Below are 115343 nucleotides of genomic sequence, written 5' to 3' on the forward strand. Positions count from 1 at the left end.
TAATTTCGGTCGGATCGCGGCGGGGCAGGCCCATCGGGTCGACACTGAGGGGCGGCGCACGCTCAGTCAGCGTCCGCGGTGGTTGTTCGGTGGTGCCCGGGATCAAACTCTGGACCCCGCTATCGGTCGCCGGTTGAGGCTTCCCGACGACCCCACCGCCCAGCATCCGGTCCAGGGCAGCCACTGGTGGAACCCGAGCTTCCTGAGTGGCAACGACTGCGCCCATGTTCTGGTGCAGGAAGTGTCCGCACGCACCCGCCGGAATATCCAACTCGACTCCGCGCCTTCGCACCGGGGTACGCCCGCCCGGGTGATGTTCCAGGCGTTCCAGTCGGGCGCCCACTTCGCGACGTACAGGCAAGTCGAAGAGACGCTGCTGGGCATGCCCCCGAACTCCATGGCGGTACTGGCCTCGCGCTGGAGCGGAGGGCAGCCGATCGGGCACGCGTACCTCGCAGTCAACATCGATGGCCAGGTCTATCTGTTCGACCCGCACACCCGGCAGTATTCGGGGTGGCCACCGCACTGGGGAGAGGCTGCGGTGGCTCAGACCGCGGTCGGCTACCTGCGCAGCAATGGTGAGCCCGTCCTGCGGGGACGGTTGAACAACCAGTTCGCCGCGGTGGCCGTCGGCAGAGTCCAGGGCCTTCCGGACGGTCCGGCACACGGGGACGTCGACACCAGGACGGCCGCCGACCGGGACGCCGCGAATCGCACTGCGCTGCAGCATTACCGGGACCGCGCCGATCACATCCGGACGAAGCTCGACCAGTTCGGCCGGGCCACCCGTGAGGAACATGCGTTCCTGGGCCGCGTGGACCGGCTCGACCTTGCGGTACGGAAAGCTGATGCCGATGCTGTCCGGGCCGGCCTGGACGCGCCGCTGGTGCTGACCTTGGACACCTCGGCATTCAACGGCGGCGGCCACGCCGTCATCAGCTTCGGCGCCGACCCCCACCACGCCTCGAGCGTCACCTGGCAGACCGCGCGGGGATCGATCGAACAGTTGGGCACAGTGACCGCCCGTGCCTTGGACGGGCTGCAGGCCACCGGGCTGCAGGATTCTGCTGCCATAGCGTGGATCGGCGCCGATACCGGGGCGCTGCATCAGGACCTGGCCGCCTTCCATACGACCCGCGAATCGTTGGGTGAGGCAGGACCGTTCGCCGGTAATCACGTGGTGACCCAGGCAGACTCACGGACTCTCGCAGACCGCTCCGGAACTCAGGTGGTGGCTCACCGGGGAGCCTCCCACGACTTCCCGGAGCAGACTCGGGCCGCGTACACCGAAGCGCTGCGGCAGGGCGCGGACGCCCTCGAATGCGATGTCCGGCTCACCAAAGACGGTGAGTTGGTACTCATCCACGACAAGACCGTGGACCGGACGTCGAATGGCACCGGTCGGGTCGGCGATATGACGCTGGCCGAGTTGCAGGCGCTCGACTACAACGGCCACGGCATCCTGACCCTCGACGAGTTCGTCCAGTTGGCGCTCGACGCCGACCAGCCGGTGCGGCTGTTCATTGAGACCAAGCACCCGGCGCAGCAGGGATGGAAGATCGAGCGCCAGGTCGTCGAGGCTTTGGAACGCCACGGGTTGACCAATCCTCGCCCGGACCAACAGGTTCAGGCGGCGGTGATCTCCTTCTTCCCCGACGCGCTGCTGCGGGTCCGTATGGCCGCGCCTCACCTCCCCACGGTCCTGTTGGGCCCGGCGGCCCGGTATCTGGCCGGCGCGGTCGGCGCCAGTGCGATCGGGCCGTCGATCGGTGTGCTGCGGAGCAACCCCGAACTCGTCGGCGCAGCGGCCGCGCGGGGACTGGCCACCTACTGCTGGACGGTCAACAACGAAGCCGACGTGCAATTCGCGCGGGACCTCGGCGTGGACTGGATCGCCACCGATCACCCGGGCCGAACCGACACGTTGCTCGGGGATGCTCCGTCACAGCAGCATTCCGGCCCGGTGCCTGACAGCGTCAGCAGCACGGCGGAAGCGGTTGATCGCCAGGCGATTCAGCAGATGGCCGACGATGCCTTGTTGCGGCGCATACCGCCGGTGCGGCCCGACGAGCTCCGTAGTCCGATGGGGCCGGCCGAGGAGGCCTCAGCACGCGCGGCCAACAACGCCCGCTGGTGGTCCAGACTGACCGAAGACCAGCGCAGCGCCCTCATCGAGACCTACCCGCAGCACATCGGCAACGCCGAAGGCATCAGCGCGGCGGACCGTGACCACGCGAACCGCAATGTTCTGCAGCAGATGCGGGAACAAGCGGATGCGGTCCAGTCGAAGGCGGATCGCGGGGAGCGGTTGACCGGCGCCGAGCGGAAGTTCCTCCGCCGGATGGACAAGCTCGACCTCGCATTGCGCAAGGCCGCCGTCGACGCAGCGCAGGCCGGGGTGGACGGGCCGCTGCTGTTGGCCTTCGACGCAACAGAATTCGGTGGCGACGGACGCGCGGTGCTGAGCTACGGTGCCGACCCGTACACCGCGGACTCGGTGTCCTGGCACGTGCCGGGTGTCGGCACCACGGCGGATGCACTGCTCGGCTTCAACGCCATGTCCGCGCTCAACCACCTGCAGGCCGTGCAGCAGGAGAATCCGGGGATGTCGGCGGCCTCGATCGCCTGGGTCGGCTACGACGCCCCGAGTGGCTGGAACATCCTGCGTGCCGCGGGCCACGCCATGGCCCGCACCGGCGGCGACATCCTCCACAGCGACATCATGGCGTTCAACGCCGCCCGCGACACGCTCGCCGGCGACGGCAGCCACTTCACCGGCAACCACGTCTTCGGGTACTCCTACGGATCGACGACCACCGGATACGCCGGTCAGAACGGCAGATTCGCCGGTCAGGTCCGCACCGTGTCCCTGGTCGGTTCACCCGGAGCGGGCCCGGTGCGTACCGCCGGTGAGTTCGGTATCGGCGCCGACAACGTGTTCGTCGCCTCCTCGTCACGCGATGTGGTCACCGCTTTGGGCGGGCGCAGCGCCGGCTCCAACGGCCGGATCTTAGGCATCGGCCTCGGTACCGATCCGGCGATGGATTCCTTTGGCGCCGTGCGGGTCACCGCCGAGCCGCCGGCGTCGATGAACGGGTTGCTCACGGGCGGCACTCATCACGCCTACTTCCTGAACACGGAGGCGACGACAAACCTCGGCCGTATTGCTGCCGGGCACCAGGACCGGGTCGTCCATGAGCAGCACCGCACCGAGCTGGGCCGGAGTCGACACGCGCCGGGGCTGCGCACCGTCGAACCCGCCGGAGATCGGGTGGGGGGACGGCGATTCTGGAATGCACTGTGGCGCCGGCCTCCCAACTGTGCGGTCACGGTCGCCGAGGAATTGACCTCGTTGTTCGGCCGGAAGTTCGGCTTGGACGCCACCCCGTCGCGGCGCGGTGTGCCGGCGCGCGCATTGTTCCAGGCCGTCGGCTCCGATGCGCGGTTCGCGACGTACGACGAGATCGAGGCAACACTGCTGGGAGATCCCACGCTGAGGGTGGCCGTGGTGACGTCGCAGTGGACCGGCGGTCGGCAGGGCGGTCACGCCTACCTGGCCGTCAAGGTCGACGGCCAGGTGCAGCTTTACGATCCGCACACCCGGAAGTACTCACCATGGCCACCACATTGGGGTCAGCCGGCGGTGAGCCAGACCGCAGTCGGCTACCTGCGCGCCAACGGCGATCCGGTCGGCCCAATGGCCGTGGATATGCCGCTGCAGCTCGACGCTGCCGATGCCGTTGGAAATGTTCGAGGCCCCCAGCGTGATCCGGACTTCTCCCGGCAGCAGGCCGAGTACCGTGCGCAGAACCCGGCCACAAGACTGGTCGATACCCGCTATGCCGAGCCACTGGGCGACGTGGTCGACAACGCCTCCGACCACGCCCGGGTTCGCAGGCTCGCCGAGGACCTGTCCGGGAGATACGGGCCGTACCGCATTGCGCTCCGCGCCGAGAACCTGACCGACGAGGTCATGCTGACCGGTGAGATCTTCAACGGCGACACCAAGATCGGGACCGTCCAGCGGTCGTTCGCCAGGGACGGTGAAGGCAACCTCGTCGCTTATCACACCGGCCTGGTGATCGACGACAAGCAATTGCGCGGCAAGGGATTCTCCAAAGCCCTGACCTCGGAGCTGGAACGCTTCTACGTGCACTCGGGCATCGACCGCATCGAGCTGACGACCCACGACAAGGGTGCTTTTGCCTGGGCCCGACGGGGTTACGCCTGGGATCCCAGTACACGTCAGCTCCAGGAATCGCTCGACCGGGTGAAGATGTCGGCCGGCCAGCTGCGTGAGACGGTCAGTGACGAGGCCAAGGTCGTCCTGGATCAGGTTGTCCAGCAGCTGGATCCGGCTAACCCGCGATTGCCGGAGCCCATCGACCTGGCCAATTTGTCCACCACCGCTGAACCTGATCTGGGCCAACGCCTGCTGGACGGCACCGGGGCGGTGCGGGGCCGCAACGGGGTGCACTACGTCAAGTACCTGGACTCTGCCCCCGCCACTCCGGCGCGCACCGGCCTCAAGGGGTGGCTGCAGAACCTGCTCGGGCGCGACGTCGCAACGCGCGCGGACGCCGACGGTAACTGCGCATACGGCGTGGCCGGCGAGCTGTCGAGGATCTACCCCGGGCATTTCGGCCTGTCCGTCGCACCGTCGAGCACCGGGGTACCCGCTTGGGCGCTGTTCCAGGCGGCACAGTCCCGTTCCCAGTTCGCGACCTACGCCGACATCGAGACCGAACTGCTGGGCAGGCCCGCCGGGTCGTCGGCAATCGTGGTGTCGCGCTGGGCGGCCGGTGGTGAGCGTCAGGGCGGACACGCCTTCCTCGCGGTCACCGACGGACAGCGCGTGCAGCTCTATGACCCACGCACCAAGAAGTACTCGCCGTGGCCACCGTACTGGGGCGACAGCGCAGTGGACCGCACCGCCGTCGGCTACCTCGACGAGAACGGAGAGCCGGTCCACGCGATCGGCGATGAGCCGGTACAGATCTCGCTGCACGCCGCCGACAGCGTCGGCGACGTGCAGGGTGATCCGGCCGCCGCTGATTTCCTGGCAGCTCAACAGGACTATCGCGACCAGGACCCCACCACCCGCCGCGTCGACACCCGGTATGCCGAACCGTTGGGTGAGATCGTCGACAACTTCGATGCCGACCAGGTACGGCAGCTGGCCGCGGACCTCTCCGGGGTCTACGGCCCGTACCGCGTCGAGATGTTCCGGGCGATCGCCGATGAACGGACCGGTGAGGTCATCGTGGGTGGCGCGATCATCAGCGGTGACGAGGAAATCGGTTTCCTACAACAGACCTACATCCGCGACAGTGAGGGCAGCCTGGTCGCCCATCAGAACGTGGTGGACATTCCCGACAAGCATTTCCGAGGCAAGGGCTTCTCAAAAGCGTTCAGCTCTCAGTTGGAGCACTATTACCTGATCTCGGGCGTCGACCGCATCGAGCTGCGTACCGAACAGGACGGTGGCTACGCCTGGGCCCGACAAGGATTCAGCTGGAACGCCGATCCGGCCAAGTTGCAGGAATCGGTCGACAACGTCCGGAATTCTGCCCTTCGCTTGCGCGATCAGGTCAGCCCCGAGGCGCGAGCGGTCCTCGATGACATCGTGCAGCGCCTTGACCCGCGGCACCCCCGCCTGCCGGAACCCATCGATGTGGCGGCGCTGGCCACGGTCGAGGAACCGCATCTGGGCCGCGACGTGTTGGCCAACACGTACTGGAGCGGCGTCAAATACTTCGGTGCCGCCGACGCCATCGGTGATGTCCAAGGGCATGTGGACGAGTCGGATTTCGCTCAGCAACAACAGGAATACCGCGCTCAGGATCCGGCGACCCGCCCGGTCGACACCCGCTTTGCCGAGCAGTTGCGGGAGGTGGTCGACAGCTTTGACCGTGACGACGTCCACCAACTTGCGGAGGACCTGTCGGGGCTTTACGGGCCATACCAGGTCGAATTCTCGCCCGAGCGCATCATCGGCGGCGAACGCTTCGAGCTCTACGGTCTGATTCGCAGTAGGGATACCGAGATCGGCTACCTGACCCGGCAGTTCTCGCGTGACGACGACGGCAACCTCGTCGTAGAGAACAAGATCATCAGAATCGAAAATGACGAGTATCGCGGGCGCGATTTCTCCAAGGCGCTGACCTCGGAGCTGGAGCAGTACTACGTGCGCTCCGGTGTCGATCGAATCGAGTTGGTGTCCAAATGGCAGGGCAGCAACGCGTGGTCACGCCGCGGCTTCACCTGGTCCCCTGATCTTTATCATCTCGATCAGTCCCTCGATCAGATCAAAGACGCCGCGCGCCAACTCCGTGACCACGTCAGTACCGAGGCTCAGGCGGCTCTTGACGAGATCATCGCGCGACTCGAAGTCGATCACCCACGGCTACCCGAGCCGATCGACCTGGCGATGCTGGCGACCGCCGACGAACCCAAATTGGGCCGTAAGTTGCTCGACAACACCTCGATTCACTTTGTGAAGTATCTGCCCAGCCCGGTCGTCGTCGACACGCAGGCGTCCGAGCCGAACTGCGCGTACGGGGTCGCCGACGAGTTGTCGGCGCGATACGGGCGCACGTTCCAGATCGACGTCGAACCCACCCGCACCGGCGTCCCGGCCCGGGCACTGTACGAAGCCGTCGGATCCGGATCGCGCTTCGCTACCTACGACCAGGTAGCCGAAACCCTGCGGCAACTCGGTGACGGCTCGTCAGCGGTTTTGACCTCGCGATGGACCGGCGGGCGCAGCGGCGGACATGCCTACCTGGCGGTCAACGACGGTGGTGAAATCTACCTGATCGATCCGACTACGCGAGAGCGCTCAGGGTGGCCGCCGCATTGGGGTCAAGGCGCAGTGGACCGCACCGCAGTCGGCTATCTCGACGCCGACGGTGAAGCGGTGAACCCACTGCACGATGTTCCGCTCCGGCTCGGAACCGCCGATGCCGTCGGCCATGTGCGCGGCGCTCCCGGTGAAGCTGATACCGGGCCGGCCCGGTATCAGTCCCCGGACGACGTCGAGCACGCCAGATTCAGGGACCGGGTCGGGGAGTTGGATTCGACCGCGCTGTCCCCGGAAGCGATCGCAGATGCGATTTATCGGCCGGTGCCGATGGACAGCGTCACCGGCTTCTACGAGGGAAGGATCTCCGGGTTCAAGAGCGGCGAGGTGATGCGGGCTCAGCAGCATGTCGCCGACACGCTCGACAACGCATATTTCGTGTCGGCCGACATCGCCAACCTGCGGGGTCTCAATCAGGCGTCCGCGGACCGGAATGAAGCCAACGCCCACTTCGCCGCTCTGGCAGGAATTTTCCATGCCGTGCTGGCGGAATACCGGGCTGACGTGGTCCCAATGCGGGTGGGCGGCGATGAACTGAGCGCGGTTGTCGTGGGCGACATCGACCAGGAGACCATCGATTCGGCGATCGCGACGATCCGCGCCCGGGCCCACGAATACGCTCAAGCACACAACCTGGCCGACATCCCACATCCGAAACATCCGGGCCAGCCCGAGTTCAACGGCGTGGGGCTACACGTCGGCTACGCCGAAGTGCTACCCGATTTGGACATCGCCGATATCTTCGACGCCGCGGACCTCGGCGTTGACCGCAGCAAAACGAGGAGGACGGATGTCGCAGGAAGAGCGGGATCAGCGACTGGGCCTGACGGGGCTGACACCGGAGCAGCGCGAGAAGCGGATCGAGGAGCTGGAACGCGAACTGGCCGCGAAACAGCAGGCGGCGAGGGAGAAACTACAGGCCGCACGGGCACGGAAGGCGAATCCCGAGGACCGCTGACTGACCGGGTTCGCTACCGGCAGCCCGAGGAAGTCAAACGCGCCGCGTTCCTGAAGGAGGCGGCTCGAATTCGTGACGCGCGCCCGGAGGAGCTTAACGCCCGCTACGAAGCTCTGTACGAGCCGCTCCTCAGAGACGCAGTCTCGGGTTTCTACGATGGCCGCGGTCCAGCATTCAAAACGGGCGAGGTGGCGCGGGCCCGCCAGTGGATCTCGGAATCCGGTGGAGCCGGTTACTTCGTGTCGGCCACGCTGGACAATCTCTCGGGTCTGAATCAGCACACACAGAACCGGGCTGAAGTCGCCAACGCCCACTACCGTGCGATCACCGAGATCTTCCGCTCCGAGATCGAGGGGACCGGGGCGGACATCGTCCCGATGCGGAGCAGCGGTGACCGATTCGACGCCGTTGTCGTGGGCTCGATGATCGACCGTGCCGCCCTCGATGCCGCGTTGGCCAGGATCGACAGCCGCGTCGATGCATACGCTCGACAGCAGGGCTTGGCCGACATCGCGAATCCCTCGGACCCGGGCCAGCCGGGTATTCGCCTGCGATTCGGCTACGCCGACGTTTCATCGAGTGATGTCGCGGGTGTCGTCGAAATCGCCGAAGGGCGGATGTTCGGACGCGAGGGCATCGAAGACCAGGCGCGCGCGGAGTATCGGGCACAGGACCCGCGCACGCGCAGGGTGGACACGCGCTACGCCCAGCCGTTGGATGAGGTGGTCGACAATCTGGACCGCGACGAAATCCGCCAGCTGGCCGAGGACTTGTCCGGTAGATACGGTCCATACCGCGTCGAGTTCGAGGGGAAGATCCTGCTCGGCTATCACAAGGTCGTTCTCGAAGGCGTAATCCTGCACGGCAATACCGAGATCGGCACTGTCGAGCGCACATTCTACCGTGACGATGAGGGCAAGCTGGTTGTCTACAACGTCATCGTGACCGTTGACGAGGACTACCGCGGCAATGGCTTCTCGAAGGCGCTGACCGCAGAACTGGAGCGCTACTACGTACGGTCCGGTGTCGACCGCATCGAGCTGCTGTCGGAGTGGCACGGCAGTAACGCATGGGCCCGTCGCGGATTCACCTGGGATCCGGACCTGCACCGGCTTCACGAGTCGCTTCAGAGCGTCAAGGCCAATGCGCGTCGGATGCGAGATCACGTCAGCACGGAGGCACAGGCGGTTCTCGACGATGTCGTGGCCCGGCTGGAACCAGGGCACTCGCGGCTACCCGAGCCCGCCGATCTGGCTGCTCTCGCGACTTTCGCCGAACCCAAACTGGGACGCCAACTGCTGTACCGCTCCTCCATCCGCTTCGTCAGGTATCTCGAAGGCTCTGGACCGGCATTGGATTTCTCTGCGAGACAAGAGAACTACCGCGCCCAGGACCCGACGACGCGTCGAGTAGATGCCGGTTACGCCGACTCGATGGGCGATCTGATCGACGGCCTGGACGCGGCGCGCGTCACGCAACTGGCTCGCGACCTCTCCGGAACCTACGGGCCCTACCGCGTGGAGTTCAGAGGGGAAGCCGAAGAGGACGTCTTCCTGTCCGGCGTGATCCTCAACGGAGATAACGTCATAGGCAAGATCGCCTACAGTTTCTTCCGGGACGGTGACGGACTGCTCGTCGCACATCACGAGGAGGTGCGGATCTTCGACAACCAGTTCCGTGGTCAGGGATTCTCCAAGGCGTTCTCCGCGGAACTGGAGAGCTACTACCGACGCAGTGGTGTCGACCGGATCGTGTTGGTGGCAGAGGAAGACGGCGGCAATGCCTGGGCCCGAAGGGGTTTCACCTGGGACCGAGAGCCGGAAAGACTGGCCCGGTCGCTCGGATCGGTGAAGGACGCCGCTCAGGTACTGCGGGAGCAGGTGAGCCCCGAGGCCCGGGCCCTCCTGGACGAGATCATCGCTCGGCTGGAGCCTGATCATCCTCGGCTGCCCGAACCGATCGACCTGGCCTCGCTGGCCAGTGCGCAGGAGCCCGCGCTCGGCCGTCAGTTGATGACCGACACCGGTTGGTTCGCCGTGAAGTATGTCGGCGACGTCTCGGCTGATCCCGTACGTGTGTTGGGCCTACTTGACCATCAGCCGGGAACGCTCTCGGAAGGCCAGGCAATCGCGGCGTTCAGCCATGGTGAACTCCGGATGCGCGAGTTCAACGAACAACTCGCCGAGGCCGGCGTCAGTGCCGAGACACGGGCCCGGCAGCTCTCGGAACTACGGAACTCGTTGCGCACCTGGGCTTACCAGTTGATGAGCAATCAGGTTGCCGCGGAGTTCCTGTCGCGCATCACGATCAACCCGACATTCGAGGACCTGGTCACCCGCAATGCCGAGCGCGGCCTCACCGGAGACGCGATCTTTGAAGCGATCATCGACAGCTCCACCCACAGCCGCCTCGAACCGGGCAGCCTGTCCGACATCGAAACCGGCGCGGTGTACTCGCAGTTCGAGCTCGGACTGCGGGCCCTCAACGAGCAGATGGTCAGCGACGGCCTCAGCGCCGAGGATCGGGCCAGAACTCTGTCGGGCCTGCGCAGTTCGCTGCGCGCCTGGACGCGGGAACTGATGGAGAACCGCTCGGCGGCGGACTGGATGGCGGCCAACGAGAGCAATCCGTCGTTCGAGGATCTCGTCGCCCGCTACGAACGCAAGGGACTGTCGGGCGATGCCGTCTACGAGGCGATCATCGACGGCGCCACCCACAGCCACTATGCCGCCGGGACCTTGACCGATGAGCAGACCCGGACCGTTTACACCACCTATGAGATGCGGATGCGTGAGCTCCGGGACCAGCTCCTGCGCGACGGCGTCGGCGCCGAGGAACGAGCCAGGACGATGTACGGGATGAGAGCGACCATCCGCACCTGGACGCGTTCGCTGATGGCAGACCGGGAGATGGCCGAATGGCTGAACGCCAACGAGCCGAACCCGACCTTCGACCAGCTGGTAGAACGAAATCGCGCCAAGGGCCGCGTCGGCGATGAGATTTACGAGGCCATCGTCGACAGCTCAACCCGTAGCCGTGGCAGTGTGAACGCAGGTCTCGGTATCGATCCGGACAATCCGCCCGATCTGCCGCCCATGAGGGGGCCCGACGACGACGGCAGTCCACCGGATCAGGATCAGGAAGAGGACACGACATGACCGAGCATCAGCGGTTCACGCCGCTGCGCTACGACCAGTCCGGGCTGCGCGGTAGGCGCGCGCACGTGCTCGTCGACGAGCCCACCGACGAGATCGACTGGCCCTCCGATCTCCCGGCCGGGATAAAAAGCGTGGTCATCGTGGATGACGCTCCGAACCCGCACCACACGCTGAGGGTGCACCCGACCGACGACCCGGACCGGGTGGCGTTGGTGGTTTTCGACCAGTTGGCGCTGTACGAAGGCGACGAGGAGTAGGCATGGACCCGCGACGGATTGAGCTCAACCGCAGGCACAGCCGGGAGATGGGTGCGCTGTTCAACCAGTTCCTGGACATTCATCCAGACGTCGAATCTGAGGTACACGGCGCCCAGATGACGCCGGAGCAGGATGCGGCGTGGACGTCATTCAGCGCGGAGCTGCTGGCCCGCCACCAAGCCGAGCGCTCGGCACTGGCCGACGAAATCGAAGCCGAACAGCAGAGTCTGGGAAGGTAGACGCAATGGAAGCGGCACAGGCAATCTCGTTGGTCACAGACTGGATCAGGTCCCGGGGGCTCGACTACCCGACCGAAGGTCTGGCAGCCGATCGCTTCGACAAGGGATGGAGCGTGTACGCACCGGTCGAGATCGACGACAGCGATCCGATGGCATTCCTGGACATCCCGGTCGGGCGGTCGATATTCCTGGTGGGCGACTCCGGGCGCATCGAAGAGGTGTCGTCGTCGATCCCTCCTCAACAGGCACGTGACCAGTTCGCCGCACAGGAACCTACGCGCCCAGCCGACGGTGCCGCCGCGCCGAACAACTCCGCCTCTGACGAGGCGGCCTTCATGGCCGAGTTCGAGCGCCAGTTCAGGTTGGCCGCAGCCGACGACCCGTCCGCGATCGCCGACTTCACGATCGTCGGCGAGCCGCCGGCACCGGTGGGCGGCGCACCCAGCAGCGCGGACGCTGCGACGGCCGAGGAGGCGTCCCGCCTCATCGACTCGATCGTGCAGCAGCTGGCCCAGCTCGGCCCGGAAGGCTGGGACGAATTCTCCGCGGTGTTCGCCTTCACCGTCACCTCCCAGATCGCCCAGTTGCAGTTCTGGGCCCATGACCGTACCGGCCTGGTTCCGGTGCCGCAGTCGATCGCCGACCTGGTTCGCCAACAACGTGAGGTCTCGGCCCGCATGAGTGCCGGACCGTGGTGGCGGCTGCTGTTGAACGTCACCAATCGTGGCGAGACGACGGTCGACTACGACTACGGCGACGAGCCGTTCCCGGACGACCAGATCGTGGCCGCCGAGCACTACCGCAACGACCTTGATACCTATCCGCGCGCGCAGGTACCGGTGTGGCTTGCCGGGTATACCGCCGGGCCCGACGCGCAGGGGCGCGATGCCGCGCAGGCAGCGGCCGCGGCGGACGCCGACAGAGCGGCGGGTCGCACGGGCGTCGTCACCGACCAGATCCCCCCGCTTCCCGACCTGCTGGCACGCTGGGCGGTGCTGTCGGCCGCCTATACCGGTGTCGGATCGGGCTGGGGTCCACGGATCTACCCCGGTTACGCCTGGTTCGAGAGCGATGCCCGCAGCGGCGCGACGCTGTTTCTCCTGCCCGGTGACCGCGCGGTGCTCTCCGGCGGAAAATGGAATTCCGAGTTGCTGGAGGCTGCCTACAACGGCGGTGGTCCGCTACCCGATCTCTACGGCGGAGCCCCTGCGTGGGTCAATGACTCCGTGTTGAACACCCGAAATCGCAACGGGCTGTTGAGTTTCTGCTTCTGGTGGGCGAACGGTCAGTGGTATCGAGGTACTGCCGACACCTCAGGTGAACTGGATCTATCGGTGCCGGCCATCTGGACACCGGAGGCCACCGTCGCCGGCATGGTGACTCAGACCGGATCCGCGACAACGCAAGCGTGCCAGGCTCTGTTGGAGGTCGCCACCGAGCGCACCGCCACGGTCGACGACGTGGCGGCAGTGTTCGACGAGCGCCCCGACGCACAGGTGTATGCCGCGGCCAATCAGCTGAGTTTGGCCGGCCTGCTGACTTAGAACTGGCGGGTAGCTGAACTCTCGGCGAACAAGGCCGTCTGGCATGGCGGTCTGCGGTAACGCGCAATAACGTGAATTGCGATGCTGCATAGAATGTTTCGCCGATGGGGGATCGGGTGACCCTGCAAATTCCCGGCCCGCTGCAGTGGGTGTCCTACCTCGTCGGCTCGCAATGGCCCAAGGGCGACGAGGATGCCATGTACCGCATCGGCGGGGAATGGGGCGATCGCGCCGAACAATTGACGGAGCTGATACCCGAACTGAACCGGATGCGGGCCAGTACCAGTGCTGTGCTGCAGGGCGTGACGGCAGGCGCCGCGGACGGTGAGTTCGCATTGCTGTTCGACGGGGAGGCATCCGTCGACAAACTCGCCGAGGCGATGGCGGCCCTCGGCACGCTTGCCGAAAGCACCGGCAAGAATATCGAATACACCAAGTTGCAGATCTTGACGTCCCTGGCGATCGCGGCGTTCGAGATCTCCTGGGCACTGGCTCAGACCTCGGTGACCTTCGGCGCATCGGCGGCCGAGATCCCCATCATCGAGACGACGACATCCGCCGCGATCCAGCGGATGGTGTCGGTGCTGCTCAAGGATGTCATGACCGACCTGGGCAAGGCGATGACGAAGACGACGGTGCACCGGATCATCAAGAAGTCCGGCGTCGAGGCGGCTGAGGCTCTCGGGCAGGAGCTGTTCATCCAGAACGTCCAACAGTCCAAGGGGCATCAGAACGGGTTCGACTGGAACCGCCTGGGAACCGTCGCACTGGCCAACTCCGTCGGCGGTGCCACCCAGGGCACCGTCAGCATTTACGGTCAGCGCGCACTGGGTAATTCGGCGGTCAAAGGTGCGGCCGTCGGATACGTCGCAGGCATGTCCAAGAAGGTGACCGGAGCATTGGCCACCGGCAGTGAGATCGACCCGGTTTCCGTCCTCGGATCGGTGCCTACTTCAGTCACAGGCGGGGTACGGGGTCGAGCCGCGGCACACAGCGCCAAAGCGTCGACGCCCGATGGGGGCGGTGCCTCGGCTGCCAGTGGGGGAGACGGGGACTAGACATGGACAACGACGCGGCGCGCCATGAACTCATCGATGCGCTGGCCCTCGTACAGGAACAGTTTGCCGATCTCGCCGTACTCGAGCAGGAGCGGGCAGCGTTATCCTCGGCAGCCACCTGCGCTGATGGCACCGTCACGGTGACCGTGGACTGCGACGGCGTTGTCATCCACACATCTGTCTGCGAAACATATTTGGATGAACACGATCTGGTCGATCTCGGACGGCACATCACCGGCGCAGCCCAGGACGCCGCCCGCGACATCGAGCGGAAAATGGCGGATCTATTCGCCCCGCTGGCCGAGCGACGGGAGCGGTTTCCCTCGCTGTCCGACATCGTCGAGGGCGCACCCGACATCAGAGAGCTGCTGTCGATCGCGGTGCCGGTTCCTTGTGGTGACGGCGAAGAAGAACCAGACGACTACCCCACCGTGAGGAGCGTGCGATGACCGTACCGCTGGGCGTCACGCCGGCCGACCTACGCGGCACCGCGCGATACCTTGCCTCTGTCAGCAACGACATGAAAGCCGTGCAATCGGCGCTGATGCAGATGCTCAGCGGTGAAGGCGAAGCGTGGGGGCACGACAAGATCGGCAAGCAGTTCGCCGACGGCGGCAAAGGCTATAAGGCGCAGTTGGACTGGGTCGATGGGTCGATCACAGCGAAGACCGATCTGCTCGACTACTACGCCGCGGGCCTGCACATCACCGCGGATGCGCTGGAACAGCAAGACAAACCCTGACGCCTCACTCTGAGCGGCCCGGCGTGAACTGCTCCCCCCGGGCCGGGCGTGCGGGTCCGGGCTGGACAGCCGAGTCAGGCTGCCAGGTGGTGCCGCGCTGCGGAATGCGGCGACGGGACTCGGGCTTGTCGGCCGGCGTGCTCTCGGTCTGCGCCGATTCCTCGTCGGCGCCGACCACCGGCACCGACGCATCGGCGTCACCGATGACGTCTTTACCGTTCTTCTTGCGCCGCAATGCCTTGTTGACCTGATGGCCTTTGCCGTTTTGATCGCCGGCGCGCTGGCCGGCTGCGGGGGAGCCCGCTCCCGGGCTGCCTGCGCCTGCACCCAACCCGGCCCCGGCCCCGGCTGCCGTGGTGGGCATCTTCGCCGCGGCTGTTGCGGGCGCGCTGCTCGGCAGACCACTCGCTATGCCGCGCATCGGAACTCCGCCACCGGCGCCGCCCGCACCCTTGCCGGCGCCCGCACCACCGAGCCCCTGCGGCCCGAGGCCGAGGACACCCTCAGGTGGGCCTCCCAGCCCTGACCCCAGCGGGTTCTGTTGGGCCGCGTTCTTGGCGGCGTCCATCGCCTGGCCCATCGCGTCCTTGGCGGCATTGGTTGCCGCGTCGACCGCCGACTTTGCGGGATCGGTCAGGCTCTTGAGGGCGTCCTTGGTGGGATCAGTCGTGGAATCCTTTTGGTCGATGGACCTTTGGTCGATCGGCTTCAGCTTGTCGAGATCGGTCGGTTTGTTGGGATTCAGCTTGTCGAAGGCCGACTTGTCGAAAGGCTTGATGCCTCCGGGGGTTTTGCCGCCGCCCGGGCTGAACGGCTTGGTGCCACCGGGCCCGCCTGGCCCGCCTGGCCCGCCGGGGCCGGTCGGATCGGTGGGAGCTTCGAACTTCATGTTCGGCAGCGGAGGAAGATTGGGGAAGCCCTGGGCCACCGCTTCGATGGCCGGCTGGTAGGTGCCGTCAAAGAGTTGCACCGCGTCGGTGTAGTCCTTGATCGATTGTTCGACCCGCTCCTTGTCCTTGACCGCGGTGTCTACGTTCACGTACTGGCCATTGTCGAGCCGTAGGAGGCCCTCAGAGTCGAAGTGGTACCTATTGTTGTATGCCACGACCTCGGCATTGACCCCCTGCAAATTCTTTGAATCAAAATCCTTGACCACGTCATCGCTTGCAGAGTTGGGGAAATGGGCTTGGACATAGTCGAATGCGGTATGGAGCACCTTCAGCCGGTCGGAGATCTCTTGCGACGACGGCGTGAAATCGTAGATCGAGGTCTTGGTGACCTGCTTGGAGGCGGCTTCCGCCGCCGTCGCGCTGTCGCCGGACCACTTTCCCTCAATTGCCTTGTCGACTTTGTCCTTGAAGGTCTCGGAATCTTCCTTCAAGTTGTTCCCGTGAGTTGTCCAGGCCGTGGCCAGGGTATCGATCGCGGTGAGGTTCGACTTCAACGTGGACTTTTCGTCGCGGAGTTCTTTGAAGGTCCAGCTCTCGAAGTTGATCTGCTTACCGCCGGTGGTCGCGGCAGTCACCGCATCCTGAACGGTTCGATCTGCGGTCAGCCCCGGAATTTCGTCAAGTGTTGAGGTGTCCGGTGCTCTCTTCTCATCCCGGATGGTGAACTGGTCCATCGCCTTGAGTTTGTCGCCCGCATCGGGATATTCGTTGTATTTTGTGGGCTCGTCGTGCCCCATCAATTTGTTCCACTCCGATGGGGTCCAATTGTGGGAATCCGAGGTGAACAGCTCGCCACCGAACAGAGCGCCCGTCCAATTTCCGAAGCCGCTCATGGCTAGCCGGACTCATGTTTCTTCAGCGCATTCGCCGCGTCGTGCGCCGTCTTGATGAAATCCTGTGTCTGGGCCAGCTGCTCCCTGACGTAATCGGTCAGCGCCTTGCCCTTTGCGTTGAAGGCGTTCTCCATGGCCTTCGCCAGGTCGTTGTTCGCATTACTACCGAAGTAGCCCGTGGTGTCGTCCAGCGCATTGTCGATGATCGCCTGCAATTTCGCCTCGTAGGGATCGAAGGCGCTGCTCTCGAGTCTGTCGACAGCCCCCGGTTCGAGGTGGAGGTAAAGCTTTCCGTCGGCGGTAGCGGCGTCCAGGCCGCCCCAGGGACTAGTCATGATTCTCCTCTGCCGCGATCGTTACGGTTGTGCTGGATCTGATTGTGCTGCATTGAACGGCAACGTCACCTCTTTCTCGATTCGAAGCAGCACCGCTGCCGAGTTGACGAAATTCCCGGCGGCAAACAGCATGACCAGGTCGCCAGGCTTGGCGATCTTCTGGTTCATCAGATAGGCGAGACTCACCCCGAAGTCCGAGACCGTCAGATGCCCGAACTGTGCCTGGAAGTCACGCAGACCGGGGGCCGGCCGGAGCCGGGCGTGCATGGCGAGGGCGTCGGTCACCTGTCTCGGCTCAATGAATGACGGTGCGAACCAATCGATGTCATCCGGTTTGAGGCCGGCGCGTTCGTAGCATTCGATCACGGTTCCGACGGCTACCCGGAAACTGGCTATTGCGTTGTCTTTCACGGTCCCAGAACCACGTCGGTCATAGTTCTCCCACCTGGCGATCCAATCCGCCAAGGTCGGAAACGTCGGATCGTCGATGCCGCCATCAGTCCTGCCGTGCATCATGCCGGCCGACGGATTGTGCGAACGTGCCGCGGCAGACACGATGCGGGCGAACCCCTCGGTCCGGTTCAGAAGTGCGCAGAAACCGCTGTCGCCCAGCAGGGAACCTTCGGTCGCCGGGCTAGCCGCATACTCGTGCCGGTCGAAGTAGAAGATGCTGTCGCCACCGGTCACCATCGCGTTGTCCCCGGCCCAACCCGCCTGCAGCACCGCATCGGCAAGCATCACGCCGTACAGGCCGCCGGAACAGAACTGCCGGATCTCGGTCGCGGAACCGGCGGATGTCCTGCCCAGCACGGACTGTTGGAGTGAATTCTGTATCGGCCAGAAATGCTCGCCCTGATACAGGGTGCCGCAATGGAAGGAAGCGGCCATGCTGTCCGCCGCCGCGGACAGCGCGGTGCCGTCGATCTGTCGCGCTGCGTTCTCCACCATTTGATGAACGGACTGCATCTCGGCCGCTGCGGTCGCGAGATGCTTCGGGCGACCGGCGCTGTCCGTGCCACCGGGTATGTACGTCGAAACCGCACTAAGGTACGCCATTGAACTCTTGTTCTGTTCGCGCTGCTGCGAGGCGTTCCTCCGCCCCCTTGACGTGTGCAGCCTCGATCTTCTTGAAGGCGGCCAAGGCATTGGGGACCGTGGCCGGAATGATCTGGAACGAGCTGATGCCCTCGTTCACCAGGTAGGCGCCGTCGTCGGCGACGTTGATCAGCGTCAGGTGATTCGCGTTGCGCAGGGTGTAGTCTTTGGTGAATTCCGAGGATCCGGACAGCAGTATCGAACCGGTGATTCGCGAGTCGCGCAGCACCTGCTCGGGAGTCTCGTCCTCGAACTGACCGTCTTTCCGTGGTCTGCTGCCGGGCCGGTAGTCGGGCAGGGCCTCGAGGACCACCTGCGGGAAATCCACGTTCACGCACCCGATGATCTGGACGTCTTCGCCGAAGATCGTCTCTCTACCGGGGTCTTGGGTGATGACTGCGCAGTATCCCGACGCTCCGATAACACCGAACAGGCGATACAACCGCGCCCCGGTGCCGTCTTCGATCTGTCCGAACCCCTGCAGCAGGAACACCGGCGAGCGCAGCGCGTCGAGTATGGCAAGTCGAGTCTGCGTCATGCCGGCGCGCTGACGGGCCAGGGCGGTCTGCCGATCGGCCTCGAGTTCGGCCTTGTACCGCTGCTTGCTGTTTCGATATGCCAGGGGGAGCGGCAGCCGGTCGAGGCCGACCACCTCGCACAGGCATCTGAAGTCGAACCCGCTCATGAACCACGGTTCGACGTCATGGCGTAGCGGGGCCACTTTATCGGTGATCACATTGAGCCCCTTTCGGTCTGGCAGTTGGAAATCGGACGCGTAAGCGGGCCCGGTCGCGGTGGAGCCGTCAACCGAGCCCGCCGACGAACGGCTGTGTTAGAAGCCGCCGGCAAGGTGCCTGTCGAGTGCCGCCGCGTCCTCCTGCGACTGATTGCCCCCGGACCGGGTCTGGGTGATCTCGTTGAGGATCGCGTCCATCTGCTGCAGGATCTGAGTCTGCTTCTGGTGCAACGTCGCCGCGGCGTCGCCCTCGTACACGCCTTGCAGCGCGGCGAACACCTGGCTGACTTCCTCACGCATCTGCTGCGCGTTGTTGGTCATCCCCTGAATGTCGTCCAGGGACGCGTAGTTGGCTCCGTACTGGTACCGAATGCTGTCTGTATCCATGGATCAAGCCCTTTCGATGTCTGGCCGGCAACTAGTCAGCGTCGTGGCTGACGAGTGCGTTGATGTCGGACTTTCCTTTGTCGACGATGTGCTGCAGGTTGTTGATGACGTAGTTGAAGTCCTCGTGGTGCTGCGTCATGATGCCGCGAAACTTGGCGGCCTTGCCGCCAGTCCACGAGCTGGCGGTCATCGACTCGGTTTGGTCGAGGATCTGGGAAGCCAGCCGCCGGACATCCATCATCTGTTTGTCGATGTTCTCGATCTTGCTCTGGGCTTCCGCGGGCGTCAGATGGAGCGTCATGCCTTACCTCTCTTTGTCAGACCCGGCGCGAATCGCCGGACGGTGGTTGAGAATTCGCTGGTGAACACGGAGCGGATCTAGCAGTCCCCCCATCTGTAGCCGGACAGCTCGACAAGCTGGCCGATGGCCTGCCTGATCGTGTGGTCCGATCCCGGCTTGAGGGTGGTCCACAACTGGCCACTGGGCGAGGCGCTCGGGGCGCCGACGATCCGTCCCCGCTTGGTGTAGAAGATGGCGACCGCCCCGGCAGAACGTGACACGCGGTCCACGTCGTCATCGAGTGCGTAGTAGACGATCTCGGCGAAGGCCAGCCGTGCGGCCAGCGCCGAGCCCAGCATCATCGCGGTTCGGGTGTCGGCTCCCAGAGCCCGGACCCGGTCGGACAACTCGGTGGGTTCATGGGAGTCCGACAGCGCCTGGGCGACCTCGGTCAGCGGCGCGCCGACGGGACTGATCTCGGCTGGGACGGCCGCGGGGAGGCGACGCAACAGGGCACCGGTGGCGCTGGAAAGGTTTGCGCCGTCGTCGATCAGGTCCAGGGTGATCTCGTCGCCGACCCGGCAGGCCGAGACGCACTGTGTGCCATGGCGTACGACCGTGACGCGGGCCAGGCCATCGGGGGTGACCAGGCGCATCGCGAGCTCACGATCCGGCCGTTGCAGCGACTCCACGACCACGGCGAGTTCGGTGCCGACCTCCCCGGCTGACAGTAGGCCGCGTTCGGTCAGGTTCCGGGTGGCCGCACCGGCCGCCTCGGCCCGTGCCGTCCCAGTGGGGTGCCGCGGTCGGAGGTCCAGCACCACTGGTAGCGCCTGGACTCCGAGACGTGCTGCCAGAACGTGCAGTTCGTCGTCGGTGACGACGAACTGGGGAGCGAGCGAGGCCGTCATAGGTTGAGCCCCCGGTCCACGCCGATCACCGGAGGAGTGACCCAGCGGTTGTCCACCTGCTCAAGCGTCCGTTCGGGTTCGTCGGCGAAGCCCTCGCCGGCGGGCACCTCGGGGGCGGCCAGTTCGTCGAACACCGCGGTGTCGGGACCCCAACTGACGTTCGACACCGTGAACGGTGCGTCGTTCTGCTGCGCGGTGGGAAGCCAGGACTGTCCGGCATCGGACACCCCGGCACCCGGTTCGCCCGCCCCGTCGAGAGTTGCCGCAGGCTGCACCGACTCGTAGTCGCGGCTCTGGTCGTTACGTCCCATGGCACCCATCGGTGCATAGGGAGCCCCACCCATGCCGGTGCCCGAGGAGCCTCCGGCACCGGTGAATCCGGTCTTCTGCAGCGCCTTCGGGTCAGCGCTCGACTTGACGCCCGGTGCGAACATGGGGGCCAGCGGCGGCGGTGGCACCGCCGCAACCCCGCCGGAGGCACCGCCGCCACCGCCGGGTGCGCCGTCGGTGCCCTGTTCGGCCTTGAGCGCATTGCCTTTTGACACCTGCGGAGGCAGAGGCTGATCCCACGGCTGGGCCAGCGGAGCAGCGGCCTCCTCGTACTGTTGCATGACGGCCGCGGCGTTGGCCGCATCAGCGGTGGCGGCCGCGTCGAACTCGGCGAACATCCCGGTCAGGACGGCCCCGTTGTACGCCGCCAGCGAGGCCATCATGTCCTGGGCGGTCTTTGTCTCGACGGCCTCCGCCACGCTGGGCATCGCGAGTACCGCCACCGTGTTCGCGACCGCGGCTTCCTCGGCGCGTTGGCCGTTGCCTGCTGCGCTGAGGCTGATCGCCTGCAGCCACTGGCCGAACTCTTCCAGGCGTTGCGCCGCCGCGCTGGAGGCCTGGCTGTCCCAGGCGGTCCGCAGGCGTGCCACCAGCTTGTCGAAATCAACGGAGACATTTGCCAATTCGTTGGCGACCCGGATCCAGGCCGCGCCGGCACCGCCGACCGATGACGGACCGGGCCCCTCGGTGAGGTCACGAGCCAGCTGCTCGGTGCTGCGTGACTCCCACGCAACGTCGGTGAACCCCACGCCCAGCAACCTCCCCTCGCGAAACAGAACCGGATGTACGTGTGACGGTCAGGCGGAGAAGTCCTCCGAGGCGGCAATGTTGGACGAATGGCCGCGCAGTGTCGCGGCCACCTCGTGGACCTCGGCCATACCCTGATCGGTGGAGGTGCCGAACGAGGTGTGGACCTCGTTGAGAGTCTGGGCAATTCGTTGTGACACCTCGTCACGGGCCGACGGGGTCACCGTGAGGTTGGGCGCCTCGTCGGTCATCACCCGCTGAACCCGGTTGGCGAGTTCGTCGAGCTGGCGGCTGATCTCCTGCACCTCTGCGGGCTGGATGGACATTCCGTCGGTGTCGGCCATGACCGTTCTCCTTGGTTGGGATGACTAGATCCGGAGTTCGACGTCCGGAGGCTGATACGGGTCGGCCTCCCCGAGGACCGGGGGTGCCGCAGTGCCGAGATCGCCGACGATCTCGCTGCCCTGGTCGGTGGTGTGCAGGAAGGACGCCGACGTGTGGTTGTTGCCGGACGAGGCGTTCGCGCCCTGGCCGGCGCCCATCGCCCCCATGGGCGCGCCCCCCATCATGCCGGGCGAGCCGACGCCGCCGACCCGTGGTGCAGCTGATTGTGATGGGGCGCTGGCACTTTCGGCCTGAATCATGGCCGACATCGGTAGCGACCGGGGCGCGGGCGTTCCGCCGCCCCCGATTCCGCCGCCGACACCGCCGGCACCCATTCCCCCACCCGCGAGCGCGGGGTCGCCTTCACCTTCTCCCAGAGCGTCGGCGGCCGGGTCCATCGGATCGATCGCGGGATTCGCGGCGTTCTGACTGGCCGCCGACGCCGCGCCGGTGCCGGCCTGCACTCCCGCCTCGGCGCCTTTGATCGCCATCGGCATCAGCGGGGCCAGGCCGGCCAGCGACGAGGCGCCCTCGGGGGCGGCGGTGATGCCCACCGGTGCACCGGCCGTGGTGACCTGGGCGGCCTGGGTGGCGAGCGAAGTCTGCAGCTCCGTCATCACCTCGGCAGTGGTGGCAATTGCCTTGTTGGCAGCGGCGATTGCCGCGGCCCACCCCCACGGGAAGATGATCATGGGCCCGATGGCCGCGATCGTCGCGGCGAACTCGGTGATGATGGCGATGAGCCGGACCCTGGCCTGGCCGACGTTGGCGGCGGCCGCGGTCAAACTGCTATTCAGGGCTTCGGATTGGGCACCTACCTCGGCCCCGTTGGAAATGGCGGTCGTGGTCTTGGCCGCCGCGGCGGTACCGGACGCGCCCTGCCAGGCGTCGCCCGCCGAGCTGACCGACCTCGCCATGGGGCCGCCGGTGGCCTGGAACATCTTGGCGATGGCCGGCAGCATCGTCGTCGGATCGACCCCTTCGAACATGCCGCTGCCCAGCGTGCTGAGCGCATCGGTGACCGGGCTGATCAACGCACTCGGATCCATCGGATTGGCGGGTGGCTGCTGTTCGGGTTGGCCTTCGGGCGGCGGTTCTTCTACCGGCTTTTGATCCGCAATTGGCGGCAAACCCAGGCGGTCGAGAATTTGTTGGACTGGCAAATTCAGAAAGTCTTGCAGATTCTGTTCTTGAGCAGCGATAACCGGTGTGGCGTCGTAGCCGGGAATGCGTTGAGCCAACTGTCCAACGGGGGTTACCGGCTGGGGAGGCAAAACTGTGGGCATATGGCGTCGGGCCTAGGCGTCGTCGTTGGACAGGACGGCGGACCGAGCGCCTTCGGTGGCGGCCCCGGTGGCGGCGTGCACGCCGCCCACGAGCAGTGTGCCAGCCAAATTGTTGGCTTGAGCTGGGCCGAATGCTGCCAGATAGACCGCTCCGATCGGGCCTAGGGCGGCGGCCGCGGACATCAGCATCGCCGCTGAGTCGGCCGATCCGGCTGTGGTTATCGCGGATCCGGCCGCCTCGTTCGCGGCTGAAAAGGTGGCCATCCCCGAAGGTTGGGCGGCGAAAATGTCGCTCATCGTGCTAATACCTTTCCAGCTGGAAGCGGGGCTGTGTGGGCACGAGACCAATAAACTATAGCCGCGCCTGCCGTCCGCAGCTAACTGAATTTTCCGCGAATAATGCGTGTAGATCGTTCGTTTTGGTAATTAGCGCAATGGCAAAAATTGCTGATCACGGTGATTTTGGATGGTTTCTGCGTGCACGCTGGGAAGGAGCTGTCGTCGGGTGTTTGCCGGATCGGGCGGCGATGTGGCGCGAGTGAATCATCTTGTGTTGAAACCCAATCCATGTCCCCGCGCTGATATTTGCGGGTAACGCCCTGTGCGGTAACCGATTCGAATATCGACAGCGAACGTCAATTTTCAGCGCTGATAGCGGACTGTCAGCGTGAAACCCGCACGGATGGCAGATGAGCGAACCCTAGGCGCGTGGTTCGAAAGCGCCGCCGTCCCACCGCGTCAGCGGAGCCTGGTTCAATTCCCGCAGCCGCTGCGCGAATTCCTGGGACAAGAACTGCTGGCGGGCCGTCGCCACCTGCGCGGCAGCGCCTGCGGTTTCGACGATGAGCTTGGCCAGCGCGTCTGCACCCAGCTTGTGTGCGGTGGGTCCGAGCCAGAGCCCGGTCATCGCGCCCATGCCGTCGACTTCGGCGCTGACGTTCCCGTCACGGCTGGTGACCCGCGCCGAAATCGATTGGCAGTGCTCATCCATGGCTTGGACGAGATCACGTTGCTTGCGGATGCGGCTGATGAGTGAGTCGGCGAGACCGGTCACACTGACCTGCCCCAGGTCGTCGGGAGGTGGTCCTCCTCGCCCAGGACCTCGTCCTCGGCGCGGCCCAACTCGTCTTCGGTCGCCAACTTCAGTGGATCGATGACCGATGCGCTGTAACCCTTTTCGACCAGCTCACGCCTGCGCTCGACCTGGGCGCGCGCCGCTGACAAACGGCACAGCGCCAGGATCTCATCGGCCAGTTGTGCAGGCGGTTTCTTCAACTCGACGGCGTCGAGGCGTAGCGCGACCGGCAGACCGCGTTCGGTGGTGCGCACCGTAATCGTTCCGCCAGCTGACTGCACCGGCTGTGCCATTCTGCTCAACTTAGTACACTCGCGGGCGGATCGCGGCTGACCGTGCAGTGAGGAGATGTGTCACCTCCGATGAGTGGATCTACCGATGCGCAGCGGGTTTTCGATGCCGGGGTGCTGTCGCTCGGCATTCCCATCGACGGGTTGGAGACCGAGCGCGACCTGCAGTACGCGACGCTGGCGTTCCGCCGGGCCACCGAGTACGACCCGGACATGTGCGATGCGTGGTTGGGCCGCGCGGCCACCGGAGACACGAGTCCCGAGGTCGTCTACCACCTCTACCGCACCAGCACACTCTCGTTGTTCCGTGAACAGCGCCGACTCGGGCTGCCGCAACGGGCATTGAGCGGACGCTTCCAGACCGGCCTGTACCTCGACTACCCCTTGAGCACCAAGACCGAGATGTGGCTTGCCTACGCGGCCAGCATGATTGGCGCCAGGGATTTCGACGAGGCCGAGCAGGTGCTCGACAAGCTGGAGCAGACCCTGGCGGCGTCGGACGGTGATACCGGCGAGATCTGTGCGTATATGCGTGGGGTACTGCATTTCACCACGCAGCGCTGGCCTGACGTACTGAGCGCGTTGAGCAAGTCGGGATCGTTCACCGACAGCTACATCGGCGCCGGCGCCGATCTGATGGTCGGGTCGGCCTGCGCGCAGATGGGATTGTTCGGAGAGGGCATCCGGCGGCTCGACCGGGCGATCGAGGGGCCGGTTCCGGGAGCGCGGCGCGCTGCGGAATTCTGCAAGGGGCTGACCCTGCGGGAGATGGGCGAGGAGCAGGACGCCCGGGTGATCTTCGAACGGATCTACAGCGAGGACCCCGGATTCGAGGCGAACGCCGCGGCGTTGGCCGATCCGAAGTACCGCCTGGTGATCACCTCGAAGGAGATCGTCGACTCGCGCTCCGACCGATGGGATCCGGCCAGCGTGCCGTCGGCAGAAGACCTGCTGGCGGACGATCTCTCTGAGCGCGGCAACGAATACCTGCGGGCAGCGCAGGAGGAGCTGGACCGGCAGATCGGCTTGTCGGAGGTCAAACTTCAAGTAGCCAAACTGAAGTCGGCGGCGATGCTGGCAAAGGTCCGCGGGGACAAGGGGCTCAGCTCCGCGGCGCGCAGCCTGCACCTGGCGTTCACGGGACCGCCCGGGACCGGCAAGACCACGATCGCCCGGGTGGTGGCGCAGACCTACTGCGGGCTGGGGTTGCTGAGAACACCGAACATCGTGGAGGCCAAGCGGCACGACTTCGTCGGCCAGCATCTCGGTAGCACGGCGATCAAGACGACCGCGCTGATCGACTCGGCAATGGACGGGGTGCTGTTCATCGACGAGGCCTACACACTGATTCAGACCGGGCTTTCCGGCGGCGACGCCTTCGGTCGTGAGGCGGTCGATACCTTGCTGGCCCGCATGGAGAACGACCGCGACCGCCTGGTCGTGATCATTGCCGGCTACGACGCGGAGATCGATCGCTTCCTGGCTTCCAACGATGGTCTGGCGTCACGGTTCACCAAACGAATCCGGTTCGGCTCGTACGGCCCCCGCGAACTCGGGGACATCGGAAAGCTGGTCGCACGCACGAGGGATTCGGAACTGTCTCAGGCCGCCCACGAGGAACTCGTCAGCTCGTGCGTCGGGCTGTGCCAGAGCGAGGCGCTCGATTCGACGGGACAACTGCGGCCCGGCATCGACCTGGCCGGCAATGGCCGATTCGTGCGCAACGTGATCGAGGCGGCCGAAGAGGAACGGGAATACCGGCTCAGCGAGGTCCACGGTACGAACCTGTCGGAACTCGATGAGACGCAGCTGATGCGGATCGAATTGGCCGATATGCAGGCGGCACTCAAACAAGTGCTCGGTATGACGGCATCGAGTTGACGGAAGGAAGCAGCCATGACCGACAGCGATGACCAGCGGCTTGTGCTCGGGCCGCCGGAGCAGACTCCGTTCACGTCCATCAAGCCGGAGACTGCGACGAGTCATCGCCCGTCGCTGGTGCCGAGCAACGGCGATCTCGGGCTGGTCCGTGCCGCGCCCACCCCGAAATCGGGCTGGCGCAAGGCCGTCTACCGGGCTACCGGCATCAACCCGGGAGTCTCCGAGCAGGAAGCCGACCGCAAGTCACTTCTCGATCGGGTCAACCAGCCGGTGGTCGGCGGTCCGTTCAACATCGCCCTGTTGTCTCAGAAGGGCGGGGTGGGCAAGACGACCACCACGGTCGGGTTGGGGGCCACACTGGCGGCGACCCGCGGTGACCGGGTGATCGCGGTGGACGCCAACCCCGACTTCGGCACCCTGGCCCAGCGCGGACCCAACGAATGCGATTCCACGGTGCGTGACGTGCTCCTCGATGACGGCATATCGCGGTACTCCGACATCCGTCGCCACACCTCTCAAAGCACGAGCCGCCTGGAGATCTTGGCATCCGAGCGGGACCCGGCCACCTCGGAAGCCTTCTCGGAGTACGACTATCGCGGTGTTCTGAGTGTTTTGCAGCGCTTCTACAACATCATCCTGACGGACTGTGGCACCGGCCTGGTGCACTCGGCGATGGCGGGCGTACTCGATGCCGCGGATGCGATCGTGATCGTGGCCTCGCCTGCCATCGATTCGGCGCGCAGTGCGCTGGCGACCCTGGATTGGCTTGAGCGCAATGGTTATTCGCACCTGGTCCCGAAGGCGGTCGTGGTGGTCAGCGCGTCACGGCCGGGCGCACTCGGGCTCGACATGGGGCAGCTGTCCAACCACTTCCTGCCCAGGGTGCGAGCCCTGCACGTGATTCCGTTCGACGATCACCTGGCCGAGGGGGCCGAAGTGGACCTGGGCTTCCTGAGCGGGCCCACGCGGCAGGCGTTTCTGGAGCTGGCTTCCACTGTGGCCGACCTCTTCTCGGTGGCGCCGCAGGTCAAAAGGCGCGCCTGATGCGATTCACCGTGTGCGCCTTGCGATGACGATCTGGGGCAGGTTGAGTCCGCCGCGCAGGGTGAGCTCGATCGAGGGGTCGGCGTGACGAGCGAGGCTGCGCAATGCCGAGGGGCTGTAGCTGTGCAACGAGCTGATGACACCGTCGTGCACGAACGGCAGCAGCACGGCCGCGGGCAGCATCGTCGCCACGCCCAACAGATGCAGCGGGGCGGGCGGTCGCGGCAGATCGATGATCAGCAGGGTGTCGGCAACCCGGGTGCCCTCGGCGAACACCCGCGCCGCCTGCGCCGGGCGCAGGCGGTGGAACGACAATGCGAACAGGGCCAGGTCGTAACTGCCGTCGGCGGCGTCGATCGCCGTGGCGTCCATCTGACGGACCTCGGCGCGGGGATGGCTGCCCACATCACTCGCGGCGATGCGGGCCACCGACTCCGGGTCGACGTCGGTGACGGTGACCCGCGCCGACGGGTGATCGGCCAGCAGTTGACGCGACACCCCTCCGGGCCCGGCGCCCAACTCCAGGATCCGCGGATCGGGCACGTCGGCGACCAGATCGAGCGCGATCGCGGCGAACCGCTGGTCATTGTTGAAAAGCCGACTGGTCCAGTCCAACGCGCCGCTCGCCTGCCGGTCGGTCTCGAGCAGCCGATCCAGGCACGACGCGCGGAACCCGCCCCGTGGCATCCGGTCGATATCTGAGGGGTCGGGAGCCATGTAAGCCATGATGGACGTTTCGGCGGGCAGGAGCGACAGCGACCCGGGAAAGGGGCACAGTGGCCGACTTCGTAGCTGCAATCGACCAGGGCACCACCAGCACCCGATGCATGATCTTCGATCACGCCGGTGCCGAGGTGGGGCGCCATCAACTCGAGCACCAACAGATCCTGCCCAAGGCCGGGTGGGTGGAACACAACCCGGTCGAGATCTGGGAACGCACCTCCGCGGTGATCATGACCGCCCTGAACAAGACCAACCTGGTGGCCGGCGATCTTGCCGCGCTGGGCATCACGAACCAGCGGGAGACCACGCTGGTCTGGAACCGCCACACCGGGCGGCCGTATCACAACGCCATCGTCTGGCAGGACACCCGCACCGACCGCATCGCCGCCGCGCTCGACCGTGACGGCCGCGGTGACGTGATCCGGCGCAAGGCGGGCCTACCGCCGGCGACCTACTTCTCGGGCGGCAAGATCCAGTGGATCCTGGACAACATCGAGGGGGTCCGGCGCGACGCGGAGAACGGCGACGCGATCTTCGGCACCCCCGACAGCTGGGTGGCCTGGAATCTCACCGGCGGCTACCGCGGCGGCGTACACGTCACCGACGTCACCAACGCCAGCCGCACCATGTTGATGAACCTGGAAACTTTGGACTGGGACGACGAACTGTTGTCGTTCTTCTCGATTCCGCGGCAGATGCTGCCCGAGATCAAGCCCTCGTCATACCCGGCCTCGTTCGGGATCACCCGCGACAACGGGCCGCTGGCCGGGCAGGTACCGGTGACGGGAATCCTCGGCGATCAGCAGGCCGCCATGGTGGGGCAGGTGTGCCTGGAGCCCGGCGAGGCCAAGAACACCTACGGGACAGGCAATTTCCTGCTGCTCAACACGGGCGAGAAGATCGTGCGTTCGGACAACGGACTGCTCACCACGGTGTGCTACCAATTCGGCGACTCGAAACCCGTTTATGCCCTTGAGGGTTCGATTGCGGTGACCGGGTCGGCGGTGCAGTGGCTGCGTGATCAGCTGGGCATCATCAGCGGTGCGGCGCAGAGCGAGGCGCTGGCCAGGCAGGTGACCGACAACGGCGGCGTCTACTTCGTGCCGGCGTTCTCCGGGTTGTTCGCCCCGTACTGGCGTTCCGACGCCAGGGGCGTCATCGTCGGGCTGTCCCGCTTCAACACCAACGCCCACCTGGCGCGGGCCACCCTGGAGGCGATCTGTTACCAGAGCCGCGACGTGGTGGAGGCCATGGAGGCCGATTCCGGTGTGCACCTTGAGGTTCTGAAGGTCGACGGCGGTATCACCGCCAATTCGCTGTGCATGCAGATCCAGGCCGACGTGCTGGGAGTCGACGTGGTCAAGCCCGTGGTGGCCGAGACCACCGCGCTGGGCGCGGCGTATGCGGCCGGGCTCGCGGTGGGGTTCTGGGAGAGCGCCGACGATCTGCGGGCCAACTGGCAGGAAGGCCAGCGCTGGAGCCCGCATTGGGATGACGAACAGCGTTCCGGCGGTTACGCCGGTTGGCGCAAAGCTGTGTCACGCACCCTGGACTGGGTCGAGATCGACTGATCTACTGTCGCTGGCACTTGGCGACGATCGCCTTGAACTCGTCGGAATACTGCACGCCGAGAACCGCGTGGTCGGCGCTCTGCTTGTTGCGGACGGCATCGGTGATCTGTCCGGCCAGCTCGGCCATCTTGTGGGCGTGCGGCCCGACCTCGCTGTCGGTCACCTGATCGGCGGCCTCGCGGATGAGTTTCGACCAATTCTCGTAGTCGCCCACCGCCGGACCTGGCTTGCCGGGGGGCGGGGGTGTGAGCGCGCCCAAGCTCGCGTTCGTGTAGTCCACCAGTAGCTGGGCCTGCCGGCAGCCCTTGTTCCCGGTGTAGGTCAGTGCGGTCACGCCCACGATCACCAGGACGGCGCACGCGGCGGCGGCGGTCGCGATAGCAATGTTGCGTGGCTCGGCATCGGGGACGCGTCGACGCCACATCACATGCGCGACGACAACGGCGGCCACACCCACCACCGCCATGATGATGGCATCCCGCAGGTCCCCGGAACCGACACCGGATGCCGAGCCGACGGCCCCCATCGTCGCGGCGGCGGCGAGCAGGACCAGAAGCCACTGCCAGATACCGCGCCGGCGCTGGTAGGCGTCGACGTCACGGAATTGGAGTCCGATGACCGCGCCGGCCGCGGTCAGGACTGCGACGACGGCCGGCGCGATGATTGTGACGAGGCTGCTCACAAAGGGCAGCCTACGGGCCGCTACTCCTCGCCGAGGATCTGGTAGATCTCGCGGCGGGCGTTGTTGACGGCGTCGAGGATGCGTTGGCGCTGGTCCTCGCTCGCGGTGAAGCTCGACTGACCGACGGCGGCCATCAGTTGGCTGGCGGCCGCGTGCAGGTTGGCTGCGCCGGGGTCGACATCATCGGCGATCTGCGCCCACGGCGGGGTTTCGATCTGGGCCGCGGCCTTCCGGCCCTCTTCGGTCAGCTCGAAGGTCTTCTTGCTGCCGTCGGATTCGGCCGGGACGATCAGTCCCTCATCGACGAGCAGTTGCAGCGTCGGGTACACCGAGCCGGGGCTGGGCTTCCACAGGTTGTTGCTGCGGGCGGCGATTTCCTGCGTCATCTCGTAGCCGTGCATGGGCCGTTCGGCCAGCAGGGTCAGGATGGCGGCACGGACGTCGCCGCGCCGGCCGCGTCGCCCGCCGCGGCCCCGGTGGCCGCCGAAAGGTCCGCCCATGGGGCCGCCGAGAGGTCCCGGCCCGAAACCGAAGCCCAAGCCTCGGGCGCCGCGCGGGTCGAAATTGAATCCGGTCTGGCAGGTGGGGTCGACGCCCTCTTCGCAGGCCGCCTCCGCCTGCGCGCGCATCTGCTCGCGCAGGTCCCGTCGGGCGTGGCGGATCTGGTGAAACATCGTGCGGGCTTCTTCGCGCCCGAAGGGTACGAAACCGAAGCCGCTCTGTGGGTTGAATGGGTTGGTCATTGGATAAGTCCTTCGTTGTCGTGGAGGAGCGCTGTCAGCGCTTCCGATGCGTCAACGATATATCGGGATCTATCGGTTGTCGATAGTCTTTTTGAGCCAATGTGCCCACTCGGCCTGCATGGCGTTGAAGCGCAGGCCGTACTCAAGGGCCCCGTGCCCGTACCGGTCCTCGTCGGTGTCGGCCCAGGGGATGGAGGCCTCCAGTTCCTTGAGTCGCGATACCTCGGATTCGGAGTGGGCGGCCAGGGCGGTGAGATGGTCAAGTGCCTGGTCGCGGGGCAATTCGCCGAGTAGGAACACCCGCAGCAGCCCGGCGCTGCGCTCGGGTGGGTCGTCGGCGGGATTGGTGATCCAGCGCTCGAGTTCGGTGCGGCCGGCGGCGGTGATGCGGTACTCCTTGCGGCCGCGGGGGCCGATCGCCGACACCTCGATCAGGCCGGCGTCGGCGAGCTTGTTCAGCTCGCCGTACAGCTGGCTCTGGGTGGCCGGCCAGACGTTCGCCATCGATTTCTCGAACCGCTTGAGCAGGTCGTACCCGCTGCCGGGGTGCTGTGCCAACAGGCCAAGTGCCGCCATGCGCAGACTCATGCCCGGAGTCTACCGTCCACTATTGACATGTCAGTTATGGAATGTCACCGTGGAGCGCATGACTTCAGCCCTGCCCATCGGTGAAACCGACTTCTTCCGGCGCGGCAACTACGCGCCCGTCGCCGACGAACTCACCGAATACGACCTGCCCGTCGACGGCGCCATCCCCGCCGAACTCGACGGCTGGTACCTGCGCAACGGCCCGAACCCACGTCAGGCGACCGAGCACTGGTTCACCGGCGACGGCATGATCCACGGCATCCGCATCGAGAACGGCGCGGCCAAGTGGTACCGCAACCGCTGGGTGCGCACCGACAGCTTCATCAAGGACTTCCCGCTGTACAACAAGGACGGCACCCGCAACCTGCGGTCAGCCGTCGCCAACACCCACGTCGTCAACCATGCGGGAAAGACCCTGGCGCTGGTGGAAAGCTCACTGCCGTACGAGATCACCAACGAGCTGGAAACGGTGGGCGCCTACGACTTCGGGGGAAAGCTCGTCGATTCGATGACGGCGCACCCCAAGATCTGCCCGACGACCGGCGAGCTGCATTTCTTCGGATACGGCAGCATCTTCGAGCCCTACGTCACCTATCACCGGGCCGACGCCGACGGTGAATTGACCGTCAACCAGCCGGTGGATGTCAAGGCGCACACCATGATGCACGACTTCGCGATGACATCGCGTCACGTCATCTTCATGGATCTTCCGGTGGTGTTCGACCTCGACATCGCCGTCAAGGGTGAAGGCGACATGCCCTACCGGTGGAGTGACGACTACGGCGCCCGCTTCGGCGTCATGCGCCGTGATGATCCGGCCGCCCCGATCCGCTGGTTCGACATCGACCCGTGCTACGTATTCCACGTGGCGAACGCCCACGAAGACGGCAATTCCATCGTGCTGCAGGCAGTTCGATATCCCGAGCTCTGGCGTAACAACGGCGGGTTCGATGTCGAAGGCATGCTGTGGGAGTGGCGGATCGACCTGGCGGCCGGCAGCGTCCGCGAACGCCAGCTCGACGACCTGGGGGTGGAGTTCCCGCGTATCGACGATCGCCTGGCCGGCCTGCCCGCCCGGTACTCGGTGTCCGTCGCGGACAATGCCTGGATCCGCCATGACCTGACCACCGGTGCCGGAGTGCGCCACGACCTCGGGTCCGGCGGACCCGGCGAAGCCGTCTTCATCCCCGGCGCGGGTCCGGCCGACGAGCGCAACGGGTGGTACCTCGGCTACGTCTACAACCCCGAGCGCGACGGCAGCGACCTGGTGATCCTCGATGCGTCGGACTTCGGCGGAAAACCCGTCGCCACCATCAAACTGCCGCAACGCGTTCCATATGGCTTCCACGGAAACTGGATCAGCGCCTAATGTGAGCCGGTGGCCGCGTTCGGGTTCGACACATTGGCGCTGGTCACGGTCATCGGCCTGACCGGACCGGCGTTGGCTGCCGTGCCGCGGTTGCGCATCCCGGTGATCATCGGTGAGCTGGTCGCGGGGATCGTGGTCGGTAGCACCGGATTCGGCATCGTCGATCACACCGACCCGACATTCACCCTGCTGGCCAACATCGGTTTCGCGTTGGTGATGTTCGTCGTCGGCACCCACGTCCCGGTGCGCGACACCACGCTGCGCACCGCGATCCCCAAGGCGCTGCTGCGGGCGGTCTTCGTGGGTGCGGTGGCCGCGGTGCTCGGCGTTGTGATCGCGCGTGCGTTCGGCTCCGGGCACGCGGCGCTGTACGCCGTGGTGATGGCCTCGTCTTCGGCAGCCCTGGCCCTGCCGGTGATCGACGGGTTGCGCCTGGAAGGGCCGCCCGTGCTGTCCGTGACCGCTCAGATCGCCATCGCCGACACCGCGTCGATCGTGTTGCTGCCGTTGGTGATCGACATCCAGCGGGCCCCACGCGCGGCCCTGGGGGCGCTGGCCATCGCGGGTTGCGCGGGCGTTCTGTTCGTCGTGTTGCGGGCCGGGTACGCGCGGGGCCTGCGCCGGCGCGTGCACCACTACTCGGCGAAACACAAGTTCGCGCTCGAGCTCCGGTTCAGCCTGATCTTCCTGTTCGGGCTGTCGGCGGTCGCGCTGACCACCCACGTCTCGATCATGCTCGCCGGTTTCGCGCTGGGCCTGGTGGTGTCGGCGATCGGTGAGCCCCGCCGGCTGGCCAGGCAGCTGTTCGGTATCACCGACGGGTTCTTCGGCCCATTGTTCTTCGTCTGGCTGGGCGCCTCGCTGCAGGTGCGCGAACTCGCCGACCATCCCGAATTCATCCTGCTCGGTGTGGCGTTGGGCCTCGGTGCGGTGCTCGCGCACGGCGCGGGCCGGTTGTTCGGCCAGCCGGTGACGCTCGCGGTGTTCTCCGCTGCCCAGCTCGGCGTCCCGGTCGCGGCCGCCACCCTGGGTACCGAGCAGCACCTGTTGGCGCCGGGTGAGCCCGCGGCCCTGATGCTCGGTGCGCTGCTCACCATCGCCACCACGTCGATCGCCGGGGCGTTGGCGGCGCGGCGGGCAGGTGCGCCGATCAAACCGCCCGATGTTCATTCGGACTGACCCCGTAGGACCGCTTGAACGCGCTGCTCAACGCGAACGGTGTGGAGTAGCCGACCTGCCGGGCCACGGCGGCGATCGTGGCCTCGCTGCCGCGCAGCAGGTCGGCCGCCAGCGCCAGGCGCCAGCCGGTGAGGAACGCGATCGGCGGTTCGCCGACCTGATCGGTGAACCGGCGGGCGAACGCCGCCCGCGAACACCCCACGGCTGCAGCAAGATTGGCCACGGTCCAGGGATGCGCCGGATTGTTGTAGATCAGTTTGAGGGCAGGCCCGACGACAGGGTCCTGTTCGGCCTGCCACCACGACGGTGCATTGCCGTCCCGGTCGAACCACATGCGCAGCACGCCGATCAGCAACAGGTCGAGCAGGCGGTCGAGGTAGGCCTCCTGGCCGGGTCCGTCGCGGCCCGCCTCGATGGACAGCAGGTCGATCAGCGGGGTGTCCCACTCGTCCGCCCGCAGCACCAGCACCGCCGGCAGGGCATCGAGCAGGCGGGCGCTGACCTCGCTGCGGCCCTCGTAGGCGCAGACGATCGACTCCGATGATCCGGTCGCGCTGTTGCCCCAGCTGCGAAGGCCCAGCGACATCTCGAATTGCAGATCTTCACCGGACAGGGTGGTGCAGCGTTGGCCGGGATTGATGACGACGCTCGGCGGCGTGGCCGGATCGTCTGCGAAGACATAGTTTTCGGTGCCGCGGGTCAGGGCGACGTCGCCCGCGCCCAACCGGAACGTGCCACTGCGATCAGCGACGATCACCGCGTCACCGCGGGTCTGACAGATCAGCGCCAAAGGTGCTTCGTCGCGGATGGCCAGCGACCAGGGCGGATCCATGCGCAACCGCAAGACGAACGCACCCCGCGCGCGTACCCCGTCGAGCAGTCCGACCAGGGCGTCCACGACCGTAGGGTAGCGGCTCAACCCGGCTTGCGCGCCTCGATCAGGTGCCGTGACGAGTGCGCGACGAACGAACCGTCGGCCTGGATCTGCCGGTGCAACGCGGAGAGTTGGTCCCGGTAGGCGCCAACGGTGAAGCCGGGCACTATCCAGATGACCTTGCGCAGGAAGTACACCACCGCGCCGATGTCGAAGAACTCCACCCGTAGCCGCTCGGCACGCAGGTCGACGATGTCGAGGCCGGCGGCCCGCGCCGCGGCGGCCTCGGTTTCGGGGTCGCGGGCCCTGCGAGCCTCCGGCTGTGGCCCGAGAAAATGCTCGGTCAGTTCGAAAACACTTGCCGGACCCACGTGTTGGGCCAGATACGTACCGCCCGGGGTCAATACGCGGACGATCTCGTCCCACCACACGGTGGCCGGATGCCGGCTGAGCACCAGATCGAATGCCGCGTCGGCGAACGGCAGCGGCGGCTCGTCGGGATCGGCGACCACGACGACGCCGCGGGGTCCCAGCAGCCGGGTGGCGCGGTCGAGATTGGGTGGCCAGGATTCGGTGGCCGCCATGGTCGGTGGGAACTCCGTCGCTCCGGCGAGCACCTCGCCGCCACCGGTCTGGACGTCCAGCGCTGAAGACACGTTCGCCAACCGCCGGCTCATCAGGCGCTGATAGCCCCACGACGGCCGGGCCTCGGTGGCCCGGCCCTCCAGCCAGGAGAAGTCCCAGCCGTCCACCGATGCAGCGTCGGCCTCGGCCACCAACTCGTCGAACGTCACCGCCCCACCATGGCAGTGCGAAGTCGGTGAGACAACCGAATATGTAATCGGGACTCTCGACTATGGAACGTCTTTCGGTGACGCCGTTGACTGAAGCCATGACCAACAGCCCCGTCGTCGTCCTCACCGCAGCCGCCGCCCTCGGCAGTGCCGCTGCCGGTGGAATCTTCTACGCGTTCTCCACTTTCGTGATGCGCGGCCTCGACCGCACCGGCCCGGCCGCTGCGATCACCGCCATGCGCGGCATGAACGCCGAAGCCAATTCCAACGCGCCGTTCCTGCTGTTCCTGCTCGGTTCGGCGCTGCTATCGGCGATCGTCGGCGTGATCGCGGTGGCCCAGATCGGCCGGCCGGGCAGTTGGTTCCTGCTGGTCGGCGCGATTTTCGGGGTCCTCGGCATGGTGGTCACGATGGCGTTCAACGTGCCGCTCAACAACCATCTCGACCAGATTGACCTGGCCGATGCGGCCGCCGAATGGCAGGCCTACTTCAGCACCTGGACGGCCTGGAACCATGTGCGCACCGCCTCGGGGTTCATCGGCGCCGTGCTGCTGCTGACCGGCCTGCGTTACCGCTGAGCCTGCCTGCGGAACGCGGCCGCCACGATCCCGGCCGCCGTCAGTGCCAGCACCGCCGCGATGACCGCCGTCGGCGCGATGCCGGAATCGAACGCCGTGCGGGCCGAATCCAGCAGGCGTTCCCCGATTTCCGCGGGAAGATCCGCGGCCACCGAGGTGGCACCGCCGATGCTCTCACCGGCGTCGGCGGCCTGCGCCGGGGTCAGCCCGGCCGGTACCTGGATGTTGTTGCGGTAGAACGCCGTGAAGATCGTGCCCAGTGTCGCGGTGCCCACCACCGCGCCCAGCTCGTACGCCGTCTCCGAGACAGCGGACGCCGCACCGGCTTTCGTCGCGGGCACCGACGCCACGATGGTGTCGTTGGACACCGTCTGTGAGACACCGACACCCAGCTCCAGCACCAGGAACGACGCGATCACCGCGGCCACCGACAGATCGTGACGGAAGGCCAGGATCAAGCCGAACCCGGCGGCGACGAACACCAGACCGAAGATCATCAGCTTGTCCGGCGCAAACCGTTTGGCGGCCTTGACCACCGCCAGACCGGCGATCATCGACACCACCGCACCCGGCAGCGTCACCAGACCGGCCGCCAGCGGCGACAGGCCGAGCACCAGCTGCAGATGCTGCGAGATGAAGAAGATGAACCCGATCAGGCCGACGATCGACAGGAAGTTCGCCAGGATCGACGCGCTGAACGGCGCGTAGGAGAACAGCCCCATGTCGAGCATCGGTGTGGCACTGCGGTTCTGCCGGCGCACGAACAGCACGCCGGAGGCGATGCCGATCGCGAACGCCGCGACGACGCCGGCCGAGAGACCGTCGTGGGCAGCGGTCTTGATCGCCCATACGAACGGCAGCATCGCGGTGAACGACAGCGTCACGCTCACCAGATCCAGCGGGCCCGGGTTCGGGTCACGCGATTCCGGCACCAGCCGGGGGCCCAGCACCAGCAGCGGCAGCAGGATCGGCACGGCCACCAGGAACACCGAACCCCAATGGAAATGCTGCAGCAGCGCGCCGCCGACGATCGGGCCCAGCGTCGAGCCGGCCGTGAAGCACGAGGCCCAGATAGCGATCGCGAGCCGGCGCGACGACGCCTCGGTGAAGATGTTGCGGATCAGCGACAGCGTCGACGGCATCAGCATCGCGCCGAACACGCCGAGCGCCGCGCGCGCGGCGACCAGATAGGCCGCGCTGGGCGCGAAAGCCGCGGCGGCCGAGACGACCGCGAAGCCCGTGGCGCCGATGAGCAACAGGCGGCGCCGGCCGAACCGGTCACCGAGCCCGCCCATGGCGACCAGCAGTGCGGCCAGCACAAGGGAGTAGACGTCGACGATCCACAGCTGAGTGGACGCCGCGGGACGGAAATCCTCGGCGATCGCCGGAAGGGCGAAGGCCAGGACAGTGTTGTCGATGGCGATCAGCAGTACCGGCAGCATCAGGACCGCGAGCGCCACCCAGGCGCGTTTCGGGGTCGGCGTCACAGCCGGGCTGCCGTCGAGGCAGGTGGACATTGGGTTTCTCCAAGCAAGTTTGGGTCAGCCGCGCGGGAGTTGGATGGTGCCCGCGGTCAGGCTGGTCATGATGGCGTCGACGATCTGGTGGCGCGGTGTGCGGTCCTGCTTGGCGGCTTCATAGCCGGCGTCGAGCAGTGCCCAGAACACTCGCCGGGCCCACCCTGGGGGGTATTCGGGCCTGTCGACCGAGGCGCGGTTGAGAACCTCGACGATCGCCTCATCGCCGGTGTCCAGGTAGGCCGCCAGCTCGCGATCGGCCAGGATCGTCGGCTCGCTGTAGACGAACAGGACGATCGGCCCCAGGTCGAGCTGGCATTCCACCACGCGACGCAGCGCCGCATCGACCGGCCCGTGCATCGGATCCGCGCGGTCGATCGCGGCGGTACTGAGCTCATGGACGTGCCGGGCCAGGGCGCGCAGCAGATCGGAGCGCTCCGGGTAGTACCGGTGCACGGTGCTGCGGCCGACGTCGGCGGCGGTCGCGATATCGCTGAGCGAGGCCGTCGGATTGTCGGCCAGGACCGTCATCGCGGCATCGAGAATCGCCTTGCGGGTGCGCTCACGCGGCCCGCTGTGCGTCGTTGCCGAACTGGTCATGGATCAAAATGTAGCACGGCTGGGCCAAAATGGGACAGTGATGTCCCACACGTCAGCTGGGCGGAGTGAAACCGCTGGTCGGAGGTGGTGGCGGATAGCTCGGATAGGGCGCCGGGTACACCGCCGCAGGCGCTTGCGGCATCAACCGGGCCAGCGCTCGACGGTGCCGCTCGGCCAGCACCGCGGCCAGCACATACTCGGCCGGTGCACCCGGTGGAGGCGGGGGTGAGATGCGCGAGACGACCTCGCCGAAGATCCGATGCGCCATCTCATGACGTATCCGCGGATCGAGCTGCCCCGACCGGGACAGGAACTGCCTGGCCAACTCGGCCTGCTCGGGACCCAGGCCCGACAGTTCCAGCGAGCCGGCCCACCACGCCAGCGCCGGCGGCATGACCGGCGGCGGATTCAGCTTGGGTCCGCGCTCACTGATCACCACCGTGCCGGCGAAGATGTCACCGAGCCGTTTGCCCTTGGCCGACACCAGGCTGCAGATCACCGCGGGCCCACCGGTGAGCATCCAGATCTCGACGAAGCCGGCCAGCCCACGAAACAGGGCCTGGCGGAAGCGTTCCGGGCCGCCGTCCTCGGATACCACCCGCAGCCCCAGCGCCATCTTGCCCAGCGACCGGCCCCGGGTCGCCGTCTCCATCACCACCGGATAACCCACCAGGGTCAGCACCGTGAAGATGATCAGGATCGCGGCCGACAAGGCCTCGTCGAACTGGGTCAGGGTGATCGACCACAACACCACCCCCACCACGTACCCGACCGCGATCACCACGATGTCGATCAGTGCGGCCAGGGTGCGCACCGGCAACTGGGCGATCGCCACGTCGAGGACGACGGCGTCCCCGGTCACCACCGGCGCGGGCTGCCAAACCATACCGACACACGCTACCGACTACGCTTTGCCAGGTGGATGTCGATGCGTTCGTCGTGGCCCATCGCCCCACCTGGGACCGGTTGGAGCAGTTGGTAAGACGACGCCGACGGTTGACCGGTGCCGAGGTCGACGAGCTCGTCGACCTCTATCAACGGGTCTCCACGCATCTGTCGATGGTGCGATCGGCCTCGCAGGATTCGGTACTGGTCGGGCGGTTGTCGGGGCTCGTGGCCCGGGCTCGCGCCGCGGTGACCGGTGCGCATGCCCCGCTGTGGCGTGAATTCGTCCGGTTCTGGACGGTGTCCTTCCCGGTGGTGGCCTACCGGTCCTGGCGCTGGTGGCTCGGATCGGCGGTGGCATTCTTCATCGTCGCCGTGGCAATGGCGCTGTGGATATCGGGCAACCCCGAGGTGCACGCCGCCATCGGAACCCCCAGCGAGATCGACGAATTGGTCAACCACGACTTCGAGTCGTATTACAGCGAGCACCCGGCCGCCTCATTTGCGTTGCAGGTCTGGGTGAACAACTCCTGGGTGGCCGCCCAGTGCATCGCCTTCGCGATCCTGCTCGGGCTGCCCATCCCGTACGTGTTGTTCCAGAACGCGGCGAACCTCGGCGTGAACGCCGGGCTGATGTTCAGCGCGGGTAAGGGGGACCTCTTCCTCGGCCTGATCACCCCGCACGGACTGCTCGAGCTGACCGCGGTGTTCCTGGCCGCGGCGGTGGGGATGCGGCTGGGCTGGACCGTGATCGCCCCCGGCGACCGGCCCCGCGGGCAGGTGCTGGCCGAACAGGGCCGGGCGGTGGTCGCGGCCGCCGCCGGACTGGCCGTCGTGCTGCTGGTGTCCGGTCTGATCGAGGCGCTGGTGACGCCGTCGCCGCTGCCCACGTGGATGCGGATCGGCATCGGCGTCGCCGCCGAACTGGCCTTCCTGGGCTACGTGTTCCATTTCGGGCGCAAGGCCGTGCGGGTGGGGGAGAGCGGCGACCTCGAGGACGCACCCGATGTAGTTCCCACTGCTTAGAGCTTGCCTGCCGCCTTCATCGCCAGGTAGTGGTCGGCCAGCGCCGGCGCCAGGTCTTCCGGCCGAGCGTCGACCACATCGACACCGTGCCCCCGCAACCGCGAGGCGATGGCCCGGCGGTCATTACGGGCCCGCTCGGCGGCGGCGGCGTCATAAACCTGTGCGGCATCGGAACGACCGGCGGCCAACTGGTCCACCCGTGGATCGGCGACCGCGGCCAGCAGCACCTGATGGCGCGCCGACAGTTGCGGCAGAACCGTCATCAATCCCTCATCGAGGGCCGAGGCATTCAGATCGGTCAGCAGCACCACCAGGGCCCGGCCCCGCACCCGGCGCAACACCGCCGAAACCATTGCGGTGGCATCGGATTCCACCAGCGCCGGCTGTATCGGTGCCATCGCCGCGACGAGTGAGGCCAGCAGTTCGGTGCGCGAGGCGCCCCACACCCCGGCGCGGGTGATGCGGTCGATGGCCAGGAAGTCGACGTGATCGCCGGCCCGCGAGGCCAGGGCCGCCAGCAGCAGCGCCGCATCCATCGACCAGTCCAGTCGCGGCCACCCGCCCGGATCCAGCGAGGTCGGGTCCACCCCGACCCGGCCGGCCGAGGTACGTCCGGTGTCGAGCACGATCACCACCCGCCGGTCGCGCTCCGGGCGCCAGGTACGCACCACCACGTCGGCGCGCCGTGCAGTGGCTCGCCAGTCGATGGAGCGGACATCGTCGCCGACCACATATTCACGCAGGGAGTCGAATTCGGTGCCCTGACCGCGGATCAACACCGGTATCGCACCGTCCAGCTGCCGCAGCCTGGCCAGCCGGGACGGCAGGTGCTTGCGGGACAGGAACGGCGGCAGGATGCGTACCTGCCCGGGCAGCCGCTGCGAACGTTGCCGCCCCGCCAACCCCAACGGGCCGATCGAGCGCACCGTGACCAGCTCGCTGCGTTGGTCACCGCGTCGCACCGGATGCAACCGGGTGGCCGGGGAAACCTGCTGTCCGGCAGCGATGTTCACCTGGTGCGAGCGTGGCTGCGCCGACGCGCTGGGCGGCCAGGCGTCGCGAATCGCGCCGCGCACCGGGCGGCGTCCGGTGTTGTGCACGCTGAGCACCGCGTCGACCGTCTGGCCCAGGCGTGCGGTGGACTCACCGCCGCGGGCCAGGCGCAGTCCGCCGATCCGGCCGGCCAGCGCCACATCGGCGGCCACGGCCACGGTCAGCAGCGTCCCCAGCACCGCGAAAGCCGTTGCCGGCCAGGGGGCCAACGCGATCGGCAGCACACAGACCAGGGCCACCAGACCGGCGCGGCCGGTGAGAACCATCAGCGCGGTACCGGAACGGCGGCCAGGATGCCGTCCAGCACTCCGTCGGCGGTGGCACCCTCCAGCTCGGCCTCCGGGCGCAGCGCCACCCGGTGGCGCAGCGTGGACCGCGCCATCGCCTTGACGTCGTCGGGGGTGACGTAGTTGCGGCCGGAGAGCCACGCCCAGGACCGTGACGTGCCCAGCAGTGCGGTCGCGCCACGCGGTGACACGCCGAGCTGCAGCGACGGGGAATGCCGGGTGGCCCCGACGATGTCGACGATGTACCCCAGCACCTCGTCGCCGGCCAGCACCTGCCGCACCGCATCCCGGGCGGCCGCCAGCTCAGCAGCCCCGGCCACCGGCTGTACGGCCGACAGGTCACGCGGGTCGAACCCCTGCGCGTGCCGGCCCAGGATGGCGATCTCCTGATCCCGCGGCGGCAGCGGCACCGTGAGCTTCAACAGAAAGCGGTCCAGCTGAGCCTCGGGCAGCTGGTAGGTGCCCTCGTACTCGATCGGGTTCTGGGTCGCAGCGACGATGAACGGGTCGGGCAGCGGACGCGGCAGGCCGTCGACGCTGACCTGACGCTCCTCCATGGCCTCCAGAAGTGCCGCTTGGGTTTTCGGCGGTGTCCGGTTGATCTCGTCGGCCAACAGCAGATTGGTGAACACCGGGCCGGAGCGGAACTCGAACTCGGCGGTGCGCGCGTCGTACACCAGCGAGCCCGTGACGTCGCCGGGCATCAGGTCCGGGGTGAACTGCACCCGCTTGAACTCCAGTTGCAGGGCCGCGGCCAGCGTGCGCACCAGCAGGGTCTTGGCCACACCGGGTACCCCCTCCAGCAGCACGTGCCCGCGGCACAGCAGCGCCACCACCAGGCCGCTGATCACGGCGTCCTGACCGACCACCACTTTGGCGATCTCGTTGCGCAGGGCCAGCAGCGCTTCACGGGCCTGGTCGGAGGTGGGTTGAGTCACGAGTGTGCGACCTGCCTTTCGATGTCGTCGAGTTGGTGTGCGAGGTGGACGAGTTCGGCGTCGGTGGCGGGGGGCGGACCGAACAGGATGTAGCCGGCCGAGTTCGCGGCGGTGCCGCAGCGCGCGGCGACAGCGGCCGCGACGGCCTGCGGTGGCGCTGCGGTGTTCAAGCCGAGTCTCGGCAACAGCCGGCCCAGCGCCGCGGTGCGCAACGCGTCGGCGGCCCGGTCGCGCGCCCGGCGGGAGCGGTACAACCGCCCACGGCCCTCGACGGTCTCCGAGGCGCGGACCACGACCGGCAGGGATTCGGCCACCAATGGGCCGAGGCGCCGGGCCTGAGCCACCGCGAGCAGCGCCACCACCAGACACAGCTGCAGGACGATCCACCGGACCTGCGGCGGCATCAGATCCGACAACTTGCCGTCACCGGTCGAACTGGCCTCGAAATGCTGTGGTGCATACCAGATCACCCGTGGCGCGGCGCCGGCCAGATTCATCGCCAAGGCGGCGTTGCCCTCTTTGAGCAGACGTGAGTTCGTCATGAAGTCGCCGGTCCCGACCACGGTCACGGTGCGCGGCCCGTCGTGGTAGCGAGCCAATGCGCCGTCGTAACAGAGGGTGACCGGGGTACTCCCGGCGGCGGCATAGGTATCGGTGGTGCCCAGCTGTGTCCGGCCGGCCCGATTCGCCTCGGGCAGCTCGCAATCCGGCTCGCCGCCGCCGAACTCCGTGGGCGTGTCGAGCCGGACCTGCGGGGCCAGCTTCTCCCTGGTGAGCCCTGAGGGCGCCACGAGCAGCAGGTCGCCGGGGGCATCGGTCAGCCGGGCCACGGTTTCTTGGCTGGCCAGGAACATGGTCTGCGCCACCACAAGCAGGGTGCCGGGGCGCGCGGCCCGCTGTGCCTCGTCGGCGGTGTCGGCGATGACCACCTCGACACCGTGGTCGCGCAGCAGGCTGACCAACGCGTGCGTCCCGTCCGGCGAAGTCGACTCGGGATCCATCACCCCACCCGGGCGTGGGGCGGTCAGGTAGACCGTCGCGACCGCCAGCACGACGATGACGACGAATGCCAGCAGCACCCAGCGGGCCGTGCGAAGACGCTCTCTCATGCGGGGACCACTTCGTCGAGCGCTGCGATCGCCCGGTAGGCCGATTCGGTGCCCGGCTGCTCACCGTACGTGACGTCGTTGAATGTGGTTGCCGCGCTGAATAGTTCGGCCGACAGGCTGGGCAGTGCTGCCGCGGCGTCGCGGGCGAGTTCGGTCGCGGTACGCCCGGGGACGGCGTCGAGCACGCCGGTTTCCTCAAGGCGGCGGGCCAGCGCGCGGACCCGATGCCGGATTGCCGCCGACCAATCGCCTTGTGCGGCATATTGTTCAGCGATCGACCGGTGCTGTGCGGCGCTGAGCTCCTGGCTGCCGAACAGGGCCTGGTCCGCGGTACGGGAGGTCCGCATCGTGCGACGCGCGATCCGCACCGCCACCACAACGGCCACCACGATGAGGATCACCAGCACCGAGATGGTGAACCAGCCACCGGGAATCGTGGAACCCGCGGCGGTGATCCGGTACAGCAGATCTTTGAGCCACTCGCCGATCTGATCGATCGGTGACGCCCGAGGGTAGATCGGCTTGGTCAGTTCGTTCTGCGCAGCGTCGTGCGCCGCGTCCCGGTCGATGTCGATGCTCGTCACCTCAGATGGTCCGGGGCAGCCATAGTTGGTCGGCGGTCTCGACCGGTGCACCCGCACCCGTCGCCAGCATCAGATCGAACGCCTCGGCCCGGAACCGGCGATCGGCATACAGCAGCACCACCACGCCCGCGCTGAACGGTGCGGTGACGATCTGCCCGATCGCGGCACCGACGGTGCTCAGGATCAGCGCCGGCATCGTGGGGCCGTCGGCGACCATCGTCATGATCTCCCCGGCCACGTTGAACGGCGCACCCACTCCCCAGCCGATCACCGCGGCCACGATCGTGGCCAGCACCCAGATGCCGAACACACGCCAGAAATCCTTGTTCACCAACGTGAATGAGCGCCTGACCGCCGCGACGATGCCGAGGTGCTCCAACACGATCACCGCGGGGGCGAACAACAGAACCGTCGACACGTAGAGCACGCCGAGCAGCGCCAGCGGCACCAACAGCGCGCCGACCGCGAACGCGGCCAGGCCGCCGCCGAGGGCGCTCGCACCGACGATGACGATGGCGACGCCGCCGGCAACGACGGCCAACGCCATGGCCTGTAACGCGGTCAGCCCGATCAGCGCGGGTAACCGGCCGCGCAGCCGCTGCCAGGCCTCACCGACCGTGATGCTTCCACCGAACACCGAGCGGCCGATCACCACCGTGAGCATGCCGCTGAGCAGAAGTGAGGCCAGCGTGGTGACCACGATGCCGGTGAACGCACCACCGGCGAACGCCGCGATCGCCCCGGCGGACGGCGCCTCGCCCTGCAGCGTGGAGTCGAATTCGCCGAGCGCGGACAACGGCCCGACTTGCAGTGCGAGCGTGATGATCTGCGAGGCGAGCACGACCACGGTGGCAAGCCCCAGCGTCGCTTTCGGGTTGGTGCGGACGTAGGCGACCGCGCCGTTGAAGATGTCGGTCAGGCTCAACGGACGAAGCGGGATGACGCTCCCGAGATAAGGCCGACCGCTCGTCATCCCTTCACCGTAGTTCCCGTCAGCAACTACGGTGTGGGCATGCCGACCGAGATCATCGTGCGCGGGTCGTTCTCCGCCTTTCAGCCGCCCGAACGTGCGACGGTCCACGCCACCCTCGGCTACGAAGGCCCGGCCATCGAGCCGGTGTACCAGCGGGTGGTCCGCGACATGGACGCGGTGAAATCCTCGATCACACCGCTACACAACCCCGATGGCGGCCCGGTCACCTGGTGGTCCACCGGCCAGGTGCGTACTTGGGCCGACCGACCCTGGAACAACGAGGGCAAGCAGCTGCCGCTGGTGCACCATGCCAGCGTCGACATCAAGGTCAAATTCAGCGATTTCACCGCGCTGTCGCGGTGGGTCGGCGGCCACGTCACCGAGACCGGCGGGTTCGCGTTGTCGCGGATCGAATGGGCGCTGACCGCGGAACATCGCGACGAACTCGTCGTCGAGGTGCACACCGCCGCCGTGCGGGACGCCGTCACCCGGGCCCAGCGTTATTCCGACGCACTGGGCCTCGGGCCGGTCCGGCCGGTGGTGATCGGCGATGCCGGCATGGTGAGCCGGCCGCCCGAGGACTCGTCGGCCCCGAGGGCCCTGCGGGCGATGGCCACCACCCGCGGTGGTGGTGCGCCAGAACTGGACTTTTCACCCGCCGATATCGAGGTCGCGATATCGGTCGATGCGAAATTCGTGGCGGGCGAGGGCTAGTCGCAGCGTAGGTTGACGCTATGGCCGAGCTCAAGGACAAGCTGCGCGCGGATCTGACCAGCGCGATGAAGTCGCAGGACAAGTTGCGCACCGCAACCCTGCGGATGGTGTTGGCCGCGATCGGAAGCGAGGAGGTCTCGGGCAAGCAGGCTCGCCAGCTGTCCGATGCCGAGGTGATCGCGGTGCTGGCCCGCGAATCGAAGAAGCGCGGCGAGGCGGCCGAGATCTATACCCAGAACGGCCGCGGCGAACTGGCGGCCAACGAGCACGCCGAGGCCCGCGTCATCGACGAGTACCTGCCCACCCCGCTGACCGACGCCGAACTCGCTGACGTCGCCGACACCGCAATCGCACAGGTCGCCGAGCAGATCGGGGAGCGCCCCGGCATGCGTCAGATGGGCCAGGTGATGAAGGCCGCCACGGCAATTGCGGCGGGCAAGGCCGACGGTGCGCGGCTTTCCTCGGCGGTCAAGGCGCGGCTGTAGCGCGGCTCAGACAGGGATGCGCCAGAGCGCTTCCTGGCTGACGCTGGCGATCAGCGTGCCCGCAGCGTCGTAGAGCGAGCCGCGAGCCAGCCCACGGGAATCGTTGTGGTTCGCCGACTCCAACTCGTAACGGTGCCAGCCGCGGGGCACGAACGGGCGATGGAACCAGATCGAGTGGTCGAGGCTGGCGGCGAAGCCGAGATCGGACCGCAGCGGGACCGACGGCGGAAGCGCCGAGGGGACCGGTCCGAGGTCGGACAGAAACGTCAGGGTGCAGGCCCGGATCACCGGATCGTCCTCGATCTCGTGCTGTGTGCGGATCCAGAACGGCGAGATCGCGAACTCGGAGTGGTCGGTGGGCATGGTGCGCAGGTCGAACTTGTCACCGAAATCCATGACATCGTGCTTCGGGCTGGCCGCGTCGAACTCCAGGGCCGGCGGAGTCTCGGGGGACCAGTCCAGACCCGGCTCGGGCTGATGGAACGAGGCCATCATCTCCAGGATGACCTTGCCGTCCTGGCTGGCGGTGACGTGCCGGGTGGCGAACGCGCGCCCGTCGCGGGTGCGGTCGACGTGGAATTCGACGTCGGCGTTGTAGCTGCCGCCGCGGACGAAGTAGGCGTGCAGCGACTGCGGCAGCTTGCCGTCGTCCACGGTGGCCCCGGCCACTGCCAGCGACTGCGCCGCGATCAGGCCGCCGAACAGCCGCTCGGTCGCCCCTCTGCGTGGTTCGCGAATGCAGAAGTCATCGCCGTGACGGTCGAACTGCAACAGTTGGGCGATCCAGCTCAGCGCGGCCATCGGCCGAGGCTATCAACTGCTTGGTTGGGGCTTCGCTCACACCTGCTTGGCGAAATAACGCCCGCCGTCGGAGGCCAGTCGTCCGAACGCCGCCTTGACCACCGGCGCCAGCCCCTTGAACGGCAGCGCGAACAGCGGCTTCGGCTCGATCGCGACGATCCAGGTGAACTGCGTCTGTCCGTCGCCCGTGGGTTCGACCAGGTAGTCCTCGGCGAACCGGCGCAACGACGGAATGTTGGCGTGATCAACGGTGAACGAGTAGCGGCGGCCCTCCTCCCAGCGGAAGAACGTCTCATGCACCCGGACCACCCCGGGTGCCAGCGTCACTTCACGGGAGCTGCCGACACCGAACGGCCGCGGCGTCAACCAGTTCACCTTGGTGACCGACGGACCCCACGCGGCCAGGGACTCATCGGATACCAGCGACTCCCACACCTTTTCGGGCGGTGCGGCGAACCGCTTGTGATAGGCGAAGATGTGCGGCGCCGTCGTGAAGAAATCGGGATCGGCGGGTTCCAGCGTGAACCGGGGCATGGTGCCAGCATGCCGCAGAACGGCACTGCGGGATACTGGGTCGCAAGCCCATTTCCGGAGGGGAGAAATATGACGGCGGCGCTCGGCGGCCGCTACGAGCTACGCGGCGTGCTCGGCCGCGGCGGCATGGCCGAGGTGCACGATGGCTGGGACACCAGGCTGTCGCGTCCAGTCGCGGTCAAACTGCTCTATCCGGCCCTGGCCGCCGACGAGGTGACGCGTCGGCGGTTCGAGAACGAGGCGCGGGCCGCCGCCGCGCTGAACCACCCGAACATCGTCGCGGTCCACGACAGCGGTGAAGACCGCGGGACGCCGTACATCGTGATGGAGCGGCTGCCCGGGCCCACCCTGGCCGAGGAGATCGCGGCCGGACCGCTGTCCGCTGACCGCGTGCGCTGGGTGCTGGCCGACCTGCTCGGTGCGCTGACCGCAGCACACGAGGCAGGAATCCTGCACCGCGACATCAAACCCGGCAACGTCCTGATCACCGCGTCCGGTACCGCCAAGCTCGCCGACTTCGGAATCGCCAAGACCGACGGGGCCGCCCACACCCGAGTCGGGATGGTCTTCGGCACCGCGAATTACCTGAGCCCACAACGGATTACCGGCCGGCCGGCGTCGCCGTCGGATGATCTGTACGCCCTCGGCGTGCTCGGATATGAGGCATTGACCAGGCGGCTTCCGTTCGAACGCGACAACCCCGTGGCCACCATGCGGGCGGTTCTGGAGGAGCCGCTGGTGCCGATCGGGGTGCTGCGTCCGGACGTCGATCCGGTTCTGATCTGCGTGCTGGAACGCGCGATGGCGCGGGATCCGGCCTACCGCTTCGCCGATGCCGCCGAGATGCGCGCTGCCCTGCAGGCTGCGCCACCGGCGCGGCCCGCGACCCTGCTGCTGCCGACTCCACCCCCGCCGCCCGCGCCCCGTCGCTCCCGCGTCCGGATGGCCCTGCTGACCGCAGGCCTTCTGGCCGGTGTCTTCCTCGCGGCCATCTTGTTGATCTCGGACCCTCCGCCGCAGCGTGCGCCCGTCACGCCGGTGACCACGTCTGTTGAGCCGACCGTGCCGGCCGCGACGAGCATCCCGACGTTCACGCCGACCGTGCCCGAGGACCAGTGGGATCAGGGCAACAACGGGAACGGCAATGGCAACGGCAACGGCCATGGGAATGGCAAGGGCCACGGCAAGAAGGGCCACGGATAAAAGCAAGGCCCAGACCGGATTTCTCTGGTCTGGGCCTTGCTTGCACTGTCGGGGTGGCGGGATTCGAACCCACGACCTCTTCGTCCCGAACGAAGCGCGCTACCAAGCTGCGCCACACCCCGCGTGAAGCTTCGACAGCCTATCGCACCGGGTACCTCGAAAGCCAAACGGCCACCTCTGCGCCGATTTCTACCTCTGGGTTGTGGCGCGGCGCGGATCACAGCCCAGGCGTAGAAAACGGCGGGCAACGGGAAGGAATGCGTGGGTGGGTGGCGTTATACAACTCATGACTGTCCTGGGCGCCTCCGTCTACCTAGGGTTCTTCGCCCTGGCGGCGTTGTGGCTGTTCCTGACGGCCGAGACGGATCAGGACCAGCTGCCCGAGCGCTCGAACTCCGAGAGCACCGCCGCGGACTCCGAGGTGTCCAGCCCCTGGGCGCTGAGCCAGTCCGCATCGAAGTAGGTATCCGCGTAGCGGTCACCGCTGTCGGCCAGCAGGGTCACCACCGACCCGCTGCGGCCGTGCGCGATCATCTCGGCCAGCAGCTGGAACGCGCCCCACAGGTTGGTCCCGGTCGACGGACCGACCCGGCGTCCCAGCACGCGGCTCGCGTGATGGGCCGCTGCCACCGACCCGCCGTCGGGGACGGCAATCATCTGATCGACCACACCCGGCAGGAACGACGGCTCGACCCGCGGCCTGCCGATGCCCTCGATACGTGAGGACGCGCCCGTGACGACGTCATCGCGGCCCTGCGAGAAGCCGGGGAAGAACGCCGAATTCTCCGGGTCGACGACACACAACTGTGTGGCATGTCTGCGGTAGCGGATGTAGCGGCCGATCGTCGCGCTGGTGCCGCCGGTGCCTGCCCCCACCACGATCCACTCCGGGACCGGATGCGGCTCCAGGCGCATCTGCTCATAGATCGACTCGGCGATGTTGTTGTTGCCGCGCCAGTCGGTGGCCCGCTCGGCATTGGTGAACTGGTCCAGATAGTGCCCGCCGGTCTCCTCGGCCAACCGGTGCGCCTCGGCATACACCTGCGACGACTCGGCGACGAAATGGCAACGGCCGCCCTGGGCTTCGATCAGCGCGATCTTCGAACCGCTCGTCGAGGCCGGCACCACGGCGATGAACGGCAGACCGAGCAGCGCTGCGAAGTACGCCTCGGACACCGCCGTCGACCCCGAGGACGCCTCGATGATCGTGGTGCCCTCACCGATCCAGCCGTTGCACAACCCGTACAGGAACAGGGAACGGGCCAGCCGGTGCTTGAGGCTGCCGGTGATGTGGGTGGACTCGTCCTTGAGGTACAGCGCGACGTCCACTTCCTCGCGCCATCTGGTGGGCAGCGGATACCGCAACAGGTGGGTGTCGGCGCTGCGCTTGGAATCGGCCTCGATCAGCCGCACCGCGTTGTCGACCCACCGGCGTGGCCGGGGCCGCGACGCGGTACAGCCCGCTTCGCTCAACGGGCCGAGACGGTCGGGCTGGATTGCCCGGCCCTGATCCCGACGTGCCCGCCACCGGTCGGCGCTGCGACCAGCGTCAGCAGCGTGGCCTCCGGGCGGCAGCAGAACCGCACGGGCGCGAACGGCGACGTGCCGATGCCCGCCGACACATGCAGCTGCATGTGCGATCCCCACTTCGAGGCGCCCTTGGCCCGGGACCGGTCCAGCTCGCAGTTGGTCACGATGGCCCCGTAGAACGGCAGGCACAGCTGCCCGCCGTGGGTGTGCCCGGCCAGCACCAGCTGATAGCCGTCGGCGGCGAAGCGGTCCAGCACCCGCGGTTCGGGGGAGTGGGTGAGACCCAACGTCAGATTCGCCGCACCGTTGGCCCGGCCGGCGATGGTGTCGTAGCGGTCGCGCTTGAGATGAGGATCGTCGACGCCGGCCACCGAGATGTGCAGCCCGGCCACCTCGACGTCGCGACGGATGTGGGTCATGTCGAGCCAGCCGCGCTCGGTGAACGCCGCGCGCAGGTCCTGCCACGGCAGCGGCTCACCGTGCGTCCGGTGCTGCGGATTGGTGACGTAGTTCAGCGGGTTCTTCAGCCGCGGTGCGAAATAGTCGTTGCTGCCGAACACGAACAGGCCGGGCGCCGACAGCAGGTCGGTCAATGACTGGACCACGGCAGGCACGGCCTTCGGGTGGGCCAGGTTGTCGCCGGTGTTCACCACCAGATCGGGCTCGAGGCGCGCGAGATCACGCAGCCAGGCCTGCTTGCGACGCTGGTTGGGACGCATATGCAGATCGGAAAGGTGCAGCACCCGCAGGGGTGAGGAGCCCGGCGCCAGTACCGGCATGGTCGCTTCCCGCAGTACGAACGCATTGCGCTCGATGAGGGACGCGTAGCCGATTCCGGCAACCAGCGAACCGGCGGTGACGGCAGCTGCCTTCTTCACTGACATGCAGGCAAGCCTACTGCGAACCGCTCATCACGGGGGCGGTGGAGGCCCGAGCACCGGAACGGTGATCGGCGGCAGACCCGGGATTTCGACCACTGTCTGGCCGATCTCGGGCGGCGGACCACCTGGCATCGGGAACGGGAACTCGGGCGGCGGCGGGGCCGGCGGGATGCCGTTGCTGATCTGGATGGTGATGATCGAGCCGGGAATCGTCTGCCCGCTGGGAGCGGTCCCGACCACGGTGCCGGCGCGCGAGCTGCTGTTGACCGAGGCGGAACCGTCGGCCACCTGGAATCCGGACTCCTTGAGCCGCAGGCGCGCGGCCGTCTCATCCAGTCCGGTCACGGTCGGCACCACCGAACCCGGCCCGCCGTCGACGTAGCGCGGGTCGGTCGGCGGCAGGGCGACCGGGCCGAAGTTGTTGGCGATCGGCTTCAGCGCCGTGAACCACGTACGGGCCGGCTCGTTACCGCCGAACAGATTGCCGTCGCCGCACTGGCGCAGCGGGAATGAGCACAGCTCGCCGGGGGTGGTGGAGTCGTCATAGATGTAGTTGGCCGCGGCGTACTGGTTGGTGAAGCCCAGGAAGCCCGACGAGCGGTGCGCCTCGGTGGTGCCGGTCTTGCCCGACATGGGCAGGTCCCAGCCCACCGAACCGGCCGAACCGGAGGCGGTACCGCCGGCCTGGTCGTCCTTGCTCATGGCATTGGCCAGGGTGTTGGCCAGGCCCTCGGGCACTGCCTGATCGCACGTCTCGGTGGTCACCGACACCTCATTGCCGCGCCGGTCGAGTACCTGGGCGATCGGGTTGGGCGGGCACCAGGTCCCGCCCGAGGCCAACGTGGCCGCCACATTCGACAACTCGAGTGCGTTGACCTCGATGGGGCCCAGGGTGAACGAGCCGATGTTCTGGCGTTTGACGAAGTCGGCGAGGCTCTCGTTGCTCTCCGGGTCGTAGTCGCGGGCGGTGCCGGGCAACGCGTAGGACCGCAGCCCCAGCTTGACCGCCATGTCGACCGACCGCTGCACGCCGATCTGCGAGATGAGCTTGGCGAATGCGGTGTTCGGCGAGGTGGCCAGGGCATCGGTGACGCTCATCGAGCCTCGGTAGCCGCCGGCGTTCTTCACACACCAGGTTTCCTTCGGGCATCCCGGGGTGTCGCTACTGCCCAGCCCCTTGGCCTGAAAGAACGGAGGCACCTGCAGCTGAGTGTTGATGCCCATTCCCATGTCCATGGCTGCGGCCGTGGTGAAGATCTTGAAGATCGACCCGGCGCCGTCGCCGACGAGTGAGAACGGCTGCGGCTGCATGGTCTCGCCGGCGTCGGTGTTCAGGCCGTACGTGCGATTGCTGCCCATCGCCAGGACCGGATGAGATTCCTTACCGGGCTTGATCACGCTCATGACGCTGGCGACGCCGGGGGTATCCGGCCGGGCGATGCTGTCGATCGCCGACTTCACCGTGCCCTGCACGTCCGGGTCCAGCGTGGTCTTGATCAGATAACCGCCCTTGGCGACCTGCTCCTTGGACAGCCCGGCGCGGGCCAGATACTCCAGCGCGTAATCGCAGAAGAACGCCCGGTCACCGGCGGCGATGCAGCCGCGCGGGAGCTCGTTGGGCTGCGGCAGGATGCCCAGCGGCTGCTGCTTGGCGGCCCGCAGCGCCTCGGCTTCCTGAGGGATGTTGTCGATCATGGTGTCCAGCACCAGGTTCCGCCGAGCCAGGGCACCGTCCGGGTTGGTGTAGGGATTGAGCGCGCTGGTGGACTGCACCATGCCGGCGAGCAGGGCGGCCTGCTGCCAATTCAGCTCCGAGGCATTGACACCGAAATAGGTCTGGGCGGCGTCCTGAACGCCGAACGCGCCGCTACCGAACGAGACCAGGTTGAGATAGCGGGTCAGGATCTCGGGCTTGGTGAACGTCTTGTCCAGCGTGAGCGCCATCCGGATCTCGCGCAGTTTGCGGGCCGGAGTGGTCTCGATCGCGGCGCGGCGCTCGGCATCGGTCTGGGCGACGACGAGAAGTTGGTAGTTCTTCACGTACTGCTGCTCGATCGTCGAACCGCCGCGGGTGTCCATGTCGCCGCTCATATATCCGGTCAGGCCGGTCAGCGTGCCCTGCCAGTCCACGCCGTTGTGTTCGGCGAACCGCTTGTCCTCGATCGAGACCAGGGCGAGCTTCATGGTGTTGGCGATCTGGTCGGTGGGCACCTCGAAGCGGCGCTGTGAATACAGCCAGGCGATCGTGTTGCCCTTGGCGTCGACCATCGTCGAGACCTGCGGAACCTCGCCGTCCACCAGGGCGGCCGAGCCGTTGGCCACCACATCGGAGGCCCGGTTGGACATCAGGCCGAATCCACCCACGAGGGGGAACATGAACGTGGCCACCAACACGCTGGCCAACAGGCAGCACCAGGCGAGTTTGATGATGGTGACCGCTTGGGGTGGCTGCGCGGGCGGTCGTGTCGGCTGCTCCGGCATGGGTACAGAGTAACTATCTCGCTGAGGCGGCCTTCTCGCGAGCGGGGCCACCGTCATATCCCGCTTGCCTGCAGAAACACCTCAGAGGGCCACGACTCCGGCTAGACGGCACGGCCGTCCCAAAAAAGTGGGTCGCAAACTGTTGCGTTAATACCCTCTGACCACCTAGCTTGGACACACAGTGCGATCCAGGTTACACGGGCTGGCGCAATGTGGTGTAGATCGCAGAGGCGCTCTACACCGGGAGGTTCAAGGCCCGCCGTCTGGGGAGATGGCTGGAACGAAGGGATCGCTGGTGTCAGGTACACGAACTGTCGCAGACAAGATGAACGCTTCCGCCCCAGCCGCCAACCTGGTTCACCGAGGCGAGGGGGAAGCCCGGATCGCCTGGGTTTCCCAGGCGAGATGCCGCCAGGCCGATCCGGACGAGTTGTTCGTTCGCGGTGCAGCTCAGCGCAAGGCCGCGGTGATCTGCAGGCACTGCCCCGTGATCCTCGAATGCGGTGCAGATGCACTGGACAACCGCGTGGAATTCGGAGTTTGGGGCGGTATGACAGAACGTCAGCGTCGTGCCCTGCTCAAGCAGCATCCCGAAGTCATCTCCTGGTCCGAGTTCTTCGCCGCCCAGCGCAAGCACCACCGCAGCGCGGTCTAGCCTCCGTGTCCTTACGCGGGCTCACTCGGCCCGCGCGCCAAAATGCAGCCGACGGTAGTGTTTTCGGTTGTGGCACATGGTAATCAGCAGCAGTGAGTGAGCCTGCCAGCGTTCTTCCGTTGTCGGCGATGGTTTCTGGTGCCGCCGGCATGCTGATACCGCTGCCTGCGGCGGAAACCGGCGACGATCCGTTGTTGAGCGACGTCGCCCTGCATGAGCCCGGCACCCCGGCGGACTACAGCGGCACCATCGTGTTCGTCAGCACTCGCGTCGAGGACCGCTTCGCGCTCGGGTCGTTGCTCGATGAGGTGGGAACCGCTGCGGCCGTTGTGCTTCCACCCGACGCGACAACCGACGTGTCGATGTTGCCCAGCCACTCCACCAGACTGTTCCGGCGTTCACCATGGGTGGGCTGGAGCGAGCTGTTCCGGGTCCTGGTCCGGCTGCTCGGTGCGGGCCGCATCGTCAGCCCGGCCCCGCAGGTGGACAACTTGCAGGCTCTGGCCCGGTGGATCAGCAGCCAGACCGGCGCTCCGGTGACGATCGAGGACCTGGATTCCAGAGTCCTGGCGTATGCCGTCGTCGGGCCGGGTGTCGACCCGATCCGGAACCAGACGATCCTGGGTGGTGCGGTACCCGCCTGGCGGGTCGAGCGGCTGATGTCCACCGGATTCCTGCCCGCGGTCTGGCGATCCGATGACGTGGTCGTGCGCAATGCCGAGGATGACGACCCGGCCCGCATGGTGGTCGCGATGAAATCCGGCACCGAAACGCTCGGCACGATCTGGGCGGCGTTGGACGACGACACCGATCGCGAAGAACTACGGCAGCTGCTGCTGCAGGTGCGTCAGACCGCCGCGGCGATGATGCTGCGAGAAGTCCACCGCGACCAATACGAACGCCGACTCCAGGAGTCGGCTCTGGTCGACCTGCTATCGCGCGGGGTGGACCCCGGAGTCCCGGCGGCGTTGCTCGGGCTGCAACCGGACAGCAGACACACCGTGGTCGCGCTGGGGTCCGATACTCCCGCGTCGCGCTCCCTGATGTTCCATGTTCAGGCCCTGCGGGCCGGCGCCCGGACAGCGCGGGTCGGGGACGATCTGTTCGTCGTGCTGCCGGTGCTGGACGACGAGTCCGCCGAGGCGGATCTGGCCGACAGCCTGTCGAGGCATTTGACCCGGGTTTCGGCTGCCCACGCCGGCCCGGTCGCGGTCGGTCCCGTCGTCGACGCCATCGCCTACTTGCGGAATTCCGCAATCGTCGCCCGTCAGGTCCTCGACGCAGCCGCACTCAGCGTCGCGCAACAGCCGCGCGACCAGCGGCCTGTGCTCACCGCTGCCGACGTGCAGGACGCGCTGACCCTGGTTCGGGCGGCCGATCTGCTCGATCCGATGACCGACACGATCACCGAACCGCTGTCTGCCCTGCGCCGGCACGACACCGACCACGGCACCGCGTTCATCGACACCGTCGCGGCCGTGCTCGACCACCCGGGCAATCTGAGCGGGGCGGCCCGGGACCTGGGCATCCACGCCAATTCGCTGCGGTACCGACTGGACCGGATCCGCGTGGTCTCCGGTATCGACCTGCACTCGGCGGCAGCCCGCCTCCGCACGTCCCTGGGGCTGCTGGTGTGGGAACGACGCGGTGAGGTCCGCGCCGCCCGCCCGCCCGTCGACATCGACAAAAATCGCGGATCCGGTTAGTGCAGTTCGGAGATACCGCCATCAGGGTCTCGGGGGCTTCCTCCGAATCCGACGAAGATCCGCGCGGAATTCCTCAGCCCGCATGGCTCTCCCCACCATGGGCTGTATTCATAGGGTTTATCTGTGATTGATGCACCACTGCGTACCGGGCAACCACTGCCGGATCCGGACACGCTCCTGCACCGGCGCGGCGAAATCGTGGCCGGTGTGGTTCGGCAGGGATTCATCGGCGACCTGCACCCGATGTGCGGAGTCATCGACCTGGACACCCTCGCTGAACTGATGCGGTCGCTGACCGAGGCCTACCCGTCGAGCATGCCGGCACTGCACACCATCGCGGCCAAGGCCATCACCCTGCGCCCGGTGCTCGCGCGGTTCGCCCAGGCGGGATTCGGATGCGAGGTGGCCAGCCCCGGTGAGCTCGAGCTGGCGCTGGCCGCGGGCTTCCCGGCAGAACGCATCGTGTTCGACTCTCCGGCCAAGACCACGACGGAGATAGAGCGGGCGCTCGCGCTGGGGGTGTCGTTCAACATCGACAACTTCGAGGAGCTGACGCGGGTCGATCAGACGATCGCCCGGGCGGCTGGGCATCGGTCGGTGATCGGGATGAGGCTGAATCCCCAGACCGGCGCCGGCACCATCGGCGCCATGAGCACGGCCACCACCACCTCCAAGTTCGGGATCGGGCTGGCCGACCATCGCGACGAAATCGTCGACGCCTTCGCGGACCGGCCGTGGTTGACCCAGCTGCACGTGCACAGTGGATCGCAGGGGATGAGCCTCGCGCACGCCGCCGAGGGCGTACGGCTGGTGGCCGAGCTCGCCGCCGAGATCACCGCGCGGGTCGGCTTCCGGCAGATTCAGCGGATCGACATCGGCGGAGGATTGCCGGTCAACTTCGAATCCGACGACATCACACCAAGTTTCGCCGATCACCGCGCCGCGTTGGAGGCTGCGGTACCGCAACTGTTCGACGGCACGTACGCCTTGGTGACCGAGTTCGGACGGGCGCTGACGGCCAAGGCCGGCACCATCGTCGCCCGGGTCGAGTACACGAAAGTCACCGGCGGCCGGCCGATCGCCATCACCCACGCCGGTGTGCAGGTGGCCACCCGTACGATCTTCGCGCCCGAGGCGTGGCCGTTGCGGGTCGAGATCTACGACCGGCAGGGGCGGCGCCGCGACGACGGTATGCGGGTACAGGATGTGGCCGGGCCCGCCTGCTTCTCCGGTGACATGATGGCCGTCGGCCGCGAATTGCCGTTCATTCGCGGGGGAGACCTGGTGGCTGTTCCGGATACCGGCGGCTACTACTTCTCCACTCACTTCTCGTACAACGCGCTGCCCCGACCCGCGGTGTACACCGTGGGGACCGACGCCGAGGGCGACCGACGCTGGTCGCTTGCCCGTCGGGCCCAGACGATCGAACAGATCGTCACCGAGGCCGGAGAACCGTCTCTTGTGCCGCGGCCTCTGCTCCCGTCCGCCTGACCCTCCGACTGATTGCGACCGCCCACATGCTCGAATCGACATCCCAGTCGTCCTCTACCGACGAACCCCGCTCCGGCCTGGCCAGGTCGCTGAAAACGCGACACATGACGATGATCGCGATCGGCGGTGCCATCGGAGCCGGGCTGTTCGTCGGTAGCGGTGCGGTCATCAAGACCGCCGGCCCCGCCGCGATCCTGTCCTACGTTCTGGCCGGCGCGCTGGTGTTGTGCACCCTGCGCATGCTGGGCGAGATGGTGGTCGCAAAGCCGCGGACCGGTGCGTTCGCCGACTACGCCCGGATGGGCATCGGGCCCTGGGCGGGCTTCACCCTCGGCTGGTTGTACTGGTACTACTACGTGATCATCATCGCGGTGGAAGCCGTTGCCGGGGCGAAGATCCTGTCCGTCTGGGTCGGTTTGCCGCTGTGGATCATGGCCATGCTGTTGATGGCCGTGATGACCGTGACCAACCTGATCTCGGTGCGGTGGTTCGGTGAATTCGAGTTCTGGTTCTCCGGCATCAAGGTCGCCGCCATCGTGTCCTTCATCGTGCTGGGCTTGCTGTGGGTCCTGGGGTTGTGGCCGGGCGATACCAGCGGACTGAGCAATCTGGTGTCCCACGGCGGCTTCGCGCCCAACGGCGTCGGGGCGATCCTGGGCGCCGTGGTGGTGGTGATCTTCGCCTTCGGTGGAGCCGAAATCGTCACCATCGCAGCCGCGGAGAGCGCCGAGCCGGCGAAGTCGGTGGCCAGGGCCACCACCGGAGTCATCTGGCGGATCATCCTGTTCTACGTCGGGTCGATCTTCCTCGTCGTGTGCATCCTGCCGTGGAACGACGCATCCGTGCTGTCCAGCCCGTATGTGGCCGCGCTGGACAAACTGGAGATTCCCGGTGCCGGCGCGATCATGAACTTCGTCATCCTCACCGCGGTGCTCTCGGTGCTGAACTCTTCGATCTACACGTCCTCGCGCATGCTGCGGGTCCTCGCGTCACACGGCGACGCGCCGGAGTGGTTGGTGCGCACCAACTCCCGCGGCGTACCGACTCGGGCCGTACTGGCCAGCACGGTCATCGGCTGGATCTCCGTGGTGCTCGCCTACATCGCTCCCGATTCACTGTTCCTGTTCCTGGTGAACTCGTGCGGCGTGGTCGCGATCTTCATGTACGTCATGATCGGCATCTCCGAACTGCGGGTACGCCGGGCCATCGAACGTGAAGACCCGTCCAAGCTGACGCTGAAGATGTGGTTCTTCCCGTATCTGACCATCGTGGTGATCGCGTGTTTCGTCCTGGTGCTGCTGGCCATGCTCTTCGACGTCGATCAGCGCGTCCAGCTGCTGGCCAGCGTGGTTAGCCTCGTCGTGGTCGTGGTGGCCTACGTCCTGCGCAAGCGGTTCGGGCGGGTGCCCGTCGACGCCGAGGTCGCCGAACTGGCATGAGCGGCTTCTTCTCCCGGGCCTCGTCCTGGCTGGCCGGCGCGGCGACCTGGTCGGCCCGCGTCACGGACCTCAACACCGGCCAGACCTTGTGGGAGCACACTCCGGACCGCGTGCTCAAGACGGCGAGTGTGGGGAAGGTCTTCCTGCTGGCCGAGGTGGCACGCCGGTTCGACGACGTGACCCTGAACCCCGGTGAAGTCGTCGCCGCCACAGCCGAGGACCAGGTGGCGGATTCCGGCATCCTCTATCTCCTGCGGCAGCAGGACCACCGGATCGATGACCTATGCCTGCTGATCGGTGCGGTCAGCGACAACATGGCCACCAACATGCTGCTTCGCCGGCTGGGGCTCGACGAGGTGCAGCGCGCCACCCGCGACCTCGGGTTCACCGCCAGCGGGTTGCGGGACCGGGTGCGGCTGAACCGATCCCAGGATGATCCGCTCACCCTCTCAACGGGCAGCGCCGCAGAACTGTGCGACTTCGTCGGACGTCTGCACGCGGGTGACATCCACGGCGCCGCGGCGTCCGAGCGGGTGCGGCGATGGCTCGGCGTCAACACCGATCTGTCCATGGTGGCGCGGGCATTCGGCCTGGACCCACTGGCCCACACCGAGCCCGACGCCGGCTTCGAACTCTGGAACAAGACCGGGACCATCTCCGATGCGCGCATCGACATCGGATGCGTCGGGCACCCTGCGAGCGGGCGCCGGGTGGGCTACGCCGTCCTGGCGAACTGGGCCTGGGGTGAGGACCATCGCGATCCCTGTCTGGAGGCGATGGGGCTGCTGGGCAACGAGATCCGCCGATATCTGGAGGATGCCGGTCAGGCGGCGTCGGCCGCTTCTCCGGTGATCTGATCGGCGATCGCCCGCAGCGCTTCGAGATCGGATACATCGAACGGCAGCGACGGCACGCCGACGATCGCCACATGCGGGTTGGCGCCGGTGAACCGCGACAGCAGTCGGATCTCACGCTTGGCGGTGTGTGCCCGCTCGGCGTGGATGCGCAGCACTGCTGCGGTCAGCGATTCCGGATCCTGCGCCGCCAACTCGTCAGCGGCTTCCTCGGCCTTCTCGGCATGCAGATCGCACAGCGTGGGGTGGGTGCGGTTGAGGATCAGCCCGGCCAGCGGCATGTGCTCGGTCGACAGCCGATCGACGAAGAACGAAGCCTCACGCAGGGCATCAGGCTCGGCTGCCGACACCACCACGAACTGGGTGCCGCGCCGCTTGAGCAATTCGTAGGTGCGGTCGGCCTTCTCGCGGAACCCGCCGAACGTGGCATCCAGTGACTGCACGAAACCTGCCGCGTCGGAAAGCATTTGCGACCCCAGTACGGTGGACAGGGCCTTCATGGCCAGCCCGACGGCGCCGGTGACCAACCGCCCGATGCCGCGTCCCGGCGCCAGCAGCATCCGCCACAGCCGGCTGTCCATGAAGCTGCCCAACCGCTTCGGCGCGTCGAGGAAGTCCAGGGCGTTGCGCGACGGCGGGGTGTCCACCACCACCAGATCCCACTTGTCCTCGGCCAGCAACTGGCCGAGTTTCTCCATCGCCATGTACTCCTGCGTGCCCGCCAGCGACGTCGCCACGGTTTGGTAGAACTGGTTCTCCAGAATGCTGTCGGCGCGGTCCGACCCGGAGTACTGCACCACCATCTCGTCGAAGGTGCGGCGCATGTCCAGCATCATCGCGTGCAGTTCACCGGTGACCTCGGGAGCCAGCGGGACCCGCTGCGGGGTGTTGCCGAGATCCTTGATGCCCAGCGCCTGGGCCAGCCGCTTGGCCGGATCGATGGTGAGCACCACGACGGTGCGGCCGTATTCGGCGGCCCGCAGCGCCATCGCGGCCGCGGTGGTGGTTTTGCCGACTCCGCCTGCGCCGCAACAGACTACGACGCGGTTGGCGGTGTCGGACAGGATGGCGTGCATGTCAAGGGTGGGCGGTTTCGTGCTCACTATCGGACCCCCTGCTGTTCGAGTGCTTCGGCGAGTTCATACAGGCTGCCCAGATCGACACCGTCGGCCAGCGCCGGCAGCTCCAGGCGGGGTACATCGATGGCGTCGAGTAGTTCGGCACTCTCGGCGCGGGCCGCGATCCGGGTGGCATGCTGGATCGATTCGGTGAGCAGGCCGGCGAAGTCGTTGTCCGCCAAGGTGATTCCAGCCTTTTCCAGGTCGGCGCGGACGGCATCGGCGTCGATGTCGCCCTCGGCGGCCTTGGCCAGATCCTCGGCGGGTAGGTAGGCCGGGATGTTGCGGTTGACGATGACGCTCCCGATCGGCAGGCCCATCTCGGTGAGCTCGTCGATCGCCTCCAGCGTCTCCTGGATCGGAAGTGCCTCCAGCAGCGTCACCAGGTGAATGGCGGTCTGCTCGGAGTGCAGCAGCTTGACCACGCCATCGGCCTGGGAGTGCACCGGGCCGCCCTTGGCCAGGTCGGAGACCGCCTTGGTGACATCCAGGAACCGCGAAATACGGCCGGTGGGAGGAGAATCCACCACCACAGCGTCATAGACGCCGCGCTTGCCCTTGGCGTCCTTGGCGGTCCGTGTCACGATCTCTTTGATCTTGCCGGTGAGCAGCACGTCGCGCAGACCCGGCGCGATGGTGGTGGCGAACTCGATGGCCCCGATGCGGCGCATCGCCCGGCCGGCCAGCCCGAGGTTGTAGAACATGTCGAGGTATTCCAGGAACGCGGCCTCGATGTCGATCGCGAGTGCGTTGACCTGACCGCCTCCGTCGGCCGTGGCGACCTTGACCTCCTCGTACGGCAGCGGCGGCACGTCGAACAGCTGCGCGATGCCCTGGCGCTCCTCGACCTCGACCAGCAGCACCTTGCGGCCGCCGGCCGCCAAGGCCAGGGCCAGGGCCGCAGCGACGGTGGACTTGCCGGTGCCGCCCTTACCCGATACGAAATGCAGCCGGGCCTTGGTCAGCCGCGACGGCCAGCCGACGTGTTTGGCGCCGCTCTCAGTGGTTGCCACCAGTGCATGCTAACCAAGCCTGAGCGTCCGACCGATAAGCTCAGCCCATGAGCGAACCAACCCGGTGGGAGTACGCCACGGTGCCGTTGTTGACCCATGCCACCAAACAGATTCTCGACCAGTGGGGACATGACGGCTGGGAGCTGGTCTCGGTGCTGCCCGGCCCGACCGGCGAACAGCATGTCGCCTACCTGAAGCGGCCGAAGTGACCGTGAGCGGACGGCTGGCCGAACTCGGGATCGAACTGCCCGACGTGGTCGCGCCGCTGGCCGCCTACGTGCCCGCGGTCCGGACCGGCAACCTGGTCTACACCGCTGGTCAACTGCCGATCCAGGGCGGCGAGCTGCAGGCCACCGGCAAGGTCGGCGCCGAGGTCAGCCCCGAGCAGGGCGCGGAGCTCGCCCGGATCTGCGGACTCAACGCGCTGGCAGCGGTGCACGCGTTGGTGGGCATCGACTCCGTCGTCAGGATCGTCAAAGTGACCGGGTTCGTCGCCTCCGCGCCCGGGTTCAGCGGGCAGCCTGGCGTCATCAACGGCGCCTCGGAGTTGTTCGGTGAGATCTTCGGTGAAGCAGGCGCTCACGCGCGTTCAGCCGTTGGCGTGTCGGAACTGCCGCGCAACGCGCCGGTCGAAGTCGAGATCATCGTCGAAACCGTGTGAGTGCCAGCGTGACCCAACACCCGGCCTACGGGCTGCTGAGGCCCGTGACCGGATCGGCCTCGGTCCTGCTGTGTGACAACCCTGGGCTCATGACCCTGGAGGGCACCAACACGTGGGTGCTGCGCGGCCCTGGTAGCGACGAGATGGTCGTCGTGGACCCCGGGCCCGACGATGAGGCGCACATCGCCCGCATCGCCGAACTGGGCACCGTCGCGCTGGTGTTGATCAGTCACAAGCACGAGGACCACACCGGCGGAATCGACAAGCTCGTTGAGTTGACCGGCGCCACCGTCCGGTCAGTCGGCAGCGGTTTCCTGCGTGGCCTGGGCGGCCCGTTGACCGACGGCGAGGTGATCGACGCCGCGGGCTTGCGGATCAAGGTGATGGCCACCCCGGGGCACACCGTGGATTCACTGTCGTTCGTGCTCGACGACGCCGTGTTGACCGCGGACACCGTGCTGGGCCGCGGCACCACCGTCATCGACACCGAGGACGGCAGCCTGCGCGACTATCTGGAATCCCTGCACCGGCTGCAAGGTCTCGGCGCCCGCACGGTGCTTCCCGGGCACGGACCGGACCTTCCCGATCTTCAGGCGGTGACCGCGATGTACCTGGCCCACCGCGAGGAGCGGTTGGACCAGGTACGGGCAGCGCTGAGAGAACTCGGGGACGACGCCGGGGCGCGACAGGTCGTCGAGCACGTCTACACCGACGTCGACCAGAAACTCTGGGATGCCGCCGAGAAGAGCGTCCAAGCTCAACTTGATTACCTGCGGAGCTGAGTAAACGCCGAAACGGTATTCCGGCAGCCGATTGCTCGAACGAATGCTGCCGGAATACCGTTTCGCGGAAAAACTAGCGGGCGCGCCGCGCCAACCTTTCAGAGTCGCTGATCAGCACGCTCTTGCCCTCCAGCCGGATCCAGCCGCGGTGGGCGAAATCGGCCAGTGCCTTGTTGACGGTCTCGCGGGACGCGCCGACGAGCTGGGCGATCTCTTCCTGCGTCAGGTCGTGCGTGACGCGCAGCGCCCCGCCCTCCTGGGTTCCGAACCGCTGGGCCAGCTGCAGCAGCTGCTTGGCCACCCGGCCGGGAACGTCGGTGAAGATCAGATCGGCCAGGTTGTTGTTGGTGCGACGCAGACGGCGTGCGAGCACGCGCAGCAGCTGCTCCGCGATCTCGGGACGGTCGGCGATCCACGCGCGCAGCGCGTCACGGTCCATCGACACCGCGCGCACCTCGGTGATGGTGGTGGCGCTCGAGGTACGAGGCCCCGGGTCGAAGATCGACAGCTCGCCGAACATGTCCGACGGACCCATGATGGTCAGCAGGTTCTCGCGACCGTCCGGTGACCGGCGGCCGATTTTCACCTTGCCGGAAATGATGATGTACAGGCGGTCGCCGGGCTCGCCCTCGGCGAAGACTGTATGCCCGCGCGGGAAGTCGACGGGCTGCAACTGCTTCGTCAGCGCCGACACGGCGGTCGGTTCGACGCCCTGGAAGATTCCGGCCCTGGCCAGGATCTCGTCCACGTTGCCCCTTAAGCTATTGGGTGTGTTGTCCTCTTACTGATACTTCCTGCTCAGTCTAGAGGTACGCGGTTTCGCGACTAGCCCACGCTACACACGATTGACAGGTCGAGACGCAGGAAACCCGGTATTGATGGCCTGCGGCTCGTAGTACCGCGTCGGCAAACGCTCACTATCGAGGTCGATGATCACCGGCTTGACCCGTGGTATCACGGCCGCCGCCGGGCCCGGTTCTCGGTCCAACCCCGATTCGAGTCGCTCGAGCCCGAACGCCGCCAGCATGAGCAACCCCGGGATGAGCGCTACCAGCAACCACGACACAAGGCAGTAGTTAACACGGCGCAGGTCTCAGCGGGGTCACGAATCATCACCGGTCCGCGCCACGGTATGTCCGTCGAGGTCAGTACGCTGACTGTCGTGACTGCGGCTGCCGCCCCAACAGGGAAAACGCGCCGGTCCAAGAAGTGGGACACCGAAACCCACCTGGGCCTGGTGCGTCGGGCTCGACGGATGAATCGTGAACTGGCCCGAGCATTTCCGCATGTCTACTGCGAGCTGGACTTCACCAACCCGCTGGAGTTGGCGGTGGCGACCATCCTGTCGGCGCAGAGCACTGACAAACGGGTGAACCTGACCACCCCGGCCCTGTTCAAGAAGTACCGCACGGCGCTGGACTACGCGCAGGCCGATCGCACCGAGATGGAGGAGCTGATCCGGCCGACCGGTTTCTACCGGAACAAGGCCAACTCGCTGATCCGGCTCGGCCAGGAGCTCGTGGCCCGGTTCGACGGCCAGGTGCCCGACAACATCGAAGACCTGGTGACTCTGCCGGGGGTGGGGCGCAAGACGGCCAACGTCATCCTGGGTAATGCCTTCGACATCCCCGGGATCACCGTCGACACGCACTTCGGGCGGCTGGTGCGGCGCTGGCGCTGGACGACCGAGGAGGATCCGGTCAAGGTCGAGTTCGCGATCGGTGAGCTCATCGAACGCAAGGAATGGACCCTGCTGAGCCACCGGGTGATCTTCCACGGGCGCCGGGTCTGCCACGCCCGCAAGCCCGCGTGCGGGGTGTGTGTGCTGGCCAAGGACTGCCCGTCGTTCGGGCTCGGGCCCACGGATCCGGAGACCGCCGCGGCCCTGGTCAAGGGTCCCGAGACCGAGCATCTGCTGGCGCTGGCCGGGCTGTGAACCCAGATGAGTAGATCGGCCCGCTGGACCGTGGTGGTCCTGGTGGTCTTGGTGGCGCTGGGTACCGCGCTCTGGATGGAATTGCGCGACGAGCCGGCACCGCAGGCCGGGGCGGGGCAGTCCACCTCCCGTGATCACCGCGACGCCGATACCCCCGAGGCCCTCGCCGGGCCCCGGGCCCGCGCGGATCTGCCGCCGTGCCCGGGCCCCGGGACCGGAGAGGGTCCGGAAGCCTTGCGCGGCATCACCCTGGACTGCGCAGGTGACGGGAAGCCCGTCGACGTGGCGTCCGCGCTCGCGGGCCGGACCGTGGTGCTCAACCTGTGGGCCTACTGGTGCGGGCCGTGCGCCGACGAGTTGCCGGCGATGGCCGAATACCAACGCCGGGTCGGTGACGATGTGCTGGTGGTGACCGTGCACCAGGACGAGAACGAGACCGCGGCGCTGGTGCGGCTGGCCGAACTCGGAGTGCGGCTGCCGACGCTGCAGGACGGCCGGCGGCTGGTCGCGGCCGCGCTCAAGGTGCCCAACGTCATGCCTGCGACGGTGGTACTGCGCGCGGACGGTAGCGTGGCCGGGACCCTGCCCCGCTCGTTCGTCAGCGCCGACGAGATCGCGGCGGCGGTCGACGAGAAGATCCGCTCTAGCCGATAGGAGCACCCGGGGTGAGATCGACGCGCGACGGGCTGTTCCCGGATGCCGCCCCGGCATGGCTCAAGCCACTGGTCGACAACCTCGACCGGGTGCCCGACGCCTATCGCCGGCGGGTGCCCCCGGACGTACTGGCCGGCATCGTCGAAGCCAACAACCAAGCCGCCCAGGCCGGCGCTCTGCGCGACGCCGCGGTGCTGGTGCTGTTCTCGGGCCCGCCCGAGGGTGCACCCCCACTCCTTCCCGAGGATGCCGACCTGCTGGTGACGGTCCGCGCCTCGACACTGCGCCACCACGCCGGCCAGGCCGCGTTCCCCGGCGGCGCCACCGATCCCGGCGACCAGGGCCCCGTCGGCACGGCTTTCCGCGAGGCGTGGGAGGAGACCGGCATCGACACCAGCCGGCTGTACCCACTGGCCACTCTGGAGAAGATGTTCATCCCGCCGTCGGGGTTCCACGTGGTCCCGGTGCTGGCGTACTCACCCGACCCGGGCCCGGTGGCCGTCGTCGACGAATCCGAGACCGCCGTCGTGGCACGGGTTCCGGTGCGGGCCTTCATCAATCCGGAGAACCGGATCATGGTGTGCCGGGAAGCCAGCACCAGTCGGTTCGCCGGGCCGGCCTTTCTCCTCAACGAGATGCTGGTGTGGGGTTTCACCGGCCAGGTCATCTCGGCGATCCTCGACGTCGCGGGCTGGGCCAAGCCCTGGAACACCGAGGACGTCCGCGGACTCGATGACGCAATGGCCCTCGTCGGGCATGACAACGGTTACGGTGAAGCCCCATGTTGAAGTGGATATAGATGACACCCTCGGTCTGGCTCGATTTCGCAATCCTCGGCATCGGCTTCGTCGCAGCCATCTCAGGCTGGCGCTCCGGCGCGCTCGGTTCCTTGCTGTCGTTCATCGGTGTGGTGCTGGGTGCGGTGGCAGGCGTGCTGTTGGCGCCGCACGTGATCCCGCACGTCAGCGGTGACCGCACCAAGCTGTTCGCGACGCTGTTCCTGATCCTCGCGCTCGTGGTGATCGGTGAGATCGCCGGTGTGGTGCTTGGCCGTGCCGTGCGCGGCACCATCCGCAACCGCCTGTTCCGGGCGTTGGACTCGGTGGTCGGAGTCAGCCTGATGCTGGTCGCGGTCCTGGTCGCGTCGTGGCTGCTCGGTAGCCTGCTGACCTCCTCTGATCAGCCCAATCTGGCTGCGGCAGTGAAGAATTCGCGGGTGCTGACCGAGGTCGACAAGGTGGCGCCGGACTGGATGCGCTCCGTCCCGAACCGGTTGTCGGCGCTGCTGGACACCTCCGGGCTGCCCGATGTGCTCGAACCGTTCGGCCGCACCCCGATCGTCAACGTCGACGCCCCCGACGCCTCGCTGGCCACCGATCCCATCGTGACGACGAGCCGGCCCAGCGTGGTCAAGATCCGCGGTATCGCACCGAGCTGCCAGAAGGTGTTGGAGGGCAGCGGGTTCGTGGTCGCGCCCAATCGCGTGATGTCCAATGCCCACGTGGTGGCCGGCGCCGACAGCGTGACCATCGAGGCCGACGGCAAGACCTACGACGCGGGCGTGGTGTCGTACGACCCCAACGCCGACATCTCGATCCTCGATGTCCCGAATCTGCCGATCACTCCGCTGCAGTTCGCCGAACAACCGGCCCCCAAGGGCACCGACGCGGTGGTGATGGGTTACCCGGGCGGTGGTGACTTCCTGGCCACCCCGGCCCGCGTGCGCGAGATCATCGAGCTCAACGGACCCGACATCTACCGGAGCACCACCGTCACCCGCGAGGTCTACACGGTCAGGGGCACAGTGCGGCAAGGCAATTCCGGCGGCCCGATGATCAACCGGGCCGGCAAGGTGCTCGGCGTGGTGTTCGGTGCGGCAGTCGACGACGCCGACACCGGGTTCGTGCTGACCGCCAAGGAAGTCGAGCGTCAGCTGGCCAAGGTCGGCAACACCCAGCGGGTGGCAACCGGGACGTGCATCAACTCCTGATCACTTGGCGTGCAGCTGGGCCAGGAAGCGGCCGAGCTGCTCGTTGACCGCCTCAGGCTGTTCCTCATGGCCGAAATGCCCTGCATCCGTGATCGATACGTAGCGGCCGTGCGGCGCATAACGTTGGGTCCGGTGCACCGGGTCGGTGAGGACATACGGGTCGGCGTCGCCGCGCATGTGCAACACCGGCACGTTGATCGGGCGTTTCATCGAGCGCATGAACCGCAGACCCTCGCCGCGCAGTTGGCTGCGAACCGCCCACCGCTGATATTCCAGTGCGCAGTGCGCGGCTCCCGGAATCTGGATGGCCTGGCGCAGATGGCCCATGGTGTCGGAGAAGTCTTGGCTGGTCTGCCATTTGGCCCCGGCCCGGCTGCGGATGAGGCGCTCCAACTCAGCGCCGTCGTGCCGGGTCAGCGCGTGTTCGGGCCACCCGGGCAGTTGGTAGCGCAGCATCGACGGCAACAGGGCCCGGCCCTGGTCCCGGCGGGTCAGTGTGGAGGCCCGCAGAGCCACCGGGTGCGGTGAGCTGACGAGGGCGATCGCGTTGACCACGCGGGGGTGCAGCACAGCCGTCGCCCAGCACACGAGGCCACCGTCGGCATGACCGACCAGCGTCGCGGTCTTGTGTCCCAGCGCCCGGACCAGTCCGGCGGTGTCCCCGGCCAGGGTCCAGCCGTCGTAACCGCGCGGTGGTTTGTCGCTGTCGCCGTAGCCGCGCAGGTCGACCGCGACGACCCGGGCTCCGGTCAGTCCGGTGAGTTGGTGACGCCACGACCACCAGAACGAGCCGAACCCGTGCAGAAGAATGACCAGTGGACGGTCGGGTTGCGAGCTCTCGCCCTCGACGACATGGAAGCGAATGCCGTTGGCGTGCACCTGCAGATGCCGCCATGGCCCCTCGATCCTGGTGATCGACGGGTCGGGTGGGGGCATTACCAGCCTGACGGGTCGGTGGCCGACTTGGTCTGGACGGCCGGCAGGGCTCCCTTGTCGTGGCCGGGCGTCAGTGCCTCGCGTGTCTCCTTGACCGATTCGATGGTCTGCTGGGGACCCTTGATCCGTCGCACCTTCAGGAAGCCGAACACCGCCAGCGCCCCGGTGGTCAGCACCATGAGGCCGAACACGATCAGGAAGGCAACCCAGCGCCAGAGCCAGGTGTCGAGCAGCTCGGCCAGGAAGAAGAAGAAAAAGAAGGTCGAGTAGAACAGGACGACCAGCGCGGCGATGAAGAACACGCTGCCGGTCAGGCCCTTCTTCACATCTCGGGTGATCTCGGCCTTGGCCAGCTCCACCTCGGCGCGCAGCAGGGTGGAGACCTGCGCGGTGGCGTCCTTGACCAGGTCGCCGATCGAGGGGTCCGGCTTGGGGGCATGCGGGTCGACGAGCGGAATCGAGGTCACCGTCGTCGGAACGCCGTCCCTGCGGTCGCCTGTGCTCATGGCGTTCATGTTGCCATGCGGCGAACCCGTTAACGATCCCGGCCGACATCCGCGTCTTAGTAGACTGACCTCATTCTTGACTTGCGCGGGTCGGGCGCGTCGATCGGAGGACTCTTGACGAGCAGACACCGCTGGCAGTGGCTCATTGGTGCATCCGTCATCGGCATCGTGGCGATGCTGACCCCTGCCCCGGCGCATGCTGATCCGCCGGTGGTGCTGGGCGGCGGCTCGGGCATCGTGGTCAACGGCGATGCGTTCTGCACGCTCACCACGATCGGGCACGACAGTGCCGGCCGGCTCATCGGTTTCACCTCGGCGCACTGCGGCGGACCGGGTGCCACGGTGTCGGCTGAAGGCGCCGACAGCGCGGGGGTGCTGGGCACGATGGTGGCCGGTAACGATGGCCTCGATTACGCGGTCATCCAGTTCGACCCGGCGAAGGTGACCCCGACCAACAACGTCAACGGGTTTCAGATCGACGGCCTGGGGCCGGATCCGGCGTTCGGTGAGATCGCGTGCAAGCTCGGGCGCACCACGGGATATTCGTGTGGCGTGACATGGGGTCCGGGCAAGGACCCGGGCACCATCGTCAACCAGGTGTGCGGGCAGCCCGGTGACTCGGGTGCGCCGGTGACCGTCAACAACCGGCTGGTCGGCATGATTCACGGCGCCTACTCCGAGGAACTGCCGACCTGCGTGGTGAAGTTCGTGCCGCTGCACACGCCGGCCGTGACGATGTCGTTCAACACGCAGCTGGCGGACATCACCGCCAAGAACCGACCGGGAACGGGTTTCGTCCCGATTTCCTAGCGCCAGCAGACGCAAAACTGCCCCTTTTCAAGCGAAAAGGGGCAGTTTTGCGTCTGCTCGGCGGAGTTACTTGCTGGCGCGGATCGCCTCGAACACGCTGGGGTCCACCAGCGTCGAGGTGTCACCGAGCTCACGGCCCTCGGCGACGTCGCGCAGCAGCCGCCGCATGATCTTGCCGCTGCGGGTCTTGGGCAGCTCGGGCACCACGTGGATCTCCCGCGGCTTGGCGATCGGGGAGATCTCGGTGGCCACCTGGGCGCGCAGCTCGTCGATCATGGTGTCGGCACCGCCGTGCGCGCTGGCCTTCAGGATCACGAACGCGCAGATGGCCTGTCCGGTGGTGTCGTCACTGGCGCCGACGACTGCCGCCTCGGCCACCCCGGAGTGCCCGACCAGGGCCGACTCCACCTCGGCGGTCGAGATGCGGTGCCCCGAGATGTTCATTACATCGTCGATGCGGCCCAGCACCCAGATGTTGCCGTCAGAGTCGTAGCGGGCGCCGTCACCGGCGAAGTACCAGCCCTGCTCGGCGAAGCGTGACCAGTAGGTTTCCTTGAACCGCTGCGGGTCACCCCAGATGCCGCGCAGCATCGCCGGCCACGGCTTGTCCAGCACCAGGTAGCCGGTGACGTGCTCGGCTTCGTCGGCGCCGGGTACCAGCTCGGTGCCTTCGTCGTCGACGATCCTGGCTGAGATGCCGGGCAGCGGAGTCATCGCCGAGCCGGGCTTGGCTGCGGTCACACCGGGCAGCGGCGAGATCATGATGGCCCCGGTCTCGGTCTGCCACCAGGTGTCCACGATCGGAGTCTTGTTGGCGCCGATGACTTCCCGGTACCAGCGCCAGGCCTCGGGATTGATCGGCTCGCCCACCGAGCCGAGCAGCCGCAGGCTGGACAGGTTGTGCGCGGACGGGATCTGACGGCCCAGCTTCATGAAGGTGCGGATCAGCGTCGGCGCGGTGTAATAGATTGTGACGCCATACTTTTCGATTATCTCGAAGTGGCGGTGCTCGGTCGGTGAGGTGGGGGTGCCCTCGTAGACCACCTGGGTGGCGCCGTTGGCCAGCGGTCCGTAGGTGATGTAGGTGTGCCCGGTCACCCAGCCGATGTCGGCGGTGCACCAGTACACGTCGGTCTCGGGTTTGAGGTCGAAAACGTTGTAGTGCGTGTACGCCGCCTGGGTGAGGTAGCCGCCCGAGGTGTGCACGATGCCCTTGGGCTTGCCGGTGGTGCCCGAGGTGTAGAGCAGGAACAGCGGCTGCTCGGAGTCGAACGACTCCGGGGTGTGATCGGTGGAGGCGGTATCCACGGTCTCGTGCCACCACAGGTCGCGGCTGTCGGTCCAGTTCACGTCGATTCCGGTGCGCCGCACCACCAGTACGTGCTCGACCGACGGCTGGTCCGAGACGGCCTCGTCGACGGCATCCTTCAATGAGGCGGCCTTGCCGCGCCGGTACTGGCCGTCGGTGGTGATGACGAGCTTGGCCTGGGCATCCTCGATGCGTGCCTTGAGTGCACTGGCGGAGAAACCGGCGAACACCACAGAGTGCATGGCGCCCAGTCGCGCGCAGGCCAGCATCGCCACGATCGCCTCGGGCACCATCGGCATGTAGATGGCGACGCGATCGCCGGCGGTCAGGCCGAGTGCGGTCAGGGCATTGGCCGCTCGGGAGACCTCGTCCTTGAGTTGGGCGTAGGTGATGTCGCGGGCATGGGCAGGATCGGGGCCGACCGGTTCCCCCACCCAGTGGATCGCGACCCGGTCGCCGTTGCCCGCCTCGACGTGACGGTCGACGCAGTTGTAGGCGACGTTGAGCTTGCCGCCCACGAACCACTTCGCGAACGGTGCCTCCGACCAGTCGAGTACCTCGCTGAACGGGGTCTGCCAGCTCAGCCGGTTGGCCTGGGCGGCCCAGAACGCCAGCCGGTCTTGCTCGGCCTCGGCGTACAACTCACCCGTCGCGTTGGCGTTGGCCGCGAAATCGGCAGGCGGCGGATAGGCTGACGGAACTTCGGTAGACGTCGCTGGGGCGTTTGACATGCGTGTGAGCCTAGTCACCAAACGTTGCAGCGGCGTTGGGACATCACATGGCGGCTGCCGGGCGGCGGTCTTGATGCGCCCAACGGTCGGCGAGATGACGTTCAGCGGTCGGCTAGCGTTTCGGCTATGACCGATCCACTCGCACCGCTGGTCGACCTGCCCGGTGTTTCTGCGGCCAGCGACGAGGCGCGTGAGGCCCTGGGCCGGGCGCATCGACACAAGTTCAATCTGCGCGGCTGGCCGCAGACCGCTGCCGAAGCTGCCCTGCGGGCGGCGCGGGCCTCGGCGGTGCTCGACGGTGGGGCCGTCCAGCTGTCCGCCGACGGTGAACCCGACGCGGTGACCGCGGGCGCCATCCGGGTCGCCGAGGCGCTCGAAGGCGGCGCCACCGCGCTGGTCGGGGTGTGGCAGCGGGCCCCGATGCAGGCACTGGCCAGGCTGCACGCGCTGGCCGCCGCCGACCTCACCGACGACGAGCATCTGGGCCGGCCGCGGACCGATCCCGACGTCGGTCGTCGTCTCGAGCTGCTGACCGAGATCCTGGCCGGCGGCTCCAAGGTTCCCGCCCCCGTGCTGGCCGCCGTCGCGCACGGCGAACTACTCAGCCTGGCTCCGTTCGGCACCGCCGACGGCGTGGTGGCCCGCGCGGTCTCGCGCCTGGTGACGATCGCCAGCGGGCTGGACCCGCACGGGCTCGGGGTTCCCGAGGTGCACTGGATGCGGAAGTCGGGGGAGTACCGGGCTGCCGCACGAGGATTCGCCTCGGGCACACCCGACGGGCTGACCGCATGGCTGCTGCTGAGTAGTGAGGCCTTGAAGGGCGGAGCGCGGGAAGCGCTGCAGATCGCGCAGTCGGCAGCCGGTTGACGCTCCCGGTCACAGGGCTCTCAGCAAACGAAAGCGGGCGACGTTCCGAAACGATGTTTCGGCTCGTCGCCCGCTAGCACGGATACCGGTTACCAAGCGTGCCAGATGGGTTACGTGGGTGGCCTCGGCGTCCTTGCAATGCGCTTCGGCTGCAACCCTACCCAAAGGACCGTCGGTGCCGTCCGCTCTTCGCAATCACGCAGGCCCGCAACACTTTTGCCTATTCCGCGGCATGTGCTCCGCGTGGGTGCCGGGACCCGTGCTGGGGAGCCCGGTTCGGGAGATCTAGCCTTCTCTTCCGGCTACACCTTGGCCTCATCCAAGCTTCCGTGGTTCCTTTGTACTACGTGACCACGGTCACAGCAAGGGTGAAATGCGCCTGACTTCTGATCGTTACGCCGGGGTGTCAGCTACTACATGCGGTAGGTCAGGAAGTGAAGCGGCGAAGGAGTGAATATGTCAGTGCGCCGGCCGCCAGGGCGCTGATTCCGACGGCCGCAGTGGTGGCCACCGCGGCCCCCGACGGTGCCGGAATCCGGTCACGCAGCGACACCGGCCTGGTGAAGGTCAGCACCGGCCAGCCGCGCGAGGCGGCCTCCTTGCGCAGTCCCCGGTCCGGATTGACCGCGGTGGGGTGGCCCACGGACTCGAGCATCGGAACGTCGGTGATCGAATCCGAATAGGCATAGCAGTGGTCGAGGGCGTAGCCCTCGCGTGCGGCCAGGGCGCGGATCGCCTCGACCTTGCCCTCGCCGAAGCAGTAGAAGGCGATCTCGCCGGTGTAGCGGCCCTCTTCGACCACCATCCGGGTGGCCATGGCATGGGTGGCACCCAGTGCCCTGGCGATCGGCGCGACGATCTCCTCGCCCGAGGCCGACACCACCACAACGTCGCGGCCGCACAGCTTGTGGTCGGCGATCAGCTCGGCCGCCTCGGCGAACACCAGTGGGTCGACGATGTCGTGCAACGTCTCGCCGACGATCGACTTGACCTGTTCGACATCCCATCCCGTGCACATGTTGGTGATGTAGCTGCGCATCCGGTCCATCTGCTCGTGGTCGGCGCCCGACATCAAGAACAGAAACTGGGCATACGTCGACTTGAGAACGGTGCGCCGGTTCAGCAGCCCCTGGTTGAAGAAAGGTTTGCTGAAAGCAAGCGTGCTGGACTTGGCGATGACGGTCTTGTCGAGGTCGAAGAAGGCCGCCGTACGCACCGGCCGACCGTCGCGCGGTCCGGATTGCTGTGCCATCAACTCCCCGGCAGCCCGATCGGATGCGGTCACAAGCGCCAGCATAGAGGCAGGTGCATCGTCTTATCCGACTGCCAGCGCAAAATGGCAGTTCACGACACATTCTTTCGGGCGTGACTCCCGGAATCCCGGTTGGTAGCCCGCACGGGTGTCTCTTGCATGTTTTGGCAGTTCCGTGTGTATAGTGAGCATTACTCGGCTTATGCCGAGGGTGTATCAGCCCGACCCCCCGGGGCTGATACACGACGACCTCCGCCTCCTCCCCCCCTGGCGGGGGTCGTCCCTTTTCTGGGGGAAGAATCCTCGGCGACCGAGCCTCGTTGGTTGCGGAACCGTATTTTCACTGGACCTGGTCGGTACGTTCGCGGACCGCGGTTCATCCCCAGCGCGCATTTCATCCACAATCCGTGAATTCGTGATGGTGCCCGGCGCGGGGTTGCCCGCAGGGTGGGCACATGGCCGTCCCGAACCCCTCGATCACCCCGACCGGCACCGTGCTGGCCTTGATCGGCGACCCACTGCTGCGTGAGGACGTGTCCCGGGTGGCCGCGGCCGCCGGCGTCGGTCTCGTCGTCGTCGACGAGCCGTCCGGGCGCAAGGCCTGGGTGGCGGCGGCCGCGGTCCTGCTCGACTCTCCGGCCGCGCAGCGGTGCGCCGCCCGGGCGCTGCCCCGGCGCACCCGGGTGATCCTGGTCGGTCACGACGACCCACGGCCGGGCGACTGGCAGGCCGCGATCTCCGTCGGCGCACAACACGTGGTGACGCTTCCCGCCCAGGACGCCGACCTTGTGGCGGCCTTGTCCGAAGCCGCCTGCCACGACGATGCCGGCCGGGGTCCGGTGGTGGCCGTGGTGGGCGCACGCGGGGGTGCCGGGGCATCGGTGTTCGCGGTGGCATTGGCGCAGTCGGCGCCGGCCGCGCTGCTGGTCGAGGCGGACCCGTGGAGTGGGGGGATCGATCTGGTGGCGGGCAGCGAGGACCTGGCCGGCCTGCGCTGGCCGGATCTGGCTCTGCAGGGCGGCCGGTTGGGTTATCCGGCGTTGCGTGACGCGCTGCCCCGCCGGGACGGGGTCAGCGTGCTCTCCAGCGGGCGCTCCGGTACCGACATCGAGGCCGGGCCGCTGGGCGCAGTCGTCGACGCGGGGTGCCGCGGCGGTGTCACGGTCGTGTGCGACGTGCCCCGGCGCGCCACCGAAGCGGCCGAAACCGCCTTGGACGCAGCCGATCTGGTGGTCCTGGTGACGCCCGCCGATGTGCGATCGTGTACCGCGGCGGCGGCCGCGCGACCGTGGGTGCTGGCCTGTAATCCGAATGCCGGTGTCGTGGTGCGGGGCCCATCGCCGGGAGGGCTGCGGGCTGCCGAGGTGGCCCGCATCGTGGATCTGCCCCTGCTGGCCGCGATGCGACCACAGGCCGGCATCGCCGAGATTCTGGAGCGCGGCGGGTTGCGGGTGCGGCCGCGGTCGCCGTTGGGTTCGGCGGCACGGCGGGTGCTGTCGGTGCTCGCCGGTCATCCCGCGCAGGAGGCGGGCGCGGCATGAGCGCCTCGCTGATCGATCGGGTGCGTGAACGGTTGGTGGCCGAAGCCTCTCCGTTCAGCCCGGGCGTCGTCGCCGCGGCGATCCGGGCCGAGTCGGGCGGCCTGCTCGGGGACACCGAGGTACTGAGCAACCTACGGCTGCTGGAGACCGAGCTGACCGGAGCCGGAATCCTGGAGCCACTGCTGTGCGCGCCGACCACCACCGATGTCCTGGTGACCGCCCCCGATGCGGTGTGGGTGGATGACGGCAGCGGGTTGCACCGCAGCGCAGTCTGTTTCCCCGACGAAGGCGCGGTCCGCCGGCTGGCCCAGCGGTTGGCGCTGCTGGCCGGGCGCCGGCTCGACGAGGCGCAGCCGTGGGTGGACGGTCAGCTCACCGGCATCGGACCGTTCGCCGTACGCCTGCATGCGGTGTTGCCTCCGATCGCCGCCGCGGGCACCTGCCTGTCGCTGCGGGTGTTGCGCCCGGCTACCCAGAATCTCGACACCCTCACCCGGTCCGGGGCGATCCCACCGCAGGCCGCCGACCTCGTGCGGGCGATCATCCGCGCCCGGCTGGCGTTTCTGATCTCGGGCGGCACGGGATGCGGGAAGACCACCCTTTTGGCCGCCGCGCTCGGCGCCGTCCCAGACCATGAACGCATCGTGTGCGTCGAGGACGCTGCCGAATTGGCCCCGCCGCACCCACATCTGGTCAAGCTGGTGGCCCGGGGCGCCAACGTCGAAGGCGTCGGCGAGGTCACCGTGCGCGAGCTGGTCCGGCAGGCATTGCGGATGCGTCCGGACCGCATCGTCGTCGGTGAGGTCCGCGGGGCCGAGGTCGTCGACCTGCTGGCCGCGCTCAACACCGGGCATGACGGTGGGGCGGGCACCGTGCATGCCAACAGTCCCGCGGAGGTCCCGGCCCGGTTGGAGGCACTCGGTGCGCTCGGCGGGTTGGACCGCGCCGCGCTGGTCAGTCAGCTGGCGGCGGCCGTGCAGATCCTGCTGCACGTCGGGCGCGACGGTGCCGGGCAGCGCCGGCTCGCCGAGATCGCTGTGCTGCGCCGAGCCGCCCGCGATGATCTGGAGGTGGTGACGGCCTGGCATGCCGATACCGGGTTGGGTTGTGGTGCAGACGCTCTCAATGCCCTCATCGAACATCGGGTGGCGCCGTGACGGCGAGTGCACTGGCACTGGCAGCCGCACTGCTGCTGTGGCCGGCCACACCCCGGCGGGCGGCCGCGCTGCTGCGGGTGGATTCACCGGTCCGGCGCCGGGTGCGTGCAACGCCGGTCGTGGTGCCGGTGGGTGTCATTGTGGCCTGGCTGGTTCCGTTGCCGGTCGCCCTGGCCGCGGCGGTGGTGGTGGGCACGGTGGCGATACGCCGTCGGCGCCGCGCGGCCCGGCGGCAGCGACAACAGGAATCCGGGGCACTGCAGGCTGCCTTGGACGTGTTGGTGGGTGAACTGCGCACCGGAGTGCATCCGGTGACCGCTTTCGCGACTGCGGCCGGCGAAGTGGCCGGGCCGGTTCATCACGGCATGAGTGCCGTCGCCGCCCGGGCGCGCCTGGGAGCCGACGTCGCGGCCGGGTTGGACGATGTCGCGGCAGGCTCACAGATGCCGATGCACTGGGAGCGGCTCGCTTCCTGCTGGCGCCTGGCCCACGCGCATGGACTCTCCATCGCCACGCTGATGCGCACCGCGCAGCGCGACATCGTTGAGCGTGAACGCTTTTCCTCACACGTCGAAGCGGCGATGGCGGGTCCGCGGGCGACGGCGGCGGTGCTCGCAGGGCTGCCGGTGGCCGGGATCGCGCTGGGCCAGTTGATCGGTGCGCGGCCGTTGGCCTTCCTGTGTGGTGCGGGAGTGGGGGGATGGCTGCTGGTAATCGGAGTCCTACTGGCGTGCGCCGGCTTGATGTGGTCGGACCGGATCACCGAACAGGCGCTGAGATGAGCTGGGCAGCACTGTTTCTCGCCACCGCCATACTTGTCGGAGCGGATCCGGCCCGCGTACGCAACCGTGCCGTACCCACGCCGGTGCGGCGGGCAAGCCTGCAGCCGGTGCGGGCTGACGATCCGCTGGCCGCGGCCTCGACGTTCGACTTGTTCGCTGCCTGCCTGGCCGCCGGGATGGCGGTGTCGACGGCGGCTGCGGCCGTCACCCCATCAGCCCCACCGGCACTGGCGCCGCTGCTGCGCCGCGCGGCCGAACTCCTGGCACTCGGAGCGGACCCGGCCAGGGCCTGGGCGGCAGCAGATGCCGCTGTGCCCCAGGACAAGAACGCTGAAGCGCTGTTGCGACTGGCCCGCCGTTCGGCAGACTCGGGCAGTGCCTTGGCCGACGGGGTGGCGGAGTTGGCCGTCCAGACGCGGCACGACGCCGCCACCTCGGCCGACGGGGTCGCGGAACGCGCCTCGGTTCTGGTCGCCGGTCCGCTCGGGCTGTGCTATCTGCCGGCGTTTCTGTGTCTGGGCGTCATACCTGTGGTTGCCGGCCTGGCCGGTGACGTACTGGGTTCAGGTCTGTTGTGAACACACATCGCAAAGAAAGGAAAAACCATGGCAGGAAACATGATTCGGCGGGCGAACGCCAGGGCGACGCTGTTGGTGCTCGACGAATCAGGGATGTCCACCGTCGAGTACGCGATCGGGACGATTGCCGCGGCGGCGTTCGGGGCGATCCTGTACACCGTGGTCACCGGAGACTCGATCGTGAGTGCGCTGACCAACATCATCAGCCGGGCCCTGAACACCAACGTCTAGATGACCGGGGTGCGGTCACCGTCGAGGCCGCGTTCGCGGTCGCGTCGCTGGTGGCTGTCCTGGTGCTGTGCGTCGGCGGCCTCAATGCGGTGGGCGTACAGATCCGCTGTATCGACGCCGCGCGTGAAGCCGCCCGCCTGGCCGCCCGAGGTGACAGCGAGGAGGCGACGGCCGCCGCGCGCCGGGTCGCTCCGTCGGGCGCGGTGGTGCATGTCGGTCAGGACGGCGGTCTGGTGGTGGCTCGGGTCAGCGCAGCCACGGTGCTGCCGGGGTTCACGGTGTCCGCCGAGGCGGCCGCGGCTCCCGAGCCCGGCGTCGGGTGAACGGGGATCGGCCACGCTGCTGGCCGCGGCCATGATCGCGATGCTGATCGCGTTCGCTGCGGGCGGCGCCTACCTCGGTGCGGCCGTGACGGCCCGGCACCGGGCGCAGGCCGCAGCGGACCTGGCCGCCGTGGGCGCTGCCGGCGCCGTGGTGTCCGGCCCGGATGCGGCGTGCCGACAGGCCAACCAGATCGCGGCCCGGATGAGATCGATCGTCGGGTCCTGCCGGATCGACGGGCTCGATGTCGTGCTCGAGGTCTCGGTGCCGGTCCGCCTCGGTCGCTGGGGCGTCGGCCCGGCTCGGGCGGCTGCTCGCGCGGGTCCGGTGGACGCAGCCGGTTAGTCGAGCTGGTCGAGGTCTGCCGCGGCCACCTCGTCATCGGTCGGCAGTCGAAGGGAGATCAGGCCCGCGAAGGTGTCCTCGTCGAGTTCGATCCGGTTGATCGTCATGTGCACCGGCAGCCAGCCACCGTCCTCGGCACGCATCCGCAGCACGGCAGCGGCGGCGCCGTCGGTGAAATCCGACGTCATCCGAGCCATGTGCCGGGCGTCGGCAGGGTGGATGCGGGCCTGCCCGCCGTCGTGGTTACGCCAGTCGAAGAACGGTGCGGGATCGTCGAGCCATTTCAGAAGCTTCCAGTCGTCGAGGCCGACCAGCGCCCGGTGCACACCGGGCCGGGCCAGCCCGTTGAGGATGCGTTGGGCCAGATTGTCGGGGCGCGCCACCGCTTTCTCACGCTCGCTGCGCCAGTTCATCGCCCGGCAGATCAGCCGCTCGGAGCCGTCATCGTGGGGTTCCAGCATTACCCGGGCCACGAATCCCGCGGTGATGGGCTCCCCGCGGTGGTCGGTGAGATCCCAGGTGGCGCACATAGTGTGGCCCACCACGGGTTTGATCGTCATGGCCAACACCTTGGCCTCACTGCCGTTGAGGTCCCTGGCCGGCAGGTCATCGGCGAACATTCGGCCATGGGTGGCTTCGATCTCCGGGTTCTTACCGCCGTTGAGCAGGGATTCGGCAGTGTCGGTAGCCACGCCGGTTGTCAGGTCCCAGACCAGCGGGCCCGGAACGGGCCGCGGCGGCGGCTCGGCATCGGTCGGCCCGATCCAGACGTGCACCCCGTGGATGTGTCCGTCTGACATCCGCACCACCTCAGTGCGGATTACGCGGTCGTTCTTGGGTGTGATGCTGCTGAGGCCCTGGCCGGCCTGCACGGTTTCCCTGATGGCGCTCTGAATTGCCATCAGGTGCGGATTCCGGCGCAGAAACACACTGATCGGGACGAGGTTCTTTGTCTGCAGACCTCGTGCGACCACAACAGGCTCGCTACCCAGTGTCTCCACGAGCAGCCAGTCGTGGGTCATGCGCGGCATTTTACCGGCGGGACCGTAGCTGTCTGCACACCCGACAACGACGGAATCCGCACCTGAAAACTGCGGATTACGGTCGCAGTTTCCGAAACTAGCGCCTGTCGGGTTGCAAACATGAGTGAGGTCACGTAATTTGCCACTGCGCCCGGCCTCCGGGATTGGGAACGGATCGCGTTGTCCGACCGTTCGTCGCAACGTCTGTGTGTTCGGCGTGGCCGAATGCAGCCACGTAGTTGTCGATCCGCGTAGTCGGCCGTCGAGGGGTCGGTCGTCAACGCGGTCGGGGGATCACGCTGAGGACGTACTCAGCGCGCCGAGCACCAGGCGGAGCACTTTCACCGCGCCCGTTTTGTCCAGCGGGTCGTTGCCGTTACCGCACTTCGGTGACTGCACGCACGAGGGGCAACCCTGCGGGCACTCACAAGCTTCGATCGCGTCGGCCGTCGCGCCCCACCATGTACTCAGATTGCGGAATCCGCGGTCGGCGAAGCCGGCACCGCCCGGATAGCCGTCGTACACGAAGATCGACGGCAAACCGTCCACCGGCCCGACGGCCGTCGAGACCCCGCCGATGTCGCCCCGGTCGCAGCTGGCCACCAGCGGCAACAGACCTATCGACGCGTGTTCGGCGGCGTGCAGGCTCCCCGGGACGGCGAGCGGGTCAATACCGCTGTCCTGCAGTGCTTCCGGGGTGATGGCGCACATCACCGCCATGGTGTCCAGCGTGCTGGGTGGCATGTCCAGTTCCACGAAATCGATGACCTCGCCGTCGATGCGGCGGCGCAGGTAGCCGACCACGGTGTTGGTCACCGACACCGGAACCAGGCCGACCGTGACCGGCCCGAACGTCCTGCGTTCGCCGGGCCCGGTGACCGATATGTCGGTGAGTTCCCTGGCGAAGGTGCTGTAGCCGGGATCGGTGGCGTACACGAACGCCACACCGTCCTCGAAAGACAGCGAGTCGACCAGGTAGGTCTCGCCCTGGTGCAGGTACACCGCGCCTGGATGCAGCGAGGCTGCTGCCCGGCCGGCGCCGGTGCTGCCCAGCATCCGGCCGGTATCGGCTTCCAGGATCGCGATCTGGCCGCCGCTGGAGCCGCGGATGTCCACGGCCGGGTGCGGATCCACCCCGGGCGCGGGGAAGTAGCCGCCCGGACGCTTGCGCAACAACCCGTCGTCGACCAGCGTTCCGGCCACCGCCTCGGCGTTCCACAGCCGGACCTCGGCCGCCGTCAGCGGCAGCTCGGCTGCGGCGCAGAGCAATTGCGGGCCCAGCACGTGCGGATTCGTCGGGTCGATCACCACCCGCTCGATCGGCTTGTCCAAAAGCGCCGCGGGATGATGAACGAGATAGGTGTCCAGGGGGTCATCGCGGGCGATCAACACGATCAACGCGCCCTGCCCACGCCGGCCGGACCGGCCGGCCTGCTGCCAGAACGAAGTGACGGTGCCGGGAAATCCGGCCAGCACCACCGCATCCAGCCCCGCGATGTCGATGCCCAGTTCCAGCGCATTGGTGGTGGCCAGCCCACGCAGCCGCCCGTCGGTCAGCGCGCGTTCCAGCTCGCGGCGGTCCTCGGCGAGATAGCCGGCGCGGTAGGACGCCACCAGATCGGCCAGCTCGGGTGCGGTGTCCTCCAACCGGGCCCGGGTTCCCAGTGCGGTGAGCTCGGCGCCGCGGCGGGACCGGACGAATGTCAGGGTCCGCGCGCCCTCGGTCATCAGATCGGCCATCACCCGAGCGGCCTCGGCGCCCGCCGAACGTCGCACCGGCGCGCCGTTCTCGCCGGTGAGATCGTCCAGCAGAGCCGGCTCCCACAGCGCGATCGTGCGAGCGCCCTGCGGGGAACCGTCCTCGGTCACCTCGGCGACGGTCTGCCCGATCAATTCGGCGGCGGTCTCGGCCGGTGACGCCGTGGTGGCGCTCGCGAAAATCACCGTCGGCCCGGAACTGTCAGGGGAGTAGCGTTCGCACAGCCGCAGCAGCCGGCGCAGCACCATGGCCACGTTGGAGCCGAAAATGCCACGGTAGTAATGGCATTCGTCGACGACGATGAACTTGAGGTGGCGCAGGAACACCGCCCAGCGGGCGTGGTTGCGCAGCAGCGACAGGTGGATCATGTCGGGGTTCGAGAAGATCCAGCGTGATCGCTCCCGGGCGAACCGGCGCACCTCGGTCGCGCTGTCGCCGTCGTACGGAGCCGGCGCGACATCGCGCAGTGCGGTCACGGTCTCGGTCAGATGCTGCGCGGTACGCAGCTGGTCATGACCGAGCGCCTTCGTCGGTGATAGGTAGAGCACCCGCGCCTGCCGGTCTTCGGCCAACGCCGACAGGATCGGTAGTTGGTAGGCCAGAGACTTGCCCGACGCGGTTCCGGTGGACACGACCACGTGACGTCCGTCGTGGGCCAACTCGGCGGCGGCGAGTTGATGCGACCACGGTGCGGAGATCCCGCGGTCGGTCAGCGCCTGCACGACCTCCGGATGAGCCCATTCTGGCCACTGCTGCGGTTTGCCGTGTCGTGGCGGGATATCCGCAACATGGCGTAGCGGATCTTCGCCGGACGGGGTGCCGTCGACAGCGCAAGCCAGCAGCTCACGGCCGAAATCCGACCCCTGATCCAGCACTCCTGATCCTCCTACCATCTACCCCGCCGACATCGGCCCGGATTTGTAAACGAATTGTTCACCACGCGCCGTATCCCGAGACTGTTGCAGCGGCCCTCAACATGATTGACTGATCACGGTCGCAGCTTCTGTGTTTGTACTCGCACTCGCAGGATCGTCGTTGCGATCGCGGTTCCTGCGAGGGTTGTAGGTCGGGTCTAAGTTCCGGGCGACTCCACGAAGGTATGGCGGTCGGAACGGGCCCGGTGCACCGGAAGTAGGTGGACCGCACCCGGTTGAAAGAGAAGGAAAGAACAAAAGATGCCACAGGGAACTGTGAAGTGGTTCAACGCGGAGAAGGGCTTCGGCTTCATTGCTCCCGAGGACGGCTCTGCTGACGTGTTTGTCCACTACACGGAAATCCAGGGCAGCGGATTCCGCACCCTGGAGGAGAACCAGAAGGTTGAGTTCGAGGTCGGCCAGAGCCCCAAGGGGCCGCAGGCCACGGGTGTTCGGGCCATCTGAGCCACAAACCCAACGAGACACCCCCGTGTGAGTCCGTACCGGACACCGCGGGGGTGTTCTCGTTTTTGCGGCCCGCGCTGGCCTAGTGTCGATTTGTGAGCCAGCTGTCCTTCTTCTCGGCTGAGTCGGTGCCGCCCGCGGTGGCCGACCTGACCGGGGTTCTCGCCGGGCCGGGGCAGGTTGTGCTGGCGAGTCACGGCGGCCAGCAGGCGGCCCGGATCTCGGTGGTCGTCGACGAGCTGTGGCGCGCCCAGGGCCTGGCCGAGATGATGAGTGAGGCCGGGCTCGTCTCGGAGATCTCCAGGACCGACGAGAACAACCCGCTGGTGCGCACCGCGCTGGACCCGCAGCTGATGCTGATCGCCCGGGAGTGGACCAGGGGCGCGGTCAAGACGGTGCCGGCCGGATGGCTGCCCGGTGCCCGCGAGTTGCGGGCCTGGACGTTGGCGGCGGGCACGCCTGAGGCTGACGACCGTTATCTGCTCGGGCTGGACCCGCATGCGCCCGATACCCACGCGGCGCTGGCCGCGGCCATGATGCGGGTGGGGATCGCCCCGACATTGATCGGGACGAGAGGCTCACATCCGGCCCTGCGGATCAGCGGGCGGCGACGGCTATCACGCCTGGTCGAGAACGTCGGGGAACCACCCGGGGAGGGCGCGGCGTTGGCGCACTGGCCACGTATTTAATGGTGGACACACGGAGAGCCGGTTTGCGTAGGCTCGCGCGTAATGCGAAATTGTCAGTTGCCGGGCGTGGCGCGGCAACTATAGAAGTGGAGCGTAGGCACAGTTGGCTGGCGATAGCGGCAGCGGTAGCAAGGGACCTGTCCGGCGACTCGTGATTGTGGAGTCGCCGACAAAAGCGCGCAAGATCGCTGGCTACCTAGGCTCCAATTATGTGGTCGAATCCTCCCGCGGGCACATCCGTGACCTGCCGCGCAATGCCGCTGACGTGCCGGCAAAGTACAAATCCGAACCGTGGGCGCGCCTCGGGGTCAATGTCGACGACAACTTCGAACCGCTGTACATCGTCAGCCCGGAGAAGAAGAGCACCGTCACCGAGCTGAAGGACCTGCTCAAGGGCGTTGACGAGCTCTACCTCGCGACGGACGGTGACCGCGAGGGTGAGGCGATCGCCTGGCATCTGCTGGAAACGCTGAAGCCCAAGGTGCCGGTCCGGCGGATGGTGTTCCACGAGATCACCGAACCCGCGATCCGCGCCGCCGCGGAGAATCCGCGTGACCTGGACATCGCGCTGGTCGACGCGCAGGAAACCCGCCGCATCCTCGACCGGCTCTACGGCTACGAAGTGTCGCCCGTGCTGTGGAAGAAGGTCGCACCGAAGCTCTCGGCAGGCCGGGTGCAGTCGGTGGCCACGCGCATCATCGTGCAGCGCGAGCGGGAGCGCATGGCGTTCCGCAGCGCAGGCTACTGGGACGTCAGCGCCGAACTGGACGCGAGCGTCTCCGACCCGCAGGCCACCCCGCCCAAGTTCACCGCCAAGCTCAACACCGTCGACGGCCGTCGCGTCGCCGCCGGTCGTGATTTCGACTCACTGGGCCAGCTGAAGAAGCCCGACGAGGTGCTCGTGCTCGACGAGGCCAGTGCCGGGGCCCTGGCCGCCGGACTGCGTGGCGCCCAGTTGGCCGTCAGCTCCGTCGAGCAGAAGCCGTACACGCGCAAGCCGTACGCACCGTTCATGACGTCGACGCTGCAGCAGGAGGCCGCCCGCAAGCTGCGGTTCTCCTCGGAGCGCACCATGAGCATCGCGCAGCGGCTGTACGAGAACGGCTACATCACCTACATGCGTACCGACTCGACGACGCTGTCGGAGTCGGCCATCAACGCCGCGCGTAACCAGGCGGGCCAGCTGTACGGCTCGGAGTACGTGCACCCGACGCCGCGGCAGTACACCCGCAAGGTCAAGAACGCCCAAGAGGCGCACGAGGCGATCCGCCCCGCCGGTGACGTGTTCCAGACCCCGGGCCAGCTGCACGCGCAGCTCGATACCGACGAGTTCCGGCTCTACGAGCTGATCTGGCAGCGCACCGTGGCCTCGCAGATGGCCGACGCGCGCGGTACGACGCTGTCACTGCGCATCGCCGGCGCCGCGGCGGGTGGCGAGCAGGTCGTCTTCAACGCCTCCGGTCGCACCATCACCTTCCCGGGCTTCCTCAAGGCCTACGTCGAGAGCATCGACGAGCTGGCCGGCGGTGAGTCCGACGATGCCGAGAGCCGCCTGCCGAACCTCACTCAGGGGCAGCGCGTCGACGCCGCCGATCTGACCGCCGACGGCCACCAGACCAGCCCGCCGGCGCGCTACACCGAGGCCTCGCTGATCAAGGCCCTCGAAGAGCTGGGCATCGGCCGTCCGTCGACGTACAGCTCGATCATCAAGACCATCCAGGACCGCGGCTACGTGCAGAAGAAGGGCAGCGCGCTGGTGCCGTCCTGGGTTGCCTTCGCGGTCGTGGGCCTGTTGGAGCAGCACTTCGGCCGGCTGGTGGATTACGACTTCACCGCGGCCATGGAGGACGAGCTCGACGAGATCGCCAACGGCCAGGAGCAACGCACCAACTGGCTGTCGAACTTCTACTTCGGCGGCGACCACGGCGTCGAGGGTTCGATCGCCCGGGCCGGTGGGCTCAAGCACCTCGTCGGCGGCAACCTCGAAGGCATCGACGCGCGAGAAGTCAACTCCATCAAGCTCTTTGACGATGAGGAAGGCCGCGCGGTGGTGGTCCGGGTCGGCCGTAACGGGCCGTACCTGGAGCGGATGATCGCCGATCCGGACAACCCGGGCGAGCTCAAGCCGCAGCGCGCCAACCTCAAGGACGAGCTGACTCCGGATGAGCTGACCCTGGAGTTGGCCGAAAAGGCTTTCGCCACACCGCAAGAGGGCCGGGTGCTGGGTGTCGACCCCGTGTCCGGACACGAAATCGTCGCCAAGGACGGACGATTCGGTCCCTATGTCACCGAGATCCTCCCGGAACCCCCCGAGGACCCGGATGCGGGCGCGACGGCCAAGAAGGGCAAGAAGCCGACCGGGCCCAAGCCGCGCACCGGATCGCTGTTGCGGTCAATGGATCTGGAGACGGTGACGCTCGACGACGCGCTCAAGCTGCTGTCGTTGCCGCGTGTGGTCGGCGTCGACCCGTCGAACAACGAGGAGATCACCGCGCAGAACGGCCGCTATGGCCCATACCTGAAGCGCGGCACCGACTCTCGCTCGCTGGCCACCGAGGAACAGATGTTCACCATCACCCTCGACGAGGCGCTGAAGATCTACGCCGAGCCGAAACGCCGTGGCCGCCAGGCCGCTGCCGCCCCGCCTCTGCGTGAGCTGGGCACCGACCCGGCGTCGGGCAAGCCGATGGTGATCAAGGATGGCCGGTTCGGTCCGTACGTCACCGACGGTGAGACCAACGCCAGCCTGCGCAAGGGCGATGACGTGCAGTCGATCACCGACGAGCGGGCCTCGGAACTGTTGGCCGATCGCCGGGCCCGTGGACCGGTGAAGAAGGCCGCCAAGAAGGTTGCGAAGAAGGCGCCGGCCAAGAAGGCCCCGGCGAAGAAGGCCGCTGCCAAGAAGGCCTGAGCCTTCTAGCTGGAGACGTCGCTCTCGGCCGCGCGTTCGAGGTCGCGGGGCAGCACCAGGTTCATCGGGCGGGCCAGCTGGGTGGGCACCGTGCGGCCGCGCAGTTCCACGATCTCGCCGACGTCCCAGCTCAAAGCCTCGGCATCGAGTGCGCCGCTGACCGCGATCGCCGAGGCCAGCACGTGGCCTTCCTCCAGCTTGGCGAGCTCGGTGAGGCGGGCCGCCTCGTTCACCGGGTCGCCGATCACGGTGTATTCGAAGCGGGCCTGAGCGCCGATGTGGCCGGCGATCGCGCGTCCGGCCGAGACTCCGATACCGAACTCGGTGTCGCTGCCCAGCACGCTGAGCAGCTCGTCGTGCAGTTCGCGGGATGCCGCCAGCGCGCCACCGGAGGCGTCGGGATGCTCGATGGGGGCGCCGAAGATGGCCAGCGCGGCGTCACCCTGGAACTTGTTGACGAACCCGCCGTGACGGTTGACGGTGTCGACGATGACCCGGAAGAACTCGTTGAGCAGGTTCACCACGTCGCCGGCCGGGATGGTCGACGCCAGATGCGTCGAACCCACCAGATCCACGAACAGCACGGCGACGTCGCGTTCCTGGCCGCCGAGCTCGGTGCCGCGCTCCAGGGCGCGACGGGCCACGTCCTCACCCACGTACCGGCCGAACAGGTCGCGCAACCGTTGCCGCTCGGCCAGCTCGCGCACCATGTCGTTGAAGCCGGCCTGCAGCAGGCCGAGCTCGCTGGCGTCGTAGATCTGCATGTGCGCGTTGTAGTTGCCGCGCTGCACCTCGCCCAGCGCCCAGCGCAGCTGGCGCAGCGGATCGGCGATCGACATCGCCACCAGCACGGTGCTGGACAGCCCGATCACCAGCGCGGCGATGGCCAGCAGCAACAACGGCGTGGTCAACCGGTCGGCGGATGCGGTCAGGATCGAGAACTTGCTCGCCACCAGGGCCAGCACGATGGCCAGGAGCGGCACGCCCGTCGAGAGCACCCAGGTGAGCACCTGGCGCAGGATCACCCCGGGGGCGCGGAAGTTCTCCGGAACCCCGCCGCGCAGCGCGGCCACCGCGACCGGCCGCAGCACGCGCTCGGACTGCAGGTACCCGATGATCGCGGTGGCCGTCGCACCCAGGGCGGTGGCGACCAGAACCACCGGAGCCGACTTGCTGGCCACCGGCCAGCTGGCCACGATGAACACGATCGAGCCCAGGAACCAGTTCGTGACGCTGATCAGGGTGCGGTAGAAGGGCATCTTCAGCGCCCGCACGCGGGCCAGCTCGGTGATGGCCGGGTCGGACTTGGACAGCAGGGTGTCGCGGCGCTGCCACCGGATCACCGGGATCAGCAGGCGTAGGGCCAGGTAGGCGCCGATGGTGAACGACACGAACAGGTAGCCCAGGAAGATCGCCAGGTTCACCACCGGGAGGTCCTGGAGCTGGATGCGGTCCTCCGGCGGCAGGCCGAAGCGCAGGAAGCCGAGCACGAACAGCGCGCCGATGATGTCGGCCTGCAACATGCCCAGTGTGAACACCGGCCACGGGGTACGCGCCACCCATCGCGCGAATGCACCGATTCGCGCGATGGGTATGGGCTCCGTGGTCACCCGTTCACCGTATCGGGCCGCAGGGACGTTCAGCGCCTGCTGTGACGTGGTTGTGTCGGCTTGACCACTACTGTTGGGGACGATGAGCGGGGTCTTTTCGCGGCTGGTGGGCCAGCAGGCGGTGGAACAGGAGCTGGTGGCGGCTGCGTCGGCGGCCCGGGGTGATTCGCCACACAGTGGCACCACCGTCGGGACGATGACACATGCATGGCTGATCACCGGCCCGCCCGGATCAGGGCGTTCGGTGGCGGCGCTGTGCTTCGCGGCCGCCCTGCAGTGCACGTCCGAGGGGACTCCGGGCTGTGGTGAATGCCGGGCCTGTACGACGACGATGGCCGGCACGCACGCCGATGTGCGGCGGATCGTGCCCGAGGGGCTGTCCATCGCGGTCAAAGAGATGCGCGAGATCGTCCAGATCGCGTCGCGCCGGCCCGGGACCGGGCGCTGGCAGGTCGTGGTGATCGAGGATGCCGACCGGCTTACGGAAGGCGCCGCCAACGCGCTGCTCAAGGTGGTGGAGGAGCCGCCGGCGTCGACGGTGTTCCTGCTGTGCGCGCCGTCGGTGGATCCCGAGGACATCGCGATCACGCTGCGCTCTCGGTGCCGCCACGTCGCGCTGACCACGCCGTCGGTGGATGCCATCGCCGACGTGCTGATCTCCGGTGACGGGCTGCCCGAGGAGGACGCTCGCTGGGCGGCCTCGGTCAGCGGCGGGCATGTGGGCCGGGCCCGGCGGCTGGCGACCGATCCCGAGGCCAGAGAGCGCCGCAAGCGGGCGTTGGGGCTGGCCCGGGACGCCGCGACACCCGCGCGGGCGTTCGCGGCGGCTGAGGAGATGGTGGCCGTCGCCGAGGCCGAGGCGCTGGCGTTGACCGCCGGACGCAACGAGACCGAGACCGAGGAGCTCAAAACCGCCCTGGGCGCCGGTGGCACCGGAAAAGGCACCGCGGCCACCACCCGCGGGACTGCTGGCGCGCTCAAAGAGCTGGAGCGACGGCAGAAATCCCGGCAGACCCGGGCCTCCCGCGATGCTCTGGACCGCGCCCTGATCGACCTGGCCACCTACTTCCGCGATGCACTGCTGGTGTCATCGGGAGCGACGGCGGTGACGGCCAACCACCCGGACATGGCCGAGAAAGTGGAGGCCATGGCCGCCCACGTGCCCCCGGACCGGCTGCTGCGCTGCATCGAGGCGGTGCTGGAATGCCGCGAAGCGCTGGCCATCAACGTCAAGCCGAAGTTCGCGGTCGATGCCATGGTGGCGACCATCGGGCAGGCGCTGCGTGGGTGAGTTGGGTCCTGGGCGGTGTCTGCCGTAAAGTGGTGCCGCCCGGTTCGCTGGGTACGCCACCCTAGCTCAGTCGGTAGAGCAATTCACTCGTAATGAATAGGTCAGGGGTTCGATTCCCCTGGGTGGCTCCACAAGTCCAGGTAGGACAAAAATGCTGCGCTTCCGCAGGTTGAAGCGGCGATAGGCTCCCTGTTTATGGCACGGATCGTAGTGGGCGCGGTTCTCGTCGCCGCGGTTTCACTGACATCTCCGGTGGCGGGCGCCGACCCGGGGCACATCCCTGATCTGGGTAGTTACACCGCGGTGGATATCGACGACTACAACACGTACTACAACTATCCGACGACGAACGGCGCGCAGTTCGTCACCCCGGGTGGGTACCGATGCCGGATCACCTACACGGGCCGTGCCAATCCACCCATGAAGCAAGCCAGCTGCTGGGGTGAGCTGCCCGGTACGTCGAGCAACATGGTCAGCGTCTTCGCGGCCATGTCACTCGATCCGGCGACTTTCTCTACCGGGGATCTGGCCGGCATGGAGAAGTACACGGACTACAAAGAGCCGCGTGACCGCACGGTTGATCCGGCCGACTACAAGCTGCTTCCCGCGGGCAGCAAGCTCGTCTACCCCGATACCGGCACGTGCGCCGTCACCGAGGTGAGCACGGTGTGCGTGGTGGGCGACCACGGCTTCGAGTTGTCGGCGAAGGGCAGCCGCGTCTTCTAGTCCTTGGACAGCGCTTCACGGGCCACGTTGCGGGCCGTATTCGCCGCAGGAAAGCCGGCGTAACCGCTGGCGTGGTAGATGACTTCGGCGATCTCGTCCTCGGTGAGGCCGTTCCGGAGGCCGATCCTGACGTGCGACTCGAACTCATCGGTGGCCCGCAGGGCGATCAGGATGCCCATGGTGACCAGGCTGCGATCACGCCGGCTCAGGCCCTCGCGGCTCCACAGCCGGCCGAAGACATTGTCGACGCCGATCGCCAGCAGTTCATCGCCGAAGCTGCCGTCGGGTTCGACGTTCTTCTCCGACAGATGCGGCACCATCTCTTGAAGGACCCGCAGACCCTTTTCACGTACGTCGTCAGTCATGCTTGCCAGCTTGGCACCACGCCCGTTCTAGTCGTCGACCGACCGCATTACGAGCGTGTTTGAACCGCTGCGCAGGTAAGCAGTCGATCGCCAATCGTTGTTGCTGAGTGCGGTATCCAGCGCTCTGCTGGTGAGAAACGGGCCAGCAGGTACTTCAGTACGAAGGCTCTCCTTGAGGCTCGGAGCCTCGCCGGTTGCCGTAGGCGCGTATTTCGACCGCAACGCGTCTGCGGTGGTCGGTTGAAGTTCGATGATCGCTTCGATCCAGTAGACCGAGGGCCCCGGCACCGTGACCCGGCTGTCCGATTGTGCGCCGAGGGTGCCGCTCATCCATGTGGCAGAGATCGGGCTGCCAATGTTGGGGAACCGTTTGGTCAGTGGCCCGAGATCATGCCGAATCACGTTGGCTTGTACCGAAGTTTCTGTCCGCGGGGATTCGTCACCGCTGCGACAGCCTCCGAGCGAAATCGCGACTGCGAAAACGAGGGCCACACCGACTGGTCTCAGTAGCGTCGTCATTGTGTTGTCCTGACTAACTTCCCGATGCAATCTGCAATGGGGAAGCCGATGTCGTCGCGGGCGATGCTTCCCGGGTAGCAGGGTGAGATCGCATCTACGGTGGGCGGGAAACTTGTCGGAGACGCAGAAACGATCTGTAGGCGGTAGCCGTCGGGGCCGTAGCCGAACTGGTTGGGCTTGCGGAACTCGTCGCGCTCCATCACCTTCCATCCCCAGCTGCGCCAGATATCGCCGACCTTCGTGACCGTGGCATTGTTGTCGGTTCCCGGAGTGGAGCGCAGTTGACCGATGGTGCTGAAATTCCTAGGCGCTGTGGGTGTGCTGTCGTTGTCGTCGCAGTAGCCGGTTGAGCCGGCAGAGCCATATCGCGTGGCATCCAGGACGGTGCCCGGTGGCAAGGCGTCCAGCGTTCGTTTCAGATACCCGAAAACTGTGTCCTGCGCCTGTTGTTGCGACTGGGGTGCAACATCTTTGACGTTCATGCCGCTGTGTTCATTCCGTCCGCCACAGGCCGTGACGGTCAGGCAGAGCCCGATCAGAACGAACGGGGCGAGTTTCCACTTGGTTCCGAAGCACTCGTTCAGATACTCATTCGATGAGTGCATTGATTTCCTCGGGGATGTCGCCGGCCGTTTCCGGATAAATGTTGGTCTTGACCCACGTCCCCGGGTTCGTATCGAAAGGTACTCAGCTCCCATGGGGTCAAATACCTGCGGATCTGTCACATCAGAAAGGCATGCCAGGTCGACTAGCCCGATGACTCGGGCCAGCCGGGAGTCGGGGCCGACGTCGGGAAGTCGCTACGAGAATGCTCACCGTTAGTGAAAAATGCCCGCCGTTCCGGTGAATCTGGAGCCTTCGCGACGCAGCTGGCGTAGTCGGCTTGGTTTGTCGGCCAGACAGCGTTGAATCCGGCGTTCCCCGCTAATAGTGGGCCTGAAAAACTAGAAACCTTCCAGCCATTGAATACGTCGTCAGTGGGGGCAGGGAGCGGCCCGGCTTGCGGAGGGAGACTATCGGCTTTATCGGCCGGCGCAGAAAGCGATATCCGCATTGCATAAATTCCACCGGTGTCCGCGTACCCACCCTGACCGACGCTGGTAAGTACTCCCTTATTTTTCTCCGCTGCGACTGCGTAACTATAATTGCACAGAGTGACCATTGTTGTTTTTTCAGTGCTGTCCACGGATAGAATGTGGTATCGGTCAGTACCGACTAGTGGATGCTCCAATGGGTGATTCGTATTCGGCCGACGGCGCCGCTCGTCGGCGTTAGTGCTGTCAGAGGGAGCGTTAGGTGGCACCGCCTCAGTGAAGCCAGGATATGCGAGTTCTAGGTTGCCGGAATATTGTGCCAGCATGTACGACTCTATGTAGGCGCGTACAGGGACCGCTGGCCCGCGGTCAACATCGATTCCGTCTTCACTGTCCCATTGAAATCTCAAGTCGCTGATCAAACCGCTCCATCTTTGGGCTTCGGTTGGGGTTTCCGCAGTGTTGCAGGCGGTCAGTGTTACTGAGATTGCAGTCAGCAATGGAATTATTGCTTTAGTGCTTGCCACAGGCTCAATTGCCCTTCTTTGAGTCGGGGGTCTTAGTGATCTGTTCGTACTTCTTGGCGTACTCGCCGGCTGGGTTCTGGTCGACTCCCAGGGTGTCCTCCAATGCGCGATTAAACTGCCCCTGGAAGTCGGTGTCGGAAAGAAGCGGCAGATTGCGCTCTGCTATCTCATGGTACGAGAGGATCCTGTACACCGGATCGCCGTGTTTGTTGACTCCGTCTTGGGCGATAAACGCTTTATCGATCGCGCTGGTGTCGACGTGCACGCCCTCGGCCAAGAGAGCGTTGAGAACGAAGCGGGCAGAACGGTCGCCGGTCATATCCGGAATGGCTGGAATGTTCGTGTTTGGTGGATCTCCGAGTACGGTGCTCTCCATCGCTGAACCGAACACGGACATCGCAGCGCTCCCTGCAGGTCCCGCTGGTGTCGCCCCTGCAGCCGTGCTCAGTGCTGTGACGCCTGCGCCATATGCCAACTTCCGCATGTCGTAGGCGTCTTTCTCGCTCATTCCTATCGCGCGCAACCCTTCGTGGGTTCCCGAATCCACGAGCCCCTGTAGCACTGCTGCGTTGAGTATCCGAGGGTCATCCCTACGCACGTCTGCGTGTTTTCCGACGTCGTCGGCATATGAGTGCGCCTGTTCGAGTGCCAATTTGTCGGCCGCAGCGTTGAATTCGACGTATGCGTCTTGCTGGGTTCCGAGGACGGAGAATAAACCCTTCGCGATCGGGCGCTCCGAGTTCAGGCCGTCGAGAGAATTGAATCTGTCTCCGTCGGTGTTAGCTCCCGATATGCCGGCGATGTCGTCCATGTAGGGTGCAAGCCATGCGCATATGCCTTTACGAGCGCGGGGTTGAGCTGGCCCAGTGTCTGATGTCCGAACGGGTTATGGGGATCATTCATCCGCATTAGTTCATCTTTGTGGTTGCCCAGATAGTCGGCGTATTTCTCGGCGGTGGTGGCGGCTATGTCGCTTTCGAGGTGATTGTCATGAGTCCAACTGAATAGGGAGCCCGCGGCCCGTTTTGGGGAACCGGATGTCGTCATTGCTCATCAGTTGCCACGAGTCACCCATTATTCGCTGATGGGCGCCGAGTCGCTCTTCGGCTGTAGCTAGGTCCTTCACGCTCATTCCATGCGTTTGAGCATTTACTTGGCTCAGGTATGAGCCCTGTATGGCGGAAAGGTCTTTGGTGCCAGATCGTTGCTCGGGATCAATGGATTCCAGCACGTCATCGATTCGCTTCGCAGCCGCCTGGTCCCCGGCGAGAGCCTTACGGACGTCCTCCTCGGCTCGTTTGCGCGCTTCCGCGTCATTATCTGCCCGAGGTATGGTCTCCTCGCTGTCAAGCTTCTCGGAACCCGGTCCAAACTTTTGATTTGCCAGGGCATCCCATTCGTTTTTCAAGCCTGCGATGCGTCGACCAGCGGAGTTCATTTCGTCGGTGGATTGCTGGATCGTGTTGCTGACCTGTTCAAGGCCTTTGCTTGAGAGCGCCAGAAGGATGCCTTTGGCGGCGTTGTTGTTCGGCATCGACGCAGCCAGTGCTGTGACCCAGTCACGAGTACGGTCGAGATTCTGCCGCCCAGCGCTAACGATGTTGGCGGCGTTTGTGACTTCGTTGGCCATCTTCCTGTCAAGGTCGGCCAGTTTCTCGTAAACGCCGGCATGTTGTTTGTTGGCCGCGGCATAGGCCTGCGAACCGGTACCTTGCCACTGGTGGTCCGGCGCGGCGGATTCGATTGTGGACTTCATCTGCATGAGCTTGGAGCTGCTGCCGTCGTAATGGCTGCCATCGACGGGCGTGCCTACGCCGAACGTGTCCTTCGCTTTCGACCATGTCGAATAGAAGCCATCAAGCGCGCTCACAGATCGTCCCCCTCGACAGGATCCCGACAGTCAGCGTTCATTATCCCAGCACCCGAACTAGCTGGGTGCCAGGAATCCGACGGGCCCGGGGGAGATGCAGACCGACAGTGCGGCGGTGTTGGCGTGCACGGTGATGGACTGGCCGGCCCCGGGCAGTCGGACGAAGACGCGGTTGAGGCCGGGCCGCACCGGCACCTTCACCTCGGGTCCCTCGGCCAGGGCCATGGTCAGGGAACCGTCGCTGTTGGCCAGATAGTTGATCTCGGTGGTCCAGTCGGCAGGCAGCAATGGGCCGTCCAGCGGCATGACGACGGGTTCGTCGGGCTGCACCAGGAATCCGCACTTCGGCGCCGGACCTTCGACGATGGTGCGCACCCAGGTCACCTTGGCGTCGACCAACGTGCCGGTCCGGTCGAACATCCGCAGATCGGTTGTTGCCGGGGCGAACTCGGGGCGCGGAGAGGCAAGGGCGAACATGTGGCTGGCCAGGTTCTCCGGAGCGGCCACCCGCTGCAGGATCAGCGGATCGACCTCTTGATCCAGCAGGGGAGCGGCCGAGGAGGTGGAGGCCAATGATGCGCGGGCATTGTTGAGGTAGGCGGGCACGGGATTGTCCTGCCACACCTTCAGGAAGGTGAAGGTCGAATACAGGCTGCTCGCCACGAAAAGCGCTGCAAGACTGACACATACGGCAGTGCGCGCCCGTGAGTCCGAGAGGACGGAAGAGAACCGTGAGTCTCGGTTCGGCGCACAGAATCCCACAGCCGCGAGCAGCGCCAGCACGACGACCAAGTCCGGCAGATAACGCAGCGTCTGTGCCAGCTCCAACGCGGTGAACCGCGACGAACGCATCAGATAGATCGGGATCTGGCACGCGACGGCATAGCCCAGGACCACGACCAACACCGGCCAGATGCGGGTCTTGCGTACCAGCACCACAGCCACCGCGACGACCAGAAACACCCAGCCCAGCACCATCACGGAGACCGGCGGCGTGGCCCACGGGGAGGCGGGCGCCCAGCGCTGCCAGGACCATGGGCCGCCGACGAGCCCGGGCACGATGCCGTGCGTGAACGAGCGGCTCAGCAGGTCCCAGGTCATGGTCAGGTCGAAGCTCCATCGCTTCTGATCGACGACGACGAGGTAGACCCCGATCCACGCCACGATCAGGGCCAGGGACCCGACCCACAGCCGAAGGCCGCGCTGCCACACCTCACGCACGCTGAAAGTCCCGGTGACGTACCCGAGCAGCGCCACCACTGCGAACGCCACGAACGGGATCACCGCGGCCTTCTCGAAGAACAGCAGTCCGCCGAGAAACACCAGCACACCTGTGACGGCGTGCCGCGAAGACCCGGTCCGCACCAGTAGTACGGCCTCGCCAACCACCCACGCCAGTGCCGCCTGCATCGGCAACGTGTTCAGTCCCGCCGCCCACCACGCGAACCCGGGCAGTGCCAAGGGCGTGAACAACGCGAAGGTCAGGGGCACGAGCAACACGGGGCGCCAGCCCAGGACCACCCACAGCGCCCGCAGCAACGCCAAGGACGCCAACAGCTGCATCACCACCAGGCTCACCGCGGCGAGCACCCAGGAGAACGGCGCCACCCGGGTGACCGCCCCCGACACCAGGAACGCCGCGGGCATGACGTGGCCGTCGTGGTCGTCGAACAGGTAGGACGGTGACAGCAGATTCTGGGTCCCGGCCCGGCCGATCAGGATCAGATCGTCCCAGTAGAAATAGCCCCCGAACGCGAGTATCGCCCGGACCACCAGGTGCAGCGCGATCAGCGCAGCGGCGATGCGGGCGACCTTGTTCACTCTTGCCGACTGTACGGACCCAGCGGGGGCACATCTGCCGTCGGTATGGTGAGCCGGTGCGAACACTGGTGACAGGAGCGGCGGGTTTCATCGGATCGACGCTGGTTGACCGCCTGCTGGCGGACGGGCACAGCGTCGTCGGGCTCGATGACCTGAGCTCGGGGCGGGCAGAGAACCTGAGCAGCGCCGACAACAGCGACAACTTCGAGTTCGTCAAGGCCGACATCGTCGACGCCGATCTGCTGGGCCTGTTCAAGGACACCCAGCCCGAGGTGGTCTTCCACCTGGCCGCCCAGATCTCGGTGAAGCGTTCGGTGGACGATCCGCAACTGGACTCCACGGTGAACGTGGTGGGCGTGGTGCGTCTGGCTGAGGCGGCCCGTCAGTCCGGTGTGCGCAAGGTGGTGCATACCTCCTCGGGCGGTTCGGTGTACGGCACCCCGCCGTCCTATCCGACCAGTGAGGACACCCCGACGAATCCGGCTTCGCCGTACGCGGCGAGCAAGGTGGCCGGCGAGGTCTACTTCAACATGTTCCGCAATCTGTACAGCCTGGATTGCTCGCACATCGCGCCGGCCAACGTCTACGGCCCGCGTCAGGACCCGCACGGTGAGGCCGGTGTGGTGGCGATTTTCGCTCAGGCGCTGCTGGCCGGCCGGCCCACCAAGATTTTCGGCGACGGCTCAGACACCCGCGACTATGTGTACGTCGACGACGTGGTCGACGCCTTCGTCAAGGCATCCGGACCGGACGGCGGCGGTCAACGGTTCAACGTCGGTACCGGGGTGGAGACCTCGACCCGCGAGATGCACACCGCGATCGCACTGGCCGTCGGTGCCGCCGACGAACCGGAGATGTACCCGCCGCGGCTCGGTGACCTGCGTCGTTCCCAGCTCGATATCAGCCGGGCCCGCGACGTGCTGGGCTGGCGGCCGCAGGTGGATCTGGCCGCGGGTATCCCCAGGACGGTCGAATTTTTCCGGGGTAATTCCCACTAAAAGATTGTGAGTACTCACTTTCTCGTTTAGCGTTGCGTCATGTCCTACGACGTCATCGTTCGCAACGGCCTGTGGTTCGACGGCACCGGCGCCCCGCCGCAGGTTCGTACGCTGGGGATTCGTGACGGGGTAGTGGCCGCGGTATCGGCCACCCCGCTCGATGAGTCCGACTGTCCGGACGTCATCGACGCCGGCGGCAAGTGGGTGTTGCCCGGCTTCGTCGATGTGCACACCCACTATGACGCCGAGGTCCTGCTCGATCCGGGCCTGCGGGAGTCGGTGCGCCACGGCGTGACCACGGTGCTGCTGGGCATGTGCTCGTTGTCCACCGTCTACGCCGACACCGAGGACGCTGCCGACCTGTTCAGCCGCGTCGAGGCGGTCCCGCGTCAGTTCGTGCTGGGCGCCCTGCAGCAACACAAGACCTGGTCGGGTCCGGCCGAGTACGTGAAGGTCATCGACGAGTTGCCGCTCGGCCCGAATATCGCGTCGCTGCTGGGGCATTCGGATCTACGGGCCTCGGTGCTGGGGCTGGACCGGGCCACCACCCGCGGGGTCATTCCGACCGACGCCGAGCTGGAAACCATGGCGGCCAAGCTCGACGAGGCCCTCGAAGCGGGCATGCTCGGTATGTCCGGGATGGACGCGGCGATCGACAAGCTCGACGGGGACCGGTTCCGGTCCCGTGCACTGCCGTCGACGTTCGCGACCTGGCGTGAGCGCCGGCGTCTGATCAAGGTGCTGCGCAAGCGCGGACGGATGCTGCAGAGCGCGCCGAGTACGGCCAAAGCCTATGAGGCACTGAACTTCTTCCTGGAGAGCAGCGGCCTGTTCGGTCGGCGTCAGGGTGTCCGGATGAGCCTGCTGGTCTCGGCTGATGCCAAGTCCGCGCCCGTCGCGGTGCACGTGCTGGGGCCGGGCATCCGGCTGCTCAACCGGCTCCTGGGCGCCAAGGTGCGATTCCAGCATCTGCCCGTGCCGTTCGAATTGTATTCGGACGGAATCGATCTGCCGGTCTTCGAGGAGTTCGGCGCCGGTACCGCGGCGTTGCACCTCAAGGATCAGATCGAGCGCAACAAGCTGCTCGCCGACCCTGAGTACCGCCGCCGGTTCCGCAAGTCGTTCGACCGCCGCGTGCTCGGACCGACCCTGTGGCACCGCGACTTCCACGACGCCACCATCGTCGAATGCCCCGACAAGACGCTGATCGGCAAGAGCTTCGGCCAGATCGCCGACGAGCGCGGCATCCACCCACTCGACGCCTTCCTCGACGTGCTGGTCGACAACGGTGAGCGCAACGTTCGATGGACCACCATCGTGGCCAACAACCGCCCCAAGTACCTCGACCGGCTGGCCACGGATCCCTCGGTGCACATGGGCTTCTCGGATGCCGGTGCGCACCTGCGCAATATGGCGTTCTACAACTACCCGGTGAAGCTACTCAAGCGGGTGCGCGACGCACAGCTCCGCGGCAGGCCGTTCATGTCCACCGAGCACGCCGTCCACCGGCTGACCGCCGAGGTGGCCGACTGGTTCGGCGTGTCGGCCGGCACGCTGCGCCAAGGTGACCGGGCCGATTTCGTGGTAATCGATCCGGCCGGCCTGAACGACTCGGTGGAGGCCTACCACGAGGAGTCGGTCCCGTTCTACGGCGGGCTGAGCCGCATGGTGAACCGCAACGACGACGCCGTCGTCGCCACCGCCGTCAACGGGCAGGTGGTGTTCCGCAACGGCCGGTTCCGCGACGGCTACGGTGAGTCGGTGAAATCGGGTCGCTACCTTCGGGCGGGAACCAAGCAGCTGGACCATACGCCGGTCTGACATGGCCAGAACCCAGCAGCAGCGCCGCGAGGAAACCGTCGCACGACTACTCGATGCCGCCATCGACACGATCATCGAGGTCGGGTACGCGCGGGCATCGGCGGCGGTGATCGCCAAGCGGGCGAAGGTTTCCGACGGCGCGCTGTTCCGGCATTTCCCGACCATGAGCGACTTCATGGCGGCCACCGCTCGCGAGGTGGCACGACGTCAGCTGGAGCTGGGCGGCAAGTTGGGCTCGGAGATCGCCGCCGAGCAGCCGCCGTTACCGGCGCAGTTGAGGATCCTGCGCGACATCGCGGGGAGTGACACCAACACGGTGTGGCACGAGCTGCTCATGGCGGCTCGCACCGACGAAAAGCTCAGGGCCGCACTGCAGACCGTGCTTGCCGAGTACATCGACAGTATCTACGAAATCGCCAAGGGCGCGCCCGGGATGGATCAGTTCCCCGAGGATGTTTTCGCCGTACTGCTGTCCATCGTGATCAACACGTTCGACGGCGCGGCCATGGTGCGGCGCGTGCTGCCGATGCCCGAGCTCGAGGACGCCAGGATCGAAATGTTGGCGGCGTTGCTCAGCCGCTAGCTTCCGGTAAGTTCAGCGGCGTCGCTACCGTCCCAGAACGGTGAGAGTCCCGTCCATGCCTGGGTGTCGCTGAAGGACAACAAGATCTGTGCTGCGTCGGTCAATGGATGGTCCTCGCCGAGGATGATCGTGCTGTCCTTGACCAGCCGTCGGGCCCGCTGACCGGCCGAGCCGAATTCGTGTCCGGCCCACAGGCACCATGCAAGGTAGTAGTGCCATAGCAACGTCTGGTAGTCATCGTTGCCCACGCCCCGGGCGCACTGCGACAGTGCTCTTTTCGCCGTCAGAACGCATTCGAAGAAATGAGCTCGGTCGGACTCTTCCTCGTCTGCGGCGTCAGTAGCCCTGGTCTCGGCTTCGGCGTCGGGGCAGTCCGGGTCGTCGCTGCGCTCCTCGAGCTCCAGGCTGTAGGCGAGTTCGCGGGTCAACTCCAGCAGGTCTTGCCACTCCACGCGTGCTGCGTCCCGCTTGTCCAGAGCCGATAGGGTCAATGGGTCCGCATCGCCTCGTCCGCGGGCGAGATCGTCTGCGAGGACCTCCCATTCGGAAATGCGCTCCATCGGGTTGTCAGCTGATTCCGGGGTCCACAGTGCTCGGGTATAGCGGGCCGTCAACGTGGTGGGATCGTCGTGGCCGAGCGCTTTTTCCAGCACCTGGATCAGGTCGTCGAGGTCGTTGAGGGTGTTCGCGGTGACCCCCGTCGCCTCACCGTGCCAGCTCACATGCGCCAGACGCGCCGCCAGGGTTTCGGGATGGTGCTCACCGAGGAGGCGGAGTCGGTGCCGGTGCACCACGAGCGCCTCCATACTCGCCCCGTAGGGATCGCCGAGATCGCGACGGGCCAACGCCGCCGCGTATGCCGCCGCCAGCGTCAGCGGGTGGCGTGCGCCGAACACTCGAGTGTCGGCACCGCACAGGTGAACCCATCGCAGCAGCCGATCGGCTGGATCTGTTGCGCTGTCGTCGATTGCGGCCAGAGTGTGCCGGGCCCACAATGTATCGCGGTGCTCGGCACCGAGAACGCGGATCATTGTCGGGAGTAGGTCACGCAAGGCTTCGATGGCCCCGGCTTCGCCGAGATCGTGTCGCCAACTGACCACCAGCCACGCCACGGCGAGTGTGTCCGGATGATCGTTGCCCAGGGTGGTGCGTCGGGCTTCGAGAACCTCGATGGCGTTGTGCAGCGCCCCGCGTAGATCGCCTGCGCTTTGGCGCTCGGCCGCCACAGTCAGCAGCGCGTTCAGCGGCGCTGCGTCATCGGCATCGACGGATGCCTCGTCACTCATCTTCTGCAGCGGCCGGCACCCGTACGTTCTGCAGAGCCACGGACCGGGCCAGCCGGGCGTAGCGCAGCTCGATGTCCTTGAAGCGCAGGTATGTCGACAGCGTGACGAACACGAACGCGATGATCAGCACGTACTCCATGAGGTCCGTACCGCGTTTCACGCCAAGCCAATTCGCGAGGACCGTGGTGTCGTCGGGCCGAAGGATGGCGTAGATGCCCGCGCCCACGAACAGCACGAAGCCGACCTTGACCCAGGCTTTGGACCGTGCGCTGCGTCGAGATCCCAGAAGGTAGGCCAACAGCGCCAGCACCGAGACGATCAGCAGGGCCTGAATCCAGTTCACCGGGACATCCTCCTGCGTAGCAGTCCGTCGAAGACGATGTTGACGCCGTTGAGCAGCGGCTGTCCCTTCGACTTCGAGTAGTCGGTGTAGAGAATCTCGACCGGTTCCTCGGCCACCCGCCAATGGTTTTCGGCTGCCAGTGCGATGAACTCGCCGGCATGGCTCATGCCGTTCATGGTCAGGTTGAGTGCGTCGGCGACAGTCTTGTTGAACACCCGCAGTCCATTGTGTGCGTCGGTGAGGCCGAGGCTGCGGCTCTGCGGGCTGAGAAACGCCGCGGCGCGCAGGATGACGCGTTTGACCGGCGGGACGTGGGTGACCGTGCCGGCAAACCTGGTGCCCACCACGAGATCGGCGTTGTCGGAATCGAGCCGATCGATCATCCGGATCACATCTTTGACCTGGTGCTGTCCGTCCGCGTCGAAGGTGGCGAAGACCCGGGCACCCGGACGGCTGCGGGCGTACTCGACCCCGGTCTGAATGGCCGCGCCCTGACCGAGGTTCACCGGATGGGGGACCACGTGTGCGCCGGCGGCGAACGCCATATCGGCGGTGTCGTCGCGACTGCCGTCGTCGACGCACACCACGTTAGGAAAAACGGAGCGCACGTCGGAGATGACGTCGCCGATGATGCTCGCCTCGTTGAAGGCGGGGATGATGATCCAAACGTCGTGAAAGCGCATGTCGATGGGCACCAAACTACACGGTCACTGCATTGCCAGCTTGGCCAGCGCGACCAGGTGAACCGCGATTCCTACCAGCGGTCCGCACAGCAGCGCGACGATGGTCCGAGTCTCCAGCCCCACCGGTAGCAACAGCAGTGCCACCGCTGCGACCGTGGCAAGGATCCAGCCCAGCGCGTAGGCCCGGTGCAGGGCGGCTGCGACGGTAGCGGCGCCGGTCAGCGTGAGCATCGCGATGGCGACGGCCGCCGCGGTCAGCCAAGCCAGCAGGGCGCCGCCGGCGCGGTACTCGTCGCCGAACCCGACCCGCAGCAGCCAGGGGCCGAGCAGCCCGGCCGCGGCCACGCCCACCGCACCCAGTGCGGCTACCGCGGCCGCCGGCGCCAACAGTGCCCGCAGCCGTTTGTCGCGCTGGTCGACGAAGTGTGCGATCAGATTGCCCTGCATCGCGGTGAGCGGAACCAACAGCGGGGCGCGGGTCAGCGTCACGGCGAGGATCACCACACCGCCGGCCGCGCCCAGATCCCCCGAAGTGGCCTTGAGCAGCACCGGGAAGCCCATCACCAGGATCGCGCTGGCGCCGGCCGCGGCGATCGAGTGTGCGGCCCCGCGTAGGAATGTCGACGGACTGCCCGCGGTGAGCAGCCCGGCCGCCAGGCGCGCTGCCGGCGCGGCGATCAGCATGATCAGCCAGGCCACCGCTCCGGCCACGGTGGCCCACAGGAACCCGGCCAACCCCCAGCCGAGCACGAACGTCGCCGCGGCCACGGCCACCCGGATTCCGGCGTCGGTGACCATCAGGGCCCCGTACTCGGTCCAGCGGTTCACCCCGGCGAGCATGCCGAGCAGCGTGGCGTGCAGACAGAATCCGGCCAGCCCGACGCTGAGCAGCACGACGCTCAGCGCGCGCGACTCGGCGAACACGTGCGCGCTCCACAGCGGTGAGCTGGCCGCGATCACCAGGGCCGCGACGATGCCGACCAGGGCGGCGATCCGCATCGGGTGGGTGGTCGGCCCGCCGCTGAGGTCGCGGTGCCGAGACGAGCGCACCTCGCGGGTGGCCTCCTGCAGCAGACCGTTGGCAGCCCCGGTCACCAGGCCGAACGCACCCCAGAACACGCTGAAGACCGAGAAGCCGGCGGGCTCGAGATCGCGCGCGGCCAGGTACAGCACGGCGTAGCCGCACAGCGCACTGAGCGCCGTCGCCGCGCCGACGCGGGCGACGCTGCTGCGCGTGACCGGTCCGGGTGCGGGTGCGCCGCCGGCATCGGTCACAGGTCCGGCAGCTCTTTGGAGTACAACCAGGCCTGCCACAGCGATTGCAGTGGCTCGTCGGTGTAGCCGGCGGCCAGCCCGGTGAAATCGTCGGTGAACGCCGTGCTGTGTCGGTAGCGGGCTGTCCAATCCCTCAGCAGCGCAAAGAAATTCCGGTCGCCGATCAGAGTGCGTAGCGCGTGCAGGGTCAGTGCGCCGCGCTTGTAGATACGGTCGTCGAACATGTCCTCGGGCCCGGGATCGGACAGCAGAATGTCCTGGGGCTTGTCGCGCAGCCGCTCGTAGTAGTGCTCGGCCCACTCGGCGGCGGTGTGGCCGCCGCTGTGCTCGGACCACAGCCACTCCGCATAGCAGGCGAATCCCTCGTGCAGCCAGATGTCGCGCCAGCGTCGCGCCGTGACCGAGTTGCCGAACCACTGGTGGGCCAGTTCGTGGGCGATGAGCCGTTCGGCGCCGCGGTGCCCGTCGCAGTGGTTGGCCCCGAAGATCGAGATGCCCTGGGCCTCCAGCGGGATCTCGAGATCGTCGTCGGTGACCACCACGGTGTAGCCGCTGGCCAGTGGATATGGGCCGAACAGCTTGATGAACAACTTCATCATCTGCGGTTGGTGCTCGAAGTCGTGGTCGAACTCGCGCCGCAACCGAGCGGGCAGCACCGCGTGCATCGGTACCGGCGTCTTGGTCAGCCGTTGGCTCTCGTACTGGCCGATCTGCAGGGTGATCAGGTAGCTCGACGTCGGCTCGGCCTGCTCGTAGGTCCACACGGTGTGCCCGGCGCGGGCCTTGCGGGAGATCAGTTCACCGTTGGCCAGGGCGTAGTACGGGCTGTCGGTGCTGATCTGGATCCGGTAACTGGCCTTCGAGCTGGGGTGGTCGTCGCACGGGAACCAGGAGGCCGCCCCGTTGGGCTGGCCGGCCACCAGGGCCCCGTTCGACAGTTCCTCGAAACCGACGTCACCCCAATATGTTTCGATGGGGCGCGGGGTTCCGCTGTAGCGGACGACGATGGTCATCGCGGCCCCGGCCGGTAACGCCGAGGACAGGGTGACCGACAGCTTCCCGCCCGAACATCGGTACTGGGCCGGACGGCGGCCGTTCACCGACACCCGCGACACCGTCAGGGCGTCGGACAGGTCGAGGGTGAAGGTGCGCAGCGCGGCCAGGGTGACCGCGGTGATCGTGGCTGTCCCGGCCAGCCGGTTGATCGCCACCTTGTACTCGAGGTCGAGTTCGTAGCGCGACACCCGGTACCCGAAATTGCCGTTGCGCGGCAGATACGGGTCGATAACGGGCGGGGGTGCCAATTTCTTCGCTGCTTTCTTCGATCGGGTCACGCGGCGGAGTCTTCTGTTTTCTTGGCGGTCTTGTCGGTGGTCTTGTCGGCGGAACGCTTCTTGCCGAACATGTTCCACGGCGCGATCGGGTTGCCCTGCCACCTCGTCGACGGCGGTACCTCGTCGCCGCGCATCACCAGTGAGCCCGGTCCGACCGTGGCGCCGGCACCCAGTCGGGCCGCGGGTAGCGCCACGCAGTGCGGCCCGAGTGTCGAACCTTCTTCGAGCACAACGCTGTCCAACCGCATGATGCGGTCGTGGAACAGGTGGGTCTGTACGACGCAGCCGCGGTTGACGGTGGAGGCGGTGTCCAGTGCCACCAGATCGGCTTCGGGCAGCCAGTAGGTTTCGCACCACACGCCGCGGCCGATCGAGGCTCCCAGCCCGCGTAGCCACAGGTTCATCACGGGGGTGCCGCTGGCGGCCCGGGCGAACCAGGGGGCCGCGACGGTTTCGACGAAGGTGTCCGACACCTCATTGCGCCACACGAACGATGACCACAGGGGGTGTTCGACGGCGCGAATCCGGCCGACCACCAACCACTTCGCGATCACCGCGATGGTCCCGGCCACGGCGCCGGCGGCCAGCAACACCAAGCCACCGGTCAGCGTCGCCCAAAGGAATCCGAACCGGATCGTCACGGCCTGCATCGCCCCCAGAACCGCGACTCCGATCGCGAAGGTGACGATCACCGGGATCACCCGGCAGGTCTCCACGGTCGAGCGCATGATCTTGAGCCGAATCGACGGGTGGAAGGTGCGTAGTGCGTCGGCCTCGGTGGCGTTGCGGCGCAACCGGACCGGTGGGCTGCCCAGCCAGGATGAGCCGGCCTTGGCCTTGTGCGGCGTGGCCGACAGCACGGCCACCAGGCCGTCGTCGGGCACCTTGCGGCCGGGCTGGGTGATGCCGGAGTTGCCGAGGAACGCGCGCTTGCCGATGGTGGCCTTGGCGACGTGGATCCAGCCGCCGCCCAGCTCATAGGACGCCACCATGGTGTCGTCGGCCAGGAACGCGCCGTCCTGGACCTCGGTGAACTTCGGCGTAAACAGGGCTGTCGAGATCTCGGTGTCCCGACCGACTTTCGCGCCGAGCAGCCGCAGCCACCAGGGTGTCAGCAAGCTGGCGTAGATCGGGAACAGGTAGTTGCGGGCCGCATCCATCAGGCGTTCTGTGGTCCACAGCTGCCAGCCCACGCGGCTGCGTACGGGGTGGTAGCCCTCCGAGAGCCGCACCGAGAGGATGCGCACGCCGATCACGGTCAGCGCGGCATAGGTCAGCAGCGAGACGACGGCCGCGGCCGGGGTCCATGCGAGCGCGGGCAGCACCGCTTCGGCCGGTGAGGCAGTGCCGTGCACGGCCCAGACGATCACCGCCAGGCCGGCGGCCAGAGCGAGCAGCGGCAGACCGGCCAGCAGCACCGAGGACACGCCGTACACCGCGACCCACACCGGGGCGCGTCCCGGCCGGTGATCCGGCCAGGGGTGGCGGGCCTTGCCCGATTTCACGGCCGGCGAGCCCTTCCAGAACTGACCGTTCTTGACCTTGCCGACCACTGCCGATCCGGGGGCGACGTCGGCGTTCTTGCCGACGCTCGCCCCGGGTAGCAGCGTGGTGCGGGCGCCGATCGTGGCGTCGTTGCCGATCGACACCGGGCCGACGTGGAAGAGGTCGCCGTCGATCCAGTGCCCCGTCAGGTCCACCTCGGGCTCGACCGAGGCGCGGTGGCCGATCTTGAGCATGCCGGTCACCGGCGGAGCCGAGTGCATGTCGACGCCCTTGCCGACGCTGTTGCCCAGGGCGCGGGCGTAGTAGACCATCCACGGTGCACCGGCCAGGTTCTCCGCACCGCTGGCAGCGCCCAGTCGTTCGGCGATCCACACCCGCAGGTGCACGGCGCCGCCACGGCGATAGGTGCCGGGCTCGAGTCCGGTCAGCAGCATCCGGGCGAACAGCACCGCGATGCCCATGCGGCCCAGTGGCGTGACGAACAGCAGGAACCCGGCCAGCACCCACCACCAGCTGAGCGGATGCGCCCACGACACGATCCCCGTCTGGGCGGCCACGTTGTTCAAAATGGCCAGCCAGACCACCCATTGCATGCCGGTGAGGGTGGCCAACGGCAGTGACAATGCGACCTGTGCGGCCTGGGTGAACAGAGGAGTCGGTTTGACCTCGCGGGATTGGATCTCCGGCGGTGGTTTGAGCTCGTCGAGATAGCCGGCCAGCGAGCCGAGCCGGGGGTGATCGTAGAGGTCGGCGACGGTCACCAGCGGGTAGCGCCGTCGCAGTGCGGCCACCAGCTGCGCAGCCGACAGCGAACCGCCGCCCAGCGCGATGAAATCGGCCTCCGGCCCTTCGACGGGCGTGCCGAGCACGTCGCGCCACAAGCCGGCCAGCCAGCCCATGGTGCCGTCGAGTTGCGGCGCCTCCTGATCGGCGTCTCCGGGCGGTGGCCACGGCAGTGCGTTGCGGTCCACCTTGCCCGACGTGCGGGTCGGTAGTTCGTCGAGCAGCACGAGCCTGGGCACCAGGGCGGCAGGCAGCGACTCCGACAGCGCGGCGCGCGCGGCGGCCAGGTCGAATTCCGGATCGGCGCTGGCGATGTAGCCGACCAGCAGCGGGGTGCCGCTGGTGGTCTTGCGGACCGCTGCCGCACCGCCGCTCACGCCGGGCAGGTGCACGAGCGCGTTATCCACTTCGCCCAGTTCGATGCGGCGGCCGCCGACCTTGACCTGATCGTCGGCGCGGCCCTGGAAGTACAGGCCGTCGGCCTCCAATCTCACCAGGTCACCGCTGCGGTAGGCCCGGTTCCAGCCCAGCGTCGGCATGGGCGCGTACTTCTCGGCGTCCTTCTCGGGGTCGAGGTAGCGGGCCAGGCCCACCCCGCCGATCACGAGCTCGCCGACGTCGCCGATCGCCACCGGCACGCCATCTTTGTCGACCACCGCCAGGTCCCAGCCGGCCAGCGGCAGGCCGATGCTGACCGGGCCCTGCCCGTCCAGCTGCGCGGCGCAGGCCACGACGGTCGCCTCGGTGGGGCCGTAGGTATTCCACACCTCCCGGCCGTCCACCGCGAGCCGGGCCGCGAGTTCAGGTGGGCAGGCCTCGCCCCCGAAGATCAGCAACCGCACGGCTTCCAGTGCCTCGGCCGGCCACAGCGCCGCCAGCGTCGGAACGGTGGACACCACGGTGATGTCACGGCTCACCAGCCAGGGGCCCAGGTCCATGCCGCTGCGCACCAGTGACCGTGGGGCGGGCACCAGGCAGGCGCCGTGCCGCCAGGCCAGCCACATCTCCTCGCACGACGCGTCGAAGGCCACCGACAGCCCGGCCAGCACCCGGTCTCCGGGGCCAATCGGGTTGTCCGTCAAGAACATCTGTGCTTCGGCATCGACGAACGCCGCGGCGCTGCGATGGGTGACGGCCACACCTTTCGGGGTGCCCGTCGAGCCCGACGTGAAGATGATCCAGGCGTCGTCGCGACCCAGCGGCTCCGCGGCCCGCCAGCCCCGCGACGAACCCGGTCCGCGCACCAGCCCGGCCTCGGTGATCACGCCGACCACGTTGGCCTCCCCGAATACCAGCTCGGCGCGTTCGTCGGGGTCGTCGGCGTCGACCGGGACGTATGCCGCGCCGCAGGCCAGCACTGACAGGATCGCCACGTACAGGGCATAGCTGCCCGAGGGCATCCGGATTCCGAGCTTGTCTCCGCGGCCGATACCGCGTGCTGCCAGCCAGGACACACTGTCGGCGACGTCGGCGATCAGCTCGGCGTAGGTGAGCTGGACCGTGCCGTCGTCGAGGGCGGGTGCGTCGGGAAAACGCCGGGCCGTGTCGTGGAGGATGTCGACGAGAGTGCGCGGCTCGGGTGCCAGTGGGGATAGCACGTACTGCGGGGGAATCTCGTGCGGACCGGCGGGAGCTGTCACGAGTACAAACTACTAAGCCCCGGCCATCACGGCCCAGTGGCGCACGGCGGGTCGGTCCGGCGTGCCGCTTCGATTTCGGTTCGTGGGATCCGTCAGGCAGACTGGTCGGCGGAGGGGAGTATTCCTTTCGCTGCGATGTCGTCATCACGTCGGTCGTCAATGATCGATCGGTGTCGCGGACCGGTGTGTTGTAACCGGTGGAAGAGACCTCCGGCGTTTTGACGACCGGAGGATTCTCGATGCAGGTAACCCAGCTGGAATGGATTGTCACCCTCGCAGTGACCATCGCCGTTCTGCTGTTCGACGTCGTCGTGATCGGGCGACGCCCCCACGAACCCACCACGCGGGAGACCGCGACGTACCTGTCGATCTACATCGGCATGGCGGTGGCCTTCGGCGTGTGGGTGTGGTACTTCCACGGCAGCCAGTTCGGGCTGGAGTTCTTCGCCGGATGGCTCACCGAATACAGCCTGTCGGTGGACAACCTGTTCATCTTCTTGATCATCATGGCCAGCTTCAAGGTGCCGAGGATCTACCAGCAGCAGGCCCTGCTGGTCGGCATCATCCTGGCGCTGATCTTCCGCGGCATCTTCATCGCGCTCGGCGCGGTCGCGATCAACGAGTTCTCCTGGGTGTTCTACATCTTCGGTGCGTTCCTGGTGTACACCGCGATCAACCTCGTCCGTGACACCGACCACGACGACGACGGCGACAACGGTCTGGTGCGGTTTGCCCGCAAGCACCTGCGGACCACCGACAAGTGGGACGGTCTGCGGCTGTGGGTGCACGAGAACGGCAAGCGGCTGATGACGCCGATGTTCCTGGTGATCGTGGCGCTGGGCACCACCGATCTGCTGTTCGCGCTGGACTCGATCCCGGCGATCTACGGCCTGACCCAGGAGCCCTACCTGGTGTTCACCGCCAACGTGTTCGCCCTGATGGGGCTGCGGCAGCTGTACTTCCTGCTCGGTGACCTGCTCAAACGGCTCGTCTACCTCTCGCAGGGGCTGGCGTTCATCCTGGCCTTCATCGGCGTCAAGCTGGTGCTGCACGCGCTGCACGAGAACGAGCTGCCGTTCATCAACGGTGGCGAGCCGGTGCACGTCCCGGAGATCCCGACCCTGGCCAGCCTCGGCGTGATCGTGGTGACGCTCGCCATCACGACCGCCGCGAGCCTGTACAAGACCCGGGTGCGGGACGCCCGGTAGTCCCTTGGATTCCGGCTGAACGTAACTCTGTGCTGGTGCGGTATTCGCGCTTAGCGTGGCCGGGGTGCGGATATTCGTGGCGGATGCCGAGTCCTGGACCGAGCTGACCGACGGTGACGAGCCGACGGCGCGGATCTCCGCGCCCGACCTGGCCCAGGCGCGCCGGATCCGGTCCGGCCTGAAATCCGAGGACGACGGCGTCTCGGTGATCCTCGATGTCACGGTTGCCGTCGCCGGGGACTACCGCTCGGCCCGCTGCAGCCTGACGGTGGCCGGTCCCGAGGCGCAGGTGCGCTACGTCGGGACGGTGGACGGCCTGGCCGGCCTGATCGCCGATATCAAGGCCGCCGAGGTGGCCGACGGTGTCACCCTGATCCCGGCCACGGCGGGCCAGGACCCGCACGGACTCGGGGCCGACGTGCTGCGCAGGCTGGAGTTGCGGTCGCAGGCGAGGGCGTCGTAAGCCACGTACCCTCGCCGGTATGCCTTCAGTTCTGGTCACCGGCGCCGGCCGTGGAATCGGCAGAGCCATCGTCGAACACCTGGCCGCGACCGGATGGGACGTCATCGCCGGAGTGCGCTCGAAAGCCGATGCCGCCTCGGTCACCGAGGTCGACCCGCAGCACATCTCTGCGGTGATCCTCGACGTCACCGATTCCGGGAACATCGACGCGCTGGACGCTGCGCTGCCGGCGCGACTGGATGCGGTGGTGAACAACGCCGGCATCGTGGTCGCCGGGCCGGTCGAGGCATTGACGGCCGACGACTGGCGTAAACAGTTGGAGGTCAACGTGATCGGCCAGTTCGCGGTGACCAGGGCGGTACTGCCGAGGCTGCGCGAATCCCGTGGCCGGGTGGTCTTCATCTCGAGCGTGAACGGCCAGATGTCCATGCCGATGCTCGGTGCCTACGCCGCGTCGAAGTTTGCTCTGGAGGCCGGTGCCGAGGCGATGCGAATCGAGCTGAGGCCCTGGGGCATTCCCGTGGTGGTGGTGGAGCCGGCGCAGACCGACACCGACATGTGGCGCAAGGCCGATGACATGGTCGTCGAGGTGGAGGCGGGGATACCGCTCGAGCAACGGGCTCTGTACGCCAAGCACATCGAGGGGATGAAGAAGTTCATCCCGGTGTCGCAGCGCATGGCCGTGCCGCCGGCGAAAGTGGTTGCGGTAGTGCAGGAGGCGCTCACCGCGGACAAGCCGAGGGCCCGGTACCTGGTCGGATTGGGCAACAAGGTTCAGGTGGCCTTGATGCGGAACACCCCTGCGGCGCTGCGGGATCGGATCATGGCGAAGATCTTCGGGGTGCCCCGCCGGGCATGATGGAGCTCGAATACCGCGACGCAGGCGGATACGGCTACCAGTTGTAGTAGCCGCCCTCGGGGCCGAGCATGCGTTCCAGGCGGGCCCGGTTGATCCGGGCCAGCTCGTTGCGGACGACCTTGCGCTCGGTCTCCTGGTCGTTGTGCAACCGGTCGATGATCCCGGCCAGGGCCCGGTGCGCGCAGCAGTCCTCGACGAACATCACGAAACCGAACCCGAACCGCTCGGTGTAGTGGACGTCCTCGGTGCTGAGCTGTGACATCACCGCGGGATCGTCATCCCATACCGAGCACTGTTCGCACACCGACTTCGGGCTGCGCGGACGCCTGCCGATATGCGGATAGGCCTGCAGCACGCGGTCGATGGAACCCTCACCGAGGCTGAACAGCAGGGTGTCGGCCTGCCGGAACAGCGAATCGTGGTCGGCGAACGGGCGCCCACTGGCGAGGTCGGTCGCCAGCACCACGCTGTAGCAGCACTCGTACACGGCATGCACCGCACGCCGCAGGGGCAGTGCGTTGTACGCCTCAAGTCCCATGCCCTGATGCATCAACACCTGGTCAAGCATGAGAGGCGCAGAGCACAGGGGAGTTACCCCGTGTTACAGCGAGGCTAAATCAGTGATCTGAGCTCTTGAACCGCTCGATCGAGCGCTGCAGTTCGGCCTCGGCCTCTTCGCGGCCCGCCCAATCGGCGGCCTTGACGAACTTGCCCGGTTCCAGGTCCTTGTAGTGCACGAAGAAGTGCTTGATCGCCTCGAGCTCGAAAGGCGGCACGTCACCGAGGTCCTGGATGTGGTCCCAGCGGGGATCGCCGGCCGGCACGCACAGCAACTTGTCGTCGCCGCCGGCCTCGTCGGTCATCTTGAACATCGCGACCGGGCGGGCCTCGACGATGCAGCCGGGGAACACCGACTCGGGCAGCAGCACCAGCGCGTCCAGCGGATCGCCGTCCTCGCCGAGGGTGTCCTCGAAGAACCCGTAGTCGGCCGGGTAACCGAACGACGTGTAGAGGTAGCGGTCGAGCTTGACCCGGCCGGTCTCGTGGTCAACCTCGTACTTGTTGCGCGAACCCTTCGGGATCTCGATGACGACGTCGAACTTCACCGTCGTGGCTCCTTCGCATCTGCGGTCAGTCGTGGGTCGTCGGGCGACGACGCGGGTCAACCCTAATAGAGCGATAGTCTGGCCTAAACGGGTGGCTCGTCCCCACCACCGGCAGAGCAGGAGAAATATGCGGCCCACTCGGTGGCGGCAGTCCACCCATGTGGCGGTTGGCGTCGTGGTCCTGGTGCTGGTCGCCGCCGTCGTCGCGGTTGCTGCCGTACTCACCGGGCACCGGTCCAGCGATGCCGAGGCGGCTCCGCCGGCACCCCCGCCGGCGACGGCCAGCCCGGGGATCGTCCCGGTGGACATGTCGGCGCCGACACCGACCGTGAGCGGCCTGGCCGCCGCGCTGGGCCCGGCCCTGGCGAATCCCGACCTCGGTGAGGTGACCGGCCGGATCACCGACGCCGAGACCGGCGCTGAACTGTGGGAACAGAATTCCGGGGTGCCGATGCAGCCGGCTTCGGTCAACAAGGTGCTGACGACGGCGGCTGCGCTGCTCACGCTGGACCGTAATGCCCGGCTCGCCACCACCGTCCTGGCCGTCGATTCGCAGCCCGGTCTGGTGGTGCTCAAGGGCGGCGGGGACACCACGCTCTCGGCGGCGCCCGCGGACACCGACACCTGGTACAAAGGCGCGGCCCGGATCAGTGATCTGGCCGAGCAGGTGCGCAACAGCGGCATCACGGTCACCGCGGTCCGGGTGGACATCAGCGAGTACAGCGGCCCCACGATGGCGCCGGGCTGGGACCCTGCCGATATCGAGGGTGGTGACATCGCACCGATGGAGCCGGTGATGCTCGACGGCGGACGCATCCAGCCGACGACGGTGGAATCCAGGCGGTCGACCACACCGGCGCTGGACGCGGGCCGGGCCCTGGCCGCCGCACTCAAGGTGGACCCCGCGACGGTGACCGTGCTGGCCAATGCGGTGCCGGGCAAGCAGATCGCCGCGGTGCAGTCCGCGCCGCTGATCGAGCGGCTGCGCCAGATGATGAACGAGTCCGACAACGTGATGGCCGAGTCGATCGCCCGTGAGGTTGCCGCCCAACTGCACCGGCCGCAGAGTTTCGACGGCGGTGTCGACGCGGTGCTGACCCAACTGGAAGGCATCGGCATCGACATGTCGGCGGCCAGGCTGGTCGATTCCAGCGGCCTGTCGACCGAAGACCGGCTGACCGCCCGGATTCTCGACGAGGTCGTCAACATCGCGGCGGGCAACACCGAGCCCGCCGTGCGGCCGCTGGTGGACCTGCTGCCCATCGCCGGCGGCAGCGGCACGTTGTCCAACCGGTACCTGGACACCGACGCCGGCCGTGACGCCGCGGGCTGGCTGCGGGCCAAGACCGGGTCACTGACCGGGACCAACGCGCTGGCCGGCATCGTCACCGACGACAGCGGGCGGGTGCTCACGTTCGCGCTGATCTCCAACAACGCCGGGCCCACCGGGCGCACCGCGATCGACGAGCTGGCCGCGTCGCTGCGGTCGTGCGGATGTGGCACGTGAGCGACAAGGTCGCCATGACCGCGGGCCGCGCGGTCGACTGGGATTTCGCCGCAACGGTCGGGGCGAAGCTGGCCCGGCCGGCCCCGGCCTCCAGCGACTACACCCGCAACCAGGTGATCGAGCAGCTCTCGGAGAGTTCGAAGGCCGCCGAGCTGCCGGTGCGTGAAGTCACGGGTCTGATCGAGGGTGTCGAGGTTCCCGAGGCCCGCGTGGTGGACCGTCCCGAGTGGATCCGGGCGGCCACCCGGTCGATGCGGGTGATGACCACCGGCCTCCAACCCGGTGACGAAAGTGACACGCACAAACCGGGATTCATCACCGGCCGGGTGACCGGGGCGCAGACCGGTGCGGTGCTGGCGTTCATCTCCTCGGGCATCCTCGGCCAGTACGACCCGTTCGGCCCCGACGGTGGCGAGCTGCTGCTGGTGTATCCGAACGTCATCGCGGTGGAACGTCAATTGCGTGTCGCCCCAGCTGATTTCCGGCTGTGGGTGTGCTTGCACGAGGTCACCCACCGGGTGCAGTTCCGCGCCAACCCCTGGCTGGCCGACCATATGTCGCAGGCGCTGGCCGTGCTCACCCAGGACGCCGGCGAGGATGTCGCCGAGGTGGTGGGCCGGCTCGCGCAGTTCGTCCGCGATCAACGTAACGGGTCGGCGCCGGACCCGAATTCGAG

At 67.1% G+C, this 115343-nt stretch carries 107 protein-coding genes, 2 tRNA genes and 4 pseudogenes (1 of these 113 running past the window's edge); 55 read left to right on the plus strand and 58 right to left on the minus strand.

What is annotated here, in order from left to right; genetic code table 11:
- On the minus strand, window positions 1-184 hold a 184-nt coding region (locus ACWEFV_RS26320), incomplete at its 3' end, for a hypothetical protein (protein ID WP_450072321.1).
- A 129-nt stretch (window positions 185-313) separates the two neighbouring features.
- Here ACWEFV_RS26320 and ACWEFV_RS26325 point away from each other — a divergent pair.
- From ACWEFV_RS26325 to ACWEFV_RS26370, 10 genes and pseudogenes are all read left to right on the plus strand, one after another.
- Window positions 314-487: pseudogene (locus ACWEFV_RS26325) on the plus strand (toxin glutamine deamidase domain-containing protein); the annotation flags it as partial.
- Window positions 488-1180: 693 nt separating this feature from the next.
- A pseudogene (locus tag ACWEFV_RS26330) lies at window positions 1181-1933 on the plus strand (glycerophosphodiester phosphodiesterase); the annotation flags it as partial.
- A 528-nt stretch (window positions 1934-2461) separates the two neighbouring features.
- A pseudogene (locus tag ACWEFV_RS26335) lies at window positions 2462-4867 on the plus strand (alpha/beta hydrolase); the annotation flags it as partial.
- A 354-nt stretch (window positions 4868-5221) separates the two neighbouring features.
- Complete coding sequence (locus tag ACWEFV_RS26340; RefSeq protein ID WP_450072441.1) at window positions 5222-10978, plus strand: toxin glutamine deamidase domain-containing protein; 5757 nt, start codon at window positions 5222-5224, stop codon at window positions 10976-10978.
- Window positions 10975-11235 (plus strand): DUF7161 family protein, encoded by a 261-nt coding sequence (locus tag ACWEFV_RS26345; RefSeq protein WP_450072322.1) that lies wholly within the window; start codon window positions 10975-10977, stop codon window positions 11233-11235. Before ACWEFV_RS26340 ends, ACWEFV_RS26345 begins: the two co-directional genes overlap by 4 nt.
- A gap of 2 nt (window positions 11236-11237) precedes the next feature.
- The gene (locus ACWEFV_RS26350) at window positions 11238-11474 is read left to right on the plus strand and encodes a hypothetical protein (RefSeq protein WP_135459207.1); all 237 of its coding nucleotides are present in this window, start codon (window positions 11238-11240) and stop codon (window positions 11472-11474) included.
- A 5-nt stretch (window positions 11475-11479) separates the two neighbouring features.
- A complete protein-coding gene (locus ACWEFV_RS26355) occupies window positions 11480-13018 on the plus strand; it encodes a hypothetical protein (protein ID WP_450072323.1) in 1539 nt (512 codons plus the stop codon).
- 104 nt (window positions 13019-13122) lie between these two features.
- Complete coding sequence (locus tag ACWEFV_RS26360) at window positions 13123-14076, plus strand: WXG100-like domain-containing protein (RefSeq protein WP_450072324.1); 954 nt, start codon at window positions 13123-13125, stop codon at window positions 14074-14076.
- Window positions 14077-14078: 2 nt separating this feature from the next.
- Window positions 14079-14525, plus strand: coding sequence for a YbaB/EbfC family nucleoid-associated protein (locus ACWEFV_RS26365; protein ID WP_450072325.1), 447 nt, complete (start codon window positions 14079-14081; stop codon window positions 14523-14525).
- Window positions 14522-14818 (plus strand): hypothetical protein, encoded by a 297-nt coding sequence (locus ACWEFV_RS26370; protein ID WP_135459201.1) that lies wholly within the window; start codon window positions 14522-14524, stop codon window positions 14816-14818. The genes ACWEFV_RS26365 and ACWEFV_RS26370 overlap by 4 nt, the downstream gene beginning before the upstream one ends.
- A gap of 4 nt (window positions 14819-14822) precedes the next feature.
- Here ACWEFV_RS26370 and ACWEFV_RS26375 read toward each other — a convergent pair whose 3' ends face one another.
- The 13 genes from ACWEFV_RS26375 to ACWEFV_RS26435 form a co-directional block, all read right to left on the minus strand.
- A complete protein-coding gene (locus ACWEFV_RS26375; RefSeq protein ID WP_450072326.1) occupies window positions 14823-16601 on the minus strand; it encodes a hypothetical protein in 1779 nt (592 codons plus the stop codon).
- A gap of 2 nt (window positions 16602-16603) precedes the next feature.
- On the minus strand, window positions 16604-16936 hold the full coding sequence (locus ACWEFV_RS26380) for a hypothetical protein (RefSeq protein ID WP_135459197.1): 333 nt from the start codon (window positions 16934-16936) through the stop codon (window positions 16604-16606).
- 21 nt (window positions 16937-16957) lie between these two features.
- Window positions 16958-17884, minus strand: coding sequence for a 3-oxoacyl-[acyl-carrier-protein] synthase III C-terminal domain-containing protein (locus ACWEFV_RS26385; protein WP_450072327.1), 927 nt, complete (start codon window positions 17882-17884; stop codon window positions 16958-16960).
- 94 nt (window positions 17885-17978) lie between these two features.
- The gene (locus ACWEFV_RS26390) at window positions 17979-18767 is read right to left on the minus strand and encodes a hypothetical protein (RefSeq protein WP_450072328.1); all 789 of its coding nucleotides are present in this window, start codon (window positions 18765-18767) and stop codon (window positions 17979-17981) included.
- Window positions 18768-18863: 96 nt separating this feature from the next.
- A complete protein-coding gene (locus tag ACWEFV_RS26395; protein ID WP_135459190.1) occupies window positions 18864-19154 on the minus strand; it encodes a hypothetical protein in 291 nt (96 codons plus the stop codon).
- 31 nt (window positions 19155-19185) lie between these two features.
- Window positions 19186-19455 carry a WXG100 family type VII secretion target gene (locus ACWEFV_RS26400; protein ID WP_055118232.1) on the minus strand — a complete coding sequence of 90 codons (270 nt, stop codon included), beginning with the start codon at window positions 19453-19455 and terminating at the stop codon, window positions 19186-19188.
- A 77-nt stretch (window positions 19456-19532) separates the two neighbouring features.
- The gene (locus ACWEFV_RS26405; RefSeq protein WP_450072329.1) at window positions 19533-20345 is read right to left on the minus strand and encodes an ESX secretion-associated protein EspG; all 813 of its coding nucleotides are present in this window, start codon (window positions 20343-20345) and stop codon (window positions 19533-19535) included.
- Window positions 20342-21424: a PPE domain-containing protein gene (locus tag ACWEFV_RS26410; RefSeq protein ID WP_450072330.1), complete on the minus strand. Its 1083-nt coding sequence runs from the start codon at window positions 21422-21424 to the stop codon at window positions 20342-20344. The genes ACWEFV_RS26405 and ACWEFV_RS26410 overlap by 4 nt, the downstream gene beginning before the upstream one ends.
- Before the next feature lie 48 nt (window positions 21425-21472).
- Window positions 21473-21766 (minus strand): PE domain-containing protein, encoded by a 294-nt coding sequence (locus ACWEFV_RS26415; RefSeq protein ID WP_135459183.1) that lies wholly within the window; start codon window positions 21764-21766, stop codon window positions 21473-21475.
- Between the two features lie 24 nt (window positions 21767-21790).
- The gene (locus ACWEFV_RS26420) at window positions 21791-22969 is read right to left on the minus strand and encodes a hypothetical protein (RefSeq protein WP_450072331.1); all 1179 of its coding nucleotides are present in this window, start codon (window positions 22967-22969) and stop codon (window positions 21791-21793) included.
- A gap of 135 nt (window positions 22970-23104) precedes the next feature.
- Window positions 23105-23389, minus strand: coding sequence for a hypothetical protein (locus tag ACWEFV_RS26425; RefSeq protein ID WP_135459179.1), 285 nt, complete (start codon window positions 23387-23389; stop codon window positions 23105-23107).
- A gap of 403 nt (window positions 23390-23792) precedes the next feature.
- A complete protein-coding gene (locus ACWEFV_RS26430; RefSeq protein WP_450072332.1) occupies window positions 23793-24146 on the minus strand; it encodes a YbaB/EbfC family nucleoid-associated protein in 354 nt (117 codons plus the stop codon).
- Window positions 24143-24460 (minus strand): hypothetical protein, encoded by a 318-nt coding sequence (locus ACWEFV_RS26435; protein ID WP_450072333.1) that lies wholly within the window; start codon window positions 24458-24460, stop codon window positions 24143-24145. The genes ACWEFV_RS26430 and ACWEFV_RS26435 overlap by 4 nt, the downstream gene beginning before the upstream one ends.
- A 69-nt stretch (window positions 24461-24529) precedes the next feature.
- On the opposite strand from ACWEFV_RS26435, the gene eccA reads away from it, so the two are divergent.
- Both eccA and ACWEFV_RS26445 read left to right on the plus strand, forming a co-directional pair.
- A complete protein-coding gene (gene eccA, locus ACWEFV_RS26440; protein WP_450072334.1) occupies window positions 24530-26338 on the plus strand; it encodes a type VII secretion AAA-ATPase EccA in 1809 nt (602 codons plus the stop codon).
- Window positions 26339-26392: 54 nt separating this feature from the next.
- Window positions 26393-27382 (plus strand): annotated as a pseudogene (locus ACWEFV_RS26445) (AAA family ATPase); the annotation flags it as partial.
- A 6-nt stretch (window positions 27383-27388) separates the two neighbouring features.
- Here the strand turns inward: ACWEFV_RS26445 and ACWEFV_RS26450 are convergent.
- On the minus strand, window positions 27389-28108 hold the full coding sequence (locus ACWEFV_RS26450) for a class I SAM-dependent methyltransferase (RefSeq protein ID WP_135459169.1): 720 nt from the start codon (window positions 28106-28108) through the stop codon (window positions 27389-27391).
- A 101-nt stretch (window positions 28109-28209) separates the two neighbouring features.
- Here ACWEFV_RS26450 and glpK point away from each other — a divergent pair, with 101 nt between their 5' ends.
- Window positions 28210-29676: a glycerol kinase GlpK gene (gene glpK / locus ACWEFV_RS26455; RefSeq protein WP_450072442.1), complete on the plus strand. Its 1467-nt coding sequence runs from the start codon at window positions 28210-28212 to the stop codon at window positions 29674-29676.
- Between the two features lies 1 nt (window position 29677).
- Here glpK and ACWEFV_RS26460 read toward each other — a convergent pair whose 3' ends face one another.
- The 3 genes from ACWEFV_RS26460 to ACWEFV_RS26470 all read right to left on the minus strand — a co-directional run bounded on the left by ACWEFV_RS26460 (window position 29678) and on the right by ACWEFV_RS26470 (window position 31689).
- Window positions 29678-30358: a hypothetical protein gene (locus ACWEFV_RS26460; RefSeq protein ID WP_450072335.1), complete on the minus strand. Its 681-nt coding sequence runs from the start codon at window positions 30356-30358 to the stop codon at window positions 29678-29680.
- A 20-nt stretch (window positions 30359-30378) separates the two neighbouring features.
- Window positions 30379-31101: a PadR family transcriptional regulator gene (locus ACWEFV_RS26465; RefSeq protein WP_450072336.1), complete on the minus strand. Its 723-nt coding sequence runs from the start codon at window positions 31099-31101 to the stop codon at window positions 30379-30381.
- A gap of 69 nt (window positions 31102-31170) precedes the next feature.
- A complete protein-coding gene (locus ACWEFV_RS26470; RefSeq protein ID WP_135459161.1) occupies window positions 31171-31689 on the minus strand; it encodes a PadR family transcriptional regulator in 519 nt (172 codons plus the stop codon).
- Window positions 31690-31747: 58 nt separating this feature from the next.
- Between ACWEFV_RS26470 and ACWEFV_RS26475 the strand changes: the two genes are divergently transcribed.
- Complete coding sequence (locus ACWEFV_RS26475) at window positions 31748-33058, plus strand: carotenoid oxygenase family protein (protein WP_450072337.1); 1311 nt, start codon at window positions 31748-31750, stop codon at window positions 33056-33058.
- Between the two features lie 9 nt (window positions 33059-33067).
- Window positions 33068-34237 carry a cation:proton antiporter gene (locus ACWEFV_RS26480; protein WP_450072338.1) on the plus strand — a complete coding sequence of 390 codons (1170 nt, stop codon included), beginning with the start codon at window positions 33068-33070 and terminating at the stop codon, window positions 34235-34237.
- Here ACWEFV_RS26480 and ACWEFV_RS26485 read toward each other — a convergent pair.
- Window positions 34209-35135: an AraC family transcriptional regulator gene (locus ACWEFV_RS26485; RefSeq protein ID WP_450072339.1), complete on the minus strand. Its 927-nt coding sequence runs from the start codon at window positions 35133-35135 to the stop codon at window positions 34209-34211. The genes ACWEFV_RS26480 and ACWEFV_RS26485 overlap by 29 nt on opposite strands.
- Before the next feature lie 17 nt (window positions 35136-35152).
- The gene (locus tag ACWEFV_RS26490) at window positions 35153-35905 is read right to left on the minus strand and encodes a class I SAM-dependent methyltransferase (protein WP_450072340.1); all 753 of its coding nucleotides are present in this window, start codon (window positions 35903-35905) and stop codon (window positions 35153-35155) included.
- Window positions 35906-36003: 98 nt separating this feature from the next.
- On the opposite strand from ACWEFV_RS26490, the gene ACWEFV_RS26495 reads away from it, so the two are divergent.
- Window positions 36004-36483, plus strand: coding sequence for an anthrone oxygenase family protein (locus ACWEFV_RS26495; protein WP_450072341.1), 480 nt, complete (start codon window positions 36004-36006; stop codon window positions 36481-36483).
- On the opposite strand, the gene lfrA is transcribed toward ACWEFV_RS26495, so the two are convergent.
- The 3 genes from lfrA to ACWEFV_RS26510 are packed head-to-tail and all read right to left on the minus strand — an operon-like array spanning window position 36474 to window position 39486.
- Complete coding sequence (gene lfrA / locus ACWEFV_RS26500) at window positions 36474-38000, minus strand: efflux MFS transporter LfrA (RefSeq protein ID WP_450072342.1); 1527 nt, start codon at window positions 37998-38000, stop codon at window positions 36474-36476. The two genes, ACWEFV_RS26495 and lfrA, sit on opposite strands and share 10 nt — an antisense overlap.
- Window positions 38001-38024: 24 nt before the next feature.
- Window positions 38025-38600, minus strand: coding sequence for a TetR/AcrR family transcriptional regulator (locus ACWEFV_RS26505; protein WP_135459148.1), 576 nt, complete (start codon window positions 38598-38600; stop codon window positions 38025-38027).
- A gap of 52 nt (window positions 38601-38652) precedes the next feature.
- The gene (locus ACWEFV_RS26510) at window positions 38653-39486 is read right to left on the minus strand and encodes an RDD family protein (protein WP_450072343.1); all 834 of its coding nucleotides are present in this window, start codon (window positions 39484-39486) and stop codon (window positions 38653-38655) included.
- 32 nt (window positions 39487-39518) lie between these two features.
- Between ACWEFV_RS26510 and ACWEFV_RS26515 the strand changes: the two genes are divergently transcribed.
- Window positions 39519-40511 carry a stage II sporulation protein M gene (locus ACWEFV_RS26515; RefSeq protein ID WP_450072344.1) on the plus strand — a complete coding sequence of 331 codons (993 nt, stop codon included), beginning with the start codon at window positions 39519-39521 and terminating at the stop codon, window positions 40509-40511.
- Here the strand turns inward: ACWEFV_RS26515 and ACWEFV_RS26520 are convergent.
- Genes ACWEFV_RS26520 through ACWEFV_RS26540 form a run of 5 tightly spaced genes read right to left on the minus strand, consistent with a single transcriptional unit; the run spans window position 40508 to window position 45455 of the window.
- Window positions 40508-41830, minus strand: coding sequence for a DUF58 domain-containing protein (locus tag ACWEFV_RS26520; protein WP_450072345.1), 1323 nt, complete (start codon window positions 41828-41830; stop codon window positions 40508-40510). The two genes, ACWEFV_RS26515 and ACWEFV_RS26520, sit on opposite strands and share 4 nt — an antisense overlap.
- Window positions 41830-42789 carry an AAA family ATPase gene (locus tag ACWEFV_RS26525; RefSeq protein ID WP_210115595.1) on the minus strand — a complete coding sequence of 320 codons (960 nt, stop codon included), beginning with the start codon at window positions 42787-42789 and terminating at the stop codon, window positions 41830-41832. Before ACWEFV_RS26525 ends, ACWEFV_RS26520 begins: the two co-directional genes overlap by 1 nt.
- Window positions 42786-43898: a DUF4350 domain-containing protein gene (locus ACWEFV_RS26530; RefSeq protein WP_450072346.1), complete on the minus strand. Its 1113-nt coding sequence runs from the start codon at window positions 43896-43898 to the stop codon at window positions 42786-42788. Before ACWEFV_RS26530 ends, ACWEFV_RS26525 begins: the two co-directional genes overlap by 4 nt.
- The gene (locus tag ACWEFV_RS26535) at window positions 43895-44482 is read right to left on the minus strand and encodes a DUF4129 domain-containing protein (protein WP_450072347.1); all 588 of its coding nucleotides are present in this window, start codon (window positions 44480-44482) and stop codon (window positions 43895-43897) included. The genes ACWEFV_RS26530 and ACWEFV_RS26535 overlap by 4 nt, the downstream gene beginning before the upstream one ends.
- A 1-nt stretch (window position 44483) precedes the next feature.
- Entirely contained in the window at window positions 44484-45455 is a 972-nt protein-coding gene (locus ACWEFV_RS26540; RefSeq protein WP_135459136.1) for a DUF7847 domain-containing protein, read from the minus strand.
- Window positions 45456-45494: 39 nt separating this feature from the next.
- On the opposite strand from ACWEFV_RS26540, the gene ACWEFV_RS26545 reads away from it, so the two are divergent.
- Window positions 45495-46169: an SIMPL domain-containing protein gene (locus ACWEFV_RS26545; RefSeq protein ID WP_450072348.1), complete on the plus strand. Its 675-nt coding sequence runs from the start codon at window positions 45495-45497 to the stop codon at window positions 46167-46169.
- A 20-nt stretch (window positions 46170-46189) separates the two neighbouring features.
- Window positions 46190-46654 carry a GatB/YqeY domain-containing protein gene (locus ACWEFV_RS26550; protein WP_450072349.1) on the plus strand — a complete coding sequence of 155 codons (465 nt, stop codon included), beginning with the start codon at window positions 46190-46192 and terminating at the stop codon, window positions 46652-46654.
- A gap of 6 nt (window positions 46655-46660) precedes the next feature.
- Here the strand turns inward: ACWEFV_RS26550 and ACWEFV_RS26555 are convergent, their stop codons facing one another.
- Window positions 46661-47455: an acyl-CoA thioesterase gene (locus tag ACWEFV_RS26555; protein ID WP_450072350.1), complete on the minus strand. Its 795-nt coding sequence runs from the start codon at window positions 47453-47455 to the stop codon at window positions 46661-46663.
- Between the two features lie 36 nt (window positions 47456-47491).
- On the minus strand, window positions 47492-47989 hold the full coding sequence (locus ACWEFV_RS26560) for an SRPBCC family protein (protein WP_450072351.1): 498 nt from the start codon (window positions 47987-47989) through the stop codon (window positions 47492-47494).
- Between the two features lie 69 nt (window positions 47990-48058).
- On the opposite strand from ACWEFV_RS26560, the gene ACWEFV_RS26565 reads away from it, so the two are divergent.
- Window positions 48059-49192 carry a serine/threonine-protein kinase gene (locus tag ACWEFV_RS26565; RefSeq protein ID WP_450072352.1) on the plus strand — a complete coding sequence of 378 codons (1134 nt, stop codon included), beginning with the start codon at window positions 48059-48061 and terminating at the stop codon, window positions 49190-49192.
- A 48-nt stretch (window positions 49193-49240) separates the two neighbouring features.
- Here the strand turns inward: ACWEFV_RS26565 and ACWEFV_RS26570 are convergent.
- The 4 genes from ACWEFV_RS26570 to ponA2 form a co-directional block, all read right to left on the minus strand.
- Window positions 49241-49314: transfer RNA gene (locus ACWEFV_RS26570), tRNA-Pro, on the minus strand.
- A gap of 244 nt (window positions 49315-49558) precedes the next feature.
- Window positions 49559-50665, minus strand: a complete 1107-nt coding sequence (locus ACWEFV_RS26575; protein ID WP_450072353.1) for a PLP-dependent cysteine synthase family protein — start codon at window positions 50663-50665, stop codon at window positions 49559-49561.
- Window positions 50662-51606, minus strand: coding sequence for a metallophosphoesterase (locus ACWEFV_RS26580; protein WP_450072354.1), 945 nt, complete (start codon window positions 51604-51606; stop codon window positions 50662-50664). The genes ACWEFV_RS26575 and ACWEFV_RS26580 overlap by 4 nt, the downstream gene beginning before the upstream one ends.
- Before the next feature lie 27 nt (window positions 51607-51633).
- Complete coding sequence (gene ponA2 / locus ACWEFV_RS26585; protein ID WP_450072355.1) at window positions 51634-54084, minus strand: transglycosylase/D,D-transpeptidase PonA2; 2451 nt, start codon at window positions 54082-54084, stop codon at window positions 51634-51636.
- A gap of 325 nt (window positions 54085-54409) precedes the next feature.
- Here ponA2 and ACWEFV_RS26590 point away from each other — a divergent pair, with 325 nt between their 5' ends.
- The 5 genes from ACWEFV_RS26590 to ACWEFV_RS26610 all read left to right on the plus strand — a co-directional run bounded on the left by ACWEFV_RS26590 (window position 54410) and on the right by ACWEFV_RS26610 (window position 60232).
- On the plus strand, window positions 54410-54739 hold the full coding sequence (locus tag ACWEFV_RS26590) for a WhiB family transcriptional regulator (protein ID WP_090430830.1): 330 nt from the start codon (window positions 54410-54412) through the stop codon (window positions 54737-54739).
- A gap of 92 nt (window positions 54740-54831) precedes the next feature.
- Window positions 54832-56445: a PucR family transcriptional regulator gene (locus ACWEFV_RS26595; RefSeq protein WP_450072356.1), complete on the plus strand. Its 1614-nt coding sequence runs from the start codon at window positions 54832-54834 to the stop codon at window positions 56443-56445.
- A gap of 123 nt (window positions 56446-56568) precedes the next feature.
- Entirely contained in the window at window positions 56569-57936 is a 1368-nt protein-coding gene (locus ACWEFV_RS26600; protein ID WP_450072357.1) for a diaminopimelate decarboxylase, read from the plus strand.
- 26 nt (window positions 57937-57962) lie between these two features.
- The gene (locus tag ACWEFV_RS26605) at window positions 57963-59375 is read left to right on the plus strand and encodes an amino acid permease (RefSeq protein ID WP_450072358.1); all 1413 of its coding nucleotides are present in this window, start codon (window positions 57963-57965) and stop codon (window positions 59373-59375) included.
- A complete protein-coding gene (locus ACWEFV_RS26610; RefSeq protein ID WP_450072359.1) occupies window positions 59372-60232 on the plus strand; it encodes a serine hydrolase in 861 nt (286 codons plus the stop codon). The genes ACWEFV_RS26605 and ACWEFV_RS26610 overlap by 4 nt, the downstream gene beginning before the upstream one ends.
- Here the strand turns inward: ACWEFV_RS26610 and ACWEFV_RS26615 are convergent.
- Entirely contained in the window at window positions 60199-61332 is a 1134-nt protein-coding gene (locus tag ACWEFV_RS26615; RefSeq protein ID WP_450072360.1) for an ArsA family ATPase, read from the minus strand. The genes ACWEFV_RS26610 and ACWEFV_RS26615 overlap by 34 nt on opposite strands.
- Window positions 61332-62363 carry an ArsA family ATPase gene (locus tag ACWEFV_RS26620; protein WP_450072443.1) on the minus strand — a complete coding sequence of 344 codons (1032 nt, stop codon included), beginning with the start codon at window positions 62361-62363 and terminating at the stop codon, window positions 61332-61334. Before ACWEFV_RS26620 ends, ACWEFV_RS26615 begins: the two co-directional genes overlap by 1 nt.
- A 44-nt stretch (window positions 62364-62407) precedes the next feature.
- Here ACWEFV_RS26620 and ACWEFV_RS26625 point away from each other — a divergent pair, with 44 nt between their 5' ends.
- Genes ACWEFV_RS26625 through ACWEFV_RS26635 form a run of 3 tightly spaced genes read left to right on the plus strand, consistent with a single transcriptional unit; the run spans window position 62408 to window position 63803 of the window.
- Entirely contained in the window at window positions 62408-62569 is a 162-nt protein-coding gene (locus ACWEFV_RS26625) for a DUF4177 domain-containing protein (RefSeq protein WP_018603531.1), read from the plus strand.
- On the plus strand, window positions 62566-63021 hold the full coding sequence (locus ACWEFV_RS26630) for a RidA family protein (protein ID WP_135459106.1): 456 nt from the start codon (window positions 62566-62568) through the stop codon (window positions 63019-63021). Before ACWEFV_RS26625 ends, ACWEFV_RS26630 begins: the two co-directional genes overlap by 4 nt.
- Window positions 63018-63803, plus strand: a complete 786-nt coding sequence (locus tag ACWEFV_RS26635) for an MBL fold metallo-hydrolase (RefSeq protein WP_450072361.1) — start codon at window positions 63018-63020, stop codon at window positions 63801-63803. The genes ACWEFV_RS26630 and ACWEFV_RS26635 overlap by 4 nt, the downstream gene beginning before the upstream one ends.
- Before the next feature lie 73 nt (window positions 63804-63876).
- Here the strand turns inward: ACWEFV_RS26635 and crp are convergent, their stop codons facing one another.
- Entirely contained in the window at window positions 63877-64551 is a 675-nt protein-coding gene (gene crp, locus ACWEFV_RS26640; RefSeq protein WP_003883807.1) for a cAMP-activated global transcriptional regulator CRP, read from the minus strand.
- 507 nt (window positions 64552-65058) lie between these two features.
- Here crp and nth point away from each other — a divergent pair.
- From nth to marP, 4 genes are read left to right on the plus strand one after another with little or no spacing between them, the layout of a single operon-like run.
- Window positions 65059-65739, plus strand: a complete 681-nt coding sequence (nth, locus tag ACWEFV_RS26645; protein WP_167858201.1) for an endonuclease III — start codon at window positions 65059-65061, stop codon at window positions 65737-65739.
- A 6-nt stretch (window positions 65740-65745) separates the two neighbouring features.
- Window positions 65746-66393: a TlpA family protein disulfide reductase gene (locus tag ACWEFV_RS26650; RefSeq protein WP_450072362.1), complete on the plus strand. Its 648-nt coding sequence runs from the start codon at window positions 65746-65748 to the stop codon at window positions 66391-66393.
- Between the two features lie 11 nt (window positions 66394-66404).
- Window positions 66405-67181 carry an NUDIX hydrolase gene (locus ACWEFV_RS26655; protein ID WP_450072363.1) on the plus strand — a complete coding sequence of 259 codons (777 nt, stop codon included), beginning with the start codon at window positions 66405-66407 and terminating at the stop codon, window positions 67179-67181.
- 11 nt (window positions 67182-67192) lie between these two features.
- Entirely contained in the window at window positions 67193-68383 is a 1191-nt protein-coding gene (gene marP, locus ACWEFV_RS26660) for an acid resistance serine protease MarP (protein ID WP_135459093.1), read from the plus strand.
- Here the strand turns inward: marP and ACWEFV_RS26665 are convergent, their stop codons facing one another.
- Entirely contained in the window at window positions 68384-69319 is a 936-nt protein-coding gene (locus ACWEFV_RS26665) for an alpha/beta fold hydrolase (protein WP_450072364.1), read from the minus strand.
- On the minus strand, window positions 69319-69825 hold the full coding sequence (locus tag ACWEFV_RS26670) for a phage holin family protein (RefSeq protein ID WP_450072365.1): 507 nt from the start codon (window positions 69823-69825) through the stop codon (window positions 69319-69321). Before ACWEFV_RS26670 ends, ACWEFV_RS26665 begins: the two co-directional genes overlap by 1 nt.
- Before the next feature lie 174 nt (window positions 69826-69999).
- On the opposite strand from ACWEFV_RS26670, the gene ACWEFV_RS26675 reads away from it, so the two are divergent.
- Complete coding sequence (locus tag ACWEFV_RS26675) at window positions 70000-70635, plus strand: S1 family peptidase (protein ID WP_450072444.1); 636 nt, start codon at window positions 70000-70002, stop codon at window positions 70633-70635.
- 66 nt (window positions 70636-70701) lie between these two features.
- Here ACWEFV_RS26675 and acs read toward each other — a convergent pair whose 3' ends face one another.
- Entirely contained in the window at window positions 70702-72675 is a 1974-nt protein-coding gene (gene acs, locus ACWEFV_RS26680; RefSeq protein ID WP_450072366.1) for an acetate--CoA ligase, read from the minus strand.
- 126 nt (window positions 72676-72801) lie between these two features.
- Between acs and ACWEFV_RS26685 the strand changes: the two genes are divergently transcribed.
- Window positions 72802-73542: a Fic family protein gene (locus ACWEFV_RS26685; protein WP_135459085.1), complete on the plus strand. Its 741-nt coding sequence runs from the start codon at window positions 72802-72804 to the stop codon at window positions 73540-73542.
- Between the two features lie 427 nt (window positions 73543-73969).
- Here ACWEFV_RS26685 and ACWEFV_RS26690 read toward each other — a convergent pair whose 3' ends face one another.
- Complete coding sequence (locus ACWEFV_RS26690; protein ID WP_450072367.1) at window positions 73970-74827, minus strand: HAD-IB family hydrolase; 858 nt, start codon at window positions 74825-74827, stop codon at window positions 73970-73972.
- Window positions 74828-75249: 422 nt separating this feature from the next.
- On the opposite strand from ACWEFV_RS26690, the gene ssd reads away from it, so the two are divergent.
- From ssd to ACWEFV_RS26725, 7 genes are read left to right on the plus strand one after another with little or no spacing between them, the layout of a single operon-like run.
- Window positions 75250-76335 (plus strand): septum site-determining protein Ssd, encoded by a 1086-nt coding sequence (ssd, locus tag ACWEFV_RS26695; protein ID WP_135459081.1) that lies wholly within the window; start codon window positions 75250-75252, stop codon window positions 76333-76335.
- On the plus strand, window positions 76332-77492 hold the full coding sequence (locus ACWEFV_RS26700; RefSeq protein ID WP_450072368.1) for a TadA family conjugal transfer-associated ATPase: 1161 nt from the start codon (window positions 76332-76334) through the stop codon (window positions 77490-77492). Before ssd ends, ACWEFV_RS26700 begins: the two co-directional genes overlap by 4 nt.
- Window positions 77489-78274: a type II secretion system F family protein gene (locus ACWEFV_RS26705; RefSeq protein WP_450072369.1), complete on the plus strand. Its 786-nt coding sequence runs from the start codon at window positions 77489-77491 to the stop codon at window positions 78272-78274. Before ACWEFV_RS26700 ends, ACWEFV_RS26705 begins: the two co-directional genes overlap by 4 nt.
- The gene (locus tag ACWEFV_RS26710; protein WP_450072370.1) at window positions 78271-78852 is read left to right on the plus strand and encodes a type II secretion system F family protein; all 582 of its coding nucleotides are present in this window, start codon (window positions 78271-78273) and stop codon (window positions 78850-78852) included. The genes ACWEFV_RS26705 and ACWEFV_RS26710 overlap by 4 nt, the downstream gene beginning before the upstream one ends.
- Before the next feature lie 27 nt (window positions 78853-78879).
- Entirely contained in the window at window positions 78880-79083 is a 204-nt protein-coding gene (locus ACWEFV_RS26715) for a DUF4244 domain-containing protein (RefSeq protein WP_450072371.1), read from the plus strand.
- Window positions 79084-79133: 50 nt separating this feature from the next.
- Window positions 79134-79406 carry a TadE family type IV pilus minor pilin gene (locus ACWEFV_RS26720; protein ID WP_450072372.1) on the plus strand — a complete coding sequence of 91 codons (273 nt, stop codon included), beginning with the start codon at window positions 79134-79136 and terminating at the stop codon, window positions 79404-79406.
- Between the two features lie 31 nt (window positions 79407-79437).
- Complete coding sequence (locus ACWEFV_RS26725) at window positions 79438-79749, plus strand: Rv3654c family TadE-like protein (protein ID WP_450072373.1); 312 nt, start codon at window positions 79438-79440, stop codon at window positions 79747-79749.
- Here the strand turns inward: ACWEFV_RS26725 and ACWEFV_RS26730 are convergent.
- Together ACWEFV_RS26730 and ACWEFV_RS26735 are read right to left on the minus strand one after the other, a co-directional pair.
- Window positions 79746-80771: a PAS domain-containing protein gene (locus tag ACWEFV_RS26730; protein WP_450072374.1), complete on the minus strand. Its 1026-nt coding sequence runs from the start codon at window positions 80769-80771 to the stop codon at window positions 79746-79748. The genes ACWEFV_RS26725 and ACWEFV_RS26730 overlap by 4 nt on opposite strands.
- A 294-nt stretch (window positions 80772-81065) precedes the next feature.
- Entirely contained in the window at window positions 81066-83402 is a 2337-nt protein-coding gene (locus ACWEFV_RS26735) for a DEAD/DEAH box helicase (RefSeq protein WP_450072445.1), read from the minus strand.
- 303 nt (window positions 83403-83705) lie between these two features.
- Here ACWEFV_RS26735 and ACWEFV_RS26740 point away from each other — a divergent pair, with 303 nt between their 5' ends.
- The 3 genes from ACWEFV_RS26740 to topA all read left to right on the plus strand — a co-directional run bounded on the left by ACWEFV_RS26740 (window position 83706) and on the right by topA (window position 87509).
- Window positions 83706-83909, plus strand: coding sequence for a cold-shock protein (locus ACWEFV_RS26740; RefSeq protein WP_003882601.1), 204 nt, complete (start codon window positions 83706-83708; stop codon window positions 83907-83909).
- Window positions 83910-84004: 95 nt separating this feature from the next.
- Entirely contained in the window at window positions 84005-84598 is a 594-nt protein-coding gene (locus tag ACWEFV_RS26745; RefSeq protein WP_450072375.1) for a hypothetical protein, read from the plus strand.
- Window positions 84599-84701: 103 nt separating this feature from the next.
- Window positions 84702-87509 (plus strand): type I DNA topoisomerase, encoded by a 2808-nt coding sequence (gene topA, locus ACWEFV_RS26750; RefSeq protein WP_450072376.1) that lies wholly within the window; start codon window positions 84702-84704, stop codon window positions 87507-87509.
- A 5-nt stretch (window positions 87510-87514) separates the two neighbouring features.
- Here topA and ACWEFV_RS26755 read toward each other — a convergent pair whose 3' ends face one another.
- A complete protein-coding gene (locus ACWEFV_RS26755; RefSeq protein WP_210115710.1) occupies window positions 87515-89152 on the minus strand; it encodes an adenylate/guanylate cyclase domain-containing protein in 1638 nt (545 codons plus the stop codon).
- A 49-nt stretch (window positions 89153-89201) separates the two neighbouring features.
- On the opposite strand from ACWEFV_RS26755, the gene ACWEFV_RS26760 reads away from it, so the two are divergent.
- The 3 genes from ACWEFV_RS26760 to ACWEFV_RS26770 all read left to right on the plus strand — a co-directional run bounded on the left by ACWEFV_RS26760 (window position 89202) and on the right by ACWEFV_RS26770 (window position 91136).
- Window positions 89202-90410, plus strand: coding sequence for a DNA polymerase III subunit delta' (locus tag ACWEFV_RS26760; protein ID WP_135459062.1), 1209 nt, complete (start codon window positions 89202-89204; stop codon window positions 90408-90410).
- A gap of 55 nt (window positions 90411-90465) precedes the next feature.
- Window positions 90466-90541 (plus strand) — tRNA-Thr (locus ACWEFV_RS26765).
- A gap of 64 nt (window positions 90542-90605) precedes the next feature.
- Complete coding sequence (locus ACWEFV_RS26770) at window positions 90606-91136, plus strand: hypothetical protein (protein WP_135459060.1); 531 nt, start codon at window positions 90606-90608, stop codon at window positions 91134-91136.
- Here ACWEFV_RS26770 and ACWEFV_RS26775 read toward each other — a convergent pair.
- The 6 genes from ACWEFV_RS26775 to ACWEFV_RS26800 form a co-directional block, all read right to left on the minus strand.
- A complete protein-coding gene (locus tag ACWEFV_RS26775; protein WP_135459058.1) occupies window positions 91133-91501 on the minus strand; it encodes a carboxymuconolactone decarboxylase family protein in 369 nt (122 codons plus the stop codon). The two genes, ACWEFV_RS26770 and ACWEFV_RS26775, sit on opposite strands and share 4 nt — an antisense overlap.
- A 27-nt stretch (window positions 91502-91528) precedes the next feature.
- Window positions 91529-92020: a hypothetical protein gene (locus ACWEFV_RS26780; RefSeq protein WP_450072377.1), complete on the minus strand. Its 492-nt coding sequence runs from the start codon at window positions 92018-92020 to the stop codon at window positions 91529-91531.
- Window positions 92017-92625 carry a hypothetical protein gene (locus tag ACWEFV_RS26785; RefSeq protein ID WP_450072378.1) on the minus strand — a complete coding sequence of 203 codons (609 nt, stop codon included), beginning with the start codon at window positions 92623-92625 and terminating at the stop codon, window positions 92017-92019. The genes ACWEFV_RS26780 and ACWEFV_RS26785 overlap by 4 nt, the downstream gene beginning before the upstream one ends.
- 960 nt (window positions 92626-93585) lie before the next feature.
- Entirely contained in the window at window positions 93586-94392 is an 807-nt protein-coding gene (locus ACWEFV_RS26790; protein ID WP_450072379.1) for a hypothetical protein, read from the minus strand.
- 177 nt (window positions 94393-94569) lie between these two features.
- Window positions 94570-95451 (minus strand): EspA/EspE family type VII secretion system effector, encoded by an 882-nt coding sequence (locus tag ACWEFV_RS26795; RefSeq protein ID WP_450072380.1) that lies wholly within the window; start codon window positions 95449-95451, stop codon window positions 94570-94572.
- A gap of 57 nt (window positions 95452-95508) precedes the next feature.
- Complete coding sequence (locus tag ACWEFV_RS26800; protein ID WP_450072381.1) at window positions 95509-97272, minus strand: hypothetical protein; 1764 nt, start codon at window positions 97270-97272, stop codon at window positions 95509-95511.
- Window positions 97273-97328: 56 nt separating this feature from the next.
- On the opposite strand from ACWEFV_RS26800, the gene ACWEFV_RS26805 reads away from it, so the two are divergent.
- The 3 genes from ACWEFV_RS26805 to ACWEFV_RS26815 are packed head-to-tail and all read left to right on the plus strand — an operon-like array spanning window position 97329 to window position 100674.
- Window positions 97329-98270, plus strand: a complete 942-nt coding sequence (locus tag ACWEFV_RS26805; protein ID WP_450072382.1) for a GDP-mannose 4,6-dehydratase — start codon at window positions 97329-97331, stop codon at window positions 98268-98270.
- Between the two features lie 39 nt (window positions 98271-98309).
- Complete coding sequence (locus tag ACWEFV_RS26810; protein WP_450072383.1) at window positions 98310-100091, plus strand: N-acyl-D-amino-acid deacylase family protein; 1782 nt, start codon at window positions 98310-98312, stop codon at window positions 100089-100091.
- 1 nt (window position 100092) lies between these two features.
- Window positions 100093-100674, plus strand: coding sequence for a TetR/AcrR family transcriptional regulator (locus ACWEFV_RS26815; RefSeq protein WP_450072384.1), 582 nt, complete (start codon window positions 100093-100095; stop codon window positions 100672-100674).
- On the opposite strand, the gene ACWEFV_RS26820 is transcribed toward ACWEFV_RS26815, so the two are convergent.
- Genes ACWEFV_RS26820 through ACWEFV_RS26845 form a run of 6 tightly spaced genes read right to left on the minus strand, consistent with a single transcriptional unit; the run spans window position 100671 to window position 109524 of the window.
- Window positions 100671-101960 carry a hypothetical protein gene (locus tag ACWEFV_RS26820; protein ID WP_450072385.1) on the minus strand — a complete coding sequence of 430 codons (1290 nt, stop codon included), beginning with the start codon at window positions 101958-101960 and terminating at the stop codon, window positions 100671-100673. The two genes, ACWEFV_RS26815 and ACWEFV_RS26820, sit on opposite strands and share 4 nt — an antisense overlap.
- The gene (locus ACWEFV_RS26825) at window positions 101953-102303 is read right to left on the minus strand and encodes a DUF2304 family protein (RefSeq protein WP_450072386.1); all 351 of its coding nucleotides are present in this window, start codon (window positions 102301-102303) and stop codon (window positions 101953-101955) included. The genes ACWEFV_RS26820 and ACWEFV_RS26825 overlap by 8 nt, the downstream gene beginning before the upstream one ends.
- A complete protein-coding gene (locus ACWEFV_RS26830) occupies window positions 102300-102986 on the minus strand; it encodes a glycosyltransferase family 2 protein (RefSeq protein WP_450072446.1) in 687 nt (228 codons plus the stop codon). Before ACWEFV_RS26830 ends, ACWEFV_RS26825 begins: the two co-directional genes overlap by 4 nt.
- 24 nt (window positions 102987-103010) lie before the next feature.
- Window positions 103011-104261 carry a hypothetical protein gene (locus tag ACWEFV_RS26835; protein ID WP_450072387.1) on the minus strand — a complete coding sequence of 417 codons (1251 nt, stop codon included), beginning with the start codon at window positions 104259-104261 and terminating at the stop codon, window positions 103011-103013.
- Window positions 104258-105595 (minus strand): M1 family metallopeptidase, encoded by a 1338-nt coding sequence (locus tag ACWEFV_RS26840; protein ID WP_450072388.1) that lies wholly within the window; start codon window positions 105593-105595, stop codon window positions 104258-104260. Before ACWEFV_RS26840 ends, ACWEFV_RS26835 begins: the two co-directional genes overlap by 4 nt.
- On the minus strand, window positions 105592-109524 hold the full coding sequence (locus ACWEFV_RS26845) for a Pls/PosA family non-ribosomal peptide synthetase (protein WP_450072389.1): 3933 nt from the start codon (window positions 109522-109524) through the stop codon (window positions 105592-105594). Before ACWEFV_RS26845 ends, ACWEFV_RS26840 begins: the two co-directional genes overlap by 4 nt.
- A gap of 239 nt (window positions 109525-109763) precedes the next feature.
- Here ACWEFV_RS26845 and ACWEFV_RS26850 point away from each other — a divergent pair, with 239 nt between their 5' ends.
- From ACWEFV_RS26850 to ACWEFV_RS26860, 3 genes are read left to right on the plus strand one after another with little or no spacing between them, the layout of a single operon-like run.
- Window positions 109764-110732, plus strand: coding sequence for a TerC family protein (locus ACWEFV_RS26850; RefSeq protein WP_135459031.1), 969 nt, complete (start codon window positions 109764-109766; stop codon window positions 110730-110732).
- Between the two features lie 55 nt (window positions 110733-110787).
- Window positions 110788-111195 carry a hypothetical protein gene (locus tag ACWEFV_RS26855; RefSeq protein WP_135459029.1) on the plus strand — a complete coding sequence of 136 codons (408 nt, stop codon included), beginning with the start codon at window positions 110788-110790 and terminating at the stop codon, window positions 111193-111195.
- 19 nt (window positions 111196-111214) lie between these two features.
- Window positions 111215-112054 (plus strand): SDR family NAD(P)-dependent oxidoreductase, encoded by an 840-nt coding sequence (locus ACWEFV_RS26860; RefSeq protein WP_450072390.1) that lies wholly within the window; start codon window positions 111215-111217, stop codon window positions 112052-112054.
- A 34-nt stretch (window positions 112055-112088) separates the two neighbouring features.
- On the opposite strand, the gene ACWEFV_RS26865 is transcribed toward ACWEFV_RS26860, so the two are convergent.
- Window positions 112089-112610, minus strand: coding sequence for a 2-oxo-4-hydroxy-4-carboxy-5-ureidoimidazoline decarboxylase (locus ACWEFV_RS26865; RefSeq protein WP_450072391.1), 522 nt, complete (start codon window positions 112608-112610; stop codon window positions 112089-112091).
- 61 nt (window positions 112611-112671) lie between these two features.
- Window positions 112672-113160, minus strand: coding sequence for an inorganic diphosphatase (locus ACWEFV_RS26870; protein ID WP_450072392.1), 489 nt, complete (start codon window positions 113158-113160; stop codon window positions 112672-112674).
- Between the two features lie 127 nt (window positions 113161-113287).
- Here ACWEFV_RS26870 and dacB point away from each other — a divergent pair, with 127 nt between their 5' ends.
- Complete coding sequence (gene dacB, locus ACWEFV_RS26875; RefSeq protein ID WP_135459019.1) at window positions 113288-114667, plus strand: D-alanyl-D-alanine carboxypeptidase/D-alanyl-D-alanine endopeptidase; 1380 nt, start codon at window positions 113288-113290, stop codon at window positions 114665-114667.
- Window positions 114655-115343 carry the 5' portion of a zinc-dependent metalloprotease gene (locus ACWEFV_RS26880; RefSeq protein WP_450072393.1) on the plus strand. 388 nt of this gene lie beyond the right edge of the window, so 689 of the gene's 1077 nt are visible here — the first part of the coding sequence; it begins with the start codon at window positions 114655-114657; the stop codon falls past the right edge of the window. The genes dacB and ACWEFV_RS26880 overlap by 13 nt, the downstream gene beginning before the upstream one ends.

The organism is Mycobacterium sp. NPDC004974, from assembly GCF_053600815.1.

Coding starts and splice junctions, on each gene's coding strand:
- ACWEFV_RS26580 (WP_450072354.1), bottom strand. CDS start 51,606: ATGTCAGTGAAGAAGGCAGCTGCCGTCACCGCCGGTTCGCTGGTTGCC.
- ponA2 (WP_450072355.1), bottom strand. CDS start 54,084: ATGCCGGAGCAGCCGACACGACCGCCCGCGCAGCCACCCCAAGCGGTC.
- ACWEFV_RS26360 (WP_450072324.1), top strand. CDS start 13,123: ATGGGGGATCGGGTGACCCTGCAAATTCCCGGCCCGCTGCAGTGGGTG.
- ACWEFV_RS26625 (WP_018603531.1), top strand. CDS start 62,408: ATGAGCGAACCAACCCGGTGGGAGTACGCCACGGTGCCGTTGTTGACC.
- ACWEFV_RS26665 (WP_450072364.1), bottom strand. CDS start 69,319: ATGCCCCCACCCGACCCGTCGATCACCAGGATCGAGGGGCCATGGCGG.
- eccA (WP_450072334.1), top strand. CDS start 24,530: ATGAGTGGATCTACCGATGCGCAGCGGGTTTTCGATGCCGGGGTGCTG.
- ACWEFV_RS26380 (WP_135459197.1), bottom strand. CDS start 16,936: ATGACTAGTCCCTGGGGCGGCCTGGACGCCGCTACCGCCGACGGAAAG.
- ACWEFV_RS26560 (WP_450072351.1), bottom strand. CDS start 47,989: ATGCCCCGGTTCACGCTGGAACCCGCCGATCCCGATTTCTTCACGACG.
- ACWEFV_RS26565 (WP_450072352.1), top strand. CDS start 48,059: ATGACGGCGGCGCTCGGCGGCCGCTACGAGCTACGCGGCGTGCTCGGC.
- ACWEFV_RS26405 (WP_450072329.1), bottom strand. CDS start 20,345: ATGACGGCCTCGCTCGCTCCCCAGTTCGTCGTCACCGACGACGAACTG.
- ACWEFV_RS26730 (WP_450072374.1), bottom strand. CDS start 80,771: ATGACCCACGACTGGCTGCTCGTGGAGACACTGGGTAGCGAGCCTGTT.
- ACWEFV_RS26860 (WP_450072390.1), top strand. CDS start 111,215: ATGCCTTCAGTTCTGGTCACCGGCGCCGGCCGTGGAATCGGCAGAGCC.
- ACWEFV_RS26355 (WP_450072323.1), top strand. CDS start 11,480: ATGGAAGCGGCACAGGCAATCTCGTTGGTCACAGACTGGATCAGGTCC.
- ACWEFV_RS26760 (WP_135459062.1), top strand. CDS start 89,202: ATGAGCGGGGTCTTTTCGCGGCTGGTGGGCCAGCAGGCGGTGGAACAG.
- ACWEFV_RS26785 (WP_450072378.1), bottom strand. CDS start 92,625: ATGCACTCATCGAATGAGTATCTGAACGAGTGCTTCGGAACCAAGTGG.
- dacB (WP_135459019.1), top strand. CDS start 113,288: ATGCGGCCCACTCGGTGGCGGCAGTCCACCCATGTGGCGGTTGGCGTC.
- ACWEFV_RS26395 (WP_135459190.1), bottom strand. CDS start 19,154: ATGGATACAGACAGCATTCGGTACCAGTACGGAGCCAACTACGCGTCC.
- ssd (WP_135459081.1), top strand. CDS start 75,250: ATGGCCGTCCCGAACCCCTCGATCACCCCGACCGGCACCGTGCTGGCC.
- ACWEFV_RS26505 (WP_135459148.1), bottom strand. CDS start 38,600: ATGACCAGTTCGGCAACGACGCACAGCGGGCCGCGTGAGCGCACCCGC.
- ACWEFV_RS26475 (WP_450072337.1), top strand. CDS start 31,748: ATGACTTCAGCCCTGCCCATCGGTGAAACCGACTTCTTCCGGCGCGGC.
- ACWEFV_RS26780 (WP_450072377.1), bottom strand. CDS start 92,020: ATGACGACGCTACTGAGACCAGTCGGTGTGGCCCTCGTTTTCGCAGTC.
- ACWEFV_RS26790 (WP_450072379.1), bottom strand. CDS start 94,392: ATGGACGACATCGCCGGCATATCGGGAGCTAACACCGACGGAGACAGA.
- ACWEFV_RS26610 (WP_450072359.1), top strand. CDS start 59,372: ATGAGCGGCTTCTTCTCCCGGGCCTCGTCCTGGCTGGCCGGCGCGGCG.
- ACWEFV_RS26815 (WP_450072384.1), top strand. CDS start 100,093: ATGGCCAGAACCCAGCAGCAGCGCCGCGAGGAAACCGTCGCACGACTA.
- ACWEFV_RS26590 (WP_090430830.1), top strand. CDS start 54,410: ATGAACGCTTCCGCCCCAGCCGCCAACCTGGTTCACCGAGGCGAGGGG.
- ACWEFV_RS26605 (WP_450072358.1), top strand. CDS start 57,963: ATGCTCGAATCGACATCCCAGTCGTCCTCTACCGACGAACCCCGCTCC.
- marP (WP_135459093.1), top strand. CDS start 67,193: ATGACACCCTCGGTCTGGCTCGATTTCGCAATCCTCGGCATCGGCTTC.
- ACWEFV_RS26850 (WP_135459031.1), top strand. CDS start 109,764: ATGCAGGTAACCCAGCTGGAATGGATTGTCACCCTCGCAGTGACCATC.
- ACWEFV_RS26650 (WP_450072362.1), top strand. CDS start 65,746: ATGAGTAGATCGGCCCGCTGGACCGTGGTGGTCCTGGTGGTCTTGGTG.
- ACWEFV_RS26520 (WP_450072345.1), bottom strand. CDS start 41,830: ATGGTTCTCACCGGCCGCGCCGGTCTGGTGGCCCTGGTCTGTGTGCTG.
- ACWEFV_RS26510 (WP_450072343.1), bottom strand. CDS start 39,486: ATGGTTTGGCAGCCCGCGCCGGTGGTGACCGGGGACGCCGTCGTCCTC.
- ACWEFV_RS26700 (WP_450072368.1), top strand. CDS start 76,332: ATGAGCGCCTCGCTGATCGATCGGGTGCGTGAACGGTTGGTGGCCGAA.
- ACWEFV_RS26415 (WP_135459183.1), bottom strand. CDS start 21,766: ATGGCCGACACCGACGGAATGTCCATCCAGCCCGCAGAGGTGCAGGAG.
- ACWEFV_RS26675 (WP_450072444.1), top strand. CDS start 70,000: ATGCTGACCCCTGCCCCGGCGCATGCTGATCCGCCGGTGGTGCTGGGC.
- ACWEFV_RS26715 (WP_450072371.1), top strand. CDS start 78,880: ATGGCAGGAAACATGATTCGGCGGGCGAACGCCAGGGCGACGCTGTTG.
- ACWEFV_RS26820 (WP_450072385.1), bottom strand. CDS start 101,960: ATGAGTGACGAGGCATCCGTCGATGCCGATGACGCAGCGCCGCTGAAC.
- glpK (WP_450072442.1), top strand. CDS start 28,210: ATGATCTTCGATCACGCCGGTGCCGAGGTGGGGCGCCATCAACTCGAG.
- ACWEFV_RS26555 (WP_450072350.1), bottom strand. CDS start 47,455: ATGGCCGCGCTGAGCTGGATCGCCCAACTGTTGCAGTTCGACCGTCAC.
- lfrA (WP_450072342.1), bottom strand. CDS start 38,000: ATGTCCACCTGCCTCGACGGCAGCCCGGCTGTGACGCCGACCCCGAAA.
- acs (WP_450072366.1), bottom strand. CDS start 72,675: ATGTCAAACGCCCCAGCGACGTCTACCGAAGTTCCGTCAGCCTATCCG.
- ACWEFV_RS26810 (WP_450072383.1), top strand. CDS start 98,310: ATGTCCTACGACGTCATCGTTCGCAACGGCCTGTGGTTCGACGGCACC.
- ACWEFV_RS26830 (WP_450072446.1), bottom strand. CDS start 102,986: ATGCGCTTTCACGACGTTTGGATCATCATCCCCGCCTTCAACGAGGCG.
- ACWEFV_RS26670 (WP_450072365.1), bottom strand. CDS start 69,825: ATGAGCACAGGCGACCGCAGGGACGGCGTTCCGACGACGGTGACCTCG.
- ACWEFV_RS26375 (WP_450072326.1), bottom strand. CDS start 16,601: ATGAGCGGCTTCGGAAATTGGACGGGCGCTCTGTTCGGTGGCGAGCTG.
- nth (WP_167858201.1), top strand. CDS start 65,059: ATGAATCGTGAACTGGCCCGAGCATTTCCGCATGTCTACTGCGAGCTG.
- ACWEFV_RS26400 (WP_055118232.1), bottom strand. CDS start 19,455: ATGACGCTCCATCTGACGCCCGCGGAAGCCCAGAGCAAGATCGAGAAC.
- ACWEFV_RS26685 (WP_135459085.1), top strand. CDS start 72,802: ATGACCGATCCACTCGCACCGCTGGTCGACCTGCCCGGTGTTTCTGCG.
- ACWEFV_RS26550 (WP_450072349.1), top strand. CDS start 46,190: ATGGCCGAGCTCAAGGACAAGCTGCGCGCGGATCTGACCAGCGCGATG.
- ACWEFV_RS26740 (WP_003882601.1), top strand. CDS start 83,706: ATGCCACAGGGAACTGTGAAGTGGTTCAACGCGGAGAAGGGCTTCGGC.
- ACWEFV_RS26450 (WP_135459169.1), bottom strand. CDS start 28,108: ATGGCTTACATGGCTCCCGACCCCTCAGATATCGACCGGATGCCACGG.
- ACWEFV_RS26370 (WP_135459201.1), top strand. CDS start 14,522: ATGACCGTACCGCTGGGCGTCACGCCGGCCGACCTACGCGGCACCGCG.
- ACWEFV_RS26465 (WP_450072336.1), bottom strand. CDS start 31,101: ATGACCAACCCATTCAACCCACAGAGCGGCTTCGGTTTCGTACCCTTC.
- ACWEFV_RS26435 (WP_450072333.1), bottom strand. CDS start 24,460: ATGGCACAGCCGGTGCAGTCAGCTGGCGGAACGATTACGGTGCGCACC.
- ACWEFV_RS26710 (WP_450072370.1), top strand. CDS start 78,271: ATGAGCTGGGCAGCACTGTTTCTCGCCACCGCCATACTTGTCGGAGCG.
- ACWEFV_RS26540 (WP_135459136.1), bottom strand. CDS start 45,455: ATGACGAGCGGTCGGCCTTATCTCGGGAGCGTCATCCCGCTTCGTCCG.
- ACWEFV_RS26385 (WP_450072327.1), bottom strand. CDS start 17,884: ATGGTGGAGAACGCAGCGCGACAGATCGACGGCACCGCGCTGTCCGCG.
- ACWEFV_RS26495 (WP_450072341.1), top strand. CDS start 36,004: ATGACCAACAGCCCCGTCGTCGTCCTCACCGCAGCCGCCGCCCTCGGC.
- ACWEFV_RS26725 (WP_450072373.1), top strand. CDS start 79,438: ATGATCGCGATGCTGATCGCGTTCGCTGCGGGCGGCGCCTACCTCGGT.
- ACWEFV_RS26770 (WP_135459060.1), top strand. CDS start 90,606: ATGGCACGGATCGTAGTGGGCGCGGTTCTCGTCGCCGCGGTTTCACTG.
- ACWEFV_RS26365 (WP_450072325.1), top strand. CDS start 14,079: ATGGACAACGACGCGGCGCGCCATGAACTCATCGATGCGCTGGCCCTC.
- ACWEFV_RS26530 (WP_450072346.1), bottom strand. CDS start 43,898: ATGAGAGAGCGTCTTCGCACGGCCCGCTGGGTGCTGCTGGCATTCGTC.
- ACWEFV_RS26545 (WP_450072348.1), top strand. CDS start 45,495: ATGCCGACCGAGATCATCGTGCGCGGGTCGTTCTCCGCCTTTCAGCCG.
- ACWEFV_RS26775 (WP_135459058.1), bottom strand. CDS start 91,501: ATGACTGACGACGTACGTGAAAAGGGTCTGCGGGTCCTTCAAGAGATG.
- ACWEFV_RS26425 (WP_135459179.1), bottom strand. CDS start 23,389: ATGAGCGACATTTTCGCCGCCCAACCTTCGGGGATGGCCACCTTTTCA.
- ACWEFV_RS26470 (WP_135459161.1), bottom strand. CDS start 31,689: ATGAGTCTGCGCATGGCGGCACTTGGCCTGTTGGCACAGCACCCCGGC.
- ACWEFV_RS26350 (WP_135459207.1), top strand. CDS start 11,238: ATGGACCCGCGACGGATTGAGCTCAACCGCAGGCACAGCCGGGAGATG.
- ACWEFV_RS26340 (WP_450072441.1), top strand. CDS start 5,222: ATGTTCCGGGCGATCGCCGATGAACGGACCGGTGAGGTCATCGTGGGT.
- ACWEFV_RS26345 (WP_450072322.1), top strand. CDS start 10,975: ATGACCGAGCATCAGCGGTTCACGCCGCTGCGCTACGACCAGTCCGGG.